At 61.4% G+C, this 112,350-nt stretch carries 112 protein-coding genes (2 of these 112 only partly in view); 58 read left to right on the top strand and 54 right to left on the bottom strand.

The annotated features are described in order from the left end of the window. Window positions 1–487: the 5' portion of an anhydro-N-acetylmuramic acid kinase gene (locus I554_RS0116400; protein WP_024577570.1), read on the bottom strand. The gene continues 611 nt to the left of window position 1, outside the view; only the first 487 of its 1,098 coding nucleotides appear in the window; its start codon is at window positions 485–487; its stop codon lies off the left edge, out of view. Window positions 488–643: 156 nt separating this feature from the next. Between I554_RS0116400 and tyrS the strand changes: the two genes are divergently transcribed. Continuing rightward, entirely contained in the window at window positions 644–1,897 is a 1,254-nt protein-coding gene (gene tyrS / locus I554_RS0116395; RefSeq protein ID WP_024577569.1) for a tyrosine--tRNA ligase, read from the top strand. A gap of 15 nt (window positions 1,898–1,912) precedes the next feature. Here tyrS and I554_RS0116390 read toward each other — a convergent pair whose 3' ends face one another. Beyond that, the gene (locus I554_RS0116390; protein ID WP_024577568.1) at window positions 1,913–2,356 is read right to left on the bottom strand and encodes a PaaI family thioesterase; all 444 of its coding nucleotides are present in this window, start codon (window positions 2,354–2,356) and stop codon (window positions 1,913–1,915) included. After that, window positions 2,353–5,973: a DUF3971 domain-containing protein gene (locus I554_RS0116385; protein ID WP_024577567.1), complete on the bottom strand. Its 3,621-nt coding sequence runs from the start codon at window positions 5,971–5,973 to the stop codon at window positions 2,353–2,355. The genes I554_RS0116390 and I554_RS0116385 overlap by 4 nt, the downstream gene beginning before the upstream one ends. 286 nt (window positions 5,974–6,259) lie before the next feature. On the opposite strand from I554_RS0116385, the gene I554_RS26455 reads away from it, so the two are divergent. Together I554_RS26455 and I554_RS0116375 are read left to right on the top strand one after the other, a co-directional pair. Continuing rightward, on the top strand, window positions 6,260–6,979 hold the full coding sequence (locus tag I554_RS26455) for a peroxiredoxin (protein ID WP_024577566.1): 720 nt from the start codon (window positions 6,260–6,262) through the stop codon (window positions 6,977–6,979). 99 nt (window positions 6,980–7,078) lie between these two features. After that, on the top strand, window positions 7,079–8,434 hold the full coding sequence (locus I554_RS0116375; RefSeq protein WP_024577565.1) for a peptidoglycan DD-metalloendopeptidase family protein: 1,356 nt from the start codon (window positions 7,079–7,081) through the stop codon (window positions 8,432–8,434). Between the two features lie 12 nt (window positions 8,435–8,446). On the opposite strand, the gene I554_RS0116370 is transcribed toward I554_RS0116375, so the two are convergent. The 4 genes from I554_RS0116370 to I554_RS0116355 form a co-directional block, all read right to left on the bottom strand. Next, the gene (locus I554_RS0116370) at window positions 8,447–9,379 is read right to left on the bottom strand and encodes a DMT family transporter (protein WP_024577564.1); all 933 of its coding nucleotides are present in this window, start codon (window positions 9,377–9,379) and stop codon (window positions 8,447–8,449) included. 63 nt (window positions 9,380–9,442) lie between these two features. Continuing rightward, a protein-coding gene (gene prfB / locus I554_RS0116365; protein WP_152527601.1) for a peptide chain release factor 2 occupies window positions 9,443–10,574 on the bottom strand; the annotation gives its coding sequence in 2 pieces (ribosomal slippage) (window positions 9,443–10,504 and window positions 10,506–10,574; 1,131 coding nt in all). Window positions 10,575–10,663: 89 nt separating this feature from the next. After that, a complete protein-coding gene (locus I554_RS0116360; protein ID WP_024577562.1) occupies window positions 10,664–13,156 on the bottom strand; it encodes a penicillin-binding protein 1A in 2,493 nt (830 codons plus the stop codon). A 195-nt stretch (window positions 13,157–13,351) separates the two neighbouring features. Next, window positions 13,352–14,638 (bottom strand): N-acetylmuramoyl-L-alanine amidase, encoded by a 1,287-nt coding sequence (locus tag I554_RS0116355; RefSeq protein WP_024577561.1) that lies wholly within the window; start codon window positions 14,636–14,638, stop codon window positions 13,352–13,354. 711 nt (window positions 14,639–15,349) lie between these two features. Between I554_RS0116355 and I554_RS0116345 the strand changes: the two genes are divergently transcribed. Beyond that, complete coding sequence (locus I554_RS0116345; protein ID WP_024577560.1) at window positions 15,350–18,352, top strand: ribonuclease E/G; 3,003 nt, start codon at window positions 15,350–15,352, stop codon at window positions 18,350–18,352. Window positions 18,353–18,429: 77 nt separating this feature from the next. On the opposite strand, the gene I554_RS0116340 is transcribed toward I554_RS0116345, so the two are convergent. Beyond that, window positions 18,430–19,548 (bottom strand): aminotransferase class I/II-fold pyridoxal phosphate-dependent enzyme, encoded by a 1,119-nt coding sequence (locus I554_RS0116340; RefSeq protein ID WP_244432772.1) that lies wholly within the window; start codon window positions 19,546–19,548, stop codon window positions 18,430–18,432. A gap of 379 nt (window positions 19,549–19,927) precedes the next feature. Here I554_RS0116340 and I554_RS0116335 point away from each other — a divergent pair, with 379 nt between their 5' ends. From I554_RS0116335 to aat, 9 genes are all read left to right on the top strand, one after another. Next, window positions 19,928–21,328, top strand: coding sequence for a M48 family metalloprotease (locus I554_RS0116335; protein WP_024577558.1), 1,401 nt, complete (start codon window positions 19,928–19,930; stop codon window positions 21,326–21,328). Between the two features lie 29 nt (window positions 21,329–21,357). Beyond that, a complete protein-coding gene (locus I554_RS0116330) occupies window positions 21,358–22,122 on the top strand; it encodes a DsbA family protein (RefSeq protein ID WP_024577557.1) in 765 nt (254 codons plus the stop codon). 222 nt (window positions 22,123–22,344) lie between these two features. Beyond that, window positions 22,345–22,800: a type II 3-dehydroquinate dehydratase gene (aroQ, locus tag I554_RS0116325; RefSeq protein WP_024577556.1), complete on the top strand. Its 456-nt coding sequence runs from the start codon at window positions 22,345–22,347 to the stop codon at window positions 22,798–22,800. Between the two features lie 41 nt (window positions 22,801–22,841). Next, window positions 22,842–23,336 (top strand): acetyl-CoA carboxylase biotin carboxyl carrier protein, encoded by a 495-nt coding sequence (gene accB, locus I554_RS0116320; protein ID WP_024577555.1) that lies wholly within the window; start codon window positions 22,842–22,844, stop codon window positions 23,334–23,336. Window positions 23,337–23,356: 20 nt separating this feature from the next. Then, window positions 23,357–24,712 carry an acetyl-CoA carboxylase biotin carboxylase subunit gene (gene accC / locus I554_RS0116315; protein WP_024577554.1) on the top strand — a complete coding sequence of 452 codons (1,356 nt, stop codon included), beginning with the start codon at window positions 23,357–23,359 and terminating at the stop codon, window positions 24,710–24,712. A gap of 147 nt (window positions 24,713–24,859) precedes the next feature. Next, entirely contained in the window at window positions 24,860–26,398 is a 1,539-nt protein-coding gene (locus I554_RS0116310; protein ID WP_024577553.1) for a CHASE3 domain-containing protein, read from the top strand. Continuing rightward, window positions 26,395–26,835 carry a response regulator gene (locus I554_RS0116305; RefSeq protein WP_024577552.1) on the top strand — a complete coding sequence of 147 codons (441 nt, stop codon included), beginning with the start codon at window positions 26,395–26,397 and terminating at the stop codon, window positions 26,833–26,835. The genes I554_RS0116310 and I554_RS0116305 overlap by 4 nt, the downstream gene beginning before the upstream one ends. After that, entirely contained in the window at window positions 26,832–27,920 is a 1,089-nt protein-coding gene (locus I554_RS0116300) for a response regulator (RefSeq protein WP_024577551.1), read from the top strand. The genes I554_RS0116305 and I554_RS0116300 overlap by 4 nt, the downstream gene beginning before the upstream one ends. A 37-nt stretch (window positions 27,921–27,957) precedes the next feature. After that, window positions 27,958–28,626 carry a leucyl/phenylalanyl-tRNA--protein transferase gene (aat, locus tag I554_RS0116295; RefSeq protein ID WP_024577550.1) on the top strand — a complete coding sequence of 223 codons (669 nt, stop codon included), beginning with the start codon at window positions 27,958–27,960 and terminating at the stop codon, window positions 28,624–28,626. A 20-nt stretch (window positions 28,627–28,646) separates the two neighbouring features. Here the strand turns inward: aat and I554_RS0116290 are convergent, their stop codons facing one another. Both I554_RS0116290 and I554_RS0116285 read right to left on the bottom strand, forming a co-directional pair. Then, a complete protein-coding gene (locus I554_RS0116290; protein ID WP_244432768.1) occupies window positions 28,647–29,654 on the bottom strand; it encodes a DUF2155 domain-containing protein in 1,008 nt (335 codons plus the stop codon). A 161-nt stretch (window positions 29,655–29,815) separates the two neighbouring features. Next, the gene (locus I554_RS0116285; protein WP_024578183.1) at window positions 29,816–30,226 is read right to left on the bottom strand and encodes an NADH:ubiquinone oxidoreductase subunit NDUFA12; all 411 of its coding nucleotides are present in this window, start codon (window positions 30,224–30,226) and stop codon (window positions 29,816–29,818) included. A gap of 163 nt (window positions 30,227–30,389) precedes the next feature. On the opposite strand from I554_RS0116285, the gene I554_RS0116280 reads away from it, so the two are divergent. The 3 genes from I554_RS0116280 to I554_RS0116270 all read left to right on the top strand — a co-directional run bounded on the left by I554_RS0116280 (window position 30,390) and on the right by I554_RS0116270 (window position 32,905). Further along, window positions 30,390–31,535 carry a mechanosensitive ion channel domain-containing protein gene (locus I554_RS0116280; protein ID WP_024577411.1) on the top strand — a complete coding sequence of 382 codons (1,146 nt, stop codon included), beginning with the start codon at window positions 30,390–30,392 and terminating at the stop codon, window positions 31,533–31,535. 140 nt (window positions 31,536–31,675) lie between these two features. Next, on the top strand, window positions 31,676–32,299 hold the full coding sequence (locus tag I554_RS0116275; RefSeq protein WP_024577412.1) for a BA14K family protein: 624 nt from the start codon (window positions 31,676–31,678) through the stop codon (window positions 32,297–32,299). 165 nt (window positions 32,300–32,464) lie between these two features. Continuing rightward, the gene (locus I554_RS0116270) at window positions 32,465–32,905 is read left to right on the top strand and encodes a BA14K family protein (protein WP_024577413.1); all 441 of its coding nucleotides are present in this window, start codon (window positions 32,465–32,467) and stop codon (window positions 32,903–32,905) included. A gap of 84 nt (window positions 32,906–32,989) precedes the next feature. Here I554_RS0116270 and I554_RS0116265 read toward each other — a convergent pair whose 3' ends face one another. Together I554_RS0116265 and I554_RS0116260 are read right to left on the bottom strand one after the other, a co-directional pair. Beyond that, window positions 32,990–35,479: an autotransporter outer membrane beta-barrel domain-containing protein gene (locus I554_RS0116265; RefSeq protein WP_024577414.1), complete on the bottom strand. Its 2,490-nt coding sequence runs from the start codon at window positions 35,477–35,479 to the stop codon at window positions 32,990–32,992. A 116-nt stretch (window positions 35,480–35,595) separates the two neighbouring features. After that, entirely contained in the window at window positions 35,596–36,531 is a 936-nt protein-coding gene (locus tag I554_RS0116260) for a DMT family transporter (RefSeq protein WP_024577415.1), read from the bottom strand. Window positions 36,532–37,383: 852 nt separating this feature from the next. Between I554_RS0116260 and I554_RS0116250 the strand changes: the two genes are divergently transcribed. From I554_RS0116250 to I554_RS27325, 6 genes are all read left to right on the top strand, one after another. Further along, entirely contained in the window at window positions 37,384–41,136 is a 3,753-nt protein-coding gene (locus tag I554_RS0116250; protein ID WP_024577417.1) for a vitamin B12-dependent ribonucleotide reductase, read from the top strand. Between the two features lie 92 nt (window positions 41,137–41,228). Further along, window positions 41,229–41,702, top strand: a complete 474-nt coding sequence (locus tag I554_RS0116245; RefSeq protein WP_024577418.1) for a hypothetical protein — start codon at window positions 41,229–41,231, stop codon at window positions 41,700–41,702. Beyond that, the gene (locus tag I554_RS26925; RefSeq protein ID WP_152527600.1) at window positions 41,699–42,376 is read left to right on the top strand and encodes a hypothetical protein; all 678 of its coding nucleotides are present in this window, start codon (window positions 41,699–41,701) and stop codon (window positions 42,374–42,376) included. The genes I554_RS0116245 and I554_RS26925 overlap by 4 nt, the downstream gene beginning before the upstream one ends. Before the next feature lie 356 nt (window positions 42,377–42,732). Further along, window positions 42,733–43,755, top strand: coding sequence for an LLM class flavin-dependent oxidoreductase (locus I554_RS0116240; RefSeq protein ID WP_024577419.1), 1,023 nt, complete (start codon window positions 42,733–42,735; stop codon window positions 43,753–43,755). A gap of 206 nt (window positions 43,756–43,961) precedes the next feature. Then, complete coding sequence (locus I554_RS27330; protein ID WP_192817730.1) at window positions 43,962–44,126, top strand: hypothetical protein; 165 nt, start codon at window positions 43,962–43,964, stop codon at window positions 44,124–44,126. Window positions 44,127–44,324: 198 nt separating this feature from the next. Beyond that, the gene (locus I554_RS27325) at window positions 44,325–44,486 is read left to right on the top strand and encodes a hypothetical protein (RefSeq protein ID WP_192817731.1); all 162 of its coding nucleotides are present in this window, start codon (window positions 44,325–44,327) and stop codon (window positions 44,484–44,486) included. Between the two features lie 88 nt (window positions 44,487–44,574). On the opposite strand, the gene I554_RS0116225 is transcribed toward I554_RS27325, so the two are convergent. Next, complete coding sequence (locus I554_RS0116225) at window positions 44,575–44,862, bottom strand: GIY-YIG nuclease family protein (protein ID WP_024577420.1); 288 nt, start codon at window positions 44,860–44,862, stop codon at window positions 44,575–44,577. Window positions 44,863–45,072: 210 nt separating this feature from the next. Between I554_RS0116225 and I554_RS0116220 the strand changes: the two genes are divergently transcribed. Then, window positions 45,073–46,047 (top strand): tripartite tricarboxylate transporter substrate binding protein, encoded by a 975-nt coding sequence (locus I554_RS0116220; RefSeq protein WP_024577421.1) that lies wholly within the window; start codon window positions 45,073–45,075, stop codon window positions 46,045–46,047. Window positions 46,048–46,180: 133 nt separating this feature from the next. On the opposite strand, the gene I554_RS0116215 is transcribed toward I554_RS0116220, so the two are convergent. The 4 genes from I554_RS0116215 to I554_RS0116200 all read right to left on the bottom strand — a co-directional run bounded on the left by I554_RS0116215 (window position 46,181) and on the right by I554_RS0116200 (window position 48,920). Further along, entirely contained in the window at window positions 46,181–47,179 is a 999-nt protein-coding gene (locus tag I554_RS0116215) for a tripartite tricarboxylate transporter substrate binding protein (RefSeq protein ID WP_024577422.1), read from the bottom strand. Between the two features lie 116 nt (window positions 47,180–47,295). Next, the gene (locus tag I554_RS0116210) at window positions 47,296–47,934 is read right to left on the bottom strand and encodes a flavin reductase family protein (RefSeq protein ID WP_029659966.1); all 639 of its coding nucleotides are present in this window, start codon (window positions 47,932–47,934) and stop codon (window positions 47,296–47,298) included. A gap of 289 nt (window positions 47,935–48,223) precedes the next feature. Further along, window positions 48,224–48,646, bottom strand: coding sequence for a group III truncated hemoglobin (locus tag I554_RS0116205; protein ID WP_024577424.1), 423 nt, complete (start codon window positions 48,644–48,646; stop codon window positions 48,224–48,226). Between the two features lie 73 nt (window positions 48,647–48,719). Then, on the bottom strand, window positions 48,720–48,920 hold the full coding sequence (locus tag I554_RS0116200) for a hypothetical protein (protein WP_024577425.1): 201 nt from the start codon (window positions 48,918–48,920) through the stop codon (window positions 48,720–48,722). 168 nt (window positions 48,921–49,088) lie between these two features. Here I554_RS0116200 and I554_RS0116195 point away from each other — a divergent pair, with 168 nt between their 5' ends. Both I554_RS0116195 and I554_RS0116190 read left to right on the top strand, forming a co-directional pair. Next, complete coding sequence (locus tag I554_RS0116195; RefSeq protein ID WP_029659583.1) at window positions 49,089–50,000, top strand: DUF4344 domain-containing metallopeptidase; 912 nt, start codon at window positions 49,089–49,091, stop codon at window positions 49,998–50,000. Window positions 50,001–50,173: 173 nt separating this feature from the next. Beyond that, window positions 50,174–50,389, top strand: coding sequence for a hypothetical protein (locus tag I554_RS0116190; RefSeq protein WP_024577427.1), 216 nt, complete (start codon window positions 50,174–50,176; stop codon window positions 50,387–50,389). A gap of 30 nt (window positions 50,390–50,419) precedes the next feature. On the opposite strand, the gene I554_RS0116185 is transcribed toward I554_RS0116190, so the two are convergent. Together I554_RS0116185 and I554_RS0116180 are read right to left on the bottom strand one after the other, a co-directional pair. Then, window positions 50,420–51,274, bottom strand: coding sequence for a 3-hydroxybutyryl-CoA dehydrogenase (locus I554_RS0116185; protein WP_024577428.1), 855 nt, complete (start codon window positions 51,272–51,274; stop codon window positions 50,420–50,422). Between the two features lie 142 nt (window positions 51,275–51,416). Beyond that, the gene (locus I554_RS0116180) at window positions 51,417–52,076 is read right to left on the bottom strand and encodes a VOC family protein (protein ID WP_024577429.1); all 660 of its coding nucleotides are present in this window, start codon (window positions 52,074–52,076) and stop codon (window positions 51,417–51,419) included. 202 nt (window positions 52,077–52,278) lie between these two features. On the opposite strand from I554_RS0116180, the gene I554_RS0116175 reads away from it, so the two are divergent. Both I554_RS0116175 and I554_RS0116170 read left to right on the top strand, forming a co-directional pair. Next, complete coding sequence (locus tag I554_RS0116175) at window positions 52,279–52,485, top strand: hypothetical protein (protein ID WP_024577430.1); 207 nt, start codon at window positions 52,279–52,281, stop codon at window positions 52,483–52,485. Between the two features lie 31 nt (window positions 52,486–52,516). Further along, the gene (locus tag I554_RS0116170; RefSeq protein WP_024577431.1) at window positions 52,517–52,726 is read left to right on the top strand and encodes a hypothetical protein; all 210 of its coding nucleotides are present in this window, start codon (window positions 52,517–52,519) and stop codon (window positions 52,724–52,726) included. 14 nt (window positions 52,727–52,740) lie between these two features. Here the strand turns inward: I554_RS0116170 and I554_RS26920 are convergent, their stop codons facing one another. After that, entirely contained in the window at window positions 52,741–52,890 is a 150-nt protein-coding gene (locus tag I554_RS26920; protein WP_152527599.1) for a hypothetical protein, read from the bottom strand. Window positions 52,891–53,004: 114 nt separating this feature from the next. Here I554_RS26920 and I554_RS0116160 point away from each other — a divergent pair, with 114 nt between their 5' ends. Continuing rightward, window positions 53,005–54,423 (top strand): MFS transporter, encoded by a 1,419-nt coding sequence (locus tag I554_RS0116160; protein ID WP_024577432.1) that lies wholly within the window; start codon window positions 53,005–53,007, stop codon window positions 54,421–54,423. A 97-nt stretch (window positions 54,424–54,520) separates the two neighbouring features. Here the strand turns inward: I554_RS0116160 and I554_RS0116155 are convergent, their stop codons facing one another. The 3 genes from I554_RS0116155 to I554_RS0116140 form a co-directional block, all read right to left on the bottom strand. Further along, the gene (locus I554_RS0116155; protein ID WP_024577433.1) at window positions 54,521–54,922 is read right to left on the bottom strand and encodes a hypothetical protein; all 402 of its coding nucleotides are present in this window, start codon (window positions 54,920–54,922) and stop codon (window positions 54,521–54,523) included. A gap of 42 nt (window positions 54,923–54,964) precedes the next feature. Continuing rightward, entirely contained in the window at window positions 54,965–55,555 is a 591-nt protein-coding gene (locus I554_RS0116150) for an NAD(P)H-dependent oxidoreductase (protein WP_024577434.1), read from the bottom strand. Window positions 55,556–55,915: 360 nt separating this feature from the next. Next, a complete protein-coding gene (locus tag I554_RS0116140) occupies window positions 55,916–56,224 on the bottom strand; it encodes an MliC family protein (RefSeq protein WP_024577435.1) in 309 nt (102 codons plus the stop codon). Between the two features lie 197 nt (window positions 56,225–56,421). Here I554_RS0116140 and I554_RS0116135 point away from each other — a divergent pair, with 197 nt between their 5' ends. Further along, window positions 56,422–56,748 (top strand): hypothetical protein, encoded by a 327-nt coding sequence (locus tag I554_RS0116135; RefSeq protein ID WP_024577436.1) that lies wholly within the window; start codon window positions 56,422–56,424, stop codon window positions 56,746–56,748. A 16-nt stretch (window positions 56,749–56,764) separates the two neighbouring features. Here I554_RS0116135 and I554_RS0116130 read toward each other — a convergent pair whose 3' ends face one another. After that, on the bottom strand, window positions 56,765–57,619 hold the full coding sequence (locus tag I554_RS0116130; protein ID WP_024577437.1) for a tetratricopeptide repeat protein: 855 nt from the start codon (window positions 57,617–57,619) through the stop codon (window positions 56,765–56,767). A 53-nt stretch (window positions 57,620–57,672) separates the two neighbouring features. Next, window positions 57,673–58,737 (bottom strand): phospholipase, encoded by a 1,065-nt coding sequence (locus I554_RS0116125; RefSeq protein WP_024577438.1) that lies wholly within the window; start codon window positions 58,735–58,737, stop codon window positions 57,673–57,675. Between the two features lie 175 nt (window positions 58,738–58,912). Here I554_RS0116125 and I554_RS0116120 point away from each other — a divergent pair, with 175 nt between their 5' ends. The 3 genes from I554_RS0116120 (at window position 58,913) to I554_RS26030 (ending at window position 60,558) form a co-directional block, all read left to right on the top strand. Beyond that, a complete protein-coding gene (locus I554_RS0116120) occupies window positions 58,913–59,473 on the top strand; it encodes a DUF2975 domain-containing protein (RefSeq protein ID WP_029659585.1) in 561 nt (186 codons plus the stop codon). 6 nt (window positions 59,474–59,479) lie between these two features. Further along, window positions 59,480–59,749, top strand: a complete 270-nt coding sequence (locus I554_RS0116115; protein ID WP_024577440.1) for a helix-turn-helix transcriptional regulator — start codon at window positions 59,480–59,482, stop codon at window positions 59,747–59,749. A 122-nt stretch (window positions 59,750–59,871) separates the two neighbouring features. Further along, on the top strand, window positions 59,872–60,558 hold the full coding sequence (locus tag I554_RS26030) for an outer membrane protein (RefSeq protein ID WP_024577441.1): 687 nt from the start codon (window positions 59,872–59,874) through the stop codon (window positions 60,556–60,558). A 25-nt stretch (window positions 60,559–60,583) separates the two neighbouring features. On the opposite strand, the gene clpS is transcribed toward I554_RS26030, so the two are convergent. Beyond that, a complete protein-coding gene (clpS, locus tag I554_RS0116105) occupies window positions 60,584–60,895 on the bottom strand; it encodes an ATP-dependent Clp protease adapter ClpS (RefSeq protein WP_024577442.1) in 312 nt (103 codons plus the stop codon). Window positions 60,896–61,000: 105 nt separating this feature from the next. Between clpS and I554_RS0116100 the strand changes: the two genes are divergently transcribed. From I554_RS0116100 to I554_RS0116090, 3 genes are all read left to right on the top strand, one after another. Then, window positions 61,001–61,246 (top strand): KTSC domain-containing protein, encoded by a 246-nt coding sequence (locus I554_RS0116100; RefSeq protein ID WP_024577443.1) that lies wholly within the window; start codon window positions 61,001–61,003, stop codon window positions 61,244–61,246. A gap of 247 nt (window positions 61,247–61,493) precedes the next feature. Further along, complete coding sequence (locus I554_RS0116095) at window positions 61,494–62,687, top strand: ABC transporter substrate-binding protein (RefSeq protein WP_024577444.1); 1,194 nt, start codon at window positions 61,494–61,496, stop codon at window positions 62,685–62,687. Between the two features lie 195 nt (window positions 62,688–62,882). Next, window positions 62,883–63,440: a cupin domain-containing protein gene (locus I554_RS0116090; protein ID WP_024577445.1), complete on the top strand. Its 558-nt coding sequence runs from the start codon at window positions 62,883–62,885 to the stop codon at window positions 63,438–63,440. Between the two features lie 7 nt (window positions 63,441–63,447). Here the strand turns inward: I554_RS0116090 and I554_RS0116085 are convergent, their stop codons facing one another. Next, on the bottom strand, window positions 63,448–63,699 hold the full coding sequence (locus I554_RS0116085; RefSeq protein WP_024577446.1) for a hypothetical protein: 252 nt from the start codon (window positions 63,697–63,699) through the stop codon (window positions 63,448–63,450). 177 nt (window positions 63,700–63,876) lie between these two features. Here I554_RS0116085 and I554_RS26450 point away from each other — a divergent pair, with 177 nt between their 5' ends. Next, window positions 63,877–64,191 carry a hypothetical protein gene (locus tag I554_RS26450; protein ID WP_081710792.1) on the top strand — a complete coding sequence of 105 codons (315 nt, stop codon included), beginning with the start codon at window positions 63,877–63,879 and terminating at the stop codon, window positions 64,189–64,191. 49 nt (window positions 64,192–64,240) lie between these two features. On the opposite strand, the gene I554_RS0116080 is transcribed toward I554_RS26450, so the two are convergent. From I554_RS0116080 to I554_RS0116060, 5 genes are all read right to left on the bottom strand, one after another. Continuing rightward, window positions 64,241–64,684 carry an MgtC/SapB family protein gene (locus I554_RS0116080; RefSeq protein ID WP_024577447.1) on the bottom strand — a complete coding sequence of 148 codons (444 nt, stop codon included), beginning with the start codon at window positions 64,682–64,684 and terminating at the stop codon, window positions 64,241–64,243. 110 nt (window positions 64,685–64,794) lie between these two features. After that, the gene (locus tag I554_RS0116075; protein ID WP_024577448.1) at window positions 64,795–66,003 is read right to left on the bottom strand and encodes an efflux RND transporter periplasmic adaptor subunit; all 1,209 of its coding nucleotides are present in this window, start codon (window positions 66,001–66,003) and stop codon (window positions 64,795–64,797) included. Beyond that, window positions 65,993–69,175, bottom strand: a complete 3,183-nt coding sequence (locus I554_RS0116070; protein ID WP_024577449.1) for an efflux RND transporter permease subunit — start codon at window positions 69,173–69,175, stop codon at window positions 65,993–65,995. Before I554_RS0116070 ends, I554_RS0116075 begins: the two co-directional genes overlap by 11 nt. 202 nt (window positions 69,176–69,377) lie before the next feature. Next, the gene (locus I554_RS0116065) at window positions 69,378–69,776 is read right to left on the bottom strand and encodes a PaaI family thioesterase (RefSeq protein ID WP_024577450.1); all 399 of its coding nucleotides are present in this window, start codon (window positions 69,774–69,776) and stop codon (window positions 69,378–69,380) included. An 82-nt stretch (window positions 69,777–69,858) separates the two neighbouring features. Continuing rightward, a complete protein-coding gene (locus I554_RS0116060; protein WP_024577451.1) occupies window positions 69,859–71,151 on the bottom strand; it encodes an ArgE/DapE family deacylase in 1,293 nt (430 codons plus the stop codon). 296 nt (window positions 71,152–71,447) lie between these two features. Here I554_RS0116060 and I554_RS0116055 point away from each other — a divergent pair, with 296 nt between their 5' ends. Beyond that, window positions 71,448–72,095, top strand: a complete 648-nt coding sequence (locus I554_RS0116055) for a hypothetical protein (protein WP_024577452.1) — start codon at window positions 71,448–71,450, stop codon at window positions 72,093–72,095. A 69-nt stretch (window positions 72,096–72,164) separates the two neighbouring features. Here the strand turns inward: I554_RS0116055 and I554_RS0116050 are convergent, their stop codons facing one another. Further along, a complete protein-coding gene (locus I554_RS0116050; protein WP_029659590.1) occupies window positions 72,165–72,773 on the bottom strand; it encodes an NAD(P)-dependent oxidoreductase in 609 nt (202 codons plus the stop codon). A 207-nt stretch (window positions 72,774–72,980) separates the two neighbouring features. Between I554_RS0116050 and I554_RS0116045 the strand changes: the two genes are divergently transcribed. The 4 genes from I554_RS0116045 (at window position 72,981) to I554_RS0116025 (ending at window position 74,484) form a co-directional block, all read left to right on the top strand. Next, a complete protein-coding gene (locus tag I554_RS0116045) occupies window positions 72,981–73,310 on the top strand; it encodes a helix-turn-helix domain-containing protein (protein WP_244432771.1) in 330 nt (109 codons plus the stop codon). Between the two features lie 421 nt (window positions 73,311–73,731). Beyond that, the gene (locus I554_RS0116035) at window positions 73,732–74,061 is read left to right on the top strand and encodes a multidrug efflux SMR transporter (protein ID WP_006020330.1); all 330 of its coding nucleotides are present in this window, start codon (window positions 73,732–73,734) and stop codon (window positions 74,059–74,061) included. Between the two features lie 17 nt (window positions 74,062–74,078). After that, window positions 74,079–74,228: a hypothetical protein gene (locus I554_RS27320; RefSeq protein WP_192817732.1), complete on the top strand. Its 150-nt coding sequence runs from the start codon at window positions 74,079–74,081 to the stop codon at window positions 74,226–74,228. Window positions 74,229–74,235: 7 nt separating this feature from the next. Next, window positions 74,236–74,484 carry a DUF6719 family protein gene (locus tag I554_RS0116025; RefSeq protein ID WP_024577456.1) on the top strand — a complete coding sequence of 83 codons (249 nt, stop codon included), beginning with the start codon at window positions 74,236–74,238 and terminating at the stop codon, window positions 74,482–74,484. On the opposite strand, the gene I554_RS0116020 is transcribed toward I554_RS0116025, so the two are convergent. Both I554_RS0116020 and I554_RS0116015 read right to left on the bottom strand, forming a co-directional pair. Beyond that, entirely contained in the window at window positions 74,481–75,227 is a 747-nt protein-coding gene (locus I554_RS0116020; protein ID WP_024577457.1) for an SDR family oxidoreductase, read from the bottom strand. The two genes, I554_RS0116025 and I554_RS0116020, sit on opposite strands and share 4 nt — an antisense overlap. A gap of 85 nt (window positions 75,228–75,312) precedes the next feature. Then, window positions 75,313–75,846, bottom strand: coding sequence for a CreA family protein (locus tag I554_RS0116015; protein WP_024577458.1), 534 nt, complete (start codon window positions 75,844–75,846; stop codon window positions 75,313–75,315). A 440-nt stretch (window positions 75,847–76,286) separates the two neighbouring features. Here I554_RS0116015 and I554_RS0116010 point away from each other — a divergent pair, with 440 nt between their 5' ends. The 5 genes from I554_RS0116010 (at window position 76,287) to I554_RS0115990 (ending at window position 81,955) form a co-directional block, all read left to right on the top strand. Beyond that, window positions 76,287–77,798: a L,D-transpeptidase gene (locus tag I554_RS0116010; RefSeq protein WP_244432770.1), complete on the top strand. Its 1,512-nt coding sequence runs from the start codon at window positions 76,287–76,289 to the stop codon at window positions 77,796–77,798. 57 nt (window positions 77,799–77,855) lie between these two features. Then, complete coding sequence (locus I554_RS0116005; protein ID WP_024577460.1) at window positions 77,856–79,505, top strand: hypothetical protein; 1,650 nt, start codon at window positions 77,856–77,858, stop codon at window positions 79,503–79,505. Window positions 79,506–79,580: 75 nt separating this feature from the next. Continuing rightward, complete coding sequence (locus I554_RS0116000) at window positions 79,581–80,153, top strand: glutathione peroxidase (protein WP_024577461.1); 573 nt, start codon at window positions 79,581–79,583, stop codon at window positions 80,151–80,153. 226 nt (window positions 80,154–80,379) lie between these two features. Next, entirely contained in the window at window positions 80,380–81,357 is a 978-nt protein-coding gene (locus I554_RS0115995; protein ID WP_024577462.1) for a polysaccharide deacetylase family protein, read from the top strand. A 49-nt stretch (window positions 81,358–81,406) separates the two neighbouring features. Next, window positions 81,407–81,955 (top strand): dihydrofolate reductase, encoded by a 549-nt coding sequence (locus tag I554_RS0115990; RefSeq protein WP_024577463.1) that lies wholly within the window; start codon window positions 81,407–81,409, stop codon window positions 81,953–81,955. On the opposite strand, the gene I554_RS0115985 is transcribed toward I554_RS0115990, so the two are convergent. From I554_RS0115985 to I554_RS0115965, 5 genes are all read right to left on the bottom strand, one after another. Next, on the bottom strand, window positions 81,952–82,407 hold the full coding sequence (locus I554_RS0115985) for a DoxX family protein (RefSeq protein WP_024577464.1): 456 nt from the start codon (window positions 82,405–82,407) through the stop codon (window positions 81,952–81,954). The two genes, I554_RS0115990 and I554_RS0115985, sit on opposite strands and share 4 nt — an antisense overlap. Before the next feature lie 48 nt (window positions 82,408–82,455). Next, window positions 82,456–84,765 (bottom strand): NADP-dependent malic enzyme, encoded by a 2,310-nt coding sequence (locus I554_RS0115980; RefSeq protein ID WP_024577465.1) that lies wholly within the window; start codon window positions 84,763–84,765, stop codon window positions 82,456–82,458. A 240-nt stretch (window positions 84,766–85,005) separates the two neighbouring features. After that, the gene (gene aspS / locus I554_RS0115975) at window positions 85,006–86,772 is read right to left on the bottom strand and encodes an aspartate--tRNA ligase (RefSeq protein WP_024577466.1); all 1,767 of its coding nucleotides are present in this window, start codon (window positions 86,770–86,772) and stop codon (window positions 85,006–85,008) included. 180 nt (window positions 86,773–86,952) lie between these two features. Then, on the bottom strand, window positions 86,953–87,810 hold the full coding sequence (locus I554_RS0115970) for a VOC family protein (RefSeq protein ID WP_024577467.1): 858 nt from the start codon (window positions 87,808–87,810) through the stop codon (window positions 86,953–86,955). A gap of 111 nt (window positions 87,811–87,921) precedes the next feature. Then, entirely contained in the window at window positions 87,922–88,185 is a 264-nt protein-coding gene (locus I554_RS0115965; RefSeq protein WP_024577468.1) for a hypothetical protein, read from the bottom strand. A 168-nt stretch (window positions 88,186–88,353) separates the two neighbouring features. Here I554_RS0115965 and rnd point away from each other — a divergent pair, with 168 nt between their 5' ends. From rnd to I554_RS0115945, 4 genes are all read left to right on the top strand, one after another. Then, window positions 88,354–89,502 carry a ribonuclease D gene (rnd, locus tag I554_RS0115960; RefSeq protein WP_024577469.1) on the top strand — a complete coding sequence of 383 codons (1,149 nt, stop codon included), beginning with the start codon at window positions 88,354–88,356 and terminating at the stop codon, window positions 89,500–89,502. A 124-nt stretch (window positions 89,503–89,626) separates the two neighbouring features. After that, window positions 89,627–90,622 (top strand): NADP-dependent oxidoreductase, encoded by a 996-nt coding sequence (locus tag I554_RS0115955; protein ID WP_024577470.1) that lies wholly within the window; start codon window positions 89,627–89,629, stop codon window positions 90,620–90,622. Then, window positions 90,619–91,074: a DUF3237 domain-containing protein gene (locus I554_RS0115950; RefSeq protein ID WP_024577471.1), complete on the top strand. Its 456-nt coding sequence runs from the start codon at window positions 90,619–90,621 to the stop codon at window positions 91,072–91,074. The genes I554_RS0115955 and I554_RS0115950 overlap by 4 nt, the downstream gene beginning before the upstream one ends. A 17-nt stretch (window positions 91,075–91,091) precedes the next feature. Continuing rightward, complete coding sequence (locus I554_RS0115945) at window positions 91,092–91,670, top strand: TetR/AcrR family transcriptional regulator (protein WP_024577472.1); 579 nt, start codon at window positions 91,092–91,094, stop codon at window positions 91,668–91,670. A gap of 19 nt (window positions 91,671–91,689) precedes the next feature. Here I554_RS0115945 and alkB read toward each other — a convergent pair whose 3' ends face one another. Together alkB and I554_RS0115935 are read right to left on the bottom strand one after the other, a co-directional pair. Next, on the bottom strand, window positions 91,690–92,340 hold the full coding sequence (gene alkB / locus I554_RS0115940; RefSeq protein WP_024577473.1) for a DNA oxidative demethylase AlkB: 651 nt from the start codon (window positions 92,338–92,340) through the stop codon (window positions 91,690–91,692). Between the two features lie 147 nt (window positions 92,341–92,487). After that, entirely contained in the window at window positions 92,488–93,522 is a 1,035-nt protein-coding gene (locus I554_RS0115935) for a glutamine synthetase beta-grasp domain-containing protein (RefSeq protein WP_024577474.1), read from the bottom strand. Window positions 93,523–93,974: 452 nt separating this feature from the next. Here I554_RS0115935 and I554_RS26445 point away from each other — a divergent pair, with 452 nt between their 5' ends. Next, the gene (locus tag I554_RS26445; RefSeq protein WP_081710791.1) at window positions 93,975–94,151 is read left to right on the top strand and encodes a DUF2735 domain-containing protein; all 177 of its coding nucleotides are present in this window, start codon (window positions 93,975–93,977) and stop codon (window positions 94,149–94,151) included. Between the two features lie 118 nt (window positions 94,152–94,269). On the opposite strand, the gene I554_RS0115925 is transcribed toward I554_RS26445, so the two are convergent. The 6 genes from I554_RS0115925 to I554_RS0115900 all read right to left on the bottom strand — a co-directional run bounded on the left by I554_RS0115925 (window position 94,270) and on the right by I554_RS0115900 (window position 101,282). Further along, window positions 94,270–95,205, bottom strand: a complete 936-nt coding sequence (locus I554_RS0115925) for a glutaminase (protein WP_024577475.1) — start codon at window positions 95,203–95,205, stop codon at window positions 94,270–94,272. A 119-nt stretch (window positions 95,206–95,324) separates the two neighbouring features. Further along, window positions 95,325–96,059: a 2OG-Fe(II) oxygenase gene (locus I554_RS0115920; RefSeq protein ID WP_024577476.1), complete on the bottom strand. Its 735-nt coding sequence runs from the start codon at window positions 96,057–96,059 to the stop codon at window positions 95,325–95,327. A 75-nt stretch (window positions 96,060–96,134) separates the two neighbouring features. Next, window positions 96,135–97,664, bottom strand: coding sequence for an exopolyphosphatase (gene ppx, locus I554_RS0115915; RefSeq protein WP_024577477.1), 1,530 nt, complete (start codon window positions 97,662–97,664; stop codon window positions 96,135–96,137). 19 nt (window positions 97,665–97,683) lie between these two features. Further along, window positions 97,684–99,870 carry an RNA degradosome polyphosphate kinase gene (locus I554_RS0115910; RefSeq protein ID WP_024577478.1) on the bottom strand — a complete coding sequence of 729 codons (2,187 nt, stop codon included), beginning with the start codon at window positions 99,868–99,870 and terminating at the stop codon, window positions 97,684–97,686. A gap of 127 nt (window positions 99,871–99,997) precedes the next feature. After that, on the bottom strand, window positions 99,998–100,681 hold the full coding sequence (locus I554_RS0115905) for a DnaA/Hda family protein (RefSeq protein ID WP_024577479.1): 684 nt from the start codon (window positions 100,679–100,681) through the stop codon (window positions 99,998–100,000). Window positions 100,682–100,736: 55 nt separating this feature from the next. Beyond that, window positions 100,737–101,282: a CDP-alcohol phosphatidyltransferase family protein gene (locus tag I554_RS0115900; protein WP_024577480.1), complete on the bottom strand. Its 546-nt coding sequence runs from the start codon at window positions 101,280–101,282 to the stop codon at window positions 100,737–100,739. A 174-nt stretch (window positions 101,283–101,456) separates the two neighbouring features. Here I554_RS0115900 and purM point away from each other — a divergent pair, with 174 nt between their 5' ends. Further along, window positions 101,457–102,530 (top strand): phosphoribosylformylglycinamidine cyclo-ligase, encoded by a 1,074-nt coding sequence (gene purM / locus I554_RS0115895; RefSeq protein ID WP_024577481.1) that lies wholly within the window; start codon window positions 101,457–101,459, stop codon window positions 102,528–102,530. Between the two features lies 1 nt (window position 102,531). After that, complete coding sequence (gene purN, locus I554_RS0115890) at window positions 102,532–103,185, top strand: phosphoribosylglycinamide formyltransferase (RefSeq protein ID WP_024577482.1); 654 nt, start codon at window positions 102,532–102,534, stop codon at window positions 103,183–103,185. Between the two features lie 67 nt (window positions 103,186–103,252). On the opposite strand, the gene I554_RS0115885 is transcribed toward purN, so the two are convergent. Further along, entirely contained in the window at window positions 103,253–103,456 is a 204-nt protein-coding gene (locus tag I554_RS0115885; RefSeq protein ID WP_002711511.1) for a cold-shock protein, read from the bottom strand. 319 nt (window positions 103,457–103,775) lie between these two features. On the opposite strand from I554_RS0115885, the gene I554_RS0115880 reads away from it, so the two are divergent. Beyond that, window positions 103,776–104,849: an autotransporter outer membrane beta-barrel domain-containing protein gene (locus I554_RS0115880; protein ID WP_024577483.1), complete on the top strand. Its 1,074-nt coding sequence runs from the start codon at window positions 103,776–103,778 to the stop codon at window positions 104,847–104,849. A gap of 98 nt (window positions 104,850–104,947) precedes the next feature. On the opposite strand, the gene I554_RS0115875 is transcribed toward I554_RS0115880, so the two are convergent. Together I554_RS0115875 and ndk are read right to left on the bottom strand one after the other, a co-directional pair. Next, window positions 104,948–105,787: a TerC family protein gene (locus tag I554_RS0115875; protein WP_024577484.1), complete on the bottom strand. Its 840-nt coding sequence runs from the start codon at window positions 105,785–105,787 to the stop codon at window positions 104,948–104,950. 42 nt (window positions 105,788–105,829) lie between these two features. Further along, window positions 105,830–106,252, bottom strand: coding sequence for a nucleoside-diphosphate kinase (gene ndk, locus I554_RS0115870; RefSeq protein ID WP_024577485.1), 423 nt, complete (start codon window positions 106,250–106,252; stop codon window positions 105,830–105,832). A 315-nt stretch (window positions 106,253–106,567) separates the two neighbouring features. Between ndk and I554_RS0115865 the strand changes: the two genes are divergently transcribed. From I554_RS0115865 to I554_RS0115850, 4 genes are all read left to right on the top strand, one after another. Continuing rightward, complete coding sequence (locus I554_RS0115865; RefSeq protein ID WP_024577486.1) at window positions 106,568–106,840, top strand: hypothetical protein; 273 nt, start codon at window positions 106,568–106,570, stop codon at window positions 106,838–106,840. A gap of 163 nt (window positions 106,841–107,003) precedes the next feature. Continuing rightward, window positions 107,004–107,249 carry a hypothetical protein gene (locus I554_RS0115860; protein WP_024577487.1) on the top strand — a complete coding sequence of 82 codons (246 nt, stop codon included), beginning with the start codon at window positions 107,004–107,006 and terminating at the stop codon, window positions 107,247–107,249. A gap of 202 nt (window positions 107,250–107,451) precedes the next feature. Then, a complete protein-coding gene (locus tag I554_RS0115855; protein WP_024577488.1) occupies window positions 107,452–107,658 on the top strand; it encodes a hypothetical protein in 207 nt (68 codons plus the stop codon). A gap of 108 nt (window positions 107,659–107,766) precedes the next feature. Next, the gene (locus tag I554_RS0115850) at window positions 107,767–109,638 is read left to right on the top strand and encodes an ABC-F family ATP-binding cassette domain-containing protein (RefSeq protein ID WP_024577489.1); all 1,872 of its coding nucleotides are present in this window, start codon (window positions 107,767–107,769) and stop codon (window positions 109,636–109,638) included. Between the two features lie 4 nt (window positions 109,639–109,642). On the opposite strand, the gene I554_RS0115845 is transcribed toward I554_RS0115850, so the two are convergent. From I554_RS0115845 to I554_RS0115835, 3 genes are all read right to left on the bottom strand, one after another. After that, window positions 109,643–110,179, bottom strand: coding sequence for a hypothetical protein (locus I554_RS0115845; protein ID WP_024577490.1), 537 nt, complete (start codon window positions 110,177–110,179; stop codon window positions 109,643–109,645). Window positions 110,180–110,420: 241 nt separating this feature from the next. Further along, complete coding sequence (locus I554_RS0115840; RefSeq protein WP_024577491.1) at window positions 110,421–110,873, bottom strand: DNA polymerase III subunit chi; 453 nt, start codon at window positions 110,871–110,873, stop codon at window positions 110,421–110,423. A gap of 123 nt (window positions 110,874–110,996) precedes the next feature. Next, on the bottom strand, window positions 110,997–112,350 hold the 3' portion of the coding sequence (locus I554_RS0115835) for a leucyl aminopeptidase (RefSeq protein WP_024577492.1). 149 nt of this gene lie beyond the right edge of the window; the window shows 1,354 of its 1,503 coding nt (coding positions 150–1,503); its start codon lies off the right edge, out of view — the gene reads right to left on this strand; it ends in the stop codon at window positions 110,997–110,999.

Raw genomic sequence — 112,350 nt, 5'->3', positions numbered from 1 at the left:
CAAGCATCCGCACCAAGGCGCTGTGATACACCGGCACCAGCGGCGCACCCTGCCCACCCGCAGCGACGTCAGCGGCACGAAGATCGAAAACGACCGGTATTCCGAGCGCTTTCGCAAGCTCGTTGCCGTCGCCGATCTGCACGGTCAGTTTCTGTTCGGGACGGTGCAGAACTGTCTGCCCATGAAAACCAACGACATCGATGTCGCCGCGAGACAACTTGTTCGTTCGCAGGAAATCTTCCACCGCAGCGGCATGCGCGCGTGTCACCAATTGCTCGGCGTCAGCCAGCTTGCCGGGACGCGCGTTGCGTTGGGTAACAGAGACAGCGTCGGCGAGCGCCTGCCTCAGCAGATTCCGCTCGCCGTCGGCATAGGCGCGATAACCGGTCGGGCCGAATGCACCGATACGCTCACCGTCAGTCTCAATCAGCGCGACGTCGACCCCATCGAGGGACGTGCCGCTCATCAACCCGATCGCCTTCAGCAACGACTCACCTCCGGGCAGAAATGCCCTTATTTACGCGTATTTCCAGTCCAGGCGATGCAGACTTTGCCGAATACGCTTGGTTGAATCCAACACCGGACCTGATACACCACAGGCCCAAATAAACGCTAAATAGCTGAATCTTTAAAGAGTGCCGCCATGAGCGCCTACACGTCCGATTTCCTTAACGTCCTTCAGACCCGGGGCTTCATCCATCAGATATCGGATGCCGCTGGTCTCGACGCGCTTGCCGCCAAGGGCGATGTGACGGCCTATATCGGATACGACTGCACGGCATCGTCCCTGCACGTCGGGCACCTGCTTTCGATCATGATGCTGCACTGGCTTCAGCAGACCGGCAACAAACCCATCGTCCTGATGGGTGGCGGTACCACACGCGTGGGCGACCCCTCCGGCCGCGACGAGACGCGCAAGCTTCTGACCTACGAGCAGATCGACGCCAATAAGGAAAGCATCAAGGGAACCTTTACGAAGCTTATCAAGTTCGGCGCGGGCAAAACCGATGCGGCGATGGCCGACAATGCGGAATGGCTGACGGCGCTCAACTACATCGAGATGCTTCGCGACGTTGGCCGGCATTTCTCCATCAATCGCATGCTGACCATGGACTCGGTGAGGATGCGGCTCGAGCGCGAGCAGGAACTGTCGTTCATCGAATTCAACTACATGATCCTGCAATCGTACGATTTCGTCGAACTGTCGCGGCGTTACGGCTGCAACCTGCAGATGGGCGGCTCCGACCAGTGGGGCAACATCGTCAACGGCATCGACCTCGGCCGCCGCATGGGCACGCATCAACTCTACGCACTGACCTGTCCGCTGCTGACAACATCATCGGGCGCCAAGATGGGCAAGACCGCCGCCGGCGCTGTCTGGCTCAATGGCGACCTTCTCAGCGACTACGACTACTGGCAGTTCTGGCGCAACACCGAGGATGGCGACGTCGAGCGCTTCCTGAAGCTGTTCACTCTCCTGCCGATGGACGAGATTGCGAAACTCGCAGCGCTCAAGGGCCAGGAAATCAACGAAGCCAAGAAAGTGCTCGCGACCGAAGCGACGGCGCTCATTCGCGGTCGCGAAGCGGCGGATGCTGCCTCCGAGACCGCGCGCAAGACCTTCGAGGAAGGCGCCATCGCCAGCGATCTGCCGACGCTGGAAATCTCGCGCGCCGAACTGGATGCCAGCGCGCCGGTGCTCGGGCTGTTCGTCAAGGCAGGCCTTGTGGCGTCCAACGGCGAAGCGCGGCGTCAGATCAAGGGCGGCGGCCTGCGTGTCAACGATGTCGCGATCGTCGATGAAAAGATGGTCCTGACACCGAAGGAGCTGACGCCGGAAGGCGTGATCAAGCTCTCGATGGGCCGCAAGAAGCATGTGCTGCTCAAGCCGGTCTAGGAATCCGGCGGGCGCCTAATCCTGGCGCTGCATCGTCATCATGGTTGCTGACATGGTGGCGATGAGTTTCTCCCGTTCGTCGTCGCTGGCATAAGCATGGCCTTCCGAGACGACCAGCGTGCGCCCGGGCTTCACAACCTTGCCGACAAAGCGGAACGTTTGCCCTCTGGCGGGAGCCAGAAGGTTGATCTTGAACTCGACGGTGAGAATGTCCGCTGTTGCAGGCATGAGCGTATAGGACGCCAGACCGCACGCAGTGTCGAGCCCCGCAGAAACGATCCCGCCGTGCAGGAAACCATTCTGCTGCGAGAATCTCATGTCATACGGCATCCGCAGCTCAAGCGTTCCCGGCCCGACCCTGAACAAGGTTATTCCAAGCGTGGTCAACGCCGGTTGACCCGCGAACGTCCTTCGGACACGCGCCTCAAAATCGGGATCCTGAACCTGAAATGCGGTCACTGCTGATGCGGCGTCGTAAAGTCGGTGGGAACACCCTGCCGGCCGGTGTTGAAATCGAAGATCTTGCGGAACACACCGGGGGCCATTGCCGAAATCGGATTGACCCGGAGAACCGGGGCTCCGGGCGTTCCGACAACTTCGTAGGTGATGCCAATCAGGCCTTCATTGCTGCCGCCGCCGAGAAACAGTCCGACGATGGGAATCTGCCCGAACATGTTGTTCAGGCCATAGAGCGGAACGAAGGTCCCACTCATCTTCACCTGATTGACTGGATAATCTATGAGACCTTCGATGGTCGCACCGATTGTCGGGCCGCGAAGCACGCCATCCTTGACCCGCAACTGACCGCTCTGACGGGTAAACTCGGCGCGCATGCCGGAGAACCCGACGCCCTGCGAATTCGCGCCCGGCGCGTTCGCGACCGCGCGATCGAGCGCGGCTTCACCCTTGATCGTGAAGTCGCGGACGTTCAGCAATCCTTCCTGGGGTGACGTATCCGATGTCGGCGGATCGACCGCCACCCACATCTTGCCGCCATTCATTTTCGCATAGGTGTCGGTGAAACGGAAAAACGCTCCTGCGTCGTTCGTCTCGAGATACATCACATCGCGCCCCTGCGCCCGCCCGCGCAGATCGCCGATCACGGGCGTATCGCGTCCCAGTTTGCCATTGAGTGAAAACGCTCTGATCGCGCCGCCGCGGCGCGTGAGCTTCAGGTCAATGCTGCGAACCGCCTCGCCATAGAACCCCGCGAGCGCGCCAAGCTTGGCATCGATATCGATGTCAAAATTCTTGGATTTTTCCTTGGCGTTCTGATCCCTGCCCGACATCGCACTCTTGATGAAACCACGGCCATCGAACACTTCGCCGCGCATTGTCACCTTGAGCATTCCGTCCGGCTGGCGCTCGGCCTTCAGGCTTGCCTTGTCGCCCTCCGACGGAGCAAAGGTCGGGAAGGATGCATTGACGAGGTCGTTCTTCTCGTCGATTTCCAGCGAGCCCTTGATGGACGTGCCGTTGCCCTCGACGACGATATCCTCGAAGCGAGTGCCCTGAGGTTTCTGAACGACGTTGAAAGTCATCTTGGTGGTTTTGCCGGCGACCTTGGTCCAGCCCGGCAGCAGATTGTCAATCCGCGCCGCGGTCAGGTCCGCTTCGACGCCGAAGCGGTTGTCTCGATTGTCGCCCTCGCCGCCCGCAATCTTTCCGGTCAGCTTGATGGGAATGGCGCCGCTCAGGCTCTGTCCCAGATCGACGCCAAGGCGTGCACGCGCCGCATCGTCGAGCGTCGCCGAAACGCGCACATCGGCATCGCCTTCGTTGTTCTTGCGATAGTCGAGAGCCGCCGGCTGCCCGCCGATCTTGACGTCGCCTCTTACCCGATAACCCTGATTGTCTGCGACAACCTTGAGTGAGCTTGCTTCGAGCTTCTGGTTCATCGCAAGCTTGTCGACGGCCAGCGCGCCAAGGTCGAGATTGATCGAATAGGTGGTGTCAGCCTTGGTCAATGCGTTCTTCAAAGGCATCGCAAGCGTGACGATCGCGGACACCGTTCCCTTGCTCGAATTGGGATCGATGACCGTGTCGCCGACATCGCGCAACCGATCCGATTGCAGAATCTCGGCAGCTGCCGGAACCGGTCCATCAACGCGGAAGCGGACCTTGGTTGGCGCAGGCTTCGGCGCAAGATCCGGCACCTCGAATGTGAGATCGGAAATGTTCAACCGTCTTCCGGCCGGCGTATCGACCGCGCCCTGTCCGACATTGATGTTGACGGTGCGGCCGCTGACACGGCCCTTCATGTCGCCATCACGAACGAGCGGCAGATCGTCAACCGGGCGAATGGTGAGACCGGTCGCCAGAAAATTCACCGACAGGCCATCGTCCGGAATTGGCGGGCCACCGCGCACGAGCGTATGGACCGGCGCATTCACGGCAACATCGAGCCGCTGGACCGTCCCCCGATCCACCCGCTCCGTGATCCATTCACGCACTTCCGGCACGATCAGGACGGGCCAGATGCGCTTCAGCACGGCGACAGGCATCGGCGTCGCCGCCATGCCCAGCCTCAAACGCGCATCGCCGGAATAATCGAGGCTGCCCGATCCAGCGATGCCTATCTCGCCGTTGCTGATATCGCACTGGGTCAAGAGCACACGCCGGTTTTCAGTATCGAACCGTAGTCGGACGGCGATGCGGTTGAAGATCGAGGGCGCTTCTCCGTCGTTACCGGCAAGCAGAATGGTTCCTCCGCTCAAGCCTAGCTGCCAGTTCGGTATGCTGTCGTTGGGAGGCTCGAGATGCGCGAGTAACGTGATGCGATTGGCGCCCGAGTTCACATGAAATGGCGCCACCATGACGCGGCGCCCGGCATCCCATTCGACGCGCGCGTCTGCGTGGTCGATCATCATCGGATAGTCCGGTACGTTAAGATCGACGATCGTGCCTTTGCCGGCGACGATCTCGCCCCGGAAGTAGGTTGGAAGCCCGTCGCGGCCTATTTCGCCTTTGAACTCGCCGCTGAGCGGCATGTCCGCCGCATAGGTAAAGTCCTTCAGCCGGGCGGCGAGCAGCAGATTGTTGGTCGGGACCTTGTTTGCGCTAATATCGATCGAGCGGACACCGTTCGACGGCGCTCCGACAGCGACCTTCAGCTCCCAGCCATTCTTGCCTTCCTCGCCGACACTGAAGGCCGCGCCGCCGCCATGAGGCCGCCGCAGGCTGAGGCTGATGTTCTTGAAATTGAGAACGCCTCCATTGCGCTGATCCTCGACGGTCAGCACACCATTGCGCAATCCGATTTCGTTGAGGCTCTGACCGTCAAGCCCTTTGGCGCTGAGACTGTCCAGCCACTCAAGCGCGGCGAGCAGCCCCCCTGTACCATTCGAAGCAGCGGCCGATGTGGCCGGAACCGTGGACGGCGCCGGCGATGCCTGGAATGGTAGCGGCGGCGGGGCGGAAACGGCTTGAGGCTCGGGCTTAACGGGGACCTTGCCGGTCGCGAGCGGACTGTTGCTTTGACCGGTTGAAACAATCACGCGTCCGTCGGGTGTGATCCTGACGGCAAGCTCGGCTCCAACAAGGCGAAGCGTCTCGGCGCGCAAGCGCCCCATCAGCAGCGCCGTACCGGACAGTCTCACTTCGGCTTTTGGAGCGCTCGCAACGATATTGCTTGCCCGATCCCGCACAACGATGTCGCGCAGCCGGACTGCAATCCTGATCCGTCCGGCACGCTCGATCTGCGTGCCTCCAACTTCCACGGTGTGGTCGCGGCCGATATTCTCCTCGATCGCCGATGCCAACCACGGCGTGACGATATCAAGATTGACCGGGCCGGTGCCAAGCCGCAGCCACAACGCTCCAAAGCCCGCGGCGAATATGAGGCCGAGCGACATCAGGACGACGGCAGTGCGTCCGATCCACACCCTGCCTGCGATCCTGCGGCGCAGTCCGCGAAACCAGTCCGTGAGGCGATGGATTCCGATGCTTGGCCGATTGAGGAGCTTGATCGCCCGATCACACGCCGCATCGTCATGGTGATTCCATCCGGAATCATCCCAATGCCGGTGCTCGTCTGCAGCCTTCGCGAAGGCTTTCTTGGGCTCTGATCTCGGCATTGCCTCTCGGTGTCGATAGTCAGCCTGGTCGAGCCGCCGGGCGTCAAAGCGTCAAATTGGAGACTCGCTCCGTCGATGTGCTGCCAGACTAAAAGCCCGGTCTTAGTTTTCTGTATCGTCCGCTATTCGGCCGCCGCCGTGGGAAAGTCGTTAATTCTGTATGCTGGTTATTCACCATACCTCGGGGACGTCAGATTTGCCCAGCCGAAGAAGGCGGCTTTAATGATCCGGTTGCGAGTCTCGCGAATCCCAAAATACCCCGCTGAAAGCGACGAAAGGAAGGCGTATGTCCAAGAAAACGCGTAAGAAATCGTCCAAATCGACATTAAGGCCCAACGGCGGAAAAGCTAAGACCGCCAAGCGGGCCCCCTCCAAAAAGGCGGGTGCAGCCGCCACCCGGAAAGTAGCAAAGAAAGCCAAGGCGAAAACCGGGGCGGCACGACGCCCCGCGACAAAAAAGACCTCAGCCGCTGCCTCCAAGCGTTCCCGCCCGAAGCGGGCGCCTGCGAGGAAGACCCCAGATCCCGTCCTCCGCAATGCCGGGGCCCTCGCCGAGGGGCAGCTGGCGCCGGCGTTTTCGCTGCCGCGCGACGGCGGAGGATCCGTATCGCTCGCGGACTACAGCGGGCGCAAACTGGTGATCTTCTTCTATCCCCGCGCCGACACGCCGGGATGCACCCTTGAGGCTATTGCCTTCAGCCGGCTCGCCAATGCCTTCGCCGAAACACGGACTGCCGTTCTTGGCGTTTCGGCCGACCCGATCGCCGCACAGGAGAAGTTTCGCGAAAAGCATGAACTGACAGTTCCGCTGGTGTCGGATGAAAAACTCGGAATGCTGACGGCCTATGGCGTCTGGGGCGAAAAATCGATGTATGGCAAGACGTTCATGGGGATTTCTCGGACAACGGTTCTGATTGATGGCGATAGCCGGATCGTCAAAATCTGGCGCAATGTGAAAGTCGATGGCCATGCCGACGAGGTCCTCGCGGCGGCTCGCCTCGCCTAGGAATCCCATTCCGTTTCCCGAAAATTAACCATGAACGGTTCAAATCGGTGCCTGTAATTGAGCCGTCCGGAGCAGTTTTCGGTCGGTGCGGGAGTACCGATGTCGAGCCGTTCCGCCCACTATTCCGAGCATCCGCAACACCACCACGGGCATGATCATGCAAGGGCGCCTCAGCGGCGCCCGGCGCATGGTCATCACCGCCCCGACCGCAATGGCTACACCATTGTTCATCACGGCAAGGCCGTGCGGTTCGGACCGGTCGTGTTCTGGATCGTGGCCGGATCCATCGTCATCATGGGCGCGTGGTCGGCGGCGACGGCCACCTATTTTGCCTTCCGCGACGATGTTCTGACCCGCCTGATCGCCCGCCAGGCGGAGATGCAGTACGCCTACGAGGACCGCATTGCGGAGTTACGTGCGCGCGTCGATCGCACCACCAGCCGTCAGCTCCTCGATCAGGAACAGTACGACCAGAAGCTCAACCAGATCATGCGGCGGCAGGCGTTGCTGGAGCAGCGTGCCGCAGCGCTCAATGCAATGCCGGATACCGCCCCTACCGGTTCGATCAAGCCGGCGGCGCGCGGACCGCAGTCGACCGACGCCGGCGCGACCACACGAATGCCCAAACCGTCGCCGATCAACGATACGGTCATCTTCGTTACACCGCCCGACCGCGAAGCGCGGCTTGAATCCCGAACGCCACCGGCTGCCCGCCCGCGCACCGAATTTGCCAAGGCTAGCGGTGTCGACAACGTCCTGTCGAACCTGCAGACCGCACTCGACAAGGTCGAAGGACGTCAGACCGCGACCCTGAACTCCGTCGAGGAAGGTTATGAATCGCGGATGCGCCGGATGCGCAGCGTGATTACAGATCTCGGTCTCGATATGGCGCAGCTCGAGGCTGCAACTCCCAAGGGTGGAATGGGCGGACCGTTCATACCGGTGAAACCGCCGTCAACCGCCGAGGCATTTGAACGCCAGCTTTACCGCATCAACCTGACGCGTGCGCAGGTCGATAGACTCACCCGTACCCTGTCGCTTGTGCCTTATCGCAAGCCGGTTGTCGGCAATGTCGAATTCTCATCCGGATTCGGCGTGCGCAGTGATCCCTTCCTCGGTCGCCCCGCGATGCACAGCGGACTGGACTTTCGCGCTTCCACCGGCGATCCGGTTCGCGCCACCGCGAACGGCAAGGTTGTCAATGCGGGATGGAGCGGCGGTTATGGCCGCATGGTGGAGATAGATCACGGCAACGGCCTGTCGACGCGTTACGGACATCTGTCGGTTATCAACGTCAAGGTTGGCGAGCGGATCGCAATCGGCCAGGTGATTGGCGAAGTTGGCTCCACCGGGCGATCCACCGGCCCTCACCTGCATTATGAAACACGGATCGATGGCGATGCGGTGGACCCGCAGAAGTTTCTCCGTGCCGGTGTCCGCCTCAGTCAGGGATAGATCGGGCTCGATTTATCCTGACCGGCCGAACACACGGAAAACGCGCCCATCGATCACCAGCAAAGCGCTTGCGATAACAAGTGCGCCGACAATTTCGCGGGCTTCAATTCTTTCGTCGAGGAAGAAGTAACCGAGCAGGATTGCGCTGATCGGAACGAGAAGCGTCACAAGCATCACATTGCTGGCGCCCGAACGCTCGATAATCTGAAAGAAGAGAATAAACGCGAGCGCGGTAGAGAGCGACGCCAGTCCGAGAACCGCCAGCCATGTGGTCAGTCCCGGTATCTGTAACTGCCATGGCCGATCAAAGATGCTCGCCAGAACGAGCATCATCAAGGCCCCTGAAAGCAATTGAAAGGTCGCGGCTCCGATGGGCGGAGCACCGCCCAGTTTGCGCCTCGCCCACAGGGCGGAGAAACCGAAACAGGTCGTAGCACCAAGGCAGAGCGCGATGCCGATGCTCTGCCGCGAACTGATGTCGAATTCATATCCTTTCAGGATAGCAACGCCGCACAGACCGAGCAGCACTCCGGCAACACGCCGCAGGATCAGCCTCTCCTCGCCGAACGCCGCAGCTACCAGAACGGTGAAAACCGGAGTAGTGGCATTCACCACCGCCGCCATGCCGCTTGGGATGTAGGTTTGGCCCATCACAAGCAGAGAAAACGGCATGACATTGTTGATCAGTGCCATCACCGCGTAAGGCCACCATCCCGCTATGCCCGCCGGAAACGGGATGCGGTTGGCCCAGAGCACGGGCAGAAGGATCAGGGTCGCGACCGACAGACGAATGAAAACCAGCGTGAGCGGCGGCAATTCCTTCAAAGCCACGCCGGTAAAGAAGAACGTGCCGCCCCAGAGAACCGACAGAAAGATCAGCCGCGACCAGTCGCGCTCATCCATCCGCAGGTCGGTTTCGGGAAGTCTTTCCTGGACCACAGCCATGGCAAAGCCATACGCGGAGGCCCGGGGCTAAACCACCCGTTTCGCGACAACCCGGTTCTGCGTTTAATCCACGTCCTCGATGGCGCCCGGCGTAGTGCCGAAGGCCTTCTGGGCCAGCGTCGCCGCCATGAAGTCATCGAGATCGCCGTCGAGCACGCCGGACGTGTCGGAGGTCTGCACACCGGTGCGCAGATCCTTCACCATCTGATACGGCTGCAGCACGTACGATCGAATTTGATGGCCCCAGCCGATATCGGTCTTGGCAGCCTGATCGGCAGCGGCCTTCTCTTCGCGCTTCTTCAGTTCGATTTCATAAAGCCGCGCGCGCAGCATGTCCCAAGCTTGCGCCCTGTTCTTGTGTTGCGAACGACCGGCCTGACAAACCACGGCAACACCGGTCGGAATATGCGTCAGCCGCACCGCGGATTCGGTTTTGTTGACGTGCTGGCCGCCAGCGCCGCCCGAACGCATCGTATCGGTGCGCACGTCCGATTCCTTGATATCGATCTTGATGCTGTCATCGACCACCGGGAAAATGGCAACGCTTGAGAACGACGTGTGCCGCCGCGCATTGGAATCGAACGGCGATATCCGCACCAGCCGATGCACGCCTGCCTCGGTCTTTAGCCAGCCATAGGCATTGTGGCCGCTGATCTGGATTGTCGCGGATTTGATACCGGCTTCTTCGCCTTCGGTCTCTTCAAGGTATTCGACCTTGAACCCATGCTTCTCCGCCCAGCGCGTGTACATACGCAGCAGCATCGAGGCCCAGTCCTGGCTCTCGGTGCCGCCGGCGCCGGCGTGGACTTCGAGGTACGTATTGAATCTGTCGGCTTCACCGGACAACAGCGCTTCCAGCTCCTGCTTCGCGACGTCCTTTTTCAAAGCCTTCAGCGCGTTCTCGGCTTCCAGGACGACGCTCTCGTCCTTCTCGGACTCACCAAGCTCGATCATGCCGGTCTGGTCTTCGAGTTCCCGCTCGATCTTGCCGATGCCGGTGAGTTGATTCTCGAGCGAGGTCCGCTCCTGCATCAGCTTCTGGGCTTTCTGCGGATCGTTCCAGAGATTGGGATCTTCGGCGAGAGCGTTCAGTTCGGCGAGACGAGCCGTGGCAGCATCAACGTCAAAGATGCCTCCTCAGCAGCCCGACTGACTGCTTGATCTCTTCAACAAGGCGTTCGATTTCAGGACGCATGACAATTCCAGCTTGCGGCAAGACCGCGATTCAAAGGACGTGAGGGATGTAACGGCTGACGGTGAGCAGCGCAACTTTATCAGGTTGCGCTAGTACAGGCCGCCGGTCCCCGGCCGGAAGATGGCCCGGTCTGCATCCGGCGAAACGCCCGGTGAGCGCCCGTCTGCGTCGGCCACGCCGATAACCGAGTAGTTGTCGGGCGGCGCTGTTCCGGGCTTGAAGGCTTCGAGGATGGTCCGGCCGCTGTCACCCGGCCCGGCGCGCATGCCGCTCTTGGCATCGACGCGAATCAGCTTGATACCTGCAGGCACGCGGAAGGGCACAGCAGGCTTGTCGGCAAGCGCCAGCTTCATGAAGTCTTTGACGACCGGCGCTGCAAGATGTCCGCCGGTGCCGCCTCGGCCGAGATTTCGCGGCTTGTCGTAGCCGATGTAGACGCCGACCACGAGATCGGGCGAGAAACCGATGAACCAGGCGTCCTTCTCGTCGTTGGTCGTGCCGGTCTTGCCGGCGATCGGCTTGCCGACTTCACGCAGGACGGTGGCGGTGCCGCTTTGCACGACGCCTTCCATCATCGACGTGATCTGATAGGCGGTCATGGAATCCAGAACCTGCTCACGGCGGTCGACCAGCGAAGGCTCTGGCTGGTTCTTCCAGCCCTCGCCGGCATCGCAGCCGCGACACTCACGCTGATCGTGCTTGAAGATGGTGTGACCGTAGCGATCCTGAATGCGATCTATCAGCGTCGGCTTCACGCGCTTGCCGCCGTTGGCAAACATCGAATAGGCGGTGACCATGCGCATCACCGTCGTTTCGCCTGCGCCAAGCGCGTAGGACAGATAGTTCGGCAACTCGTCATAGATGCCGAAGCGCTTGGCGTACTCGCCGATCAGCGGCATGCCGACGTCCTGCGCGAGACGCACCGTCACCGTGTTCAGCGACCGGATCAGCGCGTTCCTCAACGTGGTCGGCCCGTAGTACTTGCCGGTGGAGTAGTTTTCCGGACGCCAGACACCCGCGCCCTGCCCTTGATCGATTTCGATCGGTGCGTCCACAACGACGGTCGACGGCGTGTAGCCGTTGTCCATCGCGGTCGAATACACGATCGGCTTGAAGGACGAGCCCGGCTGGCGATACGCCTGCGTCGCGCGGTTGAACTGGCTCTGGTCGAACGAGAAGCCGCCGACCATGGCCACGACGCGGCCGGTCCACGGATCCATCGCAACCATCGCGCCGGAGACTTCAGGCACCTGACGCAGCCGGTACTGCCCTTCGACCTTGTTGCCGTCCTTGTCGAGGAGTGGATCGACATAGATCACGTCGCCGGGTGCAATTACCTGCGTCACCGCGGTCGGCGTCTTGAAGCGTGTCGGACCAGCCGCTGCCTTCGCCCACCTGACGCCGTCCAGCGAGATCAATCCGGTTTCGCGAGTCTTGGAGACCGCGCCGCCAAGCTCACGGCCGGGTTGAAAGCCGATACGGGCCGATTGGTCGCTGGTCTCAAGCACCACGGCCATCCGCCACGGCGAAATATCGGAGAGCGATTTGACCTCAGCCAGTTTCACGCCCCAGTCGCCGCCGAGATCGATCTTGTGCGGCGCGCCGCGCCAGCCCTGCGCTTCGTCGAACTTGACCAGCCCGGCCACCATCGCCTTGCGGGCCATGATCTGAAGCTTGGGATCGAGCGAGGTGCGCACCGAAAGGCCGCCTTCATAGAGCTTCTTCTCGCCGTAGCGCTCGAAGATGTCGCGGCGGACTTCTTCAGCGAAATACTCGCCCGCGAAAATATGCGCTGCGTTGGAACGCGATGTCACCACCAGCGGCTCCTTGCGGGCGGCAACGGCATCGGCCTGCTTGATCCAGCCGTTTTCCGCCAACCGGTCGATGACGTAGTTGCGGCGTTCGATGGCGCGGTCACGGTTGCGGACCGGATGAAGGCTCGAGGGCGCCTTCGGCAACGCTGCCAGATAGGCGGCTTCTGCGATGGTGAGTTCGTTGACTGACTTGTCGAAATAGACAAGCGATGCAGCCGCAATGCCGTAGGCGCTGAGGCCGAGATAGATTTCGTTGAGATAGAGCTCGAGAATCTTGTCCTTGGTGTAGGTGCGCTCGATGCGCATCGCCAGCAAGGCTTCCTTGATCTTGCGGTTGAACGAAACTTCGTTGGTCAGAAGGAAGTTCTTCGCAACCTGCTGCGTGATCGTCGACGCCCCCTGCGGGCGGCGGTTTGACCCGTAGTTCTGCGCGTAGAGAACCGCGGCGCGGGCCATGCCGGTGAAGTCGATGCCGCCGTGCTCGTAGAAATTCTTGTCTTCCGCAGCCAGGAACGCATTGATGACAGGCTTCGGAATCGCCTGGATCGGCAGATACAGCCGGCGCTCCTTGGAGTATTCACCGAGCAGCGAGCCGTCGGCGGCGTGAACACGCGTCATCACCGCAGGTTCGTAGTCCTGCAACTGCGAATAGTCCGGCAGGTCCTTCGAAAAGTGCCAGATCGCTCCAGCGACTGCGGCAACACCGACAAGGAATACGATCGTGCCAGCCGCAAACAGAAAGCCCATGAACCGCAGTAGCAAGCGCATCGTCAGTATCCGTCTTTAAACATCTGGCGCGATCACCCGAGGCGCACGACCGGGCTTCCAAACCGAACTATACCATCCGCTATCCGTGCGTGGATCGATTCTGGTCTCTTCCTGGCCCAATTTTCTATAGAGCCGCCGCTGTGGCCAAACTAGGGCCTCGGCAGCAATTACCCTGCGAATTCAATCTGAACGGGCTTAATTGGAAGGACCCGTGGAAACCACGCGCTTTCCGAAAAATGCGTCAACGGCTTGGGCGACGGAACCGACAGTGCGGGACCGCCAGCTTTCGGAGACCAGATGCTGGAGATCATCCTTGTTGGAGACGTAGCCGAGTTCGACCAGCACAGACGGAACGTCGTGCGCCTTCAGGACCTTGAACCCCGCTGATTTCAGCGGGTGCTTGTGCATGCGGGCGACGCTCTTCATCTCGTTTACGAGGGTACGGGCGAAGCGATTTGAAAACGTTCGAGTCTCTCGCTGGGTCAATTCGATCAGGATATCGGCCACTTCCGCCGGCTCCTCGGTCAAGTTGATGCCCGCGATGGCGTCCGCTTTGTTCTCGGCCTCGGCAAGTTTCTCGGCCTCCGCATCGGAGGCGCGCTCCGACAGCGTATAGACGGTCGCGCCCTGGGCATCGCCCTCCCGCTTGGGCAAGGCATCGGCGTGAATGGAAACAAATAACGCCGCCGTATTGGCGCGGGCGATCTTCACCCGTTCCCCGAGAGGAACGAAGGTGTCGTCGTCACGCGTCATCACGACGCGAAACTTGCCGCCCTTCTCGATCCGATCCCGCAGCGCCTTGGCGAAATCCAGCACCAGCATCTTTTCGCTTTCGCCGGTAGCTGCCTGTGTGCCGTTGTCGACGCCGCCATGGCCGGGGTCGATCACGATGACCGGACGGGAATCGGTGACCTTTGCGGCCTTGGTCGTACCCGTCGTTTCAACTGCGGCGCCACTGGCATCGGCGACGATTGCCGGACGCAACTGCACTTTGTCCGCGCCCGGAGACGACGCCTTGAACGCCGATCGTTCAACCGCGGCCAGTTCGACCACGAGGCGCGCCGGCTGCCCGTTCGCCGGATCGATGACGTAGGTCTTTTCAATCCTGGCTGGACCGGTCAGGTCGAAAACCACCCGCGATCCCCCCGGCATCACAAGGCCGTAGCGAAAAGCGCGGATCAAACCTCGTCCTTCCTTTCCCACACCGGCGGGGAGATTGAAGGTGACCTGCGGAATATCGACGACGACACGATACGGATCACCGAGCACAAACGCCCGGGCATCAACCTTGCGGTCGAGGTCGAGAATAAAACGGGTCTGCTTGTCGTCGCCCGCCACGCGCACGTCGGAGGCGATTGGAAAGGCGGCCGCAACCGCTGGCTGCGGTGGCTGAGATTCGACTGCGATCGCCTCGGGAATCGGCAGGCACAGAAATGCTGCGGCGCACACCTGCGCAACCACCCGAAATGCGCGATAATTCATGTGGCTCGTCAACGAATCCGCAGCCTCCGGACACCTCATACCGCAATAGAACCGCGCAGTTAACGGCTCCTTACCGAGCGCGCGACGATTACCCGAGTGTGTTGCAGCGCTGTGACGCTTCCCTTGCCAGAAACGACCATTCGACGTATGTAGGAGAGGCTGACGGTTTAAACTTGCGGTTGTGTCGCGTTCAGCTTCCCGGTGCAGCGCCAGTTCCTCGTATTCAATCAGAGGTTCCAGCGTACCTTCCGACCCTCCACAGCCAGCGCAGCGCGCGGCTGATACGGAACGGCGGTTACCAGCCCGAGCGGCTAATTTCATAACCGGCGACCGTTGCCGCAAGGCAGCGGACCATCGAGAGCCAGCGCGCGCACCTTGCGCCGCGTTTGGCACTGCCAGCAGCAAAACCGCTGGCAACGTCGGCGGCAGGATACGGCGGCGCCTTTGCCGCCACATTGAATTAGACGGGCCGACGCTTGATGCGCCAGACTCTATTGCCGAACGGGATCAGTCAGAAGATCCCATCGACGCCAGCATCGATACGACGCGAATCTTTTCCGCGTCGCGTTTCGCTGACGTTGCGATCGGCACGGTGCCTCGGGCGGCGTTTTGGCCTTCCCCTCACCCCCGAATCAGGTGGACCGTTACGTGACCCGGCTACGCGCCATGCGCTGGCCGCCGAACGCACCGTTCGCCGTCAAGAGCTCAAAAATGCCCAACAAAATGTTGATCGATGCGACCCATCCGGAAGAGACCCGGGTGGTCGTGGTCCGCGGCAATCGCGTCGAGGAATTTGATTTCGAGTCTGCCCAGCGCAAGCAACTGCGCGGCAACATCTATCTCGCCAAGGTCACGCGCGTCGAACCGTCGCTGCAAGCCGCGTTTATCGAATACGGCGGCAATCGCCACGGCTTTCTGGCCTTCAGCGAAATTCATCCCGACTATTATCAGATCCCGGTTGCAGACCGTCAGGCGCTGATCGAGGCCGACGAACGCGCGCACCGCGAAGCCGAAGAAGAATCGGAAAACCGTTCCAGCCGCCGGCGCTCCCGCCATCGCAACTCCCGCCGCCGCGACCGTGGCGAGCGCGTGCAGAGCGAGATCATCGAGGGCGCAAGCCCCGAGATCGACACGCAGCCGCACGCGGATACCTCGCAGGTCGGCGATCATGCACCGGATCACGATCACGATGACATGCATCACGATCATGACCACCAGCATGATGGCGTACATCACGCCGAACACGATCATCAGCCCGGTGAGGCTCGTGACGTTGCGGCCCTCCCGGCCGGAAACGAGAGTCACGACGAGCATCATGCCGACGCCGCGCCAGTCGCCGCATCGCAGGAACTTCCGGCTCAGGAATCGTCCGCGCCGGTCGTCGCTCAGGACGACCATGCCCATGACGATCATTCCCACGATCACGCGCACGATGATCATGAGCATGACGATCATCAGCACGAGCACTATGCCCACGATGAGGCCCATGAGGCGCCTATCGCTCCTCACGACGATGACGAACACCACGCAGACGATGCGGATGACGACGACGAAGACGGTGAGGATGCCGAAGAGGAAGTCGTCGAGTCGGTCGGCGGCGACGACGTGCTGGAAGAAGTGCCGGAACGTGCCTTCCGCCCGCGCCGCCAGTACAAGATTCAGGAAGTCATCAAGCGCCGCCAGGTGATGCTGGTTCAGGTCGTGAAGGAAGAGCGTGGCAACAAGGGCGCCGCGCTGACCACCTATCTCTCGCTTGCCGGCCGCTATGCCGTGCTGATGCCCAACACCGCACGCGGCGGCGGTATCAGCCGCAAGATCACCTCGGCTCAGGATCGCTCGCGCCTGAAGGACGTGGTCCAGGATCTCGATGTGCCGGAAGGCATGGGGATCATCCTGCGCACCGCTGGCGCGTCCCGCACCAAGCCGGAGATCAAGCGCGACTTCGAATACCTGATCCGGATGTGGGAAACGGTCCGCGACACCACTTTAAAGTCGCAGGCTCCTACCCTCGTTTACGAGGAAGGCTCGCTGATCAAGCGCTCGCTACGCGACCTCTACAACAAGGAAATCGACGAGGTCCTTGTTGCCGGCGAGTCCGGCTTCACCGAGGCCCGCGACTTCATGAAGATGCTGATGCCGAGCAACGTTCGCGCGGTGAAACAGTATCGCGACGGCCAGCCGCTGTTCTCACGCATGGGCGTCGAGAGCCAGCTCGATGCGATGTTCTCTCCGACGGTGACGCTACGTTCCGGTGGATACATCGTCATCAATCAGACCGAAGCGCTGGTCTCCATCGACGTGAACTCCGGCCGCTCAACCCGCGAGCACCACATCGAGGACACAGCGCTCAAGACCAATCTCGAAGCCGCCGAGGAAGTTGCACGCCAGTTGCGTCTGCGCGATCTGGCGGGTCTCATCGTGATCGACTTCATCGACATGGATGAGAAGCGCAACAACCGCGCGGTCGAGCGCAAGCTGAGCGACTGCCTGCGGCAGGATCGCGCCCGCATCCAGGTCGGACGCATCTCGCATTTCGGCCTGCTCGAGATGTCGCGCCAGCGCATCCGCGCCAGCGTGCTGGAAAGCTCCACCGAGCCCTGCCCGCATTGCGGCGGAACCGGTCATGTCCGCTCGGTCTCGTCCGTTGCGCTGCAATTGCTGCGCGGCCTCGAAGAAACCCTGATGAAGGGACCGACACACAATCTGACGGTTCGCACCCGCACCGATGTTGCGCTCTACGTCCTCAATCACAAGCGCGGGCATCTGCGCGATCTCGAAAGCAGCTTCAAGGTCACGCTCGCGGTCATCGCGGATGCAACGATCAGCGGGCAGCAGTCTTACGTGATCGATCGCGGCGAAGCCGTTCATACGCTTGAAGCCGCCAAAGCTATCCTTGCAGCGCAGCTCGCCGCATCCCCGGCCCCGGTCGAGGACACCTACGATTACGAGGATGACGAAACCTTCGAAGCCGAGGCCGAGTTTGAAGGTGATGATGAGGACAGCGCAGAAGCGCAATCCGCCGACGCAGCTCCTGCCGCCGAAGGCGAAGAAGGTCCGCGCCGCAAGCGCCGCCGCCGCAGGCGTGGCCGTGGTGGAGAAGCGCGCGATGGCGCACAGGCAGCCGACCGCGGCGATGCGACCAACATCGCGTCGCAGGATGACGCCATCGGCGAAGCCAGCGACGGCGACGAAGGCGACGACGAGCAGGACGATCAGAACGGAGAACCGCGCGCCGAGCAGAACGCGAATGGCGAACGCCGCCCGCGCCGCCGCGGACGCCGCGGTGGACGCCGTCGGCGTGGTGGCAATGACCTGAGCGGTGCAGAAGGTGCTCAGCCGGGCGAAGGACAGGTATCGACGATTGCCGACGACCTGGGACCGCCGCCGGAATCCGAATCTGCCGAAGCTGTCGCCGATCTGTCCGCACCGGCAGAGCCGGTCCGCGAGGAGCATCCTGCACCGGTTCCGGCTCCGCAACCTGAACCGGTAGCGCAGTACAACGCGCCTCCGGAAGAAACCGAGGCAGCTCCACGCAAGCGCTCGACCGTCCGCGAGAAAGTCAGCTTCTTCTTCGGTGAGACGCCGAAGGAGCCGGAGCCCGCTCCTGTTCAAACGCCGACATCGGCACCTTCGACTGAACCGGCGCCATCTCAACCGCAACCCGAGACCGCCCAGCCGCGCCGCGCGGGCTGGTGGTCGCGCCGCGGCGAGTAACGGCCGAATACAGGATATGAATAAACCGCCCGCTTCACAGCGGGCGGTTTTGCGTTTGGGCCCGTTGAAACCGGCTATCAGCCCCTGGCGAGCCAGCGCGTGATGCGTGTCACGGCTTCACTGATCTCCTGCGTCGAGCGCGAATAGGAAAAACGCACAAAGGACTTTCCGTGGAACGGGTCGAAATCAACGCCCGGTGTTGCCGCGACATGCGCCTGCTGCAGCATGGTCTTGGCAAACTCGAAGCTGTCGGCGTTGAACTTGGAGACATCCGCATAAAGATAGAACGCGCCATCCACAGGCAGGAATTCCGTCAGCCCGACTTTCGGCAGCCCTTCGATCAAGATGCGCCGATTCTCCTCATAGCCGTGCTTGATGACATCCATTTCGGCACATCCGTCGAATGCGGCTTCTGCCGCGATCTGCGACAGGGTCGGCACGGAAATCGACAGGTTCTGCTGCAACGTCTCGACCGAGCGCACCAGCGCTTCCGGCACAACGATCCAGCCCACGCGCCAACCGGTCATGCAGAAGTACTTCGAGAACGAATTGATGATGATCGCCTCGGACGAAAGCTCGGCGGCCGTCACCGCCGGAAACGCGTAGTCGAGCCCGTGATAGATCTCATCCGAGATGAAGCGGATGCCTGCGCTGTCCGCTGCGGCGATCAGGTCCGCCATGGCCTCACGCGTCATCATGGTGCCGGTCGGGTTCGCGGGACTGGCGACCAGCACACCCTTCAGCGGTGTCTTGCGGTGGGCCTCCAGCAACATCTCTCCGGTGAGAGCGTGCCGTGTGGCATTGGTCGTTTCGATCAGAACGGGCTCACATCCGAGGGCACGCAAAATGTGCCGATACGGCGGATAGCCGGGAGACGTGATGGCAACACGATCGCCGGGCTCGAACGCCGACAGAAACGCGAGAACAAAGGCCCCCGAAGAGCCCGTGGTGATGACGATGCGCCCGGGATCGACGTCCTGCTTGTAGGTTTCGCGGTAGTGGCGTGCGATTCGCTGACGCAGCGAGGAGATGCCGACAGCGGCGGTATAATCGATCTTCCCGACATCGAGGGCTGCGCGCGCAGCCGCGATTGCGGTCTGCGGCGCGGGAGCCGCAGGCTGGCCAACCTCCATATGGATCACGTGGCCGCCTTGGGCCTCGATCCTGGCGGCGGCCGCCATCACATCCATCACCATGAACGGCGGAACATTGCCGCGGCTGGAGGGTGTCAAAAGGCTTTTTGCCTTGTCTGTAAGCGTCACATCCAGTGTCCTGAATCCGAAGTTCGCCTCGTTTGCATCACTCTCCATAGCGAACTTCGGATTCAAAAAGACACTGGAAAATTACAATTCTAGTGTGGTTTTGGTTCGCAAGTCCGCAAATGTGCGCGCTGTAGAAGTAATGCGGACTTGCGAACCACCACACTGGCATGAAATCTGCTATTCTCGGGAACCGCGGCATGCAAGGAAAGCATGCGGCAACGTGCCGTTGTACCGCCGCATTCGGCGTCTTGTTAGACCGTGTTTTTAGCACCCTACAGGCCGCCGCTCCATTGCCAAGCTCGCTGACCAAGCCATGACAAATGCCCTCTTGACCGCGCCAGCCACCCGCTCGCCGATCCGCGCCGTTCTGCGGCGCGCGACCGCAGTCGTCACTGCGGCGGCACTGCTCGCCGGGTCATGGCCGGCGCATGCACAGCAAGGGGGGCCTCCTCTTCTACGCGACGCCGAGACCGAACAGCTTCTGCGCGACTACACGCGCCCGATCCTGCGCGCGGCAGGGCTGGAGAAGCAAAACATTCAGGTCGTCATTATCAACGATCCGGCATTCAACGCCTTCGTCGCCGACGGTCGCCGTATTTTCGTGAACTACGGAGCGTTGCGCGAATCCGATACACCGAACCAGATCATTGGCGTGCTGGCCCATGAAACGGGCCACCTTGCCGGCGGACATCTTGCGAAACTGCGCGAACAGATTTCGCGAGCACAGACCCAGTTGATCATCGCCATGCTGCTTGGCCTCGGCGCCGCTGTCGCCGGCGCGCGTTCCGGTGCAGGAAGTGCCGGCGCTGCTGCAGTCGCCGCGCCTCAGGCCGCGATCATGCGCACGATGCTGTCCTACCAGAGGCAGCAGGAAGAAAACGCGGACAAGGCGGGCGTGAAATTCCTCAACGCCACCGGCCAGTCATCCAAGGGGATGTACGAAACGTTCAAGCGATTCTCCGAACAGGGCCTGTACGCTTCGCGCGGCGCCGATCCTTACAATCAGTCGCATCCGATGCCAGCCGAACGCGTCAGGGCGCTGGAGGAACTGGCGAAATCGAGTCCATATTGGGACAAGAAAGACGACCCCGCGTTGCAGCTCCGCCACGACATGATGCGCGCCAAGGTGTCCGGCTTCATGGAGCGCGCCGATACCGTCTACCGCCGCTATCCGTCATCGAACGATAGCCTTCCCGCACGTTACGCCCGCGCAATCGCTACCTATCGTCACGGCGATCTGCGCAGTGCCCTCGCCCAGATCGACTCCCTGATCAAGGTCCAGCCCAACAATCCTTACTTTTACGAGTTGAAGGGTCAGGCGCTGCTTGAGGGGGCCAAGCCCAATGAGGCCATCGCGCCGCTTCGCAGGGCGGTTCAACTGTCCAACAATGCGCCGCTCATCGAGATGTTACTTGGCCAGTCCTTGGTGGCATCGGACAATAAGGCTTACGCTGAGGAAGCTATCAAGATTCTGCGGGCAGCGCTCGTGCGGGAACCGGAAGCGGCGCTCGGCTATACGCAACTCGCAATGGCTTATGGCCGCAAGGGCGACTATGCAGAAGCCGATCTCGCCTCGGCCCAGGCAGCCTATCTGCGCGGAGACCAGAAAACGGCGCGAGATCTCGCCTCGCGCGCAAAGACTCGGTTTGCCATCGGCACCCCCGGGTGGGTCAAGGCCGACGATATCGTTAATACGAAGCCGATAAAGAATTGAACGGTCCACACAGTCACGAAGGAATGCTCATGGTTTCGCTCCGCTCTCTTGCTCCGTTCGCCTTCACGCTGGTGCTGGGTCTGCCCGCCGTGTCGTATGCGCAGTCGTTCAGCGACGCGCAGAAGAGCGAGATCCAGAAGATCATCAAGGACTATCTCGTCGCCAATCCCGAGCTGCTTGAGGAGATGTCGGCCGAATTGCAGAAGCGGCAGGCGGCCGCAGAATCGGAAAAGCATCGCGCCGCTGTTCAGAAAAATGCAGACGTGATCTTCAACTCGCCGCGCGGTGTCGTTGTCGGTAACCGGGACGGCGACGTGAATTTCGTCGAGTTCTTCGATTACAACTGCGGCTATTGTAAACACGCGATGGCCGACATGCTCACCCTGATGAAGTCGGACTCGAAGCTGCGTGTCGTACTGAAGGAATTCCCCGTTCTCGGACCGGGCTCGGTGGAGGCAGCGCAGGTCGCTGTCGCGGTCCGCATGCAGGACCCGAGCGGGAAGAAGTATCTGGACTTCCATCAGAAGCTGCTGAATGGGCGCGGACAGGCCGACAAGGCGCGCGCCATGGCGGCGGCGAAGGAAGCGGGTCTTGATATGGCCAAGCTTGAGAAGGACATGGCCAGCCCGGAGGTCAACGCGACGCTGAACGAGAACTTCAAGCTCGCCGAGGAAATGGGCCTCAACGGCACCCCGAGCTATGTGATCGGAAAGGACGTGGTGGTCGGTGCTGTCGGCGCGGCGGGTCTCGCCAAGAAAATCTCGGAAGCGCGCTGCGGGAAGGCGACCTGTTAGGCCGGGCCGCCCTTAGGCGGAGCATCCGCCTGGACAATCGTTAAGATTGGTTAACCAGTGAGTTCAGAGTGTTCCACCAAGCTTTTCAGGTGATTTCTGAATGATTTGGCGGGGGATGGCGAAGCCGATCAGGCTTCCCTCCCGGCCCTATGTTGCCTATAAACCGCCCCAAGCTGCGCGCACCCGCATTATTTCGCCGACATTGCTGGATTTGGTTTTCGGATGGCAAAGACGATCTATGTGCTCAACGGGCCGAACCTCAATCTGCTCGGCACCCGCGAGCCGGAGACCTATGGCCATCACACCCTCGCTGACGTGGAGAAGCTCTGCCACGACAGCGCCGCCAGCTACGGCCTGACGGCCGATTGCCGCCAGTCCAACCGCGAGGGCGAACTGATCGATTTGGTGCACGAGGCGGGTGCGAAGAAGGCCGCCGGTATCATCATTAACGCCGGCGGATATTCCCACACCTCGATCGCGCTCCATGACGCGCTGGTTGCCGTCAAACTTCCAACGGTCGAAGTCCACGTCTCCAACATCTACGCGCGCGAGAGCTTTCGTCACCATTCCTTCGTCGCATCTGCTGCCGTGGCAACACTGTGCGGCTTCGGAATCGATGGCTATCGCCTCGCAATCAGCGGCCTTGCCGCGAAGATCGGCGCCAAGGCGAAAGCCTGATACGCCTGCCTGTCATTTACTGAGAAAGCTTCGGATTACACATGGCCTCCTCGCCGAAAGAACCATCTGCCCCAAAGGAAAAACCGGCCGACGAGCGCGAACTCATTCGCGAACTGGCGATGCTGCTCGATGAAACCAATCTCACGGAAATCGAGATCGAGCGCGCTGGCTTGCGTCTGCGGGTTGCACGCAACATCAGCATCGCGGCACCGGTGTCCTATCAAGCTGCGCCAGCTGCTGCCCCGGTTGCCGCGGCAGCTCCCGTTGTAGCTGCAGCCGCTCCTGCCGATATTTCCAAGCACCCCGGCGCAGTCCCCTCGCCGATGGTCGGCACCGCCTACCGCGCTTCCGAGCCCGGTGCGAAGCCGTTCGTCGATGTCGGCAGCAAGGTGAAGGTCGGCGACACGCTCATTATCATCGAAGCGATGAAGACGATGAACCAGATCCCGTCGACGCGCGCCGGCACGGTCACGCAAATCCTCGTCGAAGACGGCCAGCCGGTCGAGTTCGGCGAACCGCTCGTCATTATTGAATAATCTCACCGTCAGGCGCTGCGATGTTCGACAAGATCCTGATTGCCAATCGCGGCGAGATTGCATTGCGCGTGCTGCGCGCATGCAAGGAGCTCGGCATCGCGACCGTCGCAGTTCACTCGACTGCGGACGCAAACGCAATGCATGTCCGCCTCGCCGATGAAAGCGTCTGTATCGGACCGCCGCCCGCGAAGGACAGCTATCTGAACGTGCCAGCGCTGCTCGCTGCATGCGAGATCACTGGTGCCGACGCCGTTCACCCGGGCTACGGCTTCCTGTCAGAGAATGCGCGTTTCGCGGAAATTCTCGCCGACCACAATCTGCATTTCATCGGCCCGAAGGCCGAGCACATCCGCCTGATGGGCGACAAGATCGAGGCCAAGAAGACCGCCAAGCGCCTCGGTATTCCTGTTGTGCCCGGCTCTGACGGCGGCATCGGCCCCGGCGATGACGCCATGGGCATCGCCAAGAAGATCGGATTTCCGGTTCTGGTGAAGGCGGCGGCTGGCGGCGGCGGCCGCGGCATGAAGGTCGCGCAGACTGAAGCCGATCTGATGCTCGCCCTGTCCACCGCGAGCAACGAGGCCAAGGCCGCGTTCGGCGACGGCTCGGTCTACCTCGAAAAATATCTTGGCAAGCCGCGCCACATCGAAATCCAGATTCTTGGCGACGGCCGCGGCGGCGCGATCCACCTCGGCGAGCGCGATTGTTCGCTGCAACGCCGCCACCAGAAGGTCTGGGAAGAAGGCCCCTCGCCGATCCTGAGCGCAGCCGCACGCGCCAAGATCGGTGAAACCTGCGCCAAGGCGATGCGCGAGATGCAGTATCTCGGCGTCGGCACCATCGAATTCCTTTACGAAGACGGCGAGTTCTATTTCATCGAAATGAACACGCGCATTCAGGTCGAGCATCCCGTCACCGAAATGATTACCGGGATCGATCTGGTCATCGAGCAGATTCGTGTCGCCGCAGGCGGCGACCTGCCCTGCGCGCAGGAAGATATCGTCATCAATGGCCACGCGATCGAATGCCGTGTGAACGCCGAGAACCCGGTTTCCTTCCGGCCTTCGCCCGGCAAGATCATGCAGTACCATCCGCCGGGCGGGCTTGGCGTGCGGATCGATTCAGCCGTTTATCAGGGCTATGTCATTCCACCCTATTACGACTCCCTGGTCGGCAAGCTGATCGTTCATGGCAAGACCCGTGGCGAATGCCTGATGCGATTGCGGCGCGCGCTCGACGAGATGGTGGTGGATGGCGTCGAAACCACATTGCCGCTGTTCCGGGGGCTGGTACGGGAACCCAGCATCATCGACGGCGACTACCACATTCATTGGCTTGAGCACTATCTGACAGCCGGTGACACCAAGTCGTCCTGAGGTTCCGGACCCTGAAATTTTGAGTTCCATCCATGGAACTAAATTCCTATTTGCGCGTGATATTTCACGTACGCTAGGAATAGGTTTCAGGGGTAGCAATTTGAATTTTCAGCGATTTATTTATCCCGGCAACACCGCAGGGCGAACGTGACACGGGATAAGGCCCGTCGGCGCACGCTCTGGCAGATTGCCTTGCTATCCGCGGGCTTTCTGGTGCTGGTCGCGATCAGCGTCATTTCCATCGTTCTGGTGAACAAGGCGCGCGACGACAGCCGCTGGGTGGTTCACACCGTCGAAGTCGAAAATCAGATATCGACCGTCCTGCTGGATATCCGGCGCGCAGAAAGCGCCGCCCGAGGTTACCTCCTCACGTCGCAACCGAAATTTCTGGCGGAGCACGAGGCTGCTATCCAACGCATCTTGCCGGGTGTCGAGACGCTCATAAGACAGACCAGCGACAGCCCAGTTCAGATCGAGAACAGCAAGCAATTCCGCGAATCCATCGAATTGCGTCTCACGGAATTCACCAAAGCTGTCGACTTCGTGAAAAGGAACGACATTCCGGGCGGCGTGGCAATGTTGCGCGACGGTAGTGGCACTGCCGTTCAGCGCATAACTGAGATCGCCACGGCCATGCGCGCGGAGGAAAACCGTCTTTTCCAGGCACGAACCGCCGCAGCCGACCGCAGCCAGACTCTCGCAGCGGTTGTCACAACAGCCGGTTCAGGCCTGGTGCTCCTTTTGGCTGGCGCCTCACTTTTTCTGGTGCGGCGATCGACGCGTGCGCGCGACGAAGCCGAGCGGCAACTGCGCGACAACAATCTTAACCTCGAAGCGACTGTTGAAACACGCACCGCTGATCTTCGCGAAGCGAATGAAGAGATCCAGCGCTTTGCCTACATCGTAAGTCACGATCTGCGCTCGCCGCTTGTGAATATTATGGGTTTCACAAGCGAGCTCGAAGAACTGCGCACCGACATCTTCACCCGTATTGCAAAATACAGCCGTGCCGCTGCGGCGGCGCCGTCAGTCCCCGAGCCCATCGTCGATGTAGATCCGGCGACAGCGCCGGAGCTTCAGGCGGAAGACAAACAGCTTGCCCAGGATTTCTCAGAAGCACTCGGATTCATCAAGTCGTCCATCGGCAAGATGGATCGTCTGATCTCCGCCATACTCAATCTGACACGCGAAGGTCGGCGCGAATTTCGCCCTGTAGAGGTCGATACCAGAGAACTTATCGAGACAATCATCTCGTCCATGGCGCATCAAGCGTCTGAGGCCAATGCGCAAATCCGCGTCGAGCCGCTGCCCAATATTGTCAGCGATCGCCTCGCATTGGAACAAATTTTCTCCAACCTCGTTGATAATGCTCTCAAGTACCTCAAGCCGGGCGTGCCAGGCGACATCCTGATCAAGGGGCGCCTCAAGCTCGGTTTTGTCATCATCGAAATCACTGACAACGGACGTGGTATCGATCCAAAGGATCACCAGAGGATCTTCGACCTGTTCCGACGGGCCGGTCTTCAGGATCGTCAGGGACAAGGCATCGGTCTCGCCCACGTCCGTGCATTGGTGCGCCGCATGGGTGGCACCATCAACGTCTCCTCAGAACTTCACAAAGGCAGTACTTTCACGGTTACATTGCCTGCGAAGTGGAATTTCGGAACTCAAGGAAAAGAAGAATGAGTCTGCCAGTTAAAATCATCATGATCGAAGATGACGAGGGCCATGCCCGCCTGATTGAGCGCAATATCCGGCGCTCCGGTGTCAACAATGAGATCTTGCCGTTCACCAACGGTACAGATGCGGTGAAATACCTGTTCGGCAAGGACGGCTCAGGCGTCGATCATAAGGATCAGGCGCTTCTGATTCTGCTCGACTTGAATCTGCCCGACATGACCGGAATCGAGATCCTCAAGCGGATCAAAGAAAACAGTCACGTCAAATGCGCGCCGGTTGTCGTACTGACAACCACGGACGACGAGCACGAAATCAAACGCTGCTACGAGCTGGGCTGCAACGTCTACATTACCAAGCCCGTGAACTACGAAAGCTTTGCCAACGCGATCCGCCAACTGGGATTGTTTTTTTCAGTTATCAAGGTTCCACCTGTCAAAACATGAAACCTGCAACGCCTCTTCTTTTGTACATTGACGACGATGCCGATCTTGCGCGGCTGGTCGAGCGCGGGCTGAAGCGGCAGGGTTTTGCCGTCGAACACGCGGCTGACGGCGCGAGCGGCCTTGCGCGCATCAAGCAAGGCGGGATCGATGTCGTCGCGCTGGATCAGCACATGCCCGGTCTCGATGGCCTCGAAACTCTTGCTGAATTACAGAAGATTCCGGACGCGCCTCCGGTTATTTTCGTGACCGCATCGCAAGACAGCAAAATCGCGGTCACCGCCCTGAAGGCAGGAGCTGCCGACTATCTGGTCAAGGATACGCAGGGAGAATTTCTCGCGCTGCTCGACGTCGCTGCACGAGGCGCTATCGAACAAGCGCTTGTGCGCAAGGCGCGCGACGATGCAGAAGCGGAAGTTCATGCTTCGCGGGACCGCTACGCGGCGCTCGCCGCCGAGCGCGAGGTCCTGCTGCGTGAAGTGAATCATCGTGTCGGCAACAGCTTGCAGATCATCGCGTCGTTGCTGCATCTTCAGGCTAACTCGAGTGCCGACGACGATGTGAAGGCCGCGCTAACCAATGCGATGGGACGCGTCGCCGCGGTCGCGCAGGTTCATCGCCGCCTCTACACGTCTCAGGACCTCAAGACGGTCATGCTGAACCAGTATCTCGAAGCCTTGCTCGAGGACCTGCGGCGTTCCGCTGAAGGCAACCGGATGTCGCGGCTGACGATGAAAGCCGACCCCGTCGAGATCGACCCGGATCGCGCCGTTGCGATCGGCATCATCGTCAACGAACTGGTCATGAACGCCGTCAAGTACGCCTATCCGGACGGTGCCGGTCCGATCCATGTCGAACTCCGGTCGTGCAACGGCGGCCTTGAACTGTCGATCACCGACGATGGCGTCGGCTTGCAGGTAAAGCAGGATCCCCGATCCACCGGCATGGGCCAGCGCATCGTGAGTGCGATGGCGCAAAAGCTCGAAACCAAGGCCGAGCGCGATCCATCCCACGCTGGAACACGTATCGTGCTGCGGCTGAAGAGCGCCGTACAGCCGCAAATCAAGCAGGTTGTCGGCACGGCTTGACGGTCGCGGAAGGCCGCACAACCTGCTATGATTGCGCATGAGTTCTCGCGACGCCGCATCGTCCGAAATTACGCCGAGTGTGTTGCTGCGCGCGTATGCTTGCGGCATCTTCCCGATGTCCGAAAGCGCCGACGACCCTACGATTTTCTGGGTCGAGCCCGAGAAACGCGGCATCATCCCGCTGGATGGGTTCCGTGTCGCGTCGCGCCTTGCGCGTACCGTTCGCTCCGACGTCTTTCGCGTCACCGTCAATACGGCTTTCAAGCAGACCATTGCCGGATGCGCCGCGCCACAGCCTGGCCGCGACGATACGTGGATCAATGGCCGTATCCGCGACCTCTACACATCGCTGCACGAGATCGGTCATTGCCACAGCGTCGAAGCCTGGCATGGCGATCAACTGGTCGGCGGGCTATACGGCGTCAGCCTTGGCCGCGCATTCTTCGGGGAGAGCATGTTTCACACCGAGCGGGATGCGTCGAAGGTGGCGCTGGTCCATCTCGTGGCCCGCCTCGTCGCCGGCGGATTCGTTCTGCTCGATACGCAATTCGTGACGGATCATCTGCGCACCTTCGGTGCAGTCGAAGTGCCGCGGCGCAGATACCGCACCATGCTCGATGACGCGGTCACGGGACAGGCCGACTTCTTCGCGCTTCCCGCAGACAGACCCGTTACCGGCACTGAAGCGCTGGCGTGCCTGACCTAAGGCCGATGGCCTGAACGAGGTTACCGCTGGAATGGCGGGAATGGATTCGGCGGCGGCAGCGGCCGCTGCACGGGCGGTTGCTTCGCCGGCCGCTTGGGCTGCTGCTGGGGCGGCGGAGGTGGCGCAGCTTTCGGCGCTTCCTGTTGAGCCACCGTTGCCGACGGACCTTTACAGTCGGTCAGCCAGATATCGTAGATCGGGTGCTCGACGCCGTGCAGACCAGGGCTGGCTGCGAACATCCAACCCGAGAAGATTCGCTTCACCTCGCCCTGCAAGGTGATTTCATCGACTTCGACAAAGGCGTCGGTGTTGGCAGCTTCGGTCGATGGCCGCGTGTAGCAGGCCTGCGGCTTGACGCGCAGAGCACCGAACTGAACGGTCTCTCCGATGTCGGCGTCAAATTTGATGATGCGGCCCGTGATCTTGTCGAGACCCGCAAAAACCGCCTGCTTGTTGACGATCTTCTGGGCCGGCGGTTCGGTCACGACCTCGTCGCCCGGCTGCAATGTTGCAGCCGTTGGCGGAGCGCTGCGCGGCTGCTTCTGACCGGGCGGCAGACCCGGCAACGGGTTGACCGCAGCGTTGTTCGGCGTGCCCTGTCCGGGTACGGCGGGCTGAGATGGAGCGGCCGCCGTTCCTGGAGGTGGCGGCAGCGGCTGGGTCTGGACATTTCCCGGCAGAGGCGCGCCCTGCCCCGGGGGCAGCGGACGGTTCGGTGTGGGAAGCAGACGGCCCTGCGGAGGAAGATCGGGCACCTCTTCCTCTTCCGGCTCCTGAATGGGCTCGCCGCGCTGCTGCACATTGGCAGGCGGACGCGGCGGCCTGTCGGAGAAGATATTGCCGATCTGGGCGTGCACGGGCGTTGCCGGCAGCATCAACAGGGTGGCGCTCAAGGCTGCGACAGAGAAGGTGGCGATGGTTCGGAGCATCTTGCGCAGCTTCACAGGAGCACGGTGCCGCAGGGTGCGAAGCGATTTCCGGAAAACATAGTGCTCCACACCTGTCGGAACGATCACATTCAAGATCATAAACTGATCCGGCCCCAATATGCGATTCAACCGAATCGTGTCCGCGTCATTCTACAGAAAACGGGCCGCGCGCAGATCATCGGTTAACACGCCGAATACGGCGGGGAAAGGGCGAGCCATTCACACCGCCCGCCGAACCAGACGGCTCGTTTGCCCCGGCGTTACTGTCCGGGGGTCCAAGACTGATAATCGCCCGTGGCCTTCGGCCGGCGACCCGCAGCGAGTGTCGAGCCCGATGGGCGATAAGCTGCCGGCGTACCGGTCATGTTCGGGCGGTGCGGCTTTTCCCACTCGCGCGGCTTGTAATCGGTCTCGGTCGGCGGCGTGTCCACAGTGTGGTGCAACCATCCATGCCAAGCGGGCGGAACGCGCGTCGCTTCGGCGTACCCGTTGTAGATCACCCACCGGCGCTCGAAGCCCAGCGTCGGATCGATTTTGCCGCCACGCGTGCGGTAGTAGGTGTTGCCACCCTCGTCCTGTCCGACCACCTCGCCGAACCGCCGCGTCCAGAGCAGCGTGCCGAATGTCGTGCCGCTCCACCACGTGAAAAAGCGTAGGAAAAACAGCTTCATGGCGAGAATCCGAAATGGGCGCGCAGAGCCGCGCGATGGCTGTTTGATGCCATCCGGGGTGCCAATTGTCCAGTGCTAACAGCAACTTGGTGCGATGCGTGAACCTCCGGGGCGCTGAGGCGTTGATAGCCCTCACCGCTCATCCCCTGCCGGAATCCTCACGATGATCGACGTCATCAAAGACGGCTATGCCGAGATCCTGAACACGCTCTGGCTGCTGCCGAACTGGCTGACGGCGTCCACACTCGTGATCGGTGGAATCCTCGTCGCGCTGATCGCCAACGCCATGATCGTTCATGCAATCAGAAGCACGCTCGGCGTACGTCATCCCAAGACCCGGTCGCTGCTCACCCGCAGCAAAGGGCCGCTTCGGCTTGCTTTGATCGTCCTCGCTCTGTCGCTCGTGGTCAGGGTTGCGCCCATTGGAGAGCGCGCCGCGATCGTCTTCAGCAACGTCCTCAACGTCGCCTTCATCGCGTTATTGGGATGGACCGCGCTTATAGCAGCCCAGATCGGTTCACAGGTTTACCTGCGGCGCTTCAGCCTGGAGGCCGAAGACAATCTGCTCGCGCGCAAGCATGTCACGCAGGTGGGCATCCTCAAGCGTGCCGCCGACACCCTGATCGTGATCATGACGGTTGCGGCAGCGATGATGAGTTTCGAGCAAGTCAGGCAATACGGCGTTAGTCTGTTCGCCTCGGCAGGCGTCGCAGGTCTCGCGATCGGTATCGCCGCGCGTCCCCTGCTCGCCAACCTGATCGCCGGCGTCCAGATCGCGGTAGCGCAGCCGATCCGGCTCGACGACGTCGTCTTTCTCGAGGGCGAATACGGCACCATCGAAGAAATCACCACGACCTATGTTGTCATCAAGCTTTGGGACTGGCGCAGGATGGTGGTGCCGCTGAGTTACTTCATCGAAAAGCCATTCCAGAACTGGACTCGCGAAACCTCCGCGCTGATCGGCTCTGTGTTCCTGTATGTCGACTACACCGTGCCGGTGGAAAAGCTTCGCGAAAAACTGATGGAAGTGGCGCGCGCCTCTCCGCTTTGGGACGGCCGCGTCGTGGTGCTTCAGGTCAGCGACGCCACCAGGGATCACACGATCGAGCTGCGTGCATTGCTGAGCGCGCGAAGCGCCCCTGCGGCGTGGGATCTGCGCTGTGAGGTGCGCGAGAAACTGATCGCCTACTTGCAGGAAGAGTATCCCGGCGCATTGCCGCGCCAGCGCCAGGAGTTCGTGTCGCGCAACGAACCGGATCAGGCCCCGCTATCGCCTCACACAATGGTATCGCATCACCGCGCTGGCTGAACCTGCGACACCGTTTGGTCGCAATCCATTCATGCTCCATTGGGTTTGCTCGTGCGAACGTGAACCTGAGACTTTTGAAAGCCCGGAACATCTCATGTGGGCTTCCGTTCTTTCATGAAGTTCACCCGGAGTTCGAACAGATGATCAATCTCAAAGTTTTCGGAACGGCGGCTCTTCTTGCGATCACCCCTGTGATCGTCGCCTCGAGCGCTGATGCACAAGTCCGCTTCAACGGCGGCGGCGCCTCCCGTGGCGGAGCGCCCGCGATCGGGGGCGGCGGAGGTTTTCGCGGCGGTGGTGCAGGCATGGCCCGCCCGAGCTTCAGCGGCGGTGGCATGGCGGCACGCCCGAACTTCGGCGGTGGACCGCGTGTCGGCAACTCCGGCATTCGGTTCTCCGGTCCGCCTTCCGCGGTCCTCGGAAATCGCGCGATCTCGGGCCGTCCGGTCGCCCAGCTTGGAGGTGGCGGCCAGTGGAACGGCGGCCGTCATTGGCACGGGCATAGGCCTTGGCGTGGTCCCGGCTATGGCTTCGGAGCAGGCCTGGCGCTCGGCGCAATCGGCTCATCGTATTATTACAACGACCCGTATTACTACGATAACTCCTACGCATACGCGCCGGATACCTACGTAGACGATGAACAGTATGCAGCCGCTCCGGCGGCTGACGGAGATGCGGCTTACTGCGCCCAACGCTACAAGTCCTACGACCCGGCGTCAGGCACGTACCTGAACTACGATGGCAACCGGTATCCCTGCCCGTAAGCCATTGCGAAATATCCGACTTCCGGCCTCTGGGGTCGTGTTCCTGAAATGGAACCGCCCCAGAAGCGCCTGAATCCAACCCAACATTGACATTCTCTGTATGGAGCAGCGCATCCCGCGCAGCTCCCGATGCAGAGTGATCGATGCGGGCTTGGAGTGAGGAAGATGATCACCTTTAGGAATGGATGCGCGATCGCAGCCGTTGCGCTGGCGCTTCCGATGGCCGCGATGTCATCCGGCCATGCTGCACCGCTGGCGCCGAACCAGTCTCTCGCGGCGGCTCATGCCGACGTCGACAATTCGCTGGTTACTCAGGTTCAGTGGCGGCGGCGCGGATATTACTACGGCGGTGCTGGCCTCGGTGTCGGGCTTGCCGCCGGTGCGCTGATCGGCGGCGCTATCGCCGCCGGTGCAAATCCCTATTACGGACCGGGATACGGGTATGGCTACGGTGGCCCGGCCTATTATCCTGCGCCCGCCCCTGTGGTGGTTGCGCCGGGCTATGGCGGCGACGCGGAAGCCTACTGCATGCGGCGCTACCGGTCTTATGATCCGGCATCCGGCACGTATCTGAACTACGACGGCAACCGCTACCCCTGCCCGTAAGCTTGAACAGCAGTTGATTTGAAAACGGCGATGCCATGCATCGCCGTTCTTGTTGGTGCTGAATGATGCTGGCTGACGTCGAGCCTAAAACGAAACCTTGACGCCGCCTCGGCCCGTGATGGTCTGGCTCTGGTCGGACATCGCGGTGAATTCAGCTGCGCCGTAGACGGAGACGCCAGAAGTGTTGCGCCAGTCGAACCCCGCCCCCGCGTAGAAGCCGACAATATTGCCCTTGCCGGGCGTCGCGAAGGCGAGGCTTTGTCCGAGCAAAACAGTGCTGATGTTGCTGTCGCCCACGCGCTGCAAGGCAATGATGCCCGCGGAGCCGCTTAACTGAAGTTGCTCGGTGGGCGTGGCATTCGTCGTATGCGTCAATTTCAGTTCGCCCCGCTCTTCGAAATTGTGCGAGGTGCGCGAAGCCACCGTCAAATTCGTGCTCGACCCGCTTTCCTGATAACCGCCGAAACCGGCTGCGAGATAGCGCACACGCGCGGACGGCGTCAGTGTCAGGTTATAGCCCAGCGATTGCTTCAGTCCGTAGGCGATTTCAGGACTGACGAACCAGCCATTGTATTTGCCCGCGGCGTATTCATAGCCGCCGGGCACAAGGTTATTGGCAATCGTGCGCTTCACGTCGTTGTTGCTATAGCCACCGAGCAGCGAGAAATCCAGGAACGCGCGGCCCATCGCATAGCGGCCATAGAGCCCGCCAAAAAAGATATCGCTCGAGATGTCGCCGGAATTCAGATCGATGGTCGACTTGATAGCGCCCCCGCCGATGAAGCCGCCGAGGCGCAGATCGGGCTGCACCGTCTTGTCGATGCCGAGCACACCGCCATAGAAGTAGCTTACAGAGCGCAGGGTCGGCGCATCGGCCTGCTGAATGCGCTGGCCGCCGAAACCCTGCGCCCAGATACTCGTGCCATCCGCCGCGGTGAAGCTTGGGTTGCTCAGAAGCACACGATCATTGCTTGCATAAGCCAGCGCAGGAATACCCGAGAACGCATCGTTGGCCATGTCCCGCGCGACGTTACCCGACGGAGCGAAACCGATCGCCGCCGATCCACTGCCGCCGATCGGCGCTGGATTGGTCAGGCGGCTTGTGACCAGCGAGGTGATCGTGCGCGTCACATCGACCACGTTGCGATCTGCGTTGGCGAACGACGTCGGGTCGAGAACTGCGACGGTGTTTCCGTTGATGACGTAAGGCGCGCCGCCTGTGACGTTCACAATCGCTCCGGTGTCGGTAAGACCACCGAAGATCCCGCACCCGCAGCCCGGCCCGCCGAACGTCAGGACCGATGAGATGTCGTGGCCGCTGAGAATGTTGACCCTGGTGCCGACGGCGAACGGATCTGTCACATCACCGTTGAGAATGATTTGGCCGACGATGCGCGAACCCGGCAGGATGTTCAGCGTTGTTGGCGTGGCGGGATCAAACTGGGTCAGATCAAGCGCAACGCCGGTTGGGCTAAGGCCATAGGTGCCATCGATCAGACCTGCGTTGCTGAACACGACCGTGCCGCCACCGCCGCCATTCGCTACATCGACTTCACCAAAAATCCGGCCTCCATTGTAACCGGTGACCGTCCCGTTGTAAGCGCCAACTCCAACGCCCAGGAAATCGGTATAAATCGTGCCGTAGTTGATGAACGTTGCGTTGCCCGTGCCGCCTGTGTTGCCGGCAAGAGTCAAAACATCTCCTCTAATCGTTCCATAGTTGATGAGGGTTGCGTTGCCGTCACCTCCACCAAGTCCCGTGGTCGTGATTACTCCGCCATTCACGTTACCGTGGTTTATCGTTGTCGCGTCACCACCCATGGCCGTCGCGTTGAAAATGCCGACCGGGGGGCCGCAGCAACTTCCGCTAAACAGCACCTTGCCGCTGTTGATGACGGTCGCGTTGCCTCCGTCGGCGGTGACGTTTGCTATCGAGTCAACCGTGCCCGAGTTGACCGATGTCGCGTTGCCGCCACCCGAACCGGAGCCACCGTTGTTGGTCTGCGTACTGAGAAGGCCGCCGATTACGCCGGAGTTGTTGGCGGTCGCATTACCTCCGCCGTCGGCGGTGGTGGCAACACTTCCGCCGACAGTGCCGGAGTTGGTCGACGTGGCATTCCCCGCGCCGGTCAGCGTGCTGATATACGATCCGATCGTGCCCGAATTGTTCGATGTCGCATTGCCGAGACCACTGGCCGAGGTATCAAGCATGTCGGCATTAATACCGGAGTTCGTCGCGGTGACATTGCCGTCAACGCTGGTCGTGGTGATGCCATTACTCAGACCCGAACTCGTTGTCGTCAGATTGAACGTGCCGAGTTGATCCTGAAGAAACGGAACGGCGGTGGTGCCCGTATTGGTGCAGGTGACGTCGCTCGCGCCGAGTGTCCCGACGCAGGCAAATTGCGCACGCGCGTCCGTCGATGGCAACGAAGCTGCCCCGACAATCGCAGCCATGATCGCGATGACAGGGAATCGCATCGCACGCGCTGTCTGCACGCGCGTCTCCAACGCCCTGTCCGCAACAATCGACGCCACGCCCCAACCCCATTCCCCGGCGGCAAGGTCAGCCACCGATTGCCCGCCGGAACCTAACAGGCTCAGGTTCCAGGGGCTGTTGTATTTGGGCTACAGCGCCGATTTATGAAGTATTTGCAGGCGCATTCTGCGCAGGTTGAGACATTCGCTTCTCAGGATCGCGACGCCAGAATGACGCCCCCGATGGTGAACCCGAGCGCTGCAATCTGGGCGACACCGAGCGGCTCGCCAAGCGCTGCGGCCGACGCCAGCACACCGATGACCGGCACCAGCAGAGTCCCGATGGCGGCGACCGATGCCGGCAACCGCTGGAGCGCGGCAAACCAGCAGGCGTAGGCGACGCAGAACTGGACCACGATCGAATAGCCGAACAAGGTCCAGCCAAGGGATGACAGCGCCATGAAGTGCGGCTGTTCGAGCAGGAGACCCGCCAGCCCCACCGGCACACAGCCGATCAGGATCTGCCACACCGCCGACGTCAGGGGCGGCAAGCCGAGTGGCCAGCGCTTTCCGAACACCGTGCCCAGCGCGAACAGGAATGCACCGGCCAGCGCCAACACAATGCCAGGCAGCTTGACGTAACTTGCGGCAATGCCCCCGCCACCCATCAGTGCGATAAGTCCGGCGATTGCCATTGCCATGGCGACGACGCGCAATAGCGAAATCCGCTCGCCGAGAATCGGCCATGCCAGCGCCGAGGCCCAGACCGGCATTGTATAAGCCATAACCGCCGCTTCGCTGGCCGGCAGATAAACCAGCGCCAGACCCATCAGCGCCATCCATGCCGTGACGTTGAGCAATGACAGCAACACCAGACGCGGCCACATCGCGCGCGGCACGCTCAGCGGCTGACGAAACACCAGCGCCAGCAGTGCAAGCAGAGCAGCGCCGATAATTCCCGACAGTCCGCGCACCGACAGCGGCGGCAATTCCATCAACAGGTGTTTGGTGACGGGCCAGTTCAATCCCCAGCCAACGGATGTTGCGACCAGCAACAGGTAACCGATTGTCCGCGTCCGCCGTTGTGCGGCGACTCGTTCTTCCGGCGAGGCTTCAGTCAGCGCGTCGGGCGGTGTGCGGCTATCCACAGGTTTGGTCCTTCGACCAGTGTGGTGGTTTGCAAGTCCGCATCGTTCCCGCAGCTTGTTCTTTTGCGGACTTGCGAACCAAAACCACACTGGAATTATAAGTTTCCAGTGTCCTTTCGAATCCGAAGTTCGCTTTGGACCCGCTGCAAGGTCAGGCGAACTTCGGATTCGGGACACTGGTGTCCACACCATGTGGATGACGGGGAGAAAGACCACGCACGCGGCACGCGATCCACCCGAAATCCGCAAAATACGCGCATACCAAAGGCGCGATTTTGGAGGCCCGCGACAAACCTTGGAGGAACTCACAAAGCGGTGAGATTTCGTCTTCCGAATCCACAAGGACTCACCGATACTTCCCGCAATGCGAACCAACCCGGCGACGATCCATTCCGCTGGAAATCCGCATTTTCCACCATATTTAGTATTTGATTCAGGTTTCGACACTAATCCTTGACGTGCCGGATGGAGTCGGCCTAGCTTTGGGACTGTTCGGCGCGGGGGTTTTCAGTCCCGCCGGGCACCTCCCGAAAAGGGTCGAGAAGGCAGCTCCGTCAGACCGGTCGAGGTCACGGGACGTGGATTTGTCTGCTCTTTTTTCGGAGCCGGAGAGCCATCCGGGCGTAATGGCAAAACCGCGGCAAACCGCGGCGCAAAAGGCGAGTTTGGGGCGTTCGGGCAAGGCCGGTTTTGGGGACCGGATCGTGTCCGCCAGAGTTAACAGGCCGCGGCTTCGGACCCGAATACGGGACGACGTGAACGGCAAAAAACTGCGAACGAACCGGTTCGCAAATTGAAATCTCCGGCTTACCGTCAAGGGACGGGAGCGCCGGCAAAGGACGGGGCACTACCATGCGCATCGAACGCCGCTACACCAAAGCCGACCAGTCACCCTACGCCGCCATCGACTTCCGGCTGACGACGAGCGAGATCCGCAACCCCGACGGCTCGGTGGTGTTCCGCCTTGAGAACGTTGAAGTGCCGGAGTTCTGGTCGCAGGTCGCCTCCGACGTTCTGGCGCAAAAGTATTTCCGCAAAGCCGGCGTCGCCTCGCGCCTGAAGAAGGTCGAGGAAGAAACCGTCCCCTCGTGGCTGTGGCGTTCGGTGCCGGATACCGAAGCGCTCGCCCTGCTCCCCGAATCCGAGCGCATCGGCGGCGAGCATTCCGCCAAGCAGGTGTTCGACCGTCTCGCCGGCTGCTGGACCTACTGGGGCTGGAAGGGTTCGTACTTCTCGTCGGAAGAAGACGCACGCGCGTTCTACGACGAACTGCGCTTCATGCTTGCCAAGCAGATGGTCGCGCCGAACTCGCCGCAATGGTTCAACACCGGACTGCACTGGGCCTACGGCGTCGATGGTCCCGGCCAGGGCCACTACTATGTGGATTGGAAGACCGGCAAGCTGACCAAGTCCAAATCGTCCTACGAGCATCCGCAGCCGCACGCCTGCTTCATTCAGGGCGTGGACGACGATCTCGTCAACGAAGGCGGCATCATGGACCTGTGGGTCCGCGAAGCACGCCTGTTCAAGTACGGCTCCGGCACCGGCTCCAACTTCTCGCGCCTGCGCGGCGAAGGTGAAAAACTCTCCGGCGGCGGCCGCTCAAGCGGCCTGATGAGCTTCCTCAAGATCGGCGACCGCGCAGCGGGCGCGATCAAGTCCGGCGGCACCACGCGCCGCGCGGCCAAGATGGTCGTGGTCGACGCCGACCATCCGGACATCGAGACCTATATCGACTGGAAAGTGAAGGAGGAGCAGAAGGTCGCCGCGCTCGTCACCGGCTCCAAGATCAATCAGAAGCACCTCAAGGCCATCATGAAGGCCTGCGTGAACTGCGAAGGTTCAGGCGACGACTGCTTCGATCCCGAGAAGAACCCGGCGCTGCGCCGTGAGATCAAGTTCGCGCGCCGCGCACTGGTGCAGGACAATCTGATCAAGCGCGTGATGCAGTTCGCCAAGCAGGGCTACACCGACATCTCGTTCGACACCTACGACACCGACTGGGATAGCGAAGCGTATCTCACCGTCGCCGGCCAGAACTCCAACAACTCGGTTTCGCTGAAGGACGACTTCCTGCGTGCGGTGGAAACCGACGGCGACTGGAACCTGATCGGCCGCACCAACAAGAAGGTGACCAAGACGCTGAAGGCCCGCGACCTGTGGGAAAAGATCGGCTACGCCGCCTGGGCCTCCGCCGATCCGGGCCTGCACTACAACACCACCATGAACGACTGGCACACCTGCAAGGCCAGCGGCGACATCCGCGCGTCCAATCCGTGCTCGGAGTACATGTTCCTCGACGACACGGCGTGCAACCTCGCCTCCGCGAACCTCTTGACGTTCTACGACACGCAGACCCGCCGCTTCGACGTCGAAGCCTATGAGCACCTCTGCCGTCTCTGGACCGTCGTGCTCGAAATCTCCGTCATGATGGCGCAGTTCCCGTCGAAGGCGATCGCCGAACTCTCCTACGAGTTCCGCACGCTCGGCCTCGGCTACGCCAACATCGGCGGCCTGCTGATGACCATGGGTCTGTCCTATGACTCCAAGGAAGGCCGCGCGCTGTGCGGCGCCCTCACCGCCGTGATGACCGGCACCAGCTACGCCACCTCTGCCGAGATGGCGAAGGAGCTTGGTCCCTTCCCCGGCTACAAGAAGAACGCCGCGCACATGCTGCGCGTGATCCGCAACCATCGCCGCGCCGCCCATGGCGAAGCCTCCGGCTATGAAGCGCTGTCGGTCAATCCGGTGCCGCTCGATCACGCAAGCTGCCCGCAGGGCGACATCGTGACCCGCGCCAAGTTCGTCTGGGATCAGGCGCTTGAGCTCGGCCAGCAGCACGGCTACCGCAACGCGCAGACCACGGTGGTCGCGCCGACCGGCACCATCGGCCTTGTGATGGACTGCGACACCACGGGCATCGAGCCGGACTTCGCGCTGGTGAAATTCAAGAAGCTCGCCGGCGGCGGCTACTGGAAGATCATCAACCGCGCCGTGCCGGAAGCGCTGCGCGCCCTCGGCTATCCCGAGAACGAGATCGCCGAGATCGAAGCCTATGCCGTCGGCCACGGCTCGCTCGGCCAGGCGCCCGGCGTCAACCGCTCGACCCTGAAGGCCAAGGGCTTCACCGATGAAGCGCTGGACAAGGTCGAGAAGGCCCTGCCGACCGCGTTCGACATCAAGTTCGCGTTCAACAAGTGGACCTTCGGCGAAGACTTCCTGCGCAACGAACTCAAGCTCGATGCCGAAGCGATCAACGCGCCCGGCTTCGACCTGCTCGCCGCGCTCGGCTTCACCAAGCGCGAGATCGAAGCCGCCAACGTGCACATCTGCGGCGCGATGACGGTGGAAGGCGCGCCGCACCTGAAGGCCGAGCACTACGCGGTGTTCGATTGCGCCAACCCCTGCGGCAAGATCGGCAAGCGCTATCTCTCGGTGGAAAGCCACATCCGCATGATGGCGGCGTCGCAGCCCTTCATCTCGGGTGCGATTTCCAAGACCATCAACATGCCGAACGACGCCACGGTGGAGGATTGCAAATCCGCCTATCTCCTCTCGTGGAAGCTCGCGCTGAAAGCCAACGCGCTCTATCGCGACGGCTCGAAGCTCAGCCAGCCGCTGAACGCACAGCTCATCTCCGACGATGACGACGAGGACGATGCGGTCGAGTCGCTCTACGAGAAGCCGATGGCGGCCCGCACCGCCCAGGTCTCGGAGAAGATCGTCGAGAAGCTGGTCGAGCGCATCGTCGTGATGCGCGAGCGCGAGAAGATGCCGGATCGCCGCAAGGGCTACACCCAGAAGGCCGTGGTCGGCGGACACAAGGTCTATCTGCGCACCGGCGAATACGATGACGGGCGCCTCGGCGAAATCTTCATCGACATGCACAAGGAAGGCGCGGCGCTCCGCTCCTTCATCAACAACTTCGCCATCGCCGTCTCGCTCGGCCTCCAGTACGGCGTGCCGCTGGAAGAATATGTCGACGCCTTCACCTTCACCCGCTTCGAGCCTGCGGGCCCGGTGCAGGGCAACGACTCGATCAAGTTCGCGACCTCGATCCTCGACTACGTGTTCCGCGAACTGGCGGTGAGCTACATGTCGCGCTTCGATCTCGGACATGTCGATCCGAGCGACATGGGCTTCGATGCACTGGGCAAGGGCGTCGAGGAAGGCAAGGCGCCGGAAGCACACGGCGCGACCAAGTATCTGTCGAAGGGCCTCACCCGCTCGCGCACGGACAACCTGGTTGTGATGCGCGGCGGCGCGGCGGCGATCTCCGCCAACGACGACAGCGCACCCGCGGGCGGCGCGAAGGTGACGGCGCTCTCCGGCACGCATGTGGGCGACAGCCTTGAGGGCGCAGCCGCGCTCAAGGTGGCGGAGCCCGCGCGCGACCTCTCGCCGACCGAAAAGCTGGAAGCGCAGCAGTGGAGCAAAGCCGGTTCAGCCGCTCAGGCCGCACCGAGCAAGGCCGAGCGCCGCGCGGAAGCCAAGGCTCGCGGCTACGAAGGCGACATGTGCACCGAGTGCAGCAACTTCACGCTGGTTCGGAACGGGACCTGTATGAAGTGCGATACGTGCGGCAGCACGACGGGATGTTCGTGAGGACTTATCTAACTTACCAAAGGGCGGCCTACTGGCCGCCCTTTTTTTTATAATTGAACCGATATATTTTTAAGACTGGAGCGAAACTTTTCATGTCAGATCAATTGATGAAAGAAGCGTACGATCAAATAATACAATGGCTCCAAGAAAATAAGCTCCCGTGGGTAGCTCAGCAGATTGAAGACGAGGTCATTATCGGAAAACCAAAACACGGACGCATCACAACCCTTCCAAGCCCGCAAATTGAGCGAGGCGAGCGAATCCGCGAAACTAAAAAGGCTTCTATACCTGGCGAATTTCTGACGCGAGAAGACTATGCATCGTTAGAAAAACTAGAGATCGCCATCGGTGCAATGAATGCTGTAGTTGTAGGTGCAGTAAAAATTCAAGAGTCACTATTAAAAACTCTTGAGAACGGTTCTGTTAAACCACGCGTATTTTTCGCAGACCCGGACAAGACGACCGATGAGTATCATTTTCGAAGCGATGACCTAGCCCATAAAAAATTGGGCGCTGCAGAAATTGCAAAACTATTGATCCAATTGGAAGTTGAGGCCAAGCAATGACGCTCAACGCAAGTCTTTTGCACCAAATTCAAACAGCACTTTCGCACACGATTACTCCTAATGTTACAAGCGCTTCCAACGGGGACGATTTGTATGAGGCATATATCTGGTCAGTAGCGATCGAAGCAGCAAAGAATAAACAGGCGACCATAAACTTCAAAGACGTGTACGGGAATAATGTTTTAAGCGACTATTATTTTAGAACCTCGCCCAGCGAATTGTGGTGGAGTAAGCATCCATACTGCCACGCCGAAATAATCTTCCCAAACTGTCCAATTCTCGAAGCGCACACGGGCATATATGTTGCTGGAAGATCGGATGTTCGTCACGAATGTGACGTAGCCATAATTCACAAATCTGAAGCGGATATTTGCCGATCAAATCATGTATTGCCGCGCTCATCAAAAGTGCTACTCGCGGTGGAGTGCAAATTCTACGTTAATTCAAAACCCGGCTTAGGATTAGCTCGAAGCTTCTTAGGACTTCGCGAAGAAATACAAAGAGAAAACCGCTTCTTCATTGCTACCTCGCATTCAAGAAGTGTCGAAAAATTACTGGCAAAACACACACGGGATTATGATTTGAAGTTTACCCCTATATTCCCTCATAACGTCGATGTTATGCGTGGTATTTTCGAGTCTGTATTTGCAAAATTCAAAGGACAACACAGCTAGTATTTTACGACGATTTTTGACTAGCCCGCGTAGCCCGGATGGAGCGAAGCGAAATCCGGGGACGATCATATTCCGCAACCCTTATTGCGCTTCGCTCCATACGGGCTACAGGCCGTCGCGGTCGAGAGATTGCGTGCACTAACCGCTCGTCATTGCGAGCGCCAGCGAAGCAATCCACCCAGAATGCGCCGCAAGCAAAAGCTGGATTGCTTCGTCGCTGTCGCTCCTCGCAATGACGCGCTTAGCCTCCTTGCCTTACGCGCCATCCTCGCAATGACGATCTTTCACGACCTTGCCCCACACACACCCAATCCCCATCTACGGCGGACCCGAACACGCACGAGTCCCCCGCCTCCATGAAGAAAATCGGCTTTCTCTCCTTCGGCCACTGGTCGCCGTCGGCGCATTCACAGACACGCTCGACCGCTGACACGCTGCTGCAATCCATTGATCTCGCCGTCGCAGCCGAGGAGCTTGGCGCGGACGGCGCGTATTTCCGCGTGCATCATTTCGCGCGCCAGCTCGCCTCGCCCTTCCCGCTGCTGGCCGCCGTTGGCGCAAAGACCAGCACCATCGAGATCGGCACCGCCGTCATCGACATGCGCTACGAGAACCCGCTCTACATGGTCGAGGACGCGAGCGCCGCCGACCTCATCGCGGGCGGACGCCTGCAACTGGGGATCAGCCGCGGCTCGCCCGAGCAGGTCATCGATGGCTGGCGCTATTTCGGCTATCAGCCCAATGAGGGCGAGACCGACGCCGACATGGGCCGCCGCCACGGCGAGGTGTTTTACGACATGCTGCGCGGCAAGGGTTTCGCGCAGCCAAATCCGCGCCCGATGTTTCCCAACCCGCCTGGCCTCCTGCGGATCGAGCCGCATTCCGAAGGCCTGCGCGACCGCATCTGGTGGGGCGCGGCCTCGAACGCGACCGCGCAGTGGGCGGGCAAGCTCGGCATGAATCTTCAAAGCTCGACATTGAAGAAGAACGAGACCAACGAGCCGTTCCATGTGCAGCAGGCCAAGCAGATCCGGCTCTATCGCGAAGCCTACAAGGAAGCGGGCCACACCCGCACGCCGCGCGTGTCTGTCAGCCGCAGCATCTTCGCGCTGATGAACGATCGCGACCGCGACACTTTCGGAAACGGTGGCGATGCCGGCGACCAGATCGGCTTCATCGAGGCCGACATGCAGGCGATCTTCGGACGCGGCTATACGGCAGAGCCGGACAAGCTGATCGAACAGTTGAAGACGGACGAGGCCATTGCCGAGGCCGATACGCTGTTGCTGACGGTGCCCAATCAGCTCGGCGTCGATTACAATGCCCATGTCATTGAATCGATCCTGAAACATGTGGCCCCGGCGCTGGGCTGGCGCTGAACGGATACGACGTCATCCCCGCATTGCACTCGCTCCATGCGGGCTAAGATAAGTCCCGCGCAAACGCTTTCACCGCCTCCCGAACTTCCCTCCGCCGGCGGCAAGCCGTAACGTCCTTTCTCCGGCTTGCGCCAGATCAATTCGAGGAAGCGGGCACCGGTCTAGCCTCCGACTCCTGCGATGATCGCAGTGATCCGGAGGATGCCATGTCCACAGCCCTTCAAGCAGCCCTGTCGTGCGCAGCCATCTTCTTTCTCGCGTTCGCCGCGATCTGGGCATTCTGGTTCGTCGAACGGTTGCGGGGCGACTCCGCACCGAACATCGATAAACTCACCGGCGATATCGTGAAGCGCGGCAGATCGCGCGCCTGACATGGATGAAGCGAAGCGGAGTCCGGGGTCGCGCTCTCCCACGCAGATTCCGGATTGAGCTTCGCTTCGCGCCGTATCGTGCGGCCCTGCAGCAATTCCCGCACCGCACATAAACGTCCGCCGATACGTCAGCCCTGCTGCTGGAACGCCTCGGCGCTCCGCGTATTGTCATCTCCTGAGGCGAGCGGAGTGACGCGCATGCGGCTTCATCTCGGCGACGAGAAACATGAAACGCAGCTGTGTCTGGCGTTGGTGATCGCGATCATGATCCTGACGGGGTCCGCGATCCTGTACATGGGTACACACTATCAGGTGACAGCGCAGACCGTGAAGCGAACCCCGCTCGCCTCGCCGCTCTAACCGAGCGCCACGTCCCGTCGCGGCAGATGCCGGGTTCCGCTCGTCCCCGCGAAGGCGGGGACCCAGTTTTTAGATACTCCGGACGACATCACGATGAGAGATCAGCCCACAAATCACGCCATCCCGGATTGCCCGCTTCGATCAATCTCAGCTTCCAGCCGCGATTCCATTTCTTTAATTGCCGCTCTCGTATAAACGCTGATTCACGGCTCTCATGTACCTCGTACCAGACCAGCATCTTCACCTCATAGCGGGACGTGAAGCCCGGCACCGCGTTCGTCCGATGCTGCCAGATACGGCGCAGCAAATCGTCAGTCATGCCGACATAGAGCGTGCCGTTGCGCTGGCTCGCCAGCATATAAACGAAAAAGCTCATGCACTGTCGCCTCTGGATCCCCGCATTTGCGGGGATGAGCGGAGCGGGGAATTGCTCGCACTTTTTTACACCCTGTCGCATCACCCGCTTGATCTTCCCGCTTTTCCGCGCGCCTTTCCAATCCTTTCCGGCCTGTGTAGGATTCGCGGATAACAAAAGCCGCGGCTGGCTCACCGGCCAGACATCGCGGATATGGAAAGGAAACGCTGTATGAAGTCCCTCGTCCGCGCGCTAGGTGCGCTTGTCGTCATTACCGCCTCTGCCAGCAGCGCATCGGCCCAAACTCAAGGCTGGCCGAACCGGCCGATCCGCATGGTCGTGCCTTATACGCCGGGCGGCTACACCGACATGATGGCGCGCCTTGTCTCGGAGAAGGTCGCAGCCTCGCTCGGGCAGAGCATCGTGATCGAGAACAAGCCGGGCGCCAACGCCGCCATCGGCACCGACACCGTCGCCAAGGCCGCGCCCGACGGGTACACCTTCGGCACCGTGATCGCGGCGCATTCGGTCAATCCCTCGCTCAAGGCCAACCTGCCCTACAACACGGAAAAGGATTTCACCTACGTCTCGCTGATGAGCGTGGCGCCGCTGATCATTGTCGCGACGCCGTCGCTGCCCGCGAAGAACATGCAGGAGCTGATCGCGCTGGCGAAGGCGAAGCCCGGCCAGCTCAATTTCGCCTCCAGCGGCATCGGCTCCGCCGCGCACCTGACCATGGAAATGCTCAAGAGCCGTGAGGGCATCAATCTTCAGCATGTGCCTTACAAAGGTACCGCAGGCGCGCTGCAGGATCTGGTCGGCGGCCAGATCAACGTGATGTTCGATATCATCGGCCCCCTGATGGAGCAGGTGCGCGCGGGCAACGCGCGGGCGCTCGGCGTCGCGGCGAAGGAGCGCGTGCCGGCGGCGGGCGACACGCCGACGCTGATCGAGCAGGGCGTGAAGGATTTCACCTCCGGCACCTGGGCCGGCATCGTCGCGCCTGCGGGCGTGCCGAAGGAGATCGTGGACCGCATGTCCGCCGAGGCCAAGAAGGCCCTCGCCGATCCCGACCTGAGGAAGAAGCTCGAGCAGCAGGGCATCGTCGCCATGGGCACCTCGCCGGAGGAGTTCAAGGCGTTCGTCGGCGAAGAGATCGCGCGCTGGAAGCAGGTCATCACCGCAGCGGATATCAAGGCGGAATAAAGATAAGGCAAACAACGGAAAAGGGCGGCTGATGCTCGATCAGCCGCCCTTTACACGTTCTATATCTTAGCTTCGTTTAATCTCTTGCCGTACGGAGTCGCATCTCTTGCGGCACCACGCAAACAAGCGAGACTTACTGCGTTTCCAGCTTGAGCGTGCGCGCCATTGCGCTGAACTTCTCCTGCTCCTTGCGGAAGAACGCCTGCGCTTCATCGACGGTCATCGGCGGCATCTGCCGCGAACCCTGAATGTTCACCCGGTCCATATATTCCGGGCTCGCGACCCAGACATTCGCCGCGTCGTTCATGCGCTTGATGATCGGCTCCGGCGTGTTCGGCGGCGCGAACAGTGCCGACGAAATCGTGTATTCGAAATTCTTCAGGTTCCCTCCGCTCTCGCTGATGGTCGGCACATCCGGCAATTGCGGGCTGCGCTTGTCGCCTGCGACCGCGATGGCCTTCACCTTGCCTCCCTTGATCAGTTCGAGGACAGGACCGCCCAGCGGCGCAAACGTGAGATCGAGATGCTGGCCGGTAATGTCCGCCATGACCGGCGCGACGCCCTTGTACGGAACTTCGAGGAACTTCGCATTGGTCCGCACCTGGAAGTCGGCACCGACGATATGTGCGGTCGAGCCCCTGCCCCAGTGACCGAGCGTCAGCTCCTTGTTTCCGGGCTTCGTTGAATAGGCGATCAACTCGTCAAGCGACTTGAACGAATGCGCCGAACTGGACACGAGGATGAAATCCGACGTGCCGACCAGCCCCAGCAGCTTGAAGCTTTCCGGCTTGTATTTCGCAGACACGATCGTGAACGGCGCGGTCACAAGATCCGACACCGTCGTTCCGAGCAGCGTGTATCCATCGGCGGTGGCGTTGAGCACCGCCGTTGCGGCGATCGAACCGGCAGCGCCCGCGACGTTTTCCGTCACCATTGTCTGGCCGAGGTTACGCTCCAGAATCTGGTTCGCCGCGCGGATCGCCGCGTCGGCAGGTCCGCCCGCAGGGAAAGCGGTCTTGATCGTGACGGGGCGCGTCGGGAAGTTCTGCGCCATGGCCGCAAAGCTCAGGCAGACGGCAAACACTGCGAGCAGCAGACCGTTCGCGGAACGTCTGAAGGATTTAAGGTACATGTCAGCTATCCCTTGTTCGTGTCCTCGGGGTTCATGTTCTTAGAATCTTGCCTTCAACTTCGTATTTGAGAAAAAATCATCATCGCGCGTCGCATGACATCCAGCGCGGAAGCTGATCAGGAGCCGTGGAATGCCGGATTGCTGCTTCCCGGCGGCCGCTCCATCTCAAACATGCGATCCTGCGTCACTTCCACATAATCGCCACCCCGCCCTGCGCGCAGGATCGGGTTCGCAAGTGCCGTCTGATAGACGCCGTCCTTGATGAGCGCCTTGTCGATGTAGACCGCGACCACCTCGCCGAGAACGAGCCACCCTTCGACCGCTTCGCCCTTCCAGTTCTTGAATTTGACGATCTCGGTCACCTTGCATTCCATCGCGGCACGGCTTTCCAGCACGCGCGGCACCTTGACGTGACGGCTGGGCGCCGTGGTCAATCCGGCGACATCAAACTCGCTGACGCCATGCGGGACCGGCGCAGACGTCTTGTTCATTTGATCGCCCAGTTCTTTCGTCACCAGATTCCAGACGAACTCACCGGTGTCCGAGACGTTTTTGACGCTGTCCTTCCAGGAGATCGATGCAAAGCCAAGGATCGGCGGATCGTAATTGAACGCATTGAAAAAGCTGTAGGGCGCCAGATTGAGTTGTCCCTCACTGCTCAGGGACGAGATCCAGCCGATCGGGCGCGGCGCAATGATCGCGTTGAACGGATTGTGCCGCAGCCCGTGCCCCTGCGAGGGCTCGTAATAATGCATGTGATCGCTATCCACGATTGCCCCCGGATCATTCACTGAATGACAGCGGACCGCAGGCGGCCGCACGGGACATCGCAACCAGCATGGCTGGGCGAGCGTTCATATCGTTTCCTCCGTAGCCCTTATGATCCCATTCACAAGAGCCGTAAGCCGGCTCCGAGACAGGTTTATTATAGTTTGAACGCTACAGTTCTTTTTTGGAACGTGTCAAGCTCTCCCCGCACGTCGCATCGAGCGCATGACGGGATGACGTGTCTTTCTTCGCGGAAGCCGGCTGGAAAGCTGTCCCTTAGACGCTGTGCCTCGGCTGGGCGATCTCGCCGCGTGTCGTGGCGATGCCCATCTCGAAGCTGTCGGCGATACGGCGAGCACGGATGATGAAGGCTTCCGCGACGTCACCACCGAAAATTTCGCGCGCGGTCTGCTCGAACAGCATTAGCCAGCGATCGAAGTGTTCGCCCTTGAGCGGCAACACGAGATGCGGACGCATGGGGCGGCCGTTATAGCGGCCGGTCCGCAGCACCATCGACGACCAGAAATCGCTGATCTGCGCGATGTGATGATCCCAGTCCTTTACCGCCGCATTGAAGATCGGGCCGATGAGATCGTCCTCGCGCGCGCGGCCGTAGAACGTCGCGACAAGTTTCGCGATGTTCTCTTCGGTCAGCTCAGGATGGAAGGTGTGAATGACGGGATTGGCGGGTAAAGTCATATGCCCGATGTAAGCCGCTCCACGACCGGAGGCAACCGGTGCAACGCACACCTGCCGGTACGGAAGGGCTGCGCTACTTGCAGATCTTGTCGCGCCGCTTGTCCTGAAGCCGCCGTTCGCAATGGGTCGTGCAGTGCTTGCCCGATATCTTGGTGCAATAGGCGACGCACTTGTCGTAGTCGCAGCCCCACGCGTCAGCGGCGCGGGCGGTGTCCGGCACGGACGCGAAAATCATCACGATAACAGAAGCAACCAGCATTCTGACGAGCGACATGTCGACCTCCGCATCAAACCTGAGAACCGGATCAAGACTACACCAGATCGGCCCCGCACGAACTATCCAAACAGACAGCCGATACATCCACCAACCGCACTTTCCGTTTGACCGGCATTTGCTCCCGGCGGAGACTGATCCACTATTTCCTGCCGCGTGAGACCATTCATGCCCGATCCCGTGGAGAGCACACCGAGACCGAACCGCTCGTGGTGCCGAACGCTCGCGCTGTGTGCCGCAATGGCCGCCGCTGTAATTGTGACACTGTTCGCCGCCGGTGCACCCGCATCCGCACGCAGCAAATCCAATCAGATTCAATACGAATATGTGCCACCGAAAGACCCCGCGCATCAGGCCATTTACGACCAGATGAAGCAGGGCCGCGCCCTCGAGAACTTGCAGGAGTTGCTCAGTCCGCTCCGCCTGCCCTATCCGCTGAAACTCACGGTCGCGGGCTGCGACGGCGTCCCGAACGCCTGGTACAGCAACGAGGTGGTCAAGGTCTGTTACGAATTGCTGGCGGAGTTTCTGAAGCACGCATCGAAGCAGGAGCTTCCCATGGGAATTACCCGCGCCGATACCATTCTCGGCCCGGTTCTCGATGTCTTCCTGCATGAGACCGGCCATGCCGTCTATGACATGCTGCAGATCCCCATCCTTGGCCGTCAGGAAGACGCCGCCGATCAATTCGCCGCCTATGTCATGCTCCGGCTCGGCAAGGAGGAAGCGCGCAAGCTGATCCTCGGCGCGGCCTACGGGTACAATATCCAGATGCCGCAAGGCGTGCGGGTCACCATGGAGGTGGATGCATTCTCGAACGAACACTCTCTGCCCGCGCAGCGCGCCTATAACGTCCTGTGCATTGCTTACGGCGCTGACAGCAAGCTGTTTGCCGATGTGGTCGAACTGGAATTCCTGCCAAAGAAGCGTGCCGAGCTTTGTCCCTATGAATACGAGGACCTCACCTTCGCCATGACCAAGCTGATCGGTCCGCATATCGACAAGCGGCGTGCCGCAAAATTCCACGAGGTCTGGGCGCGAACCGTCACCGAGCGGCGCGCCCGTCTCGCACGACCATAAGACAACGACCGGACGACCGCGCCGCCACTCGCGCGCGAGAGAGAAAAATTTTCCGGGACAGATTTTCCGCCTCCGCTGTTTGAAACAGCCTTGCGGCACTTCAGCATTTGATCAGGATCAAGGGACGCGTATGGTTTGCCGTGCAAAAGCCGGTGAGCACCAAGGAGCCAAAGATGTCCGCATCTGAAATCGCAAACCGTCACTTCGCGGCAGCCATTGCCGAAGCCGCAGCGTCAGGACAGGACAGTGACGGGGTGTGCCGTGCGCTGCTGGGGCTGGTCGTCTCGAAATATCTGGAAACGCGCGGCGTGGCCGATGTCCAGTCGGAGTTGCGCTTTCTTGCCGACAACTGCGATCCGGACACCGACTTCGCCTTCATGCGTCCTTAAGGTGACGCGGCGGGTTTGGCCCGCCCTGACTCAGGCCTTTGCGTAGTTGTAGAAGCCTTGGCCGGTCTTGCGGCCAAGATGACCGGCGTCGACCATCTCCTTCAGCAGCGGCGCGGGCCGATACTTCGGATCGTTGAATCCGTTGTAGAACACCTCCATCACCGACAGCATGGTGTCGAGGCCGATCATGTCGGCCAGCGCCAACGGTCCGATCGGATGGTTGCAGCCGAGCTTCATGCCGGCGTCGATCTCTTCCGCAGACGCGATGCCTTCCGACAGCGCGAAGATCGCCTCGTTGATCATCGGGCACAGGATGCGGTTGACCGCGAAGCCCGGGCTGTTCTTCGCGGTGACCGCGACCTTGCCGACGCGCTGGGCGAAAGCGAGTGCCTTGGCGTGGGTGTCATCGGAGGTCTGGAGGCCGCGGATCAATTCGAGCAACTGCATCACCGGCACCGGATTGAAGAAGTGCATGCCGATGAAGCGATCCGGGCGATCGGTCGCTGCCGCCAGACGCGTCACCGAAATCGACGAAGTGTTGGTCGCGACCAGTGCACGCGGCTGCAGGTTGGCGCAGAGGTCCTTCAGGATCTTGATCTTGAGGTCTTCATTTTCGGTCGCGGCTTCGATCACCAGATCGCAGGACGACAGCTTGGACTTGTCGGTGGTGCCGTTGACCCGCTTGAGCACGGCGTCGCGGTCGGCCGCAGTCATCTTCTCCTTCTTGACGAGACGGTCGAGGCTGCCCCCGATGGTCGCGACGCCGCGCGATACGGCCGCGTCGGAAATGTCCACCATCACGACCTGGAGGCCCGCCGCCGCACAGATCTGCGCGATGCCATTGCCCATGGTGCCGGCGCCGATAATGCCAACCGTTTCAATCATATCTCGCGTCCTTTCAATGCTTCAATTCAAGGGCGCAGACCTCTCAGGAACCGTCTGCGCCGTCCATGGGCCGGGTATCTACTCTGCCCCGCCCGGCGGCGCTACAGCTAACATCCCGCAGGAACGCCCGCGCTTCCTGTGATTACGTCGGCAATGGCGTCCCCGCCTGCTCGGCCACCATGAATGCGGCGTACCACTCCGGCCAGTTGGCATCGTGCTGGCCGCCGGTGCGCTTCTCGTGTTCCCCATGCGCTATCGCCGCGCGGGTCAGTGCTGCCGCCAGTTCAGCTGATGATTTGAAGACCGTGTCCCCCGCCTCCACACGACCGGGCAGCCGCGTGGTGATTTCCTGAAACAGCCAGCCGTTGCCGTCCGGATCGTTGAACGAGGCATATGAGCCATAGCTGCTGCGATTTGGGGCCGGGCCGCTGACCCGGTGCCGCCCCGACAGGAAAGGCTCATCCGTGCCGGTGTGCCGCGCGCCGACGCCGTGAAACACCTCGCTGACCTTGACGCCCCGGCCAAGCAGGTCGTTGCGAGCAGCATCGATGTCGGAGACGATCAGATACAACCCCTGCGCGGAACCGGGAGCCGCCGCAGTGACATTCTTTCCGAAGATGACCGAGCACTCCGAGCCCGGCGGCGTGAACTGGATCACGCGCCAGTCGTCACCAGCGGCGAAGTCTGCGTCCAGCCTCCATCCCAATCCGCCGTAAAAGCTTTTGGCGCGATCGACGTCCGCCACGGGAATGACGACAACCTCCAGCTTCATGTCGGTGCTGCGCGTCTGGGGAGTGCTCATGTCCGGCTCCTTGGGTTTGGGTGCCTTGCGACCGAAGCATCGAGCCTACATGGCGGGCAGCCGCTCATGAACCCTCTTCCGCGGCCCCGCCCTGCATGGCCCCGAAAAATCAACCACAGACACCGGGCCGCCGGGAACCAAACCGCCAGCGAGCCGGTTTAACTTGTCATCCCGCCTGCGTTGGGGACAGCGGAGTTCCACAATGGACGATCAGGAAACCGTCATTGCGGCTGTTCAGGAGGCGCGTCGCATCCTTGGCCGCACCATTGGATCCAGCCCGCAGGATCGCGAGGCCACGATCAACGGTCTGCGATCCGTACTTGATGACGATCATGTCGTTCGTGCGCTGGAGCGGATCAGCCAGCGAAGCCGCAGGATGCCAAAGACCGTTGAAAGCCCTTGGAGTTAGTTGCCCGTATTGAGCACACAGGGAGGCCCCGATGGAGTCCACTCAGGCATTCAAGCATCTGCGCACGCTGATCAAGGCTGCATCTGAAACCGACGACCCGGTCCTGATCCACACGCAACTGACCATGATGACTGTCATCATCGACAAGGCTGCCCCGAAACGGAAGCCTTACGTGCCCTTGTGGCTGACGGGGCCTCGCTCCATCGAGCAAACATCCCAGGACGGCACCAGCGCGAAATGACACCGCGCGGCAGATCAATGCCGCTTGAAATATTGCACCTCCCGCTCGTGCTTTTCCGCGGCGGCGCGCGACCTGAATGTGCCAAGGTTGCGCCGCTTGCCGGTCTTCGGATCGGCCTTTCGTGAATAGAGCCTGTATTCGCCCGATTTCAGTTTGCGGATCATCGGACACACCTCTCGTGAGTGCGGCAATGGTCGCTAATGCGTGACGCGCGCTGTCGTTCCATACGTTCCGCGCCGCGGCTTACCCCGTGATACCGTTTCCCGTACAAGCGACGCATGACCAACGCTCTCCATTCTTCGTGTGACATCGCCACCGCGCAAATCCAGCCTTGCGGCGGCACTGCAGTCCGCCCCGGCCTTGTGATCGCAACCACCATCCTGGCGTCGAGCCTCGCCTTCATTGATGGCTCGGTGGTCAATGTCGGATTGCCTGCAATCGGCGCAGACTTCCACGCCGACGCCAGCCAGTTGCAGTGGGTGATCAACGCCTATCTCCTGCCGCTCAGCGCACTCCTGCTGCTCGGCGGCGCGGCGGGAGACCGTTATGGCCGCAGGCAACTCTTGATCGCTGGCGTCGCGCTGTTCGCGATTGCTTCGCTGGCCTGTGCGCTGGCGCCGACGCTGGGCTCCCTGCTCGCTGCACGCTTCGTCCAGGGCGCGAGTGCGGCAATGCTGATGCCGAACAGCCTCGCGATCCTCGGACAAACATTTTCCGGCGAAGCGAAAGGCCGCGCCATCGGCATCTGGGCCGCGACGGGTGCCGCAGCCGGGGCGATCGGTCCCGTGCTCGGCGGCTGGCTGATCGATATCGGAAGCTGGCGGTTCGCATTTCTGGTCAACCTGCCGCTGGCGGTCGCCGCCATCTGGCTCGCCTCCATCGCCGTGCCCGCCGACCGCGAAGAGTCGACGAATCCGCTCGACACCACGGGCGCTCTGCTCGCCACCCTCGGGCTCGGGCTGACCACCTGGGCCCTGACCGAAGGCTCCGCGCATGGCTGGTCGCTATTCGCCGTGGCGCTGATGGCGGCGGGGGGCGCATTCCTGATCGCGTTCCTGTGGGCGGAGCATCGCCGCGGCGACAGGGCGATGATGCCGCTGGTGTTGTTCGGCTCGCCGAGCTTCGTCGGCCTCACGTTGCTGACATTCCTGCTCTACGGCGCGCTCGGCGGCCTGTTCGTGCTGGTGCCGTTCGTGCTCATCACGGCGGGCGGCTACTCCGCAACGCAGGCCGGTGCGGCACTGCTGCCGTTGCCGCTGGTGATCGCCGTGGCCTCGCCGCTCGCTGGCGCATTCGCCGCCAAAACCGGACCGCGATGGCCGTTGATCATCGGGCCTCTTGTCGTCGCGTTGGGCTTTCTGCTCGCGATCCGGATCGGCGCGGCACAGAGCTACTGGCGCGATGTGCTGCCGGCGATGATTGTCATCGCGCTCGGCATGGCAGGTGCCGTCGCCCCCTTGACGACCGCTGTGCTGATGTCGGTGGACAAACACCATGTCGGCGCAGCGTCAGGATTGAACAGCGCGGTGGCACGCACCGGTGGCCTTGTCACAACCGCGCTGATCGGCGGAGTACTGGCTACGATGGGATCCTCCCTCCCCACCGCGTTCGGGATCGCGAGCGTTTGCGCCGCGGTGCTTTGTATCGGCGCATCACTCTCGGCGTTTCTACTGATCGCGCGCGATCCCAAGCCTTAGACTAGGACTCGTTCTGTCGGCACGGCTCGCGGAATGTCGGCTTCACTCCGAAAAAGACCGACATCGCAGCGAACGACATCGCCAGTCCACTGAAACTCTAGTTTGTATATTCCCAGAAATCGTCTGGAATAGAGCCTCCCATAGCGGTTCGCATGGCATCCCGGAAAAGTTTCGCTGCGGGCATCGGACGAAAAGCTATGGTGCGATCAACGATGAGTCCTTCGTCGTTTTCTTCGATAAGATCGAAACTTTCCAGCTCGTGACCCTGAATTTTTCCCTTCCATCTCAGTAAGGTTCTTCGGTCGTCCAACTTCCACTCACCTGTATAGGCACCTTCTCGTAGCGTGGTCGAGGTCGCGAAGATCTTTGCAAGAACCTCACGACCTTCAATGGTCCGTATCAACACCGGGCTGTGAAAAACAACATTCGCGGCGAGAATATTTTCGTAGTCAGCCACGGTGGCGTCGCCTGACTCACGAAGTTTTCGAATGATATGCATGGCGGATGACTCCTTCGATGGGTTAGATCCCGCGTCCGCGCCCTAATACGGCGGCGCTTTCTTCGCACGCTGGGTCTTGGCGGCCTCGACCCACCACATCAGGTCATCGGCGAAACGCGGAAACGATCTTGCGAGCGCCTCGCCGCCCGGCCCGGTCGGCTCTCCTGTCGCGGAGAGCGATTGCCCGATCGGTCCGACCGCGATGGTGCTCGATGTCACCACCATGCCCATCTCCGACAGAGTTCCGTGCCAGGCCAGCGCCGCACGCGCGCCGGAGAACCGCCCCGCCGAATAGCTGGCGATGGCCGCCGGCCGCCAGAACCATTCTTCCAGAAAGTGATCCGTGAGATTCTTCAGGCCCGGCTGAAGTCCCCAATTGTATTCGCCGGTGACAAACACGAAACCATCAGCCGCGATGATCTTCTGCGCCAGCTCTTCCATCGCCGCCGGTGCTTCGCCCTTCGGATATTCCTTGCGCATCCGGTCCAGCATCGGCAGGCCGACGGCCTTTGCGTCGATCAGTTCGACGTCCGCGCCGCGCTCGCGCAAGCCCTTCACGATAAAATCCGCAAGGCGAATGCCCATCCGGTCGGAACGGTAAGACCCGTAGAGAACGAGAATACGGTCGGTCATGGATCACGGGACTCCTGTTGCGTCAGGATCACCGTAACCCGGACCATACATGACGCAACCGGAAGTTTTCGAGATGCGTCAGCGCAAGAAAACCACAACGGCGATGACCGCGAAGGCCGCGATAATTCCCAGATGCGCAAGACTGCGCGCGGCGGTTTCCCTCGCTGATTTCATGTCGCCTCCCCAGGCTTGTTGAACCCATGAGTCATCGATGGCCGGTCAAGGCCTTGTTGATTCAGATTTTTACGCAAACACCCCGTGTCGCGCCGACGAGTCCCCACCCTGCGGCGTACAGGAAGCGTGGCGAGATAATGAGGCCAGAGTTTGTCGTGGCTGCATTCTAAGCGCTGCGTGTCATCATCACTGCTTGGTACATGCAGTCGGCCCGCGCTTGCCATGCCGCAGAATGGTGCCGGACTTGTTCATCGTCAGCGTGATGCCGCGCCCGGTGTAGCGCGCACCCGTCAGCGTAAACCGCTTCCTCAATGCGACGGCCTTGCCATCGAGTTGCAGATGGACCTGCTTCGGATCGTATTTCAGGAAGGCTGCCGTGAAGCTCGCGCCATCCGCGCAGGTGAAGCTCTGGAAGGTCTGTGCGGACAAGGGAGACGACTCCGCATCGACCAGAACGGCAAGCGCCGCAGCAAGACATACGACAAGCAGTTTCATGGTTCGCATCCCCGCTCCCTGTGGACAATGCCGACCGAACCACTCTAGCAGACCCACCTTTCCTGTGCATATCGCAACAGTTCCCGGGAGTTACCCCCTGCATGGCGGTAAACTGCGGCCGTCGCCGGTGCTTGCGATTTCGCAGGGGCCATCAGACGCGTATGTCCGCCGTCCTTCGGTCAGGAAGGAGAGTTCAGATGCTCGAAAACGTGCCGCTCCGGGATGCGAAACCGGCCGTGATCGTGTGCCCGGACTGCAGACGCCACCTCATGGAGGTGATGGACGTGCGCTGGGCGATGACCAAGCTCGAGTTCACCTATGCGTGTTCGGGCTGCGGCGCGGAGACCATCCGGGCGATCGCGGGCGACACCCCGGTGTTCGTCTCGCGAGCGTCGACGCATCTGCGCAGCCTGGAAATCTTCCGATTCAATCCGGAGCCTGCCGAGCGCACGCCACGTCCTCGCGCAACCGAAACTGCGATCAGCTCACACATCGCGCGAGAACAAAGAGCGGGCGAACGCTGACGCAACTCCGTCGCCGTCAGAAGCACAGGTTGGTGACGACCTTCCCCGACTTGTCCTTGAGCACATACGGACATTCCGCGCGCTTGAGCGCCGCCTTGGCGTCCTCGTTGCCGAGCGCTGCGGATTTCTCGTAGTAGGTTTTCGCTGCGCTGGAATCCTGCGGACCGCCGCGGCCTTCCTTCGCGAACGCACCCATCCGCTCCAGCGCGCCGGGGTGATCCTGCGCCGCCGCCTTCTCGAACAGGTTGCGCGCACCGGCGTCGTCCTTCGGACCGCCGACGCCATCCTGCAACATCAGTCCCAGTTGAAACTGCGCTTCCGCGTTGGTCTCCGCCGCCTTTGTCAGAAGACTGCGCGATCGTGCAGCGTCGGCGGGCGCTGGCGCGGCACCGCCCTTGCCCGACAGCGCGGCGAGATTGCTGACGCCGCGCGGATTGCCGCCCTGCGCCGCGCGCTCGAACAGCTTTGCTGCTGCGGCTTCGTCCTTCGCGATACCTGCGCCCGTCGCATAGGCGACGCCGAGTTCGACCATCGCCGACGTGCTGCCCTTGTCAGCGGCCTTGCGCCACGCGCCGATGGCTTCCGCGCCCTGGCGGTTCGCCGCATAGGCCCGCCCGAGCTGATACATCGCGCGCCGCGATCCGGACGCCTGCTTGCAGAACTTGATTGCGGTTGCGACATCGGCCGCCGCTACGCTGGGGACCCCTTTCACATCCGCAGGCTTGTCAGGGTCGGCGGGATCGGCGGCGAGCCGGTCGCACAGCACAAGATCGGCCGACTGCGCGTGCGCCGGCGCGTGATTGGCGGCGGCGATCAGCGCGAGCGCGGCGACGCTGAAAATATGTGCAATGGAAACTGCGGTCTGCTTCATCGGGAACCCGGATCACTTGATGATCTGTTATACCCCGACAACGGCCCGCACCGCTATGCCTTCAGCCAGTCCAATATCGGCGCATTGATCTCGCGCGGATAGGTGTGGGCGAGATCGTCGATCTCGCGATAGGTCACGTTCGCGCCCGCTGCGCTCAGGGCGCGCTGCGCCTGCCGCGCCACCTCGACCGGAAACATCCAGTCCAGCGCGCCGTGTACCAGATAGATCGGCAGCCCCTGCATGCGCTGCGGGTCGGCCATCGAAATCAGCATCGGATGGAATGTCGCGGACACCGGCGCAAGGTGCGTGAAGGGTGAGCCGCCATCGAGCGCGCTGACATAGCAGAACGTGCCGCCGTCGCTCATGCCTGTCAGCAGCCGCCGGTTGGGATCGACATTCCATTGCGCGCTGACCTGCTCCACGATGCGCGCGAGGTTCGGCGTATCGTTGTCGTCGCCCATCAGCGCCCACGTGCTGCCCAGCGAATTGCCTGCCGATGTCGGCGCGACAAGGATCGCACCGAAGCTGCGCGCGTCGCGCAGCCAGCTCCACAGGAAACCGCGGCCATGCCCGCTGCCGCCGTGCAGCGCGACCACAAGCGGCCACGCGCGATCAGGCGTGTAGGTTTCAGGCACGTAGAGCGAGAAGCCGCCGCGCGTGCGTGGCTCATTCTCAACATGAAAAACGCCAGTCTCATTCTCGCGGGGCGGCTGCATGGCGCGCGCCACCACATCAGAATCCGACCGCACCGACGGATCGAGAAAGAAACTGCTCACCGCAGGAATCATCGAAGCGAGCGGATAAAGCGCCTCCTGCGCACGCGGCAGATGACGCAGGGCCTTGAACACGGCGCGAATATCGCCGCCATCCAGCGCAGCACGCAACTCGGCAAACGCGGACAGGGCTTCGTCGCTCGCGGCGACAAGACGCTTGCCCACGTCGTCCGACGCATCGGACGGCTTGAAGTCGGAATAGGCCGCACGCAACGCCGCATCCGGCGTGCCGACCGCCTCCATCACTTCACCGAAGGCCTGGGGATCGAGGTGACGCGCGATAACGCCGAGCGTCTCGAGGCACGCGAACAATGGCGGCAGGATCGTTGCAGGGTCGGATGTCATCGTTCGAATTAGCCCCGGTCGTTGTTGAATTCGAACGTATCGCCCCCCAGAGGTGCTTGACCTTAAAATCCTTCGCAATGCACCTACGCAGACAAATCCATTCGCCGCAATTTTGCCATTATTTATCGTAAAACAATAAAAATATATCGAATCGAAAACAAATGGGACGTCCGCTATGGTATCAATCGCTTTATCCCCCAAGGAAAGTCATGACCACTTGCGGCGCATCGGGCGGATCGTATCGGTCGGATCCCTTGTCTGCGCAGCCGCAATCGTCATCGGCATTGCGACGGCCTGGTCGAACGATCAACTGATCCAACGCTGGATCGCCTGGCCCGGCCCGCTGGGCATCAAACCGATCACCGTCAACTTCAGCACCAGAGTTGTTGGCGCGCTCCTGAGCCTGATCGGCGCTGCGCCCTTCCTCTATGCACTGGTCCAATTGTCCCGACTCTTCTCGGCCTTCACCCAGGGCATTGTGTTCGAGATTGAAAACACGGCGCGTATCCGGAACATCGGGTTGGCATTGCTTGCACGCGTGGCGCTGTCCCCGATCATTCAAGTCCTCACCACCCTCGCTTTGACGATAAACAATCCGCCGAATGCCCGGATGATTGGGATCGAGCTTGAGGTAAACCAGTTTGCGACTGTGCTTGGAGGGCTCGCCCTCATCGCGTTCGCAAGCGTCATGCGGGAAGCCGTCCGCCTGTCCCGTGAAAACCGCGAATTCGTGTGACCGCAAATGCCAATTATCGTCAATCTCGATGTCATGCTTGCCAAACGCAAAATGCGTTCGCGAGAACTTGCCGCGCGCATTCATCTCACAGAGGCCAACGTGTCACTGCTCAAGTCGGGCAAGGTGCGTGGCATTCGCTTCGATACACTCGAGCGCATCTGTCTCGTGCTTGATTGCCAGCCCGGTGACATTCTTGAGTACTCGCCCCTGTCGGGCACGGAGTCTGCCGAGGCCATACCTGACGACATCCCGGTCACCGAGAAATCCTCACTGTAGAGGATACACCCTCTCCTTCTGAAGCAATCGATCGACAGTCCGGACTGTCATCCGACAACGGGTGACCGATTCCGCACGTCATCTCCACACCGGATTGCGCGGCGCCAATCTGAGCCGCCCCCTTGAAGAAACTACAAGAAAAGGAATATTTCGTGCGCCGCCGCTGTCAGTTCGCACTCGCTGTTGTTGTGCTTTCATCTATTCAGGCTGCCGGCGCACAAGCTCAGACGTCCTGCCGCTCGTTATTCTGTCCATCGTCCGACGCTCCTTCGCAGGGCTTCAACTGGACCGGATACTATGCGGGACTTCACGCTGGTTATACGCGCAACAGCGCGAAGGACTCGCCGCAGATCGACGGCGGCCATCTCGGCGGCCTTCAGGCCGGCTACAATCTTCAGATCGCCGGCAGTTCCTCACCGGCTGTGTTTGGCGTCGAACTCGAAGGGAGCTATCTCTGGCTGCAACGTTCCCGCCCTTCGCATATCAGCAAAACGATCGATCCGCTCTGGCTCGGTGCGGCAAAGCTGCGCTATGGCATGCCCATTGGCGGCTTCCTGCCGTTCGTGACCGGCGGCATCGCGATGATCTACCGGGAAAACACGAACAGCGGACTCGGCGGCAGCCAATGGCAAGCCGGTTATCTCGTCGGAGGCGGCATCGAGTATGCCATCACCAGCAATCTTTCGATCAAGGCCGAATACAACTACTTCCGCATGGGCAAAAGCCCGTCTTCCGATCGGCTCGAATTCCTGCAGACGCGGAGTCTTTCGTCGCAGGTCGCTAAGGCCGGCATGAACATTCGTTTTTAGTTACCTGGATTGGGACAACGATAATTTATTCTTCCTTCTCCGTCGTGAAGAACAGCGGATAGCCCTTGGCCTTCCCAAGCTCGGTCGCTTCCTTGGCCTTGGTCTCGGCGACATCGCGCGTATAGACCGCGATGACGCAGGCGCCCTTCTGATGCGCGGTGAGCATCACACGACTTGCCGTCTCCGCGCCCATACGGAACACCGCCTTGAGCACCGTGACGACGAATTCGCGCGGCGTGTAGTCGTCGTTGAGCAGGATCACCTTGTAGAGCGGCGGCCGCTCCAGCTTGATCCTGGTTTTGGTGGTGGTTTTCGGTTTGACAGTGACTGGGCTCATCAGGCGTCTCTCGGACCGATCTGTCTCGGACACATAGGCAGGCATTTGACTGGTATCGATCATCCGCGCCCCCATATTCGAGGGGTCGGGAACTTCGAGAGCCGCATGCCGCAGGTCGCATCAAGCGTGATTTCGCGCATCGATTATAACGCGCCGGCGCGCGAGCTTCACGTCACTTTCACGAGCGGACGGTCCTACAGCTATTTCGGCGTTCCCGGCGAGGTCTACTTTCAGTTCTGCCGGGCACCCTCGAAGGGTGACTTCTTCAACACCTTGATCCGAGACCGTTACGAATTCACCGAACATCGCGACGGCGGACGGCCTCAAGCTGGTTCAACAGACCTTGACTGACCGGTCTGCCGTGTCCTTTCGCTTCGACGATGCCGTGCTTTCGTCTCCCGAGCCAGTCCCTTAGTCTAAAATTGATACTGAAAGAGCTGCATCGCGGCAATCGGCGGCCTTTATGTCGCACAAAACTCATTTCTCAATGGATTCTTTCCGCTTGCACCGCCTTTTAGCCGAAGCTAATTTCAAGTTCTAAAATTGAACTAATGATCCGCATCGAATGGACGGGCGGCTTACGGGAGAGAAAATCACTATGTCGAGGATATTATTCGCCGCGCTGGCCGCATCGCTCACGCTGACCACGGCTGCCGTCGCGGCGGACGCTCCGGGCGTCACCGCCACCGAGATCAAGGTCGGAGCCACCTTCCCGTTCAGCGGACCGGCCTCCTCCCTCGGCAACGCAGGCAAGGGCCTGATCGCCTACGTCAATCAGGTGAATGATCGTGGCGGCATCAACGGCCGCAAGATCAACCTCATTACCTATGACGATGCCTACAGCCCGCCGAAGGCTGTCGAACACACCCGCAAGCTGATCGAGAGCGACGAAGTCTCGTTCATGTTCGGTCAGCTCGGCACGCCGTCGAATTCTGCGACGATCAAGTACCTCACCGGAAAGAAGATCCCGGACGCTTTCATCACCACAGGCGCGACCAAGTTCACGGACTCCAAGGAATATCCGCTGACCACGACCTCGCTTCCGAGCTACGACACCGAGGGCAAGGTCTACGCAAAATACTTCAAGGCGCAGCTTCCGAATGCAAAGGTCGGAATCCTTTACCAGAACGATGACCTCGGAAAGGACTTCGTCAACGCGTTCAAGCCGATCTACAAGGACGAATTCGCGTCGAAGGTGGTCGCTCTTGCCTATGAAGTCGCCGATCCGACGGTCGACTCGCAGGTCGTCAACCTGAAGGCAGCCGCTCCCGACGCGCTTCTGATCGCGGGCACGCCGAAGTTCGCAGCGCAGGCGCTGCGCAAGATGAACGAGATGGGATGGAAGCCGCTGACGCTCGTCAATTTCGTCGCGGCCTCGATCGGCAATACCTTCGTGCCGGTCGGTCTGGACAAGGTCACCGGCGTTCTGACCGCAGGCTTCCAGAAGGATGCGACCGATCCGAAGTGGAAGGACGATCAGGGCGTGAAGGATTTCACGGCCTTCGCGCAGAAGTATCTCCCCGGCGCCGATCTGTCCGACCAGAACTACCTGTTCGGATATCAGCAGGGCATGATCCTGGAGCAGCTTATCAAGCAAGCAGGCAACGATCTGTCGCGCGAAAACATCGTGAAGCAGACCAAGAGCTTCAAGGACTTTGCGCTGCCGACGGTTCTGCCCGGCATCAAGATCAACACGACACCCGAGGTGAATCAGGCCTATACGCAGATGCAGATGCAGCGCTGGAACGGCAAGAGCTGGGATCAGCTCGGCGACGTCGTGAAGGCTGACTGACGCCGCGTTCGCATCAGGCTTCTGTCATGATCAGGGCGTCGCGATAACTCGCGGCGCCCTCTGCTTTTGGTCGCGGGTGACCTGCAAGTCGGCGGGAACATAGCCGCCGTGGCCGCGTTGTATCTGAGGCGGCCACGCGGGCATTCGCCGCCGGCAAAATCCCCCATCTGATGACAGAACCATGGATTCGGACCCATGACTGCGACGTATGACTCGGACCCATCGACGCCATCGTTCAAGATCAATCCGGTGTCCTTCGTCTTCCCGGACGATGGACTGGTCCCGAACAATTCGCTGCCGTTCCTGCTCTACAAGGGCGCGCTGGCCGTCGATCACGACAATCCGGAGCAGGTGGTCGAGGATACCTTCACCGCCAACGGCTGGGGCCAGACCTGGCGCAACGGCATTTTCGACTACCTCCACTATCACGCGACGGTGCACGAAGTGCTGGGCGTCGCACGTGGCCGTGCGCTGGTGCGTTTCGGCGGCGACCACGGCGAGGACTTCGAGATCAGAAAAGGCGACGTGGCGATCCTGCCGGCAGGCACAGGGCATCAGCGTCTGTCGGCCAGCGACGATTTCGTTGTGGTAGGCGCCTACCCGCCCGGCCCGCAGATGCAGATCTGGCGTCCGACCCCGGAAAACTATCGTCTCGCGATCCAGAGCATTCCGGAGGTTGCGTTGCCGGACAGCGATCCGGTCTACGGATCGCGTGGGCCGCTGGTCGAGCTATGGAAAAAACGCAGCGCTTAGGCGGCTCTCAAGGGATAGCAATAGCCCGCGATGCCTGCTCGCGTCCCATCGGGACACAGGCTTTCTTGCGGCGGAGCGCACCAAGAGCGCCCGTCACCTTCAGCACCTTCCCCACGCCGCAGCTGCCGTTGTCGACATAGACGACGGACCATGGCGAGAGAAAATAAGGTTCTTTTTTCAGAAAGTTGGGTGACATTTCCTGCGCCAGGCAAGGCGCGGACACTGTGCAAAGAAGTGCGAGAGCGACGACGGTACGCATGACGCTGATCCAAAAGCCGACGGAACTCACAATGCGCTTTTTTGGTGAATGTTCCAAGACACGAACAGCGGCACGATGATTATTTTCACGGCATGGCACTCATGAAGGCATCGCGTGGCTGATCCGGAACGGTGCACCGCGCGATGTGTTGGGCCTCCTGTAGCAACGGAGGTTCTAATGCGACGTAAATTGCTTCTGACAACGCTGGTCGCCGCTGCGCTTGCGGCATCGACTCTTGCGGCATCTGCCCAGGTCGCCCCGCCTTCGTCGCCCGGCGGCTCGGCCGCCGGTTCGCCTGGCGTTTCTCCCGCAACCCCACCACCCGCAGCGGCTCCCGCGCCGCCGGCTACAACCGGCAGCAGTACCGGCATCAATCAGCCCGGCGTGCCGAACACATCGACACCCGGAAAAATCGGGACCGGCGCATCCCCGAGCGGTCTGCCCGGCGATAGCACGTCCAATCCCGGCTACCCCGGTAAGGTCGGCCGATAGTCCGACCACCCCAATCGAAGTCGTCTGGCGTGCTCACACCGCGCCGGACTTACTTCTTGGCTTCTTGCTTCAAGGGGACGAGCAGCCAGAGCGTCAGGAAGGTGAACAGGGAAATGACCACCGCGACGTCATAAGCGCCAAGTCCGACCGCCGCACCGGTCGCGCCCGTGGCCCACAGGCTTGCCGCCGTCGCGGTACCCCGCACGGTATTCTCGGTCTTGAGGATCGCGCCCCCGCCGATGAAGCCCATGCCGGTCATCAGGCCCTCGATGATCCGTGCCGTGCCTTCGGGGTGACCTGCGAGAATGTGCTCGGTGGCCTGCACGATGCCGCAGGTTGCGAGCGCCACGAGCGGGAACGTACGCAAGCCAGCGCTGCGCTCTTCCTTTTCCCGATTCCAGCCGATCGGCAACGCCAGCACATAGGCTATCGTCAACGCGACAAGATGAGGGCCGAGCCGGAAACCGCCTGCCGCTTCAAGAAGTGATTGCATGAGATTCTCCACGGTTCACCGTAGAGGTTTTCCGGACAGGTGAACCGCGACAAAAAGCTCACGCAATATAGAGCGGTTCCTGGAACCAGGCTCATCCAAAGGAAGGCGAGCTACTCGGTCTTGGTGGTGGCGTTGGAACTGGTCCGGGGCTTGCCGTCCTTACTGTCCTTGCTGCCGCCAGCGATGCGGACCTGATCGCCATCCGCGATGCCGTCGAGCGGCGTCACGATGATCCGGTCATCCGGCGAAAGGCCGGTGGCGATTTCGATCTCGCGGCCGAGGTCGCGTGCAATGGTGACGGTCTTGAACAGCACCTTGTCGCCAGCCGTGACGGTCGCGACACGCAAGCCGCTGTTGTTGAACACCAGCGCGCTGGCCGGAATGCTCAGGGGCTGGGCTTCGCTCGCGAGCGCCAGCTTGACGTTGGCGAAAGCGCCGGGGCGCAATTCGCCCTTGGGGTTCTCGATGGCAAGCTGCATCCGCGTCGTTCCGGACGACACATCGACCGACTGCGATGACGCCTCGATGGTCGCCGGGAATGTACGCCCCGCATATTCCGGTACCGTTACCGTCGCCTTCGCGCCCATCCTGATGCCGGGCAGATAACTCTGTGGCACGTTCACATACAGACGCAGCTTCTTGACGTCGGAGACCACGAACATCGCGGCGCCCGAACCTGTGCCACCGTTGATCAGCGCGCCGACGTCGGTGTTGCGTTCGGTGACGACGCCATCGAACGGCGCGGTGACGTTCTTGTAGCTCGCGAGCGCTTCAAGGCGCTGCACGTTCGCCTTCATTGCGTTGACCTGCGCTTCCTTGCTGGCGAGGTCGGCCGAACGCTCATCGATTTCCTGCTGCGAGACGAAGTTCGACGCCAGGAGCGTCTTGCGGCGGGCAAGCGTGGCAGCCGACAGCTTCGCTGCGGCCTGCGAATTCGCCAGATCCGCGCGCGCCTGCAACAACTGCTGATCGAGGTCCGGCGCTTCGATCTCGGCGAGTTTCTGTCCGGCCGTAACCTGCGCGCCGATGTCGGCATCCCAGCTCTTGAGATAGCCGCTGACACGCGCGTAGATCGGCGCACGCGAATAGGCCTCCAGACGTCCCGGCAGATCGAGCGTCGCGCTGAGCGGCTTGGTGCCCGGCAGCGCAACAGCGACCGACGGAACTGCCTGCGCGTCGGTCCATTCCTTGAGATTGGCGTCGCCCTTCGAGCGGGTGATAATCCCGGTAACCACCACGGCTGCGAGCACGCCTATGGCGACGGTGCCATAGAGTCGGAGTTTGCGCGGTGAGACTTGTGTAGTCTTGTCAGGTTGCATGAACCATCTCCGGCGCCGTCGCGGATGTCGCGGGCTGCTTCTTGTGAACCATACTGAACACGACCGGCACGAACAGCAATGTGGCGGTTGTTGCGAAAATCAGGCCGCCGATCACGGCGCGGCCGAGCGGCGCATTCTGCTCGCCGCCCTCACCCATTCCGAGAGCCATCGGCGTCATGCCGATGATCATGGCGAGCGCCGTCATCAGCACAGGCCGGAACCGGACGAAGCCGGCGTCGAGCGCGGCGGCGACCGGATCGCCGAGTTCGTCAAGACGTTCGCGGGCGAAGGCGATCACCAGAACTGAGTTGGCGGTCGCGACGCCCATACACATGATGGCGCCTGTCAGCGCCGGGACCGACAGCGTGGTGTGGGTTGCGAACAACATCCAGACGATGCCTGCAAGCGCCGCAGGCAGCGCCGAGACGATCACGAACGGATCGGACCACGACTGGAAGTTCACCACGATCAGGAGATAGATCAGCACAATCGCGCCGAGCAGGCCGAACAGCAGGCCCGCGAACGCGCTGTTCATGGTTTCCACCTGACCCATCAGGACCACGCGGCTGCCGCGCGGAAGATCCTTTGCAGTCTCCGCGATCGCCTTGTTGATGTCGGCGGCCACCGCGCCGAGATCGCGGCCCTGCGGCGTGGCGAAAATCTGCACCATGGTCTGGATGTCGTACTGTGACACCACGGCGCTCGATGTGGAGCGCTTGATGTCCGCGATGCCGCCCAGCATCGGCGCTGTGGCTATGCCGGCGGAGGAAATCGGCAAGGCCTCCAGCTTGTTCAGCGAGTCGATCTGGTACTGCGGCGTCTGCATCACGATCGAATAGGACACGCCGTTGTTCGGATCGAGGAAGAAGGTCGGTGCGACCTGCGAGCTTCCGGCGAGATTCACGACCATGCTGTTGGTGACGTCGCGCGCGGTGAGACCGACATACTGCGCGCGGGTCCGGTCCACATTGACCTCAAAGCTCGGGCTGCTCGGCGACTGCTGGATGCGGGCGTCGGCGACACCCGGAATGAGCTTGATCCGACGCAACAGATCGTTGGCGTACCTGAAGTTCTCAGCCGTGTTCGCGCCGCGTACCTGGATGTCGATGGGCGCGGGAGAGCCGAAGTTGAGAATCTGGCTGACGATGTCGGCGGGAAGGAACGCGAACGAAACGCCCGGGAATTCGCGCGGCAGCTTTTCGCGCAACTCTCGGACATACTCTTCGGTCGGCTTGTGGTCTTCCTTGAGCTTGATCTGGATGTCGCCGTCCTGCGGACCGATCACGCCGGTGTTGTTGTAGGTCAGGTTGATGCCCGAGATCGGCATGCCGATGTTGTCGGCCATGGTGTCGATCTTGTCGGACGGGATCACCTGCCGGATCACCTTCTGGATGTCAGCAAGCTTGTTGGCCGTTTCCTCGACCCGCGTCCCGATCTGGGTGCGGACGTGGATCAGGATCTGGCCCGTATCCACCGCGGGGAAGAAGTTGCGGCCGAGGAACGGCACAAGCAGAAATGACAATCCGACGAAGGCGAGGAAGCCCGTGACGAACACCTTGCGGTGCGCCAGCGCCATCTGCAGCAGGCCGTAATAGCCCGCCCTGAATGTCTCGAACCGGGCTTCGAAGCCACGCTGGAAGGCAACGAGCGGGTTTCGGGTCGGCGGCTTCTCGCCGTCCTCATGATGGATGTGCTTGTGCAGCAGGTACTTCGCCATCGTCGGCACCAGCGTGCGCGAGAGGATGAACGACCAGATCATCGCGAAGATCACCGAAAGCGCCATCGGCACAAACAGGAAGCGCGAGACGCCGGTGAGGAAGAACATCGGCACGAACACGATGCAGATACAGAGCAGCGACACGAAGGCCGGCGTCACGATCTGCCGCGCGCCGTCGAGGATCGATTCCTCGACCTCCTTGCCCTGCTCCAGATGCCAGTTGATGTTCTCGATGGTCACCGTTGCGTCGTCGACCAGGATGCCGACCGCCAGCGCCAGACCGCCGAGCGTCATGATGTTGAGCGTCTCGCCGATCGCCGCCAGACAGATGATCGCCCCGAGCACCGACAGCGGAATAGAGATCGCGATGATGATCGTCGAGCGCCAGCTTCCCAGGAACAGCAGGATCATGATGCTGGTGAGCGCCGCCGCCAGCACGCCTTCGAAGGCGACGCCGGCGATGGCGCCGCGCACGAAGATCGACTGGTCGCCGAGCAGATTGACCCGCAACTGTTCCGGCAACTGATCTTTGGTGTCGATAATCTTCTGCTTGATGCCCGAGATGATATCGAGCGTCGACGTCGCGCCCGCCTTCAGCACCATCATCAGCACGGAGCGGGTGCCATCGACGTGAACGATGTTGGTCTGCGGCGGGTTGCCGTCGCGCACCTGCGCCACGTCGCGGATATAGACCGTCGCGCCGTTGACCACCTTGATCGGCAGGTTGCCGAGTTCCTCGATCTTGCGCGGCGCGTTGTTGAGCTGGATGTTGTATTCGAAGTTGCCGATCTTCTGGGTGCCGACCGGTGTGATCAGGTTCTGCGCGGCGAGCGCGTTGGCGACGTCCTGTCCGGACAGGCCGAGCGCCTGCATCGCGGTCGGATTGATGTCGAGCTGGATCTGGCGCTGCTTGCCGCCGAACGGCCACGGGATCGCCGCGCCGGGCACGGTGACCAGCGGCGTGCGCAACTGGTTGGTGGCGATGTCGAACATGTTCTGTTCGGTCAGCCCCTCGCCGCCGAGCGCAAGCTGGATGATCGGCACCGTCGACGCGCTGTAGTTCAGGATCAGCGGCGGCGTCGAACCGGCGGGCAATTGCCTCAGCATGGTCTGCGCGATCGCGGTGACCTGTGCGTTGGCGGTGCGGATATCGACGTTCGGCTGGAAGAAGATCTTGATGACGCCATAAGTGTTGTAGGAATTGGCGACGATATGTTCGATGTCATTGACGGTCGTGGTCAGCGCGCGCTGGAACGGCGTCACGATGCGGCCAGACATCTGGTCCGGCGGCAGGCCGGTGTACTGCCACACCACGCCGATCACCGGGATGCGGATTTCCGGGAAGATGTCTGTCGGCGTGCGCAGAGCCGCAAGTGGCCCCACAATCAGAAGCAGGAGCGCGAGCACGACGAAAGTATAGGGTCGGCTCAGGGCAATCCGGACAAGCGCATTCATCTTATGTTTTTCTCGGTCGGCAGGCGCGACGTTGCCCCTGCGGGAAAGACCAGTTGTCTTCACGCTTTCAGTCTGGGGCTGATCTAGCTGAATCTGCCGCTGCGACGCAACGCCGCTGAACTCACAGTCGCTTGTTCAGGCGGGTTCCGGCGGCATTTCCGGGCCTGTTTTGGCCGATAATTCGCTGTTCGCGGCTAATTTATCACAGGATCATCTGGGTCTGGGTCACCACGGCGACCAGCCTGCCCTCTTCTGTTTCGATACGGGTCTGCCAGACGTGAGTGCGCCGCCCGAGATGGATCGCGGTGGTGGTCGCCCGGACGGTCACGCCAGCCCTCGCCGCGCCGACGAAATTGGTCTTGCTCTCGATGGTGGTGGTGCCCTTGGCGTCGGGTGGCAGGTTGATGACGGTGGCGGCCGCCCCGACGGAGTCCGCGAAGGCCATCACCGCGCCGCCATGGATCGAATGCCCCAGGGTGCAAAGGTCCTCACGGACCACCATGGTGGCGACCACCTTGTCCTTGGCAGCCTCGACGAAGGTGACACCCATCAGGACGGCGAACGGCATCGGCCGCGACTGGATCATCTCAAGCAGGGTCACGCCGCCCCTCCCGTTGTTAATGTAAAGCTTGAAGCTGCTTTCGCGCCAGTCAGCGACTTAAAGTGACAGATGAAGCACCTGATCATGCGGTTTCCACGCCGCACCAGTTCGCGACGAACAGCGCAATGGCCCGCGTGGTCTTGCGCAGCGATTCGATTTCGACCCGTTCGTTGAAGCCGTGCATCGCCTCGGCATTGGCGCCGAAGCAGAGGCTCGGGATACCGGCGTTGAGGCCATAGAAGCGCGTATCGGTCAGCGCCGTGAAGGCCAGTTCCTTCATCGGGCCACCATAGACGGTTTCGCAGGCCGAGCGCAGCACGGCTTCGGATTCATCCGCACCGGTCAGTTCATAGCCTTCGGACAGGAAGCCGGACCACTCCACCACCGGCGGGTTCTTGGCCAGGAACGGATGCCGCGATGCGGCAGCTTCCACGCACGCGACGATCTCGGCCTGATGATCGGCGATCGACCAGCCGGGCAGCACCGCGATCCGGCAATCGACGTCGCACCACGCCGGCACCGAGGACGCCCAGTCGCCGCCCTTGATGATGCCGGGATTGAGCGTGATCGGATGCTTCACGACCCTGAAATGCCTGTCGCTGGCGGCGCGTCTGTTCCAATCCTCTTCCAACGCTTCAAGCGCCTGAAGCAGATGGTACGCCGCCTTGATGGCGTTGGCGCCGATGCCCGCCTCGTAGACGTGCGCCGGCTTGCCGCGCACCCTGAGGCGAAACCAGATCACCCCGACCTGCGAGCGCACCAGCCTGCCGCCCGTCGGCTCGGGAATGAAACAGCAGTCGGCGCGATAGCCACGCTGCACGGTGGAGAGCGCGCCGACGCCGGTGCTCTCCTCCTCGATCACGGACTGAAAATGAATCCGCGCCGTCGGTCTGAGACCTGCCGCGCGCAGCGCATCGAGTGCGTAGAGCGCGGCGATGGTGCCGGACTTCATGTCGCCAGCGCCGCGGCCATACAGCCAGCCGTCCTTCACCACCGGCGAGAACGGTGGCGTGTCCCACATGTCGAGCGGCCCGGCGGGCACCACATCGCAGTGACCTTGCAGGATCAGCGAACGGCCCGCCTCGCGCGCCGGACGATACGTGCCGACCACGCTGCGCGCGCGGGAGAAGTCATGCTCAATCGGACCAAAGCCGCGCAGGTCCTTCAGGTCATCGACGTTGATATGCCAGTCATCGACCTCGTAGCCGCGTTCGCGCAACAGGTCGTGCATCATGTCCTGACACGGGCCTTCCGCGCCGCGCGTCGAAGGAATGGCGGAAAACTGCTTGGTCGTCTCAAGCTGCCGGTCGAAGGCCTCGTCCACCGCATCGAGAATGCGGCGCTGGACCTCGTTCGAGGTTGTTTTGGCGTCCATCGCGTCTGTCCCTTCATGCCCGCGTCTGCCGCGCGGATTATGGGCACGAGTGTAGCCAGTTTTAAGGGACCGTTGGAAGGGATGCGATAACGTGGGAAGTAAGCATTGACGTTCGGAGTACAAAGCCCGGCGCAACTGCGTTTTGCCGGTCATGACCCATAGCAGACATTTCGGTCAGATTTCACGTTTCCAAATAAGCCGTTGAACCTCGTTCAGCGAAACAACCACTAATGATTTCGGTAACCGCCGCATACGGGTGGGGTCAGGTCGATCCCACTCAAGCGAGGTGTGACACAATGCTTCTGATGTCCGACCTATTTAAACACTCAGCCCTCGCAGCGATGCTGCTGGCGATATTGCTCGCATTCTACAAGGGACGACACGCGGTCTCTGCAAACGCCCGGTCGCTTGCCTGGACTCAAGTTCCCCTGATCGCGTTCTTGACGGTTTCTGTCGGTCCAAGCGCAATCGCCATACTTCTCTATCTCGGCTACAAATCCGGTCTGTTGCAGGCCGGACCATCCGGATACCGATTTTCAACATTCATTTTTCAGCTCCCCCTTGATTTCGCCGTCATGAACTGGGGATTTGTTGTTTTGTATGTGACCTGCCGGCTGGCACCGAACTTTCGATCGGCCCGACCTGCAATGTGGCTTTCGGCAGCCGCGATGTCTCTTCTCAACGTGCCGCTGTTCTTCCTGGCTCCCGAGATGGTTTCCAACGTCTTCGATGCGGGCCAGGGCATCGGCATTGTTCAGGCCATGCTCAGCATGCCGCTCTGGTTCGGTTCATACCCCCGCTTTCTTGATCCCGACTCCGGCATTGGTCTTCTCCTCTTTGCGCCGCTCGCACCCATCCCGTTCGCGGGTTTGGTCTGCTGGATTGCCGTACAACTCATCGGAGGGACGGCCAATTCTCCAAAAGGGAAAACTGCGCGGTCGTAGTGCACCGAAGGCATTTGTCGCCGTCGGCCGCCACACCTGATGCGGCGGCCGATGGATGATCTGCGAGGATCAATACCCGACCGTAAACCGCTGGCGGGAATGCGCGGGCTTCTCGACTTCATCCGCGAGCGCGATCGCATAGTCCGCGAACGAGATGCTGCTGCCCTTCTCCGTGGTCAGAAGCTGATCCTTGTCGAGGCGGAATGTGCCGGTACGAGGACCGTCGAAAAACAGCGCCGACGGCGAGAGAAACGTCCAGTCGAGTTCCTTCTCCTGCCGCAGCAGATTGAGGAATTCGCCACCCTTGGTGGCCTCGTCCATGTAAGCCGCCGGAAATTCGGGCGTCGACACCAGCGCAATGCCGGGCGCAACTTCGAGACTGCCGGCGCCGCCGACCACCAGATAGCGCTTCACGCCCGAGGCCTTTGCCGCGTCGATCAGCTTCTGCGGGTCGCTTGCCGTGAAGTGCACGGCGCTAATGACCGCGTCGTGGCCCTTGAGCAGCGCGGCGAGCCCATCCTTGTCGAAGACGTCGCCCTTCTTCGGCGTGACATTGGCCTGCGCCTGAACCTTCTCGGGATTGCGGACGATAGCCGTGACCTGATGGCCGCGGCTGGTGAGTTCCTTGAGAATGGGCGTGCCGGCCTGGCCGGTCGCGCCGATCAAAGCGATTTTCATGATTTGCGTCCCTTGTGCGATGTGGTATCCAATGGATACCAACTAACGAATGGACATCAGATGCCCGCTCGCGACGCCGCTGTGAAGAAGGCACTTTTCCGAGACATGGTCCCCTTTGAGAAACCACCCGCCAAACCTGCGCGTGGAAACAAGGCTTCGCGCGGAAACTGGCCGACGAATCCCTACGCGCAGGATTGTCCGACCCGGCTGGTGCTCGACCGTATCGCCGACAAGTGGACCGTATTGTTGCTGATCCTGCTGTCGCGCAGGCCATGGCGCTTCAACGAACTGCGCCGTGAGATCGGCGGGCTGACGCAGAAGATGGCGTCGCAAACCCTGAAAGGCTTGGAGCGTGACGGTCTCGTGAAGCGCAAGGTGACGCCGACCGTTCCGGTGACGGTGGAGTATTCGATCACGCCGCTGGGGCGCACATTGAGCGACACCGTTGACGGCTTGCGCATCTGGGCGGAGCAGCACATGAGCGATGTCGCAAAAGCCCAATCACAATATGACCGAACCAAGGCACAAACTGTGTAGATTTGGTCACACACGCCGAGTTTGTGCGGATGTTCTTTGTGCGTTCGCAAGAGTTGATGAGGTGTTTAGGGCTTGCGCGATAGGATGGCGCATCATCGGCGACAATCGATGACTTAATCGCCGGCGATGAAAATGAGCTCCCAAAATATAAGGAGAGCAATCATGCCAGCCTATGCACAGCATCACCGCAAGCAGCAGATATTTCATGCAGCCATGACCGTGTGTCCAAGCTGCCAGAGCCTTCCCATGGAAATCAGGGAGGTGCATCCCCACTGGGACCTGGCAAGAGTCGACTTCGTCTATGAATGCCCGGCGTGCTGCACCGAAGTCCGGGACACTGTCGCGAAGCACTAAACGCCGCTGTAAGTCCGCGGGGGCATCCGCGCCTACCAGAATCACGGCCGCCCGACTACGATGAGGCATGACCTTCGTCTACCTCATCATCGCGATCATTCTTGAGGTGATCGGAACCTCCGCGCTGCAAGCGTCGGAGCAGTTCACCAAGCCGAAGCCGCTGATCCTGACAGCGATCGGCTACGCGGCGTCGTTTTATTTCCTGTCGCTGGTCCTGCGGACCATGCCGGTCGGGATCGCCTATGCGATCTGGTCCGGCCTCGGAATCGTGCTCATCACACTCGTCGGTCTCGTCTGGTTCGGCCAGAAGCTCGACATGCCCGCCGTGATCGGCCTCGCGCTGATCATTGCCGGCGTCGGCACCATCAATCTGTTTTCATCGACCGTTTCGCATTGACGCATTGGAGAGACCACATGGACAATCGCAATATCCTCTACGCCGTCGTCGGAGCTCTCGTCATCGCGGTCGCCGTGCTCGGCTACAAGGTCTATCAGGACAACAAGAAGCCGGAGGGATTGCAGATCAATGTCGGTCCGGGCGGCGTGAAGATTCAAAGCAAGTGAGGATCGAATGATCGCGACATTCTTCCCGCGCGCGCTGTTGCTTGGCGCGATTACCTCGGTGGCGCTGATCGGCGCCGTCCGCGCTGACATTGTCGGACGTGAAATCGACATCACCGACCTCCGGCTCGGCCAGAAGATCTATGTTGACGACGGCTCCTGCCCCGCGGGGCAGATCAAGGAAGTCAGTGGCATGCGATTGACCGCAGCGGGCGTCGAACGCTCCAAGAAATGCGTCGATCGCAAGGGCAAGCGCTAAATCGTCCTGCCGCCGTCTACCGGCAGCACCACGCCGGTGATGAAGTCGGCATCGTCCGACGCCAGATACACACACGCCTTGGCGATGTCTTCCGGCTGCGACATGCGGCCGAGCGGAATCGTCGCAATGAACTTCGCGCGATTTTCCGGCGTGTCGGGCACGCCCATGAATGTCTCAAGCAGTGCGGTCTCGCCCATCACCGGCGCGACGCAATTGACCCGGATCTTGTCCGGCGCAAGCTCCGCCGCCATCGCACTCGATAACAGGTTCACCGCACCCTTCGAGCCGTTGTACCACGTCAGGCCCGGACGCGGACGGATGCCGCCGGTCGAACCGATATTGATGATGCAGCCGCCGCCCTGCCTGCGCATCAGCGGCACCGTCGCGTTGGTCATGTGAAAAATCGATTTGACGTTGACGGCGAAGACGCGGTCGAACTCGTCCTCGGTCACATCCATGATCGGCTTGTTGCGAAACGACCAGCCCGCATTGTTCACCACAATGTCGAGCCGTCCGAACGTCTCGACGGCGGTCGCGACAGCCTTGTCGATGTCATCGCGGTTCGAGACATCACCCGCCACGGCAACCGCGCCGCCGGTGTTTGCGGCAACGCGGGCCGCGCCCTCGCCGTTCAGATCAAGAATGACGACCTTCGCGCCCTCTTCGACAAAATGCCGCGCAATGGCCGCGCCAAATCCCGACGCGCCTCCCGTCACCAGCGCAACCTTGTTTTTGAGACGCATGATGTCCGCCCTTTTGATTTTCGTTGTCGCTGCTTCAAGCGTCGATCAACCGAAAGGTAAAGGCAAGCTGCGTCGCAAAACGCGTCTATCCAGAAATAAAGTCACCGCATTTCTGGATGGTGTCGTTGCTGCCCCACGGCATGATCGGCACAGAGGACGTCGAGTTCTTCGGCGAGCCGTCGATCAGCTTGTCGGAATAGACCATGTAGACCAGCACGTTTCGCTTGGCGTCGCAGCCGCGCACGATCTGCATCTTCTTGAAGAACAGCGAGCGGCGCTGCCGAAACATGTCCTCGCCCTGCGGCGCCTTGGACTTGAAGCGGATCGGCCCGATCTGGCGGCAGGCCAGCGAGATGTCGGAGACCTGTTCGGCCAGCCCGAGCCAGCCCTTGTAACCGCCCTTCTCCGGCACGGTGAAATGACAGGCCACGCCGTCAACCACCGGGTCATCGACACCGTAGGTAGCAAGTTTGTCATCCGGGCTGAGTAACTTGAACACGGTCGAGCGCCGGAAGATCAGATCCGGCTCATCGGCCGCGGCCAGTGGCGTTATGGCCAGCCACGCGAAGGCGGTGGCCAACAGCGCGGCGGCTGTCAGTCGGGTCAGACGGAAAGGCATCGGAAAGCTCCAAGGAAGGGGTCTTCAGAACGGTTCCGGCGCGGCTGCCCCGCACCGGAACCCCTCATGTGGGGTGGCATGGCCCCCGTTGGAAGGCACGGGATTGTGACTGCGGATAAGTCGCCGTTAAGCGCTTTTGAAGGCTCAACGGCTAGCATTTCGGCACCGTGAATCACGCAGAATGCGGTATCGAGGCCGAACGGCAATGAACATTCAGCCTATTGGCGACACTAATACTGGAATCAATTGAGGAATTTCGCGTGTACCGGAATAAGCTACCTACCCTGGACCACCAGCAGAAAACGGTCAGCACCACCTCCCCTTTTGGCAGTGACATCAGTTCCCGTCCGGCCCGGTCTGTGGGCCTGCAGACCGCATGGCTCGCCGCGACACTGACCGCAGGATTTGCGCTGCCGGCCGATGCCCAGGTCTATTGGCCCATGGATCCCGGAGCCGCTTACTACGGCGAGCCGCAGCGGCACTTCGAGCCGCGTCGCCCGCGCGTCGCGCGCGCCAAACAAAAATTGCCCGATGCCCCGAAGGACACCGCAAAGCCGGTCGGCCCGATCGTGGTCGCGATCTCGATCGATCGGCAGACCTTGAAGCTCTACGACCAGAACGGCCTGTTCGCGGAATCGCCGGTCTCGACCGGCATGCGCGGCCATTCGACTCCGATGGGCGTGTTCAGCGTCATCCAGAAGAACAAGTATCACCGCTCGAACATCTACAGCGGCGCGCCGATGCCTTACATGCAGCGCATCACGTGGTCAGGCGTGGCGATGCATGCAGGCGTTCTGCCCGGCTATCCGGCCTCGCACGGCTGCATCCGCATGCCAATGAATTTCGCGATGCGGATGTGGGGCTGGACCCGCATGGGCGCGCGCGTGATCATCACGCCCGGTGAAATCTCGCCTGCTGATTTTTCCCATCCGCTGCTCGCCTCTCGCAAGCCGAGCACAAAGCCTTTGGCCGCCACGACGGAGCCGGAGAAGCACGCCGAGACCACGCCGAAGTCCGACCGGTCGTCAATTGTCGACGCGGCGTCGCACGACAGGCCGCAATTGCGGCTGACGTCGATCTCCGAAGACGCGCCCATTCGCACGGCTGACGCCAGCGGCGCACTCCCGCAAAAGAGCGATGCGGACAGCGTCGTTGCGCAGGCATGGGATGCCAGCCGCGGTGGCGGCTCATGGGATGCCGGCCGTGGCGGCGTCACGCCAGAGCCCGAAGCGGCCAAGGACGGGCCTAAGGAGAATGCCAAGACTCCGTCTCCGAACGCACATAAAGATGGCGCCGTAGCGAAGGACGATGCCGCGAAAAGCGCCGATGGAGACGCCGGTGCTTCCGACGACAAGGCAGCCGGCGACAAGTCTCCCGACGCAAAGCCTGCCGACAAAAAATCCGAGGCTCCGAAGACCGATAAGGATCAGACCCGTGTGACCGATAGCGCCGCACCCACGCCGGTCGCGGTGGCGGTTGCACCTGAGGGCTCTGCCGAATTCATCGGGCCGGTCAAGCCGCGCACAGGGCATGTCGCCGCCTTCGTCAGCGCTAAGGAAAACAAGATCTACGTCCGACAGAATTTCGAGCCTTGGTTCGAAGCGCCGGTCACGATCGCTGCATCGGACCGCCCCCTCGGCACCCACGTCTTTACGGTCCGCGCCGACAAGGATGACGCCGAGGCTCTGCGCTGGTCCGTGGTCTCGCTCCCGGCCCCCATCCGCGCGGCGGAAGAGACTCCCCGGCGCAGGCGCGGCGAGCCGGTTGCGCCCGTGGCAGCCCCTGCCCAACCGTCATCGCCAACCGAGGCGCTCGATCGCCTGACCATCCCCGAGGATGCCATGACGCGGATCGCCTCGGCCCTCGCGCCCGGTGGATCGATCACCGTCTCGGATCGCGGTCTTGGTGACGAGACGGGACGCGGCACGGATTTCATCGTCCCGCTGCGCTAAATGGCCTCTGGAACCCGGTTGGCTTTGGGCGGCGCGTTAAGCTAGAACGCGCCGATCATGACAGCCTCATCCGATAGCCAGCCCCCAACCGCTCCCATCCCGAAAGACCAGCCGCGCGATGCGTTTTCGCGGCTGACGCCATTCGGCTGGAACGGCGGCATGGCCGTGATTTTGGTCGGCCTCGCCCTCTCATTTTTCCTCGCCGGCTATTTCGTCATCTATTGGCGCAATGCCGATATGGACTTCATGATCGTCTACAACGCGCTCGTGATGAACAATGGAAAGCCGCAGGCGTTCTTCGATCACCCGTCCTACTTCACCATCCTGTCGGTGAAGTGGTGGTTTCAGGCGATGCATTCGCTGGGGCTGCTTGATGCATGGAAACTGTCGTCGATTCCCTCAGCGCTGAACGTGCCCGCCTTCGATGCCGCGATGACGCAAGCCATTCGCGCCGGCCGCATCGTGGCATGGCTGACCGCAACCATCTTCGTCATCGGCTTTGCGGCTCTGGCCCGGCGCATCTTTACCGACTGGCGGATCGCCCTGCTCGCGACGTTCGCGTTCGCGTTTTCCGGCGGCATGGCCGTCCACATGCGCATCCTTCGCAGCGAACTGATCGCGGCCTGTCTCTTCACGCTCGCATTGATGCTGCTGATCGCGGTCGCGCGCCGCGCCGGCAACTGGCGGCCGCTGGCTATCGGGGCTGCGGCGGCACTGTGCGTTCTCGGATTGCAGAACAAGGTTCAGATCATCCTGCTGATCGCAGCGCTTCCTGTGATCATGCTCCCTTTTGGCAGCAGCGACAGCACCAGCACAGCGTTCTGGCGCAGTTCGGCGGCATGGCTCGCAGTTCTGCTCTCGGCCATTGCCGCAGGCGTTCTGCTCGCCCTCGCTTGGCCGCTGATCTTGGCGGGGCTGGAGCCTGAATCGGTGGATATCGCCCAGCTTCACGCATTGATTGCCGGCAGGTTCGGAATTTATCAGGTCGCGCTACTCGTCTGGATCGGCGTCGGCATGATCGCATTTGCGGCGATGTGGCGCATCAGCGCCACCGAAACGTTGACGTCGATCTTCGCGGTCGCCGCCGGTGCGTCACTCGGACTGCTCACGCTGTATCTGCAATTCGATCCGCAAAACGCAGTCGCCGTGATCAATCCCATCGAAAAGATGCTGGTGTTCGCGGACGCACCGGCCACATCGGCCACCGAAGGCGGAAAGATCTGGGCTGCGATCGCCCTGCTGTTCGACGGCGTCAAGTCCGTGCTCCAGCGCTATACGTTCGTGCTGTTCACCTCGCCGCGTCCCACCGTGTTCCTGACCTGGCTGGTCATTCCTGGCATCGTCTATGCGTGGCTGAGGGGCGAGCGGCAGGTCGCCATTCAGGCGGCCCTATTGCTGCTGTCAGCCATCGGCATCGATGCGCTCGGCGTGCGGCGCAATCTCAAGGCGGAATACTTCATTCTGACCGATCCGCTCATTATCCTCGCAGGCGCATTGCTGCTGGAGAAATTGAGCGATCTGCGGTTCAGCAGATGGTCCTATCCGATCGGCTTAGCGCTGATCGTCGCCCACGTTGCGATCAGCCAGGCCGAACCGATCAAGCATGTGATGAAGCGCAGCGGCCCGGAATACATCTGCGAATGGAACGAGTATTACGAGCCGGAACTGCCGATGCCATGGTGCGACAAGCCGCCCAAGCGCCCCTGATGTTCGTCACGGGTTCTTGAAACTCCCGGCTGCGCCAATCCGTTATCTTGAGCGACGTATCTCAGGGAGCGCATCATGATCGACCGCCGACGAGTCATCACGGCCATCGCAGCGGGCGCAACGCTCCCGCTCACGACGCGATCCCTGTTCGCGCAGACGGCCATGAGCCGCATGACCGCCTACAGCTTTTCCTTCCAGAACCTCAAGGGCGGTGACATCCGTCTCGCCGATTATGTGGGCAAGCCGGTGCTGGTGGTGAACACCGCCTCGCTCTGCGGGTTCACGCCGCAATACGCCGGCTTGCAGGAACTGTGGACGCAGTTTCGCGACCGCGGCCTGATGGTGATCGGTGTTCCATCCAACGACTTCGGCGCGCAGGAGCCCGGCGGCGCAAGCGACATCGCCCACACTGCCGAGCAGACCTATCACGTCAGCTTCCCGATCACGGTCAAGACGAACGTGAAAGGGCCGAACGCCCATCCATTCTACAAATGGGCGGCCACCGAACGGCCGGGCGATCTTCCGGGCTGGAATTTCCACAAATACCTCGTGGGCCGCGACGGACACATCGCCGACGCGTTTTCCTCCCGCGTCGAGCCCACCGATACGCGCGTCGTCACCGCCGTCGCCCGCGCGCTCGTGTCCTGAATTCGCCGTTCGCTTCATTTTGCAGGTCCGCAAATGGGTCCGCGACTTGCGAACCGTCACATCAGGCTCCTGACCGAACCCGCCCCCGGGCCGGATTAACCCTGCCAACGCTCCTGTGGAAAATCGGTTGGCGCGATTTTCATTGTGGGTCTAGGCTCACCATCGGGGACTACGGCGGCGTCCGGCGGACCGGACGCGGAGGATTTTGCGTTCAGGGGTTACTTCCATGCGTATCAAGGCAACTTTTTTCGCCGCCAGCGCCATTTCGGTCTGCGCTTTCACCAGTGTCTGGTCGCAGGCCCTTATCCCGCAGCGCACCACACCACCGCCAGCTCCTGCCGCCGCTCCGGCTGCAGCGCCCGCACCTGCCCCCGCAGCAACAGCTGCCCCTGCGCCAGCTCCGACTGCCGCAAAAGCCAACTGCGCCAATCCGAATGCGATCGGCGTCTCGCGCGTGGTGCAGATCGACACCACCGGCGGACCCGGCTTCGGCTTCGAGCATTTCAAGCAGCTCGACTTTTTGCGCGATAAGGAAGTAGTGCTGACGTTCGATGACGGACCATGGCCGGTCAACACGCCGTCGGTCCTCAAGACGCTCGCCGACGAATGCACCAAGGCGATCTTCTTTCCGATCGGCAAGCACGCGACCTACTATCCCGAAATTCTCAAGCACGTCGCGGCCGAGGGTCACACCGTCGGTGCGCACACCTGGTCGCATGCCAATCTCAACAACAAGAAGCTGACCGAGGCGCAGCAGAAGGAAGAGATCGAGAAGGGCTTCAGCGCGGTCAAATGGGCGCTCGGCGCCGCACCGTCGCCGCTGTTCCGTTTCCCCGCGCTTCAGCACCCGCCCGCGATGGTGACCTATCTCGGCGAGCGCAACATCTCGATCTGGTCATGCGATCTCGACTCGTTCGACTTCAAGGCCAGCACGGCGCAGAAGATCGTCGACACCGTCATGACGAAGCTCGACAAGTTCGGCAAAGGCATCGTGCTGATGCACGATTTCCAGAAGCACACCGCCGAAGCCCTGCCTGAACTGATGAAGCGGCTGAAGGCCGGTGGCTACAAGGTGGTTCAGGTCAAGGCCAAGGCGCCGATGCAGACCATCGCGCAATATGACGAGGAAGTCGTCAAGGGCCTGAAGCTGCCGACGGTCAGCTCGCGTCCGCTCAACAGCGTCGTGCAGACCATCTCCGAATAGCGGCAAACGCGCACTTGCGGTTGCCCCGGAAATGGCTAAACCGCACGTCATGCGTATTGAAGGCTATGTGATCGTCTCCGCCGACGGCATGCTCGCCGATGCCAGCGGCGTGATGCCCGCTTCGCTCAAGTTCGAAGCCGATCAGAGATTCTTCGAGTCCGCGCTCGATGCAGCGGATTTGATCGTTCACGGCAGGAATTCTTTCGAGGACCAGCCGCGCTCGCCCCAACGCACGCGCATCATCCTGACCCGCAGCGTCGCCGCTCTCGGCCCCGATCCATCCAATCCGAAAGCAACCTTGTGGAATCCCGCAGGAGCCTCCTTCGAGGACGCCTGCCGCCATGCCGGCATAACCACCGGAACGGCAGCTGTCATCGGCGGCCCCGATGTATTCGAGATGTTCATGGACCGGTTTGAGGTGTTCTGGCTATCGCAGGCGCACGGCCTGACCATTCCCGGCGGCGGCATGGGCGGCTTTCCGGGCGTGCCGCAACGCTCGCCGCAGGACATTCTCTCCGCTCATGGATTGAAGCCAGAGGAAACGCGCGTGCTTGACGCCGAGCGCCGCGTGGATGTCACGGCCTGGCGGCGGGGTTAAACCCCGGTGTAACGCCCGCTGTCTTCCATAGCCACCGGGCGCGGATAACCCGCGATGACCAGAAGACCGCCGATCAGCGAGAGGTTCTTCAGCGCGTGGATCATGTTGTTGATGCGATCGGCGCCGGTCATGTCCCAGAAATTGTGGAAATAGAACGTCGTCACCGCGACGAACAGCACCAGCAGCCAGGCAAAGGTCCGCGTGCCGAAATTCAGCGCAATGAACAGACCGCCGACAACTTCCAGCGCGCCGGCCAGGATCGCCAGCATCTGCGCGGTCGGCATTCCCGTAATGCCCTCGAGCTGAGCCGTATATTGCGTCAGCATCGCCGGAAGGACGACCTTCTCGGTGATCGCCTGGGTGGTCGAGGCGATGTCGAACAGCTTGGAGGCGCCGGAAAACACAAACAGGACGACGAACAGAACGCGTCCGACAGTAACAATGGCTGGCATTTGGCGGCCCCGTATAAATCCCTGAACAGGACTATACAGGAGTTACCCTCAACCGAACAGCGTCGGCTGCTGCCGCCCCGCCCGCTCCTGCGCCTCGACCGCTGCGACTGCCGTCATGTTGAGAATCCCGCGCGCCGTCACCGACGGCGTCAGGATGTGCGCCGGACGTGTGGGTCCGATCAGGATCGGCCCGACCGGCAGTGCGTCGGCGAGGATCTTGATCATCTGGTAGGCGATGTTGGCCGCGTCGAGGTTCGGCATGATCAGGATGTTGGCCGACCCTTCGAGCCGCGAGTGCGGCAGCACCAGCTGGCGCGACAGCGCGGTCAGCGCGGAATCGCCCTGCATTTCGCCATCGGCTTCGATCTCGGGGTGGTCGTTCACCAGAATCTCGGTGGCGCGGCGCATCTTTTGGGCCGAACTCGAGTCGTAGCTGCCGAAATCCGAATGCGACAGGAACGCGACCTTCGGCTTGATGCCGAACCGCTGGACGTGCACGGCGGCCAGCGCCGCCATTTCCGCCAGTTCCTCTGCCGTCGGGTTCGGACGGATCTGGGTGTCGGCGATGAAGTACGCGCCCTTGCTGGTGATCACCAGCGCCAGTGCCGAATAGTCCGCGAGTCCTGGCGTCACGCCGATGATCTCGCGAATACGCCGCAGGTGACTCATGTAGCGGCCATCGACGCCGCACAGCATGGCGTCAGCCTCGCCGCGCGCCACCGCCAGCGCGGCAATGACGGTGGCATTGGTGCGCACCAGTGTCCGCGCGGCTTCCGGCGTGATGCCGTGTCGCCCGGCCAGATCGATGTAGCTCTGGACGTAGGAACGATAACGCGGATCGTCCTCGGGATTGATCAGGTCGAAATCGCTGCCCGGATTGATCGAAAGTCCGAACCGCTTGATGCGCGCGGCCACAACCGACGGACGCCCGACCAGGATGGGCCGCGCCAGCTTTTCCTCAAGCACCACCTGCACCGCGCGCAGCACGCGCTCATCTTCGCCCTCGGCATAGATCACTCGGACCGGCTGGGTCTTGGCTTTCGCGAACACCGGCTTCATCACAAGACCGGAGCGGAATGCGAAGCGATCGAGCTGGCTGGTATAGGCGTCGAAATCGGTGATGGGCCGCGTCGCGACGCCGGAGTCCATGGCGGCTTTCGCCACCGCTGGCGCCACGCGCAGGATCAGCCGGGGATCGAACGGCGACGGGATCAGCGAGCCGGGACCGAAGCCCTGCGTCTCACCGCCGTCGAAGCGCACCACCACATCGGACGGCGGATCGCGCGCGAGCTGCGCCAGTGCATCCACCGCGGCAACCTTCATCGCCTCGTTGATCGCCGTGGCGCCGACATCGAGCGCGCCGCGGAAGATGAAGGGAAAGCACAGGACGTTGTTGACCTGGTTCGGGAAGTCCGAGCGGCCGGTGCAGATCATCGCATCGGGCCGCGCCTTGCGCGCCTCGTCCGGCATGATCTCGGGATTCGGATTGGCGAGCGCCATCACCAGCGGCTGATCCGCCATTTGCTTGACCATATCGGGCTTCAGCACGCCGCCCGCCGACACGCCGAGGAAAATATCCGCGCCGCCGATCACATCGCCGAGCGTGCGTTTGTCGGTCTTCTGCGCGTAGACCGCCTTCCACTTGTCCATCAGCGTGTTACGGCCTTCATAGACAAGGCCGTCGATATCGCAGACCCAGATGTTCTTGCGCTGCGCGCCGAGCGACACCAGCAGATTGAGACAGGCGATCGCGGCCGCGCCTGCGCCCGACGCCACGATCTTGCAGTCTTCCAGCTTCTTGCCGTTGATCAGCAGCGCATTGCGGACCGCCGCGCAGACGATGATGGCCGTGCCGTGCTGGTCGTCGTGGAAGACGGGAATTTTCATTCGCGCCTTGAGCTGCTCCTCGATCTCGAAGCACTCCGGCCCCTTGATGTCTTCGAGGTTGATGCCGCCGAAGGTCGGCTCCAGCGCGGCCACCGTCTCCACCACGCGCGCGATGGTGTCGGCGGCGATCTCGATGTCGAACACATCGATGCCGGCAAACTTCTTGAACAGGACGGCCTTGCCCTCCATCACCGGCTTGGATGCCAGCGGACCGATGTTGCCGAGGCCGAGCACGGCGGTGCCGTTGCTGACGACGGCGACAAGATTGGAGCGGGTTGTCAGTGTCGCCGCCTCATGGGGATCGGCGGCAATGGCTTCGCACGCCGCAGCCACGCCCGGCGAATAGGCCAGCGCGAGGTCGCGCTGGTTGGCCAGCGGCTTGGTCGCCTGAATCTCGAGTTTGCCGGGCTTCGGAAGTCGATGATACGCCAACGCCGCGAGGCGAAGTTCTTCAGACAACGTCGACGCCATACCCGCTCCCGATATTCTCTTTGCCCCGGCCTGCGCCGGTGCTGTTTAGTCCCGTCGTGCGACGGTTATGCGATTCAGCACTAGTGTCCCGAATCCGAAGTTCGCATCATTTTAGCAGCGCGTTCCATAACGAACTTCGGATTCAAAGGGACACTAGAAATTATAATTCCAGTGCGGTTTCGGTTCGCAAGTCCGCAAAAGAGCACGCCGCAGAATGATGCGGACTTGCGAACCACCGCACTAGGGCAGATTGAGCCTGATATGAAGTTCGCGCAACTGCTTGAGCGACACCTCTGATGGCGCGCCCATGAGCAGATCTTCAGCACGCTGGTTCATCGGGAACAGCGAGATTTCGCGCAGGTTGTTCGTACCGCAAAGCAACATGACAATGCGATCGACACCAGCCGCCATGCCGCCATGCGGTGGTGCGCCATACTGGAACGCGCGATACATGCCGCCGAAACGTTCAATGACCGTTTCTTCGCCATAGCCCGCGATCTCGAACGCCTTCACCATCGCCTGAGGGCGATGGTTGCGGATGCCGCCCGACGCGATCTCGTAACCGTTGCAGGCGATGTCGTACTGGAATGCCTTGATGGTCAGCGGGTCCTGCGTCTCCAGCGCCTCGAGACCGCCCTGCGGCATCGAGAACGGATTGTGCGAGAAGTCGACCTTCTTGTCTTCCTCGTTGTACTCGTACATCGGGAAGTCGACAATCCACGCAAGCTCGAACCGGTCCTTGTCGATCAGGTTCAGCTCTTCGCCGAGCTTCGTGCGTGCGAGGCCTGCGAACTTCCAGAACTTCGACGGATCGCCGGCGACGAAGAACGCGGCATCGCCCTCCTTGAGGCCGAGCTGCTCGCGGATCGCAGCGGTGCGCTCAGGGCCGATGTTGTTCGCGAGCGGGCCTGCGCCCTCTCCGCCTTCGCGCCACATAATGTAGCCGAGGCCCGGCTGACCTTCGCCCTGCGCCCACGAATTCATGCGGTCGCAGAAGGCCCGCGAACCGCCGCCCGGTCCGGGGATCGCCCAGACCTGATTGGTCGCGTCTTCGAGCATGCGTGCGAACACCTTGAATCCCGAACCGCGGAAGTGTTCGGACACATCCTGCATCACCAGAGAATTGCGCAGGTCCGGCTTGTCGGTGCCGTACTTGCGCAGCGCTTCGGCGAATGGAATGCGCGGCCACTTCTTGGTGACCGGCTTGCCGTTGGCGAACTCCTCGAACACGCCGGTGATGACCGGCTCCATCGCCGCGAACACGTCTTCCTGCGTGACGAAGCTCATCTCCAAATCGAGCTGATAGAACTCGCCGGGCAGACGATCGGCGCGCGGGTCTTCGTCGCGGAAGCACGGCGCGATCTGGAAGTAACGGTCGAAGCCCGACATCATCAGCAGTTGCTTGTACTGCTGCGGCGCCTGCGGCAGCGCGTAGAACTTGCCGGGATGAATGCGCGACGGCACCAGGAAGTCGCGCGCGCCTTCCGGCGACGACGCCGTGAGGATCGGCGTCTGGAATTCGAAGAATCCGGCCTTCTTCATCCGCGCACGCATCGAGTCGACGATGGCGCCGCGGGTCATGATGTTCTGGTGCAGCTTCTCGCGGCGAAGGTCGAGGAAGCGGTACTTGAGCCGGATTTCCTCGGGGTATTCCTGATCGCCGAACACAGGCATCGGCAATTCGCCTGCCTCGCCCAGCACTTCGATCTCGTTGATGAAGATTTCGACGGTGCCGGTCGGCAGTTCAGGATTGTCAGTGCCCTCGGGGCGGCGGCGCACCTTGCCGTCGATCTTCACCACCCACTCGGCACGCAGCTTCTCGGCGAGACCGAAAGCCTTCGAATCCGGATCGACCACGCATTGCGTCATTCCGTAGTGGTCGCGCAGATCGATGAACAGCAGTCCACCATGGTCGCGGATACGGTGACACCAGCCGGACAGCCGGACCTCCTGGCCAATGTCGGAATCGCGGAGGGCGCCGCAGGTGTGGGAACGATAACGGTGCATGGAAATCCTGGAAAACGGCGTCAGAGGGCAGAATCAAGGGATATCGGCGCGGATGCGCGCGCGCAGGGTTTACCCGAGCGAAGGGAACGCGGCAACCGGATGGTGCCGGATAAGCTCCCGTATGGCGGGAAAAAGCTTAATAAAAACAATGCACGGGCTGCCGGACGTGCAGACCGGCCATTAACTGTCGCCAGCCTCGCGCTTGTCCTGCTGGATCACGATGGTCGGGACGCCAAAGGTCCCGGTCCGCACCGTGAAAACCTGCGTCCCCGGCTTGCGGCCCTCCCGCAGTTCGGACACCTCCAGACCCGCCTGTTCAAGCCGGGATCGGGTCGCCGCCACGTCTGCCACACGCCATGAGACGCCGTAGATCTTGTCAGGTCCGTCGCTCCGGCCGTCCTTGAAGCGATGGATCACCTCGAACACCAGACCGCCGGTCCTGAAGAACAGGAAGCGCGTCTGCAGTGCCTCGATGGTCCGGTCGAGCTTCATGTCGAGCCCGAGCCGAGCGCCGTAAAGCGCTGCGGTTCGCTCGGGATCAGGCGTTGCGATCACGAGGTGATCAAGCATATCGACCGGTGCCGATGCCGTCTCAGGCGACTGGCTCAGCCGCTCATTCCGCTGAAGAAAGAACAGCCGGATGCCGTGGGTGGATTCCGCCGACGCGCGGGTGCGCTTCCATGTCAGCGTACGGCCCGAGGCTAGGTTCGTGCTCGCGCCATCGCTGATAGCTTCAGGCGCAAGACCAAGTCGCGTCAGGCGATGGTGCGCTTTTTCGATGTCGCCAACTTCAAAAGCCAGACTGGCGAGCCCTTCGCCCTGCTTGTCGAGCGCGGCGCGCACGCGGTCCGCAGCTTCGCCCTCGCCCGCGGGCGCCATCAGTTCAAGCGATGTGTTGCCGAGCACGAAGATCGCGGTGGCTGCACCATCGCTTTGCGCGCGCCATGCTGGCGCACGACCTAGCAGCGTTTGATAGCCGGCAACGCCAGCCTCGATATCGCGGACCAGGACGACGGCGTGATCAAGTTTAGTAATCATGATGGTGACAGGGCCCGCATGTGGAGCCGCACCTCACCACACTCAGGCACACAATGCAGCCCCCTTGCCGCCGCGCATGCCACCTCTGAATTTCACATTGCGGAATGTTTGTTATCGATCCTGGCGGCAGCGCCATTCCCGCTTGCCTTTGACCTTGATTCGCTCGTCGGCGCGACACGTCTCGGAGAGATCGATGTCGTGAAACGTCCGGGCCTTCACGCCGACATTGATCGTGGCGTTGAGGTTGACGTGAGGCCGGATCGGAATGTGCACGCCGCCGGTGTTGACGTTGAGATTGTTCGCCTCGGCTATGGCGGGAACCAATGCGGCCAGAAGAAACGCAGCTCCGGCGCCAATGAGAGATTTTCCGGCCATGGCCCTCAGCCCTTCTGAAATAATGCGTTGCGGCAATATCCCTTGGTCGCACATTCGGCCTGCCCGGTTCAGCCGCAGCAAAAAATGTCCCCTGCCATGACCTATGAACCTGCCCGATCGGGCGATTTTCGCATGGAAAATTCCGTTCAAGGCGTTCATAACCCCCGCATGGAAATGATTACCACCACGGACGAACTCGCCGCCGCCTGCAGCCGCCTCGCCAAACACCGCGTCATCACTGTCGATACCGAGTTTTTGCGCGAAACCACCTACTACCCGTTGCTCTGCGTCGTGCAGATGGCCAGCGCGGATGAGGCCGTCGTGATCGACGCACTCGCCGAGGGCATCGACCTCAAGCCGTTCTTCGACCTGATGGCCAACGAGAGCGTGCTGAAAGTGTTCCATGCCGCCCGGCAGGACATCGAGATCATTTTCCACCGCGCCAATATCATTCCGCATCCGGTGTTCGACACGCAGGTTGCGGCCATGGTGCTCGGCTACGGCGACTCCATTGCCTATGACCAGCTCGTCGAGCGAATTACCGGTCATCGTCCCGATAAAACCCATCGCTTCACCGACTGGTCGCATCGCCCACTGACGCAGGATCAAATCGTGTATGCTGTCGCTGACGTTACACATCTGCGCGATGTGTTCGCAGCGCTCGATGCCGACCTCAAGAAGCGCGGCCGCAGCGAATGGGTCAGTGAGGAGATGGACGTCCTCACCTCGCCGAAGACCTATGACTTCCATCCGGAGCGCGCATGGGAGCGCCTCAAGACCCGCGTCCGCAAGCCGAAAGAACTCGCGGTGCTGATGGAAGTCGCAGCGTGGCGCGAACAGGAAGCGCAGAGCCGCGACGTGCCGCGCTCGCGTGTTCTGAAGGATGATGCCATCGGCGATATCGCGACTCACGCGCCCACCAGCCTCGAGCGGCTTGCCGGTCTTCGCTCGCTGCCGAAGGGCTTCGACAAATCGAAATGGGGTCAGGATATCCTTGCCGCCGTGAAGCGCGGAATTGCGCGTGATCTGACGAAGTTGCCGAAGCTCGACAAGCCGCGCGGCAATGCCAATGGCGGTGCGACGGTTGAACTGCTGAAGGTTCTGCTGCGCATGACGTCCGAACGTCACGCCGTCGCCAGCAAGGTGATCGCTACTGTGGACGATCTCGAACAGATCGCCGCCGACGATAACGCCGACGTCGGCGCCCTGCACGGCTGGCGCCGCGAACTGTTCGGCGAAGCGGCTCTGGCGCTCAAGAAAGGCCGCCTTGCGCTCGCCATCGACAAGGGCCGCGTGGTGCGGGTCGATCGCGAGTAAAAGCTTCAGCATTTACAATGCGTTCGGATGCGACGCTCCCAGCATAATCCACTGCAAATAAACAGGTTATTGACTTAAGACGACCGGTCATATTATGAATTGGACATCCCCTCAGGAGGTCCAGATGCCTAAGAACCGCCAAATCCTGCTCAAGCGCCGTCCCAGTGGAATGCCGACCCTCGATGATTTCCAACTGGTCGAGAAAGAACGCCCTGAGCCGGGGCTTGGTCAGGTTCTCGTCCGCAATCAGTTGCTGTCACTTGATCCGTACATGCGCGGACGGATGGATGACGGAAAGTCCTACATGGCGCCGGTCGAGCTTGGGCAGGTGATGACGGCTCATACGGTCGGCGAAGTCGTAACGAGCAACGACCCCGCTTTCGATCCCGGCGAGAAGGTTTTCCTGACGGGAGGCTGGCAGGACTATGCGATCGCCCAAGCACCTGATGTGAGGAAGATCAATCCTGCTCTGCCCGACGCGGCGTGGCTCGGCCCAATGGGCCTGCCCGGCTGGACCGCACACTACGGCCTGTTTGAGCTTGGACATCCGGCCACAGGTGAGACGCTTGTCGTGTCTTCTGCCGCAGGCGCCGTCGGCAGTCTTGTCGGCCAGTTGGCAAAGGCTCAAGGCCTGAGAGTGGTCGGCATCGCTGGCGGGCCGGAGAAATGCGCCTACGTCGTCAACGAACTCGGTTTCGATGCATGCGTCGATTACAAGGTCTCCGAATTCGCCGCACGCCTCGCGGATGCCTGCCCCAACGGTATTGATATCGATTTCGAGAACGTCGGAGGCGACGTGCTCGATGCAATTTGGCCACTTCTCAATGCCAGCGCGCGCATCGTCGTGTGTGGACTGAGCGCACATTACAACCTTACAAAGCCCCTGCCCGGCCCCGACCTGACCAAGGTCCTGAAACAGCGCGTCAACATGCGCGGCTTCATCATCTCGGACCATCGTCTCCACATTCCAAAAGCAATCGGAGAAATGGCAACGCTGGTGGGTCAGGGCAAGCTGACAACCCGCAATGATATAACGACGGGTCTCGAGTATGCCCCGAATGCTTTCATCGGGATGTTGCAGGGAAAGAACTTCGGCAAGACGCTGGTTCAGGTCGCATGAGCACGCACCACAGCGCGGAGACGCCAAACGTCAGCTTGACGCCTCTGTGCAGGGTGGATGCACGTCTCGCCGAACCTCTCGTGCTGCCGAATACGCCGACGGGCACGAGATCAATTCTCGAGGCAGTGTCGCTCAAGATCACGGGTGCGCGCCTCTCCGCACACATGAAAGGCCACGCGACCGCCGACTGGCTGACACTGTCGGCCGACGGCACTATCGGCACGCTCGACGTGCGCGCCACGCTCGAAACTGATGACGGTGCATTGATCTTCATGCAGTACAATGGCCGCATGCAACGCCAGATCGACGGAACGCGGAAGATTTATATCGCTCCGCGTTTCGACACCGGCGATCCCCGCTATGCCTGGCTCAATGCCGTTCAGGGTGTTGGAAAGGCGCTGCTGCAGGAGGGTTCGCGCGACCTGCACTACGACATCTACGAAGTTACCTAAGGGAAGAATCAACGACGATGCCCAAACCGAATGTAAAGGACAGGATTGTCGCCGCCGGCCTTGAAGTGCTGCACCGTCAGGGCTTCAACGGCTCCGGCGTTCAGGACATCACAGATGCGGCCGGCGTGCCGAAGGGATCGTTCTACAATCACTTCGAAAGCAAGGAAGTGTTGGGGATCGCGGCGCTTGATCGCTATTGGCAAGGCGCACTGACCAAGATGCCGATCTTGCGTGATGCGAGCATTCCGCCGATCGAGCGCCTGCGGCGTTACTTCCAGTCGCTTTTCGCTATCTCTACCGAGCAGGGATACTCGAAAGGCTGCCTCATCGGCAATTTTAGTCTTGAGCTAGCCGACCACAGCCCAGCGGTGCGAGACCGGCTCGCCGAGATTTTGAAAGCCTGGACGGGCGCCATCGAAGATTGCCTTCGCGAAGCGAAGCAATCCGGTGCGCTTCGCAACGATCTCGATCCCTCCGCTGTCTCGGCATTTATGCTGAACGCATGGGAGGGAACCGTTCTGCGCGCCAAAGTCGACAAGGACGGCAGCGCTTATGCGCAATTCGATGCTGCGATCTTCGACGGGATGTTGCGATGACGGATGGCGCGACACACGTTCAGCGCGTCTTTCTAAACGTCAGATTGATCCGCTGCGCACCGAGCAACGGATGCTCACCGTCGGCGAGCGGCATCACGCCGTGATAGGCCAGCCGCGACGGCCCACCCCACGCCACCACGTCGCCATGCACCAGCCGGTAGCGCATGGTCTTGTCCGACCGGCTCTGGCCGCCGAACAGAAACATGGCAGGCAGACCCAGCGAGACCGAAACAATCGGCGCGTCAAAATCCAGTTCGTCCTTGTCCTGATGCAATGACAACTTTGCGCCGGGCTCGTAGCGATTGATGAGACACGCATCAGGGCGAAAATCGGCGAAGCCCGCCTTCGCTGCGGCTTGCCCCGCGATCTCCGCAAACACAACCGGCATGGGCGGCCAAGGCCGACCGCTTTCCGGATCGATGGGATCATAGCGATAGCCAGTGCGATCGCTGACCCAGCCAACTCTTCCGCAATTGGTCATGGCTACCGACATCCGGTGTCCTCCGGGCGTCACGAGATGGCGGAACGGCGCGCGTTCGATGATTGTGTGCACCGCTTCGATCAGGGGAGCTTCCAGCGGCCGTGCAAAGCCCGCGAGCAGCATCGCACCCGGCGCGAGTTGCACATCGCGCAGTTCCGCAACATCGCCGTCGAACAGATCACGCATCATCGGTTCCAAGTGAACAGCGCGGCCTCCTGCTCCACTTCAACCGATTCAAGGCGATGCTTCCACCCGATTCCCGGAAATTGCTGTCTATAAAAACAAACCGGGTGGAAGCTTGCGCTTCCGCCCGGTTTGATTTGAACCCGAGGAACCTTAGGCCGCAGCCTTCTTCGAGGTCGGAACTTCCGAGATCGTCTTCAGGATCTGCGAAGCGATCTGGTAGGGGTCGCCCTGCGAGTTCGGGCGGCGGTCTTCCAGATAGCCCTTGTAATCGTTGTTGACGAAGGAGTGCGGAACGCGGATCGAGGCACCGCGATCGGCAACCCCGTAGCTGAACTTGTTCCAAGGCGCGGTCTCGTGCTTACCGGTCAGACGCTTGTCGTTGTCCGGGCCGTAGACGGCGATGTGATCCATCAGGTTCTTGTCGAACTGCTTCATCAGAGCTTCGAAGTAATCCTTGCCGCCGACCGTGCGCATGTACTCGGTCGAGAAGTTGGCATGCATGCCCGAGCCGTTCCAGTCGGTATCGCCGAGCGGCTTGCAGTGGAATTCGATATCGATGCCGTACTTCTCGGTGAGGCGGAGAAGCAGGTAACGCGCGATCCACATTTCGTCAGCGGCCTTCTTGGAGCCCTTGCCGAAGATCTGGAATTCCCACTGGCCCTTCGCCACTTCGGCGTTGATGCCTTCGTGGTTGATGCCGGCGGCGAGACACAGGTTGAGGTGCTCTTCGACGATCTCGCGGGCGACCGAGCCGACGTTCTTGTAGCCGACGCCGGTGTAGTACGGGCCCTGCGGAGCCGGATAACCTTCCGTCGGGAAGCCGAGCGGGCGGCCGTCCTTGTAAAAGAAGTATTCCTGCTCGAAGCCGAACCATGCGCCGGCGTCATCGAGAATGGTGGCGCGCTTGTTGGACGCGTGCGGGGTCTTGCCGTCGGGCATCATGACTTCGCACATCACCAGTGCGCCGTTGATGCGCGTCGTGTCCGGGTAAACAGCAACCGGCTTCAGCACGCAATCCGAGCTGTGGCCTTCAGCCTGCTGGGTCGAGCTTCCGTCGAAGCCCCACAACGGGAGCTGCTCGAGAGTCGGAAACGCATCGAATTCCTTGATCTGGGTTTTCCCGCGAAGGTTCGGGGTCGGCGTATAGCCATCGAGCCAGATGTACTCGAGCTTGTATTTGGTCATTTCGATCTCTCGTGAGTGAACGATTGCGTTGCTAAGTTCCCGGCCGATTTAGCCGCCGGAGGGTCCGGCCGCAAACGGCTGCGCCCGTTAATAAGCATTTAACGTGCCAACTGTCTGCCCAAGGCCGGGCAGCCGGTTGGCCAGCCCGCCGCCCCCAGCCGGACGATTCCCGTCAGGTGATTCGCAAGCCATGCGCCGCCCTGTGCGCGTTTTGTCATCAATTTCAATGCCTGCCTTCTTTCGCGGCGGCACGATTCAAGTCGCCGGAAACGGGAAACCCTTCAAGTGCGAGAGCGTTAAGGTTTCAGGCGCATGCTGAGTGAAGGCGCAGAATCCAAGGTGCGCAAATTGTATGCATTTGCCTGCTTTTTATAGGGCAAACCGCGCAAAAGACGTGCGTTCCTCTTACATTAGACCTCCACGCGACGAGATCGCAACGAGAGGAGACTGGAATGACACCTAATTCGACCCAGCCGACGGCCAAGATCTACCAATTCCCTGTGGGCGGCCGTGCGGCACTCAGCAGCCGGACCGAGCCCGCCAAGCCCATGCTCGACTACGCGGTCTCTGGCAGCGGCTGGTACCACGAAGCCGCTATCGAAGAGACCAAGCGCGGCAGCGAGCACTGATGCCGTCCGCCTGTACGACGCCCGGGTGGCCTGACCGCCCGGTGGAGATTTGCGAAGTCAAATAAAGGGTCGAAGCATAGCGCTTCGGCCCTTTTACTTTGGGCGTGTGCCCTGCCCGTTACGCACCGAAGATCGACCAGCCCATCCGCTTGCTGAGAGTTTCAAGCGCATCGCGGCCAAGCCGGGAGTTGCCGTTGGCATCGAGGCCTGGCGACCAGACCGCAATGGAAGCCTTGCCCGGCGCAATGGCCAGGATGCCCCCGCCGACACCGCTCTTTCCAGGCAGACCGACCCGATAGGCGAACTCTCCAGAGCCGTCGTAGTGCCCGCATGTCAGCATCACGGCGTTGATGCGCCGCGCCCGCTCCGGCGGAACGACCAGAAATCCGGTCGACGGATTGCGACCCGAGTGCGCGAGAAACCGCCCCGCCATCGCAAGCTGGCGGCACGACATGGCGATAGCGCATTGATGGAAATAGACGCCGAGCGTCAGTTCCACAGGATTTTCGATAACCCCGAACGACTTCATGTAATTGCCGAGCGCGATATTGCGAAAACCGGTGCGCTGCTCGGATGCAGCGACGGACTCATCGATCTTGATCGAGGAGTCGCCCGAGAGGAACTGCATGAATCTGAGGATTTCGCCCAGCGTTTCCCGAGGCTGATGCCCGGACAGTATGGCATCCGTCACGGCAATCGCGCCGGCATTGATGAAAGGATTGCGCGGGATACCGCGTTCCCGCTCAAGCTGAACGATGGAGTTGAACGGACTGCCCGACGGCTCGCGCCCCACCCGCTGCCACAGCTTGTCGCCGATCATGCCCAATGCGAGCGTGAATGTGAACACCTTGGAAATGCTTTGAATCGAAAACGACGTGTCGGCATCGCCGCCTGCCGCGACATGCCCGCTGGAATCGACCACCACCAGGCCGAACGCATTGACATCGACACCCGCCAGTTCGGGAATATAGGTCGCGACTTCTCCGCGATCCTTTCGTTCCATCATCTCGCCGGCGATTTCCTTGACGACGCGATCTAAAGTGGCATTGCTCATTTCGGCTTCGGCTTCCGATTGCAGACTCACGGTCTTATCGAACGTGGTCATATGCGACAACCGTGCCAACGCGACAATCGCGCCAAAAGCGCTCACGCGCAGCCTCCCAGATCCCGTCTCTATTTTGCGTCGTGGAAAATGATGCCGACCGTATGCCGGTGCCCCGACCGGAGCTGGCTGACGCCATGGCGCAGATTAACGCGATAAGTCCCGCGCGTGCCCTGAACCGGGCGGCGATGGACCGCGAACACGACAGCATCGCCCTGCTTCAATGGCACCACCGCCGCGCGTGACTGCATGCGCGGACGCTGCTCCGTCAGCACGAATTCCCCGCCGGTGAAATCGCGCTCCGGTTCCGACAGCAGGATCGCAACCTGCAACGGAAACACATGCTCGCCGTACAGGTCCTGATGCAGGCAATTGTAGTCGCCCGCGTTGTACTGGAGCAGCAGCGGCGTCGGCCGCGTCTGCCCGGCCTTGTGGCAGCGCTTGATGAAATCGCCATGCTCCGCAGGATAACGCACGTCGATTCCCATCGACTCGTTCCAGCGGTTGGCGATCGGCGCCAGTTGCGGATACAGCGCCGTCCGCAATGCCGAGATGATATCCGGCAGAGGATAGGAAAAATACTTGTACTCGCCGCGCCCGAAGCCGTGGCGAGCCATGATGATGTGGCTGCGGAAGATACCGTCCTCGCCGTAGAGACCGACGAGCGAACCGCATTCATCGGGTGACAGCAGCCGCGGCAGCACCGCCCAGCCATTGCCGTCGAGATGTGTCGTGAGGTTAGGCCAGTCCATCGCCTCGACACGCGCCGGCGACGCCGGTGTTCTGACTTTTGCTGCTGCGACCATGTTCGGGCTCCTGTCTGATGCCCCGAACTAATTCAATAGCGACAGGCCTTCCACCCGATTTCCGGCGGGATGGAACTACGGCTTCACGATCATGGCAGTGCGCCCGATCAGACGCGCGAGCTGCTTGAAGCGATTGGTGACGCGGTCGGCGGCAAGATCTGCGGCCCGCTTGTCGAACGCCAGGATGAGCTTGCGGCCCTGATTGCGGAAATGCGTGTGCGGCAGCACGCCGCGCTGGGCCGCGGAGATCATGAAGGCCACGCGGAATGCGGCCCCGATCAGGCGCGCGCGATCGACCATCGCGGGCGGAATGAGCGCGCGCACGGCTTGCGGCGCCTCGTTCTCCTCGTTCAATCCGGCGTAGCGATAGTAGGCCGCGAGCGCGAGAAACACCCTGCCCTCGTGAGTCACCGCGCCGAAATTTCCGTTGATGATGAAATCGAGCGATTGCTCGCCGCGATGATCCGGATGGGCCCGCCAGGCTGCGTCGGACAGCCAGCACGCCGCATGACGTAGCCGCTTCTCGTCGTCGCTTTCGCGCAAGCCCGCGACCCTGAACAGCTTGTCGGTCCACACGATCAGATCGTCGGCGTGGCGCGGCGAACGCGCGCGCAGTTCGTTCATGGTCTGCGCCGTGGCGATCAGCCCGTCTTTCTGCTGCTCCTTTTCAGGCAGCATCTCATAGAGCAATCCTTCGCGAACGCCGTAGGTCGAGAACACGATGTTCTTTGGCTTCGCGACGCGGATGATGTATTCGAGCACCAGCGCCGCATAGGTCAGCAGCGGGCGGCGGGCATCGGCCACGGTCTCGATGTCGGCGAGCGTATTGCTTGCGGCCAGACGGCGAAGCCGCCGTACAAAGTCCAGCGCGTCAGCCGCCGGAATGGTGTAGCCGTGCATCACGTGCAGCGGATAGCCGCTCTGGATGATGTGGATGCGTGCCAGCGCGCGCCATGTGCCGCCGACCGCATAGAACGTCCGGCCCGCGCCGGCCTTGAGCTGCGGCAACCCGGTCAGCCCGGCTGCCACGATACGCTCCGCCTTCTTCAGCGATTTCTGCGACGCATCCTGCAACGCGAGGCCGCCGAGCGGCAGTGTCGTGCCTGAGCGAATGCGCTGGCCGCGCACATCGATGAGTTCGAGCGAACCGCCGCCGAGATCGCCGACGATGCCGTCCGGCTTGTAGACGCCCGACGCGACGCCGAGCGCAGACAGCTTCGCTTCTCGCGCGCCCGACAGGATATTGATGGGACAGCCGCAGATGCGCTCGGCCTTGGCGATGAAGTCCGGCCCGTTGGTCGCGTCGCGGCAAGCTGCAGTGGCGATCGCGTGGACCTCGCCGACCTTCATGATCTTGCAGAGCGCCTTGAAGCGCTTCAGCGCCGCCAGCGCCTTTTCGACGGCGTCTGCCGCCAGCAATCCGGTCGACTGCACTTCGCGGCCGAGACCGCAAAGTGTTTTCTCGTTGAAGATCGGTGCGAGATTGCGCGTCTTGTCCTCGTAGACAACAAGACGGACGGAGTTCGATCCGATGTCGATGACCGCGACGCTCTTCGATGGCTTGCGCGCAGCACGAGGCCGCTCGCGAACGAGTGCCGGGCTCACGGATTCGTTCTTCGAACCACTAACGCTCCGAACGGCGCGTAAGACGGCGTGGCGAAGATTCTTTAAGCGACTTTCCACGGCCTGACAGACTCGGATTCGTCATGAAGTAATCGTGCACGTTGAAAGGTTCCTCGCCCTTCGCGGCCTTCATACGCGTTGACGACCCATCCGGCAACAACTGCCAGCTCTGCTCGTTATCCTTGAGGTTCGCGACCATGATTTGTTCGAGAACCTGCTGATGAACCGTAGGATTTTGCAGCGGACACAGCACCTCGACGCGGCGGTCGAGATTGCGGGGCATCATGTCCGCGGACGAAATATACACAGCGGCCTTGGCGCTCGGCAGGCCGTGCCCCATGCCGAAGCAGTAGATTCGCCCGTGTTCCAGGAACCGGCCGATGATCGATTTGACCCGGATGTTCTCCGAAAGTCCGGGAACACCGGGACGCAAACAGCAAATTCCGCGGATCACCAGATCGATCGAGACACCGGCCTGCGATGCCTCATAAAGCGCGTCGATGATCTCGGGATCGACCAGCGAGTTCATCTTCAGCCAGATCGCCGCCGGCTTTCCATGACGGGCGAAATTCGCCTCGCCGTGAATGTGCTCGAGCATCCGCTTGCGCAGCGTGAGCGGCGACACGCCCATCTTCTCGATGTCGCGCGGCTCCGCATAGCCGGTGATGTAATTGAAGACGCGCGCCGCATCGCGCGCGATCACCGGGTCGGACGTGAAGTACGACAGGTCCGTGTAGATGCGCGCGGTGACCGGATGATAGTTGCCTGTCCCGGCATGAACATAAGTCGTCAGCCCCGTGCCTTCCCGGCGCACCACCAGCGACAGCTTGGCGTGAGTCTTGAGCTCGAGGAACCCGTAGACCACCTGCACGCCCGCGCGTTCAAGATCACGCGCCCAGCGGATGTTGGCTTCCTCGTCGAACCGCGCCTTCAGTTCGACCAGCGCCGTCACCGACTTTCCGGCTTCGGCGGCTTCGGCAAGCGTCCGTACGATCGGTGAATCGCGTGATGTGCGATACAGCGTCTGCTTGATCGCGACGACATCGGGATCGCGCGCCGCCTGTTGCAGGAACTGCACGACGACGTCGAACGATTCATAGGGATGATGGACGACGAGATCCTTCTGGCGGATCGCGGCAAAGATATCGCCGCCATGATCGCGAACGCGCTCGGGATGGCGCGGCACATAGGGCGTGAACTCGAGATCAGGACGATCGAGCCGAGTCAGTTGCGACAGTTCGTTCATAGCGAGCACGCCATCGACAAGCAGCACGTCATCGTCAGGTGTCGACAGTGCGCGCTGCACGAAAGCGCGGAGATCATCCGGCATGGTGGCTTCGATTTCGAGGCGGATCACCGACCCGCGGCGGCGGCGCTTCAGCGCCGACTCGAACAGGCGAACGAGATCCTCGGCCTCTTCCTCGATTTCCAGTTCGGAGTCGCGGATGATGCGGAACGCGCCCTCACCCTTGACCACATAGCCGGGGAACAGACGGCCAATGAACAGCGCCGTGGCCTGTTCAAGCGTGATGAGACGCACCGAGCCGTCCTTGCCTGCGGGCAAACGGATAAAGCGATCGATCTTACCCGGCATGCGGATCAGCGCATTCATCGCCTTGCCGTCGGAAACCCGCGCCAGATGCAGCGCGATGGTGAAGCCGAGACTTGGGATGAACGGGAACGGATGCGCCGGATCGATCGCGAGCGGCGTCAGCAGCGGGAAGATGTTGTGAAGGAAGTGGTCCTCGATCCAGGCGCTTTCGGCCTTGGTGACGTCCTTCCCATCGACCAAGACGATCCCGACCTCGGACAGGCCGCCGCGCAGATCGCGCCAGATTGTCTGCTGGTCGCTTGCAAGCTTCGAGACGGTCTCGTTGATCTTGGCCAGCTGCTCGGTGGGCGTCGAGCCGTCCGGGCTGCGCTCGGTGATGCCTTCACGGATCTGTGCCTTGAGGCCCGCGACGCGGACCATGAAGAATTCATCAAGGTTATTGGCGGAAATCGACAGGAACCGGACCCGCTCCAGCATCGGGTGGTTCGGATTGACCGACTCTTCCAGCACGCGGCGGTTGAAGTGGAGCCACGACAGTTCGCGGTTGATGAAGCGCTCCGGGCTTGACCCGATCGACGACGCGGTTGAAATCTCTTCGTTTTCTTCTTTTTTAACAATAGCTTGCGCGGCGTCCATGAAGTCAGACCTCATATCGTGTCATCAGTCCGGACCTTAGGCCCGTTCCACTGAGACAATGTGCCAGTCTCGTGACAGTTCGATGACATGATGGGCCAACAGGTCTTAACGACCAAGCCCTGTTCGATCAGGCCGCAGGGTCTTTGAGCAGTTCCGCGGCCAGGGCGCGGGTCACCGGCCGGCGCAGCCGCAGCGCCTCCTCGTCCAGCAATTCGACCGTCCGTCGCGCCGCCGCAAAGGATCGCTCGATACGGGTCGAGAGATAGCTGACGATCCCCTCATCCACGATCATCTGGCGGTCGGCACAGAATTTGACGATCAGCGCCCGGAACAACAGGTCGTCCGGCGGGGTCAGCGTGACCACCGGCACGGCCCGCAGCCGGGACCGCAGATCGTGCAATGTCACTGCGAATGACGACGGCTGTACCCGTCCCGTCAGCAGGATATGGGCCCCATCTTCACGCGCCAGATTAAGAAGATGAAACAGCGCGCGCTCATCGAGAGACGCCGGGTCGAGATCATCCACGACCAGCGCGCCAGTCGCCAGTTCGCCCGGTACGTTAGCCGGCGTCAGTGTGTGGGCCGCAACCGACCGGGCACCCGCTTCGGCCGCCCAGATCGACGCAAGATGGCTTTTGCCGCTGCCCTCCGGCCCCACCAGCATCATCACGCGGTTGGGCCAGTCGGGCCACGCGTCGATCAGCGCGAGCGCCTGCGCGTTGGCCGAGCCTTCAAGGAAATTATCGCGCGTCAGGCTTTCCGCATGCGGCAGCGCAAGGGCCAACTGACGAGGACGGACGCGAGCTACCACGCAATACTCCCGGCGAGCAGTCCGGTTGAAGCAACATGCGGCTTTTGAAGTTGTATCACGGAATCGGCGCAGTCGCGCTCATGTGCCGTGCCCACTCCACCAGATAGAAGGACACCGAAAGCAGCGTCAAGACGGTCACGAAACCGGCCAGAATGATCTCATACGGCGACGCATTGAACTGGAAACCGAGCGAGGCCAGCACCAAGGCGGCGAACGACACCTGCGCCACGGTGTTCAGTTTCGAGACCATCAACGGCTTCATCGGAACCGGATTGTCGAGCAGCCAGGAGATGATCACCGCGCCGACGATCATGAAGTCACGCGACACCACAAGAATGACCAGCCAGCGCGGAATGTCGCCCGAGATTCCGAGCGTGACGTAGATCGAAACCAGCAGCGCCTTGTCGGCCACGGGATCGAGCAGCGCGCCGATCTCCGTGGTCATGTTGAACCGCTTGGCAAGGAACCCGTCGATGGCATCGCTGACCCCCGCCACCACGAAGATCACAAAGGCGATAGTCATCTGGTTCGAGGCGATGGCCCAGACGATGACCGGCACCAGCAGGATGCGGCCCAAGGTGATGATGTTCGGTAGATTCACGCGACTTTTTCCCGGCTGTTCCTGTTTTAACGAGCCCCGGACGGCTTGCAAAGGATACGGGGATGCGGCGGACCGCTCGGGGGCCTTTCTCCTAGCTATGCACAGCCTGCCCGGCGGCCATTGCGCCAAGGCAAAATCCGACGTAACCACCGGCTAACTCTCGGAATCCCCGGCATGACCGATCAAAAATCCGGCCTGACTTATTCATCCGCCGGCGTCGATATCGACGCCGGAAACCGCCTGGTCGACCTCATCAAGCCGCTGGTGCGCGCCACGGCGCGGGCGGGCGCCGATGCGGAAATCGGCGGATTTGGCGGGCTGTTCGATCTCAAGGCCGCCGGCTTCAAGGACCCCATTCTGGTCGCCGCCACCGACGGGGTCGGCACCAAGGTCAAGATCGCCATCGAGACCGGCATCCACGGCGGCATCGGCATCGACCTCGTGGCGATGTCGGTCAACGATCTCGTGGTTCAGGGCGCGGAGCCGCTCTTCTTTCTGGACTACTTCGCCTGCGGCAAGCTCGACCCCGAGGCCACCGCCTCGATCGTGGCAGGCGTTGCCGAGGGCTGCCGCGAATCCGGCTGCGCCCTGATCGGCGGCGAGACCGCAGAAATGCCCGGCCTCTACAAGGATGGCGACTACGACCTAGCAGGCTTCGCGGTGGGAGCAGCGGAGCGCGGCACCCTGCTGCCGCACAAGGACATCGGCCCCGGCGACGCGGTGATCGGCCTCGCCTCGTCCGGTGTTCACTCCAACGGCTTCTCGCTGGTACGCAAGGTGGTCGAGAAATCCGGGGTGACGTTCGACGCGCCGGCACCTTTCGCGCCCGTCATGACGCTCGGCGGCGCCCTGCTCGCCCCAACAAAGCTCTATGTGAAGTCGTGCCTCGCCGCGATCCGCCAGACCGGCGCGGTCAAGGGTCTCGCGCACATCACCGGCGGCGGCTTCACCGACAACATTCCGCGCGTGCTGCCGAAACATCTCGGCGTCCGCATCAATCTGGCCGCCGTCCCCGTTCTTCCCGTGTTCAAGTGGCTGGCGGCCGAGGGCAATATCGCCGAACTCGAATTGCTGCGCACGTTCAACTGCGGCATCGGCATGGTCGCCATCGTCAAGCGCGACCAGCTCGTCGAGGTGATGGACGTGTTCGCGCAGAACGGCGAGCGCGTGGTCGATCTCGGCGAAGTAGTCGAAACGCAAGGCGACGAGCGCGTGATCTACGACGGCCACCTCAACCTGGCGGATTGAGATGGCACGACGCCGCGTCGCCATTCTGATCTCGGGGCGCGGATCGAACATGACCGCGCTGATCGAGGCCGCGGCCGCGCAGGACTATCCGGCGCAGATCGCTCTGGTGATCTCAAACATTGCAGGCGCCGGCGGATTGGCAAAGGCAAGCGCTGCCGGGATCAAGACCGAGACCATCGAGAGCAAGCCGTTCGGCAAGGACCGCGAAGCGTTCGAGCGCGCGTTGCACGGCGTTCTGCTGGCTCACGATATCGATCTCGTCTGCCTCGCGGGATTCCTGCGCCTGCTGACACCATGGTTCGTCAAGCAGTGGGACGGCCGAATGCTCAACATCCACCCGGCCCTGTTGCCGTCCTACAAGGGACTGCACACCCATGAGCGAGCTCTGGCCGACGGCGTGAAGATTCACGGCGCGACGGTGCACTTCGTGGTGCCCGAAATGGATTCGGGGCCGATCGTCATGCAGGGCGCTGTCGGTGTACATGAAGACGATACGGCGGATACGCTGGCTGCTCGGGTGCTTGGCGTTGAGCACCGGATTTATCCGGATGCACTCCGCCTCGTCGCCAGCGGCCGCACGCGGCTGATGAGCGGGATTTGCAAGACCGGCGATGCCGGCCCCGACACTGCGCTGATCGTTCCAGCTGTCAGCTAGATAGCGCATCAAACAAAACCCCCCGGCTGGTGGCCGGGGGAGCATCAGATTCCGTCGAATCGCGACGTCAGGAAACTTTCAGGTTTTCCGCAGATGACTTGCCGCGATTTTCTACCAGTTCGTACTCGATCGTCTGATTTTCATTGAGGGTCGAAAGCCCGGCGCGCTCGACCGCCGAGATGTGCACGAACACGTCCTTGTCACCGACCGCCGGTTTAATGAACCCGTAGCCTTTGGTCGGGTTGAACCACTTCACCGTACCTTTTGCCAACGTCCGTCTCCTCGTCCAGATATAAAAAAGGCGCGGTCACGCTCATCGCGTGCCACGCCGCTAGCGGGCTTCAAATGTTTTGCAGAATGTCGTGTCTTCCAAGTCCACAGCCGAACGGCCCAAATCCGATTGCAGCCACAATCCCAACACGAAAATTTCGGCTTAGCAAGACTGCAAAACACCACAAACGCCTGTGGCCGCAGCACCACAGCGGGTGCGAATGCCCCGCGGCCGGCATGGCGGTGCGTTGACGCAAGCGGCGGATTCGGGGCAAATCGCATAACGCTATTGCAACAAATCCTTTTGAGTTCCCCTTTTGATGACACTGTCAGCGAGCATGGGCCGGAAAAAGCTGCTGCACGTGACGGTGGCCGGGGTCGCCCTGTGCACAGCATCGAGCGCCAGCGCACAGTTCATCCCGCCGACCCCGGGCGTCACCGACAACAACTCCCAGCTCTCCGTCAACGCCGCACAGTTCGACCTTGGCAGCAGCTTTCTGCAGCGGCTCGGACGCGAAGCGACCTATGGATATGCCGCGCGGGATAATTCCGGCGGCGGCGGCGCATCACAAAGCACCGCCGAGCCTCAGTACCGGACATGGGCCGAAACCTACGGCATTCGCGCACGCACGGCTGCGCAAGGGACCTTTGTCGGCGACAAGCGTGGAACGCTCGGCGTGGTTGGCGGCATTGGCGCGACCGTCGCGCCCGGCCTGAACGTCGGCTTCTCCGCCGATCAGAGCCAGACATGGATCGACGTGCCGCTAGCGCTGCAAAGCGCGACGCTCGGCATGACTCAGCTCGGCGTCAACGCCTCCTACCTCAACGGACCGTGGACCGTAGCGATGGCCGCTGTTCATGGCTTTGCCAGGATCAGTTCAATCCGCGCGACGCCGCTCGGCAGCGCGTATGCCAACTATCGCGGCAGCATCGACGGCGTGCTTGGCGAACTGAACTACACCTACGCCTTCGGCCAGAGCCGCATCGTGCCGAAGGTGGCCCTTGAATACGTCTCCGCCCGCACCGACAGATTCTCCGAATCCGGAGGATTTCTTCCTGTGACCGTTGCCGATGGCCATGGCGAGCGTGCCCGCGTCCTGGCTGGCGCTGAATTCGGGCACTACTGGATCGTCGGCCAGCAGGCGATCGACGTGTCCGTCTATGGCAAGTTCGTCGATAACTTCACGCAGAACATCGGGACCGTGCAGGTCAGCCTCGGCAACAACGCCATCGGCGTCGCCGGCATCCGCGAAAGCCGGAACGGCGCCGACGCGGGCGCCGCCACGTCCTGGATCCTGAGCAACACGGCAAGGCTCTACGCTAACTATGACGGCAGGTTCCGCAGCGGCTTTGAATCACACCAGGGCACTGTCGGCGTCGAGCTGAAGTGGTGAGTTGCTGAGCGCGGGGATCGCGCGGCAGCAATCTGCCCCAAACGACAACGTCCCGGCTTTCACCGGGACGTTTTCATTTCTGGAACCTTGAGCGTCGTTTACGCTGCTGCCGGCGCTTCCTGCTGCTCGCGCAATGCACGCTTTCGCCAGATCGAGCCGACCACCAACACCACGATCACACCGAGCACTGCGAGCGTCAGCTCACCGATCTCGCCGTTGAACTTTAGGTGCTTGGCAAAGCCGAACATGGCCGACGTGGTGTCGACGTCGAGCGCGATATGGCCGTCGAGCACGCGATGCAGCCAAGGCGCGACCGCGGGATCGGTTGCGATCACCTCGCCCGCAATCCAGCCGAGCAGCGCGGCACCGAGCCAGACCAGAGCTGGCACGCGGTCGAGCAACGCCATGATCAGCGCCGCACCGGCGACGATCATCGGAATGCTGATGGCAAGGCCGAGGATCAACAGGATGGCGCTGCCATTGGCGGCAGCAGCAACCGCGATCACGTTGTCGAGGCTCATAATGATGTCGGCCACGGCAACGATGCGTACCGCCGCCCACAGATGGGCTGCGGCCTGCACGCCATCCTCGTCTTCCTTTTCAGGGACGAGGAGTTTCGCCGCGATGATCAGCAGCGCGAGCCCGCCGATCAGCTTCAGGAACGGCATCGTCATCAAGGTCACGACGATGAAGGTGAAGATGATGCGCAGCAGAACTGCGACACCTGCACCCAGGATCATGCCCCACACGCGCTGCTTGGGTTGCAGCCCGCGGCACGCCAGCGCGATCACCAGTGCATTGTCGCCGGACAACAGCACGTTGATCCAGATGATCTTGGTCAGGGCGACCCAGAACTGGGGTTGCTGAATCTCATTCTCGAACTGAGTGATGAGACCGCCGATTGTGGCGGGATCGAAAATCTGAGCAATCCAGTTCACGTTAAGGGCCCCCCGACCGTTTGTTGTTACCGGTTATTCAAGTCAGCCGACGATTTCATTCCCCGAAAAGAACTGAGCGATCTCGATCACCGCAGTCTCTGCAGCGTCCGAGCCGTGCACGGAGTTTTCGCCGATCGACTTGGCGTGCGCCTTGCGGATGGTGCCTTCCGCAGCCTTCGACGGATCGGTCGCGCCCATGACGTCGCGGTACTTCAGGATGGCGCCCTCGCCTTCGAGAACCTGAACCACCACCGGACCGGAAACCATGAAGTCGACCAGTTCGCCGAAGAACGGACGCGCCTTGTGCACGGCGTAAAAGGTCTCGGCCTGCGCGCGGGTCATCAGAATGCGCTTCTGCGCGACAATGCGCAGTCCAGCCTTCTCGATGATGGCGTTGACGGCGCCGGTCAGATTACGCGCGGTCGCGTCAGGCTTGATAATCGAAAAGGTGCGCTCAATCGCCATGGTACTGTCCTTGAAAGCAGATGTTGGAAGGGTTGCCGCGCTTATAACGGCGCGGTGATGCAACGGCAAGCTGGTATACCAGCGGCCCGCCCGGGATGGACGGCATGCCGCACCCGATACCTCTGCTGCAGGTGCCTGCCAAGCCCCTTCCGAAAACTTACTGCAATTTCATCGAGATGAATGCTGCCTGACGCGGCCATGCCGATTCAGTTCAGGATTGCGCGGCTAGTTTGCCCGCGTAGGCCGGCATCGGTTGCCCACGAACATTCAGCAAGGCGTCCGGCTGCGCCTCAGACCGAATTCGAGGAGATCACCATGATCCGCAAACTCATTCTCGCATGCGCCGCAGTTGCAGCTCTTGGCGCGGCTGCGCTCACCCCGTCCGTTGCTTCTGCCCATGGCTGGCACGGCGGACATGGCTGGCACGGTGGTGGCTGGCGTGGTGGCGGTTTCCACCGCGGCTGGGGCGGCCCGCGCTTCGTCGGCGGTCCGGTTTACTTCGGCGGCGGCTATGGCGGCTGCTACGTGCGCCGTCTTGTTCCGACGCCGTGGGGCTATCGCTACCGGCTGGTGAACCGCTGCTACTGATCAAATTCTGCACGACTGCTTCCCCGAAACTTGCACCGGCCGCCACAAGCGGCCGGTTCTTTTTGTCGCACCCTTCTCCTGGATCGAACCGCGCGCGCAACCGGATCGACAGACATGCAGGGACACATCAAGGCGCCCCGCGTCAAACCGAAGGAGACTTGTCATGTTGCGCAAACTCGTTCTTGGACTGGCTGCTGTCGCTGCTCTGTCCACCACTGCCCTGCTTCCCACTGCGGCTTCGGCCAAGGGCTGGAAAGGCTGGCATCATCATCACCATCACGGCCACTGGGGCCATGGCTACGGCTTCTATGCCGGCGGTTATGGTGGCGGCTATGGCGGCTGCTACGTGAAGCGCCTGGTCAATACGCCGTACGGCCTTCGCTATCGGATCGTGAACGTTTGCTTCTAAGCGGATCGCATCCGCTCCTCCCCAGACTTGGCCCCCGGCAGTAACCCTGTTCCGGGGGCTTCTTTCATCGTGAGTTCCGGTTCCCGAACATTTAAATTTTTACCGATTTCAAACCATGCACGAAGAACGCGCGAACCTGGGCCGCGGTCTCTGCATTGTCCCGTGGTATTGATTAGAACTTGAAATAAATTGGAGCAGGCTCATGGCGACCCGATTGAACGCCCCTGACGTCCGTCTCGATGACCTTCATAGCGAAGCCGTCTGGCAGGGCATCGGCGAGAGACTGCGCGATGCGCTGAGCCGCGAGTCGCCGGACATGCCGCAGCGTCTGCGCGCGCTTATCGCGCGTCTGCCTGAACTCGACGGCGAAAAAGCTCCATCGCTCGTGCCCGACCTGGAAACGCATTAGCGCGCACCTTTAGCAAGCGGGATCGCGCACGCCGCAAGCGCCGCGATCCGTGACCAGATGGTCCGATAAAGCTGTTGCGTTCGGCGGCCTGTTCCGTAAAAGCCCGCCATGCTCTCCATCAACGATATATCCATCCGGATCGCCGGACGCCTGCTGATCGACCAGAGCACGGTGCAGATCGTGCCGGGCGCGCGGGTTGGCTTTGTCGGCCGCAACGGCGTCGGCAAATCGACGCTGTTCCATGCCATTCGCGGCGAGCTGCCGCTTGAAGCCGGTTCGATTGCGATTCCGCCGCGCTGGCGCGTCGGCAGCCTTGCACAGGAAGCCCCGGACGGTCCGGAAAGCCTGATCGATGTCGTGCTGAAGGCCGACCTGGAGCGTGCAGCATTGCTGCATGAAGCGGAGACCGCACACGATCCGCATCGCATTGCCGATATTCAGACGCGGTTGGTCGACATCGACGCCCATTCCGCACCGGCCCGCGCCGCCGCCATTCTGTCGGGGCTCGGGTTCTCCACCGCCGATCAGGCGCGGTCCTGCTCGGAATTCTCCGGCGGCTGGCGCATGCGCGTGGCGCTGGCGGCGACGCTGTTTGCCGCGCCCGACCTCCTGTTGCTCGATGAGCCGACCAACTACCTCGACCTCGAAGGCACGCTCTGGCTTGAGGATCACCTTGCGAACTACCCGCGCACCGTGATCGTCATCAGCCACGACCGCGATTTGCTCGACACATCGGTGGATCAGATCCTGCACCTCGATCGCGGCAAGCTCACGCTTTACAAGGGCACCTACTCCTCATTCGAGGAACAGCGCGCCACCCGCGAAATGCTCGACGCCAAGCACGCCAAGAAGCAGATGGACGAGCGCAAGCGGCTGCAGGCATTCGTGGACCGCTTCAAGGCCAAGGCCTCGAAAGCCAAACAGGCGCAGTCACGCGTCAAGATGCTGGAGCGGATGAAGCCGGTCACGGCTCTCGTGACGCAAGACGTCCGCGAGATCACGTTTCCAGAGCCGGACAAGATTCTCTCGCCGCCCATTATTGCGGTGGATGATGTGTCGGTCGGATACGATCCCGCAAAACCCGTGCTCAACCGCGTCACGCTGCGCATCGACAACGACGATCGAATCGCCCTGCTCGGCTCAAACGGCAACGGCAAATCGACCCTGGTGAAACTGCTGGCCGGCAAGCTGCCGCCGTTTTCCGGCAAGGTCGTGCGCGCCGACAAACTGTCGGTTGGGTACTTCGCGCAGCACCAGACCGACGAACTCGATCTCGACGGCTCGGCCTACGACCATCTGCGACGGCTGATGCCGCACGAGACGGAAACCAAAGTCCGCGCGCGCACCGGCGCCATCGGCTTTTCCGGCAAGGCCGGCGACACCAAGGTGAGTTCGCTGTCCGGCGGCGAGAAGGCACGGCTGCTGCTCGGACTTGCGACGTTCTACGGCCCGAACATGATCATCCTCGACGAGCCGACCAACCATCTGGACATCGACAGCCGCGCTGCGCTCGCGGAAGCCATCAACGATTTTCCCGGCGCGATCATCATGGTCTCGCACGACCGTTACCTGATCGAGGCGTGCGCCGATCAGCTATGGGTCGTGGCGGATCGCGCCGTTACACCGTACGACGGCGATCTCGACGACTACCGGCGGTCGGTGCTGACAACGCGGGGTATGCGGGCATCAAGCCGCGACCGCGCCACCCATGAACGCGGCAACGGCAAGCCGGCGCGACCGAAATCCGAGAAGCGCGTGCCGCTCAAGCAGAAGATTTCAAACGCGGAAAGCGAAATCGCGCGGATCACCGGCATTATCGAGAAGATCGACGCCGCTCTGGCCCTGCCCGATCTATTCAAGCGGGATCCCAAGCAGGCGGCGCAGCTCACCAAGGCTCGCGCAAGTGCGGCTGAGGCGTTGCAGCGCGCCGAAGATGAATGGCTGGAAGCAAGTTCGTCCTACGACGAAGCGGCGGGCTGAAAGATCAGGCTCGCTTCTTCTTCGCGCCGCGCGCGGGCTTTTCCGGCGGCGGCACGTCAACGCGCTCGATCGCCGTCAAGCGGCCTGATGTGAAGGTATAGGCGCCAGGGCGCGGTCCGCTCCGCCAGGTAATCTGCGCGACGCGGTCGCCACGCTCGTTGTTCGACAGGTTGACGTTGTCGGGGGCGACGGCAATCGCGCGGGCAACGTCGCATTCGGTATGGCCCAGTGCGACGGGAGCCACGGAAACCTGGCCTTCGGAAGCATTGGCATCGGCAGGTGCCCCCGGCGCCGGCATCCCGGGACATTGACCATCGGAACTGATGAGATCGTTCGGCGTCACCTCTTTCGACACGCTCAGCGGCGGCGTTTCGATGGTGCTGTTACCCTTAAAGATCTTGCCCGGACGAGCAAACCATTCCTGGTCCTTGAGCGAAAAGTCCGACAAAGCGCCGACGCCGCCGCAGCCACTCACCATGGGGGCCAGGATCACAAGGGCCACCAACGATCTTGTATGGATGCTTTTACGCAGGACGCTCAAATTCGATCTCACACCAACTTCAGCGCTTTTCTTGCGCGCTCGGGAACCAGGATATGTCGTAAAGCAAATGCCTAAACAATCATTTGCGCGTCTTTTGGCGGCAAGAATGGAACGCCTTGCCCATAACTGCGCTTACGTGGCCTTCCACCATCCCTTTGCGGCACCATGGTGGCTAAGCGCCGGCCAGGTCAACGAAAAAAGACCGTAACATTAACGGCCGTCCATTACCGGGATCGCACATTTACGCGCGCTTCTGCCATCTGCCGCGCTCGTCGGTCTGCCAGTAGGTCAAATCGAGCCCGCGCGATTTACCGTCGGTCCAGGCCGCGCGGGCGACGCCGAGCGCTTCGTCATCGTCGCCGTTGAAGACAAAAACGATGCGGTCGTACGTTGCGCAATCCTTGGGCAGACCCGCAGCATCGACGATAAACCTGACATTGGCGTTGTTGGGATTGCCATCGTCCATCGTCAGAACGATCGGCTGGTTCATCGCATCGCTGTCGCGCCAGGTGCCATGCGGCAAAAACGAATCCTCGCGATACGTCCACAAATGCGCATCGAGCGCTTCGGCGCGCTCCTCCGATCCGGTCTGAACCGCAACGCGCCAGCCGCGCTCAACAGACTTCTCAAGCAGCGGCGGCAACACCTTCTCAAGTGTCGTGTCCTGCAAGTGATAGAACAGGATTTCGGTCATCGCCTAAGGGGAACCCCGGGAGTTCATTTCGTCATTGCGAGGAACGTTAGCGATGAAGCAATCCAATCTTGCTTACAATAAGAATGGATTGCTTCGCTTCGCTCGCAATGACGGAAAGCAACGTTACTTCTTCGTCTCGTAGTTGTCCGCCACCAGCCGGTTCAGCAGCCGCACACCATAGCCAGATCCCCAACTCCGGTTGAGATCCGATGCAGGAACCCCCATTGCCGTACCGGCAATGTCGAGATGCGCCCATGGCGTGTCGTCGACAAAACGCTGGAGGAACTGCGCCGCAGTGATCGAGCCGCCGTTACGGCTGCCGGTATTTTTCATATCGGCGAACTGCGAATCGATCTGCTTGTCGTATTCGGGGCCGAGCGGCATGCGCCAGACGCGCTCGCCGGTCTCCTGCCCCGCGGTGGTCAGGCGTTCCGCGAGCTCGTCGTCGTTCGAGAACATGCCGGCGTATTCGACGCCGAGCGCGACCATAATCGCGCCGGTCAGCGTTGCCAGATCGACCATGAATTTCGGCTTGTGCTTTTTCGCGACATACCAGAGCACGTCGGCCAGCACGAGGCGGCCTTCAGCGTCGGTGTTGATGATCTCGATGGTCTGCCCCGACATCGAGGTCACGATATCGCCGGGACGCTGGGCATTGCCGTCCGGCATGTTTTCAACGAGACCGATCGCGCCGACCACATTGACCTTCGCCTTGCGGGCAGCCAGTGCGTGCATCAGACCGACAACACAGGCCGCACCGCCCATATCGCCCTTCATGTCTTCCATGCTGCCGGCCGGCTTGATGGAAATACCGCCGGTGTCGAAGCACACGCCCTTGCCGACAAAGGCAATCGGCGCCTCGCCCGGCTTGCCGCCGTTCCAGCGCATGATGACGGTGCGTCCGTCGTGCTCCGATCCCTGCGAAACACCGAGCAGAGCACCCATACCCAGTTTCGTCATCGCCTTGACGTCGAGAACCTCGACCTTGACGCCGAGTTTGCGCAGCTGCGTTGCACGCCGCGCGAATTCGGCGGGGAAAAGCACGTTCGGCGGCTCGTTGACGAGTTCGCGCGCGATCAGCACGCCGTCCACGACATGATTCTCTGGCGCGAATGCCTTGCGCGCGGCGGCAACATCGGCCACCGCAATCGAGAACTGCGCGCGCAGCGGCGCGTTGTCACCGTCTTTCTTCGTGGTCTTATAGCGCACGAATCGATAGGCGCGCAGCCGGATGCCGGATGCGATCAGCGCAGCCTGCGATCCCTTCATTGCGCCCGACGGCAATTCGCCGAGGACCGTCACGGCTTCGGTCCCGGCGCTGATCTTGGCCGCGACTTTGCCGCCCAGCTTGATGAAATCGCTGTCCTTGAGTGACGCGAGCTTGCCCGCACCGACGACAACGAGACGGCCAGCCTTGAGGCCTTCAGGCGCCAGAATATCCAGCACGGCACCGCTCTTTCCCTTGAACTGGTTCGCC

The organism is Afipia sp. OHSU_II-C1 (assembly GCF_000497575.1).
Lineage (GTDB): Bacteria > Pseudomonadota > Alphaproteobacteria > Rhizobiales > Xanthobacteraceae > Afipia.
The sequence above is the reverse complement of the archived record's forward strand: the minus strand, read 5'-3'. Positions and strand labels throughout refer to the sequence as shown.

Bases quoted from the DNA above. Each gene is read 5' to 3' on its own strand.
- I554_RS0116240 (WP_024577419.1), top strand. From the start codon at position 42,733: ATGAAGAAAATCGGCTTTCTCTCCTTCGGCCACTGGTCGCCGTCGGCG.
- I554_RS0116055 (WP_024577452.1), top strand. From the start codon at position 71,448: ATGCTTCTGATGTCCGACCTATTTAAACACTCAGCCCTCGCAGCGATG.
- I554_RS0116115 (WP_024577440.1), top strand. From the start codon at position 59,480: ATGCCAATTATCGTCAATCTCGATGTCATGCTTGCCAAACGCAAAATG.
- I554_RS0116195 (WP_029659583.1), top strand. From the start codon at position 49,089: ATGCCCGATCCCGTGGAGAGCACACCGAGACCGAACCGCTCGTGGTGC.
- I554_RS0116225 (WP_024577420.1), bottom strand. From the start codon at position 44,862: ATGAGCTTTTTCGTTTATATGCTGGCGAGCCAGCGCAACGGCACGCTC.
- I554_RS0116150 (WP_024577434.1), bottom strand. From the start codon at position 55,555: ATGACCGACCGTATTCTCGTTCTCTACGGGTCTTACCGTTCCGACCGG.
- I554_RS0115990 (WP_024577463.1), top strand. From the start codon at position 81,407: ATGCGTATTGAAGGCTATGTGATCGTCTCCGCCGACGGCATGCTCGCC.
- I554_RS27325 (WP_192817731.1), top strand. From the start codon at position 44,325: ATGCGGCTTCATCTCGGCGACGAGAAACATGAAACGCAGCTGTGTCTG.
- I554_RS0116035 (WP_006020330.1), top strand. From the start codon at position 73,732: ATGACCTTCGTCTACCTCATCATCGCGATCATTCTTGAGGTGATCGGA.
- tyrS (WP_024577569.1), top strand. From the start codon at position 644: ATGAGCGCCTACACGTCCGATTTCCTTAACGTCCTTCAGACCCGGGGC.
- I554_RS0115840 (WP_024577491.1), bottom strand. From the start codon at position 110,873: ATGACCGAAATCCTGTTCTATCACTTGCAGGACACGACACTTGAGAAG.
- I554_RS0116180 (WP_024577429.1), bottom strand. From the start codon at position 52,076: ATGAGCACTCCCCAGACGCGCAGCACCGACATGAAGCTGGAGGTTGTC.
- I554_RS0115965 (WP_024577468.1), bottom strand. From the start codon at position 88,185: ATGGCCGGAAAATCTCTCATTGGCGCCGGAGCTGCGTTTCTTCTGGCC.
- I554_RS0116085 (WP_024577446.1), bottom strand. From the start codon at position 63,699: ATGCGTACCGTCGTCGCTCTCGCACTTCTTTGCACAGTGTCCGCGCCT.
- rnd (WP_024577469.1), top strand. From the start codon at position 88,354: ATGGAAATGATTACCACCACGGACGAACTCGCCGCCGCCTGCAGCCGC.
- I554_RS0115950 (WP_024577471.1), top strand. From the start codon at position 90,619: ATGAGCACGCACCACAGCGCGGAGACGCCAAACGTCAGCTTGACGCCT.
- I554_RS0115855 (WP_024577488.1), top strand. From the start codon at position 107,452: ATGGCGACCCGATTGAACGCCCCTGACGTCCGTCTCGATGACCTTCAT.
- I554_RS0116000 (WP_024577461.1), top strand. From the start codon at position 79,581: ATGATCGACCGCCGACGAGTCATCACGGCCATCGCAGCGGGCGCAACG.
- alkB (WP_024577473.1), bottom strand. From the start codon at position 92,340: ATGATGCGTGATCTGTTCGACGGCGATGTTGCGGAACTGCGCGATGTG.
- I554_RS0115865 (WP_024577486.1), top strand. From the start codon at position 106,568: ATGATCCGCAAACTCATTCTCGCATGCGCCGCAGTTGCAGCTCTTGGC.
- I554_RS0115945 (WP_024577472.1), top strand. From the start codon at position 91,092: ATGCCCAAACCGAATGTAAAGGACAGGATTGTCGCCGCCGGCCTTGAA.
- I554_RS26920 (WP_152527599.1), bottom strand. From the start codon at position 52,890: ATGATCCGCAAACTGAAATCGGGCGAATACAGGCTCTATTCACGAAAG.
- I554_RS0115850 (WP_024577489.1), top strand. From the start codon at position 107,767: ATGCTCTCCATCAACGATATATCCATCCGGATCGCCGGACGCCTGCTG.
- I554_RS0116275 (WP_024577412.1), top strand. From the start codon at position 31,676: ATGATCAATCTCAAAGTTTTCGGAACGGCGGCTCTTCTTGCGATCACC.
- I554_RS0116205 (WP_024577424.1), bottom strand. From the start codon at position 48,646: ATGACTTTACCCGCCAATCCCGTCATTCACACCTTCCATCCTGAGCTG.
- I554_RS0116135 (WP_024577436.1), top strand. From the start codon at position 56,422: ATGCTCGAAAACGTGCCGCTCCGGGATGCGAAACCGGCCGTGATCGTG.
- I554_RS0115970 (WP_024577467.1), bottom strand. From the start codon at position 87,810: ATGATTACTAAACTTGATCACGCCGTCGTCCTGGTCCGCGATATCGAG.
- I554_RS0116075 (WP_024577448.1), bottom strand. From the start codon at position 66,003: ATGCAACCTGACAAGACTACACAAGTCTCACCGCGCAAACTCCGACTC.
- I554_RS0116375 (WP_024577565.1), top strand. From the start codon at position 7,079: ATGTCGAGCCGTTCCGCCCACTATTCCGAGCATCCGCAACACCACCAC.
- I554_RS0116185 (WP_024577428.1), bottom strand. From the start codon at position 51,274: ATGATTGAAACGGTTGGCATTATCGGCGCCGGCACCATGGGCAATGGC.
- I554_RS0116280 (WP_024577411.1), top strand. From the start codon at position 30,390: ATGATCGACGTCATCAAAGACGGCTATGCCGAGATCCTGAACACGCTC.
- I554_RS0116080 (WP_024577447.1), bottom strand. From the start codon at position 64,684: ATGCAATCACTTCTTGAAGCGGCAGGCGGTTTCCGGCTCGGCCCTCAT.
- I554_RS0116125 (WP_024577438.1), bottom strand. From the start codon at position 58,737: ATGACATCCGACCCTGCAACGATCCTGCCGCCATTGTTCGCGTGCCTC.
- I554_RS0116050 (WP_029659590.1), bottom strand. From the start codon at position 72,773: ATGAAAATCGCTTTGATCGGCGCGACCGGCCAGGCCGGCACGCCCATT.
- I554_RS0115985 (WP_024577464.1), bottom strand. From the start codon at position 82,407: ATGCCAGCCATTGTTACTGTCGGACGCGTTCTGTTCGTCGTCCTGTTT.
- I554_RS0116170 (WP_024577431.1), top strand. From the start codon at position 52,517: ATGGAGTCCACTCAGGCATTCAAGCATCTGCGCACGCTGATCAAGGCT.
- I554_RS0116300 (WP_024577551.1), top strand. From the start codon at position 26,832: ATGAAACCTGCAACGCCTCTTCTTTTGTACATTGACGACGATGCCGAT.
- I554_RS0115935 (WP_024577474.1), bottom strand. From the start codon at position 93,522: ATGACCAAATACAAGCTCGAGTACATCTGGCTCGATGGCTATACGCCG.
- I554_RS0116330 (WP_024577557.1), top strand. From the start codon at position 21,358: ATGGTTTCGCTCCGCTCTCTTGCTCCGTTCGCCTTCACGCTGGTGCTG.
- accC (WP_024577554.1), top strand. From the start codon at position 23,357: ATGTTCGACAAGATCCTGATTGCCAATCGCGGCGAGATTGCATTGCGC.
- aspS (WP_024577466.1), bottom strand. From the start codon at position 86,772: ATGCACCGTTATCGTTCCCACACCTGCGGCGCCCTCCGCGATTCCGAC.
- I554_RS0116100 (WP_024577443.1), top strand. From the start codon at position 61,001: ATGCCGCAGGTCGCATCAAGCGTGATTTCGCGCATCGATTATAACGCG.
- I554_RS0116070 (WP_024577449.1), bottom strand. From the start codon at position 69,175: ATGAATGCGCTTGTCCGGATTGCCCTGAGCCGACCCTATACTTTCGTC.
- I554_RS0116245 (WP_024577418.1), top strand. From the start codon at position 41,229: ATGTCAGATCAATTGATGAAAGAAGCGTACGATCAAATAATACAATGG.
- I554_RS0116385 (WP_024577567.1), bottom strand. From the start codon at position 5,973: ATGCCGAGATCAGAGCCCAAGAAAGCCTTCGCGAAGGCTGCAGACGAG.
- I554_RS0116270 (WP_024577413.1), top strand. From the start codon at position 32,465: ATGATCACCTTTAGGAATGGATGCGCGATCGCAGCCGTTGCGCTGGCG.
- I554_RS0116005 (WP_024577460.1), top strand. From the start codon at position 77,856: ATGACAGCCTCATCCGATAGCCAGCCCCCAACCGCTCCCATCCCGAAA.
- I554_RS0116210 (WP_029659966.1), bottom strand. From the start codon at position 47,934: ATGCATTATTACGAGCCCTCGCAGGGGCACGGGCTGCGGCACAATCCG.
- accB (WP_024577555.1), top strand. From the start codon at position 22,842: ATGGCCTCCTCGCCGAAAGAACCATCTGCCCCAAAGGAAAAACCGGCC.
- ndk (WP_024577485.1), bottom strand. From the start codon at position 106,252: ATGGCGATTGAGCGCACCTTTTCGATTATCAAGCCTGACGCGACCGCG.
- I554_RS0116290 (WP_244432768.1), bottom strand. From the start codon at position 29,654: ATGATCTTGAATGTGATCGTTCCGACAGGTGTGGAGCACTATGTTTTC.
- I554_RS0116335 (WP_024577558.1), top strand. From the start codon at position 19,928: ATGACAAATGCCCTCTTGACCGCGCCAGCCACCCGCTCGCCGATCCGC.
- I554_RS0115980 (WP_024577465.1), bottom strand. From the start codon at position 84,765: ATGGCGTCGACGTTGTCTGAAGAACTTCGCCTCGCGGCGTTGGCGTAT.
- I554_RS0116120 (WP_029659585.1), top strand. From the start codon at position 58,913: ATGGTATCAATCGCTTTATCCCCCAAGGAAAGTCATGACCACTTGCGG.
- I554_RS0116090 (WP_024577445.1), top strand. From the start codon at position 62,883: ATGACTGCGACGTATGACTCGGACCCATCGACGCCATCGTTCAAGATC.
- I554_RS26450 (WP_081710792.1), top strand. From the start codon at position 63,877: ATGCGACGTAAATTGCTTCTGACAACGCTGGTCGCCGCTGCGCTTGCG.
- I554_RS27320 (WP_192817732.1), top strand. From the start codon at position 74,079: ATGGACAATCGCAATATCCTCTACGCCGTCGTCGGAGCTCTCGTCATC.
- I554_RS0116095 (WP_024577444.1), top strand. From the start codon at position 61,494: ATGTCGAGGATATTATTCGCCGCGCTGGCCGCATCGCTCACGCTGACC.
- I554_RS0115995 (WP_024577462.1), top strand. From the start codon at position 80,380: ATGCGTATCAAGGCAACTTTTTTCGCCGCCAGCGCCATTTCGGTCTGC.
- I554_RS0116175 (WP_024577430.1), top strand. From the start codon at position 52,279: ATGGACGATCAGGAAACCGTCATTGCGGCTGTTCAGGAGGCGCGTCGC.
- I554_RS0116285 (WP_024578183.1), bottom strand. From the start codon at position 30,226: ATGAAGCTGTTTTTCCTACGCTTTTTCACGTGGTGGAGCGGCACGACA.
- I554_RS27330 (WP_192817730.1), top strand. From the start codon at position 43,962: ATGTCCACAGCCCTTCAAGCAGCCCTGTCGTGCGCAGCCATCTTCTTT.
- I554_RS0116060 (WP_024577451.1), bottom strand. From the start codon at position 71,151: ATGGACGCCAAAACAACCTCGAACGAGGTCCAGCGCCGCATTCTCGAT.
- I554_RS0116360 (WP_024577562.1), bottom strand. From the start codon at position 13,156: ATGCGCTTGCTACTGCGGTTCATGGGCTTTCTGTTTGCGGCTGGCACG.
- I554_RS26445 (WP_081710791.1), top strand. From the start codon at position 93,975: ATGACACCTAATTCGACCCAGCCGACGGCCAAGATCTACCAATTCCCT.
- I554_RS0116305 (WP_024577552.1), top strand. From the start codon at position 26,395: ATGAGTCTGCCAGTTAAAATCATCATGATCGAAGATGACGAGGGCCAT.
- clpS (WP_024577442.1), bottom strand. From the start codon at position 60,895: ATGAGCCCAGTCACTGTCAAACCGAAAACCACCACCAAAACCAGGATC.
- I554_RS0116215 (WP_024577422.1), bottom strand. From the start codon at position 47,179: ATGTACCTTAAATCCTTCAGACGTTCCGCGAACGGTCTGCTGCTCGCA.
- I554_RS0116250 (WP_024577417.1), top strand. From the start codon at position 37,384: ATGCGCATCGAACGCCGCTACACCAAAGCCGACCAGTCACCCTACGCC.
- I554_RS0116220 (WP_024577421.1), top strand. From the start codon at position 45,073: ATGAAGTCCCTCGTCCGCGCGCTAGGTGCGCTTGTCGTCATTACCGCC.
- purN (WP_024577482.1), top strand. From the start codon at position 102,532: ATGGCACGACGCCGCGTCGCCATTCTGATCTCGGGGCGCGGATCGAAC.
- I554_RS0116140 (WP_024577435.1), bottom strand. From the start codon at position 56,224: ATGAAACTGCTTGTCGTATGTCTTGCTGCGGCGCTTGCCGTTCTGGTC.
- I554_RS26925 (WP_152527600.1), top strand. From the start codon at position 41,699: ATGACGCTCAACGCAAGTCTTTTGCACCAAATTCAAACAGCACTTTCG.
- I554_RS0116160 (WP_024577432.1), top strand. From the start codon at position 53,005: ATGACCAACGCTCTCCATTCTTCGTGTGACATCGCCACCGCGCAAATC.
- I554_RS0116155 (WP_024577433.1), bottom strand. From the start codon at position 54,922: ATGCATATCATTCGAAAACTTCGTGAGTCAGGCGACGCCACCGTGGCT.
- I554_RS0115920 (WP_024577476.1), bottom strand. From the start codon at position 96,059: ATGGTCGCAGCAGCAAAAGTCAGAACACCGGCGTCGCCGGCGCGTGTC.
- I554_RS0116015 (WP_024577458.1), bottom strand. From the start codon at position 75,846: ATGCCTTTCCGTCTGACCCGACTGACAGCCGCCGCGCTGTTGGCCACC.
- aat (WP_024577550.1), top strand. From the start codon at position 27,958: ATGAGTTCTCGCGACGCCGCATCGTCCGAAATTACGCCGAGTGTGTTG.
- I554_RS0116025 (WP_024577456.1), top strand. From the start codon at position 74,236: ATGATCGCGACATTCTTCCCGCGCGCGCTGTTGCTTGGCGCGATTACC.
- I554_RS0116010 (WP_244432770.1), top strand. From the start codon at position 76,287: ATGGATCCCGGAGCCGCTTACTACGGCGAGCCGCAGCGGCACTTCGAG.
- I554_RS0116345 (WP_024577560.1), top strand. From the start codon at position 15,350: ATGCCCAACAAAATGTTGATCGATGCGACCCATCCGGAAGAGACCCGG.
- I554_RS0116020 (WP_024577457.1), bottom strand. From the start codon at position 75,227: ATGCGTCTCAAAAACAAGGTTGCGCTGGTGACGGGAGGCGCGTCGGGA.
- I554_RS0115910 (WP_024577478.1), bottom strand. From the start codon at position 99,870: ATGGACGCCGCGCAAGCTATTGTTAAAAAAGAAGAAAACGAAGAGATT.
- purM (WP_024577481.1), top strand. From the start codon at position 101,457: ATGACCGATCAAAAATCCGGCCTGACTTATTCATCCGCCGGCGTCGAT.
- I554_RS0115860 (WP_024577487.1), top strand. From the start codon at position 107,004: ATGTTGCGCAAACTCGTTCTTGGACTGGCTGCTGTCGCTGCTCTGTCC.
- I554_RS0116355 (WP_024577561.1), bottom strand. From the start codon at position 14,638: ATGAATTATCGCGCATTTCGGGTGGTTGCGCAGGTGTGCGCCGCAGCA.
- I554_RS0116190 (WP_024577427.1), top strand. From the start codon at position 50,174: ATGTCCGCATCTGAAATCGCAAACCGTCACTTCGCGGCAGCCATTGCC.
- I554_RS26455 (WP_024577566.1), top strand. From the start codon at position 6,260: ATGTCCAAGAAAACGCGTAAGAAATCGTCCAAATCGACATTAAGGCCC.
- I554_RS0115880 (WP_024577483.1), top strand. From the start codon at position 103,776: ATGACACTGTCAGCGAGCATGGGCCGGAAAAAGCTGCTGCACGTGACG.
- I554_RS0115955 (WP_024577470.1), top strand. From the start codon at position 89,627: ATGCCTAAGAACCGCCAAATCCTGCTCAAGCGCCGTCCCAGTGGAATG.
- I554_RS0116200 (WP_024577425.1), bottom strand. From the start codon at position 48,920: ATGTCGCTCGTCAGAATGCTGGTTGCTTCTGTTATCGTGATGATTTTC.
- I554_RS0116370 (WP_024577564.1), bottom strand. From the start codon at position 9,379: ATGGCTGTGGTCCAGGAAAGACTTCCCGAAACCGACCTGCGGATGGAT.
- aroQ (WP_024577556.1), top strand. From the start codon at position 22,345: ATGGCAAAGACGATCTATGTGCTCAACGGGCCGAACCTCAATCTGCTC.
- I554_RS0116340 (WP_244432772.1), bottom strand. From the start codon at position 19,548: ATGGTGATGGATGTGATGGCGGCCGCCGCCAGGATCGAGGCCCAAGGC.
- I554_RS0116130 (WP_024577437.1), bottom strand. From the start codon at position 57,619: ATGAAGCAGACCGCAGTTTCCATTGCACATATTTTCAGCGTCGCCGCG.
- I554_RS0115925 (WP_024577475.1), bottom strand. From the start codon at position 95,205: ATGAGCAATGCCACTTTAGATCGCGTCGTCAAGGAAATCGCCGGCGAG.